Raw genomic sequence first — 106,675 nt, forward strand, 5'->3', positions numbered from 1 at the left:
CGATAATTCCCTTGTTCACCTGTAATGCCATCGTTTGAAATGCGTCAAATACATCATCGATATTCGCGAAATAATCGGGATGATCAAAATCAATATTTGTCATGATCGCATAATCAGGCTGATAGCTCAGAAAATGCCTTCTGTATTCACAGGCTTCAAGCACAAAGTACTCGCTGTTTTCGCAGCCTTTTCCAGTCCCGTCTCCAATCAGATAAGATGTCGGTTTTGCTTTCTGGATGACATGGGATAAAAGACCCGTCGTTGACGTTTTGCCATGTGCCCCTGTCACGGCAATACTCGTAAATTTCTTCAGATAGTCACCGAGGAATTTATGATACCGCACGACTTGCAGGCCTTCGGCTCGCGCTTTTTCAATTTCAGGATGGGTGTCGGGAAAAGCATTTCCGGCAATAACAATCATTCCCGGCTTGATATTTTCCGGATCAAACGGATATATCGGGATATTTCTCTCCTCTAAAGCGGTTTGTGTAAAAATGTACTTTTCGATATCCGATCCTTGGACATTATATCCATTATCATGGAGAATTTGGGCAAGCGGACTCATACCTGTCCCTTTTATTCCGACAAAATGATAAACAGTCATAATTGTACCTCCAACAAACGTCTATCTGCTTCCCAGTATATGACGCTTATTTCAATTTGCAACCTAAGCTCGGCCGCATCGTTTTCTTCAAAGTCATCATTATATTCAGTATCAGACATTTTCAAGAGTGAATAAACCTCCTGCGTAAAGGATTTTTTTGAACCCTTTCACGGAAGTGCTCTTAAAAACGGATTAAAACGCCGCTGCCGGCGCTTTAATATGCGGCGCTCTAAAAAAAACACGCCCATCTGCTATCATACCATGTTTAGCCGAAAAGTGAACTACTTTCTATTAACTGTTCCAGCTCGGCCTTTGTAATCAGGACTTCTCTCGGCTTACTTCCTTTCGCCTCAGAAATCATGCCTTCCCTTTCCATCATATCGATTAATCTGGCAGCTCTGTTATAGCCGATGCGAAAGCGCCGCTGCAGGCTTGAAGTGCTGGCGCTGTTTTGTTCCACGGCAAATTCGCACGCTTCCAGAAACAGTTCATCCTGATCAAATCCGGCCGGATTTTGTCTGACCAATTGTTCTTGTTCAAATAAATAGTTCGGCTCCTGCTGCCGTCTGACATGTGAAACGACACGGTCAATCTCCCGGTCGGAAACAAAGTTACCCTGCAGGCGGACCGGTTTGCCTGAACCGTTCTCCAGGAACAGCATATCCCCTTTTCCAAGCAGCTTTTCAGCTCCCGCCATATCGATAATCGTTCTTGAATCGACGGCGCTTGATACAGAAAATGCTATTCTTGTTGGTATATTGGCTTTAATCAAGCCGGTAATGACATCAACTGAAGGCCGCTGCGTCGCGATCAGAAGATGGATGCCGCACGCTCTTGCTTTTTGTGCGATTCGGCAGATGCTTTCTTCCACTTCATTCGGAGCGACCATCATTAAGTCGGCAAGTTCATCAATCACGACGACAAGATAAGGAAGTTTTTCACCCATGTTCTGTTCCCGGACTTTTTCATTAAATCGTTCAATTTCCCGAACACCGGAATGGGCAAATAATTCATAGCGCCGCTCCATTTCTTCGACAACCCATTTTAATGCAGCAGTTGCCGCTTTGGCATCTGTGATGACAGGACTGACGAGATGAGGAATTTTATTATACGGAGCAAGCTCCACCATCTTAGGATCGATAAGCAGAAGCTTGACATCCCTCGGCGCCGATTTGAACAGCAGACTGACTAAGATCGTGTTGATGCATACGCTTTTCCCTGATCCCGTAGCCCCGGCAATCAACCCGTGGGGCATTTTTTTCAGATCTGCCACGACGGGCTTTCCGGAAATGTCGAGTCCGAGGGCTGCGGTCAGAGGGGACAGATTCGTTCTGAATTCCGAACTTCTGATCATTTCGCGCAAATAAACCATTTTACTATGCAGATTCGGCACTTCAATTCCGATCGTATTTTTTCCCGGAATCGGCGCTTCGATCCGAATATCTTTCGCTGACAGGCTGAGTTTAATATCATCTGACAGATTTGTAATTTTGTTGACTTTCACTCCGGGTTCAGGATGCACCTCAAATCTTGTCACAGAAGGCCCCTGGGTGACATGAACGACATTTGCTTTGACATTGAAGTTCTCAAGCGTGACGTCCAACAGCTCGCGCTGCTCGTGTATCCAGGCCTGATCATCCTGCTTTTGCGCCGGAGGCACATCAAGCAAAGACATATTCGGGAACTGATATCCTTGAGGCGCTTTTTCTTTTTGTTTATCTGATGAAAGCATCATGACATTAAACGGAACAGAGCCTTTCTTCGATCCCGGAGCAGCTCCTGTTTCCCGTTTCCGCGGAGCCTCAGGCCGCCCCTCAACTGTCCCTGTACTCTCCCGGTCCTGTTCGCTGTTTTCGGGTTCACCAGCGCTTGACGCTGTCTCTTCCGGTTCCGGTGAAAATGATGCATGCTCATGTCTCCAGCCAGCCTGGCTGCTTCCGCTTGTTTCTTCACGAGCGTCAGCCGGCGTGTTGGAATCTGTCCGGTTTTTGTTATCGGAAGGACCATCGCTCTGGTCGGATACTTCAGAACTGCGGCCAGTGTACTGCTTTTCTGGAATTGAAGCTTCCGGGTCAGGCAGCATTTCGTCCGAGCCGTTAGTCTCCCCATGTTCTTCTACGATGGTTTCTGCATCCTCTGCAGTTTCCTTCTCTTCTCCGGTTTCCTCGATCTGATCCAAAAGCTTTTCGATTTGTTCCGGCGTTTGCTCGACGGGAATTGCTTCTTCTTCCGTTATGTTCCATGATGCGGTGGCTGTCTCTTCTTCAGCTTCATACCGCAGCGCTTTCTCTTCGGCAAGCCCGCCGCCTTCTGTCATTCGCTCTCGGCGGATTTCCGTTTCTTCCGGAGTATGTGTTGAGACAGGGGTTTCCGTTCGTTCGGATTCATGCCGCAGCGCTTTCTCTTCGGCGAGCCCAGAGTCTTCTGTCATTCGCTCTTGGCGGATTTCCGTTTCTTCCGGAGTACGTGTTGAGACAGGGGTTTCCGTTCGTTCGGATTCATGCCGCAGCACTTTTTCTTCAGCGGCTTCGCCACCTTCTGTGATTTGCTCTCGGCGGAAATCCGTTTCCTCCGACATATGCGGGACATCTTCAAATTCGGCTCGCCATGTCGGATTGCGACTCTCGCTTTTAGTCAGCGGACGGCCGTTCTTTTCAGTTTGCAAGGAAGGTTCTTCTCGTACCGGCTGCTTATTTCCGGCAACCTTCTGCTCTTTTTCAATTTCTTCGTTAAACAGCGTGACACGCGCTTCCATTTGTTTGTTTGCACGATATGTATAATTTTCCGGTTTGGCTCTTTTCTGTTCATGAAAGCCGTAAACCGGTGACGGGATGACGGACGGCCTAAAGGGTTTTTTCGCCGCTTTCTCTTCATGATGATAGGAATTTCCGGGTTTCGGCTGAGAAGCTGTGTGCCGGCCTGCCGGGCGGCGGGTCCTTTGTTCGCGGCTGTCATCCTTTTCCCGCGGCCGCGAGTTTTGATCAGGTATAACCGGGAAGCGGAATTTCCCTTTTGGATATTCATATACGACTTTTGCGTCGGAAATTTGCGGCATTTCTTCTTCTTTCTCTATAAATGAATCCGCCTCAAACTCTTCTATGTGCTTTTTTTGTTTTTCATTATCTTCATCATCGCCTAAAAACAGGCTGAACATTTTATTAAACCAGCTCATGAATCATCACTCTCTAACTCCCTTAAATTTTTCGGGGACGGTTTTAAGTATACCACTGCTTCCCCACCCAGAAAAGGACAAGTCCTTCTCATGTGTCCGCCCTCCGAATAAAAAAGCCGCCAAGTTTGTCTACCCAGCGGCTTCTTTTTTACATCTATTCGAAAGTTTTGTTCATTTTATGCCGTTAAAATGTAAAAGCTTCTCCTGCTTTACGGCTGTCATCAAGGACAAGAATGCCTTTTTCCTTCGGCGCGTCTGGGAGGTTCAGTTCCTTGGCAGAACAAATCATACCGCTTGACGCCACTCCGCGAAGTTCCGCATCTTTAATAATCATACCGCTCGGCATCACGGCTCCAACTTTGGCTACGACGACTTTTTGGCCGGCTTCAACATTAGGAGCTCCGCAGACGATTTGCAGCGTCTCGCTCCCTACATTCACTTTGCAGACACTCAGTTTATCGGCATTCGGATGCTTTTCTTTTTCTTCGACATATCCGACTACAAACTTCGGAGAAAGATCGACGGTCAGCTCATCTTTCAAACCGTTGCGGACCAGAATTTCATTCACATCCTGGACAAAGGATTCGGAAAGCGCAACAGCTCCGCTTTCCTCAATGCTCACATATGAGGAGACATTAAAAATGTTATAGCCAGCTGTTTCCTTTGTGTCTTTATGAAAAATTTTCACGACGTCTCCGCAGCGCTCAAAAGCGATCTCTTCGCGCGGAATATCGTTCAATGAGATGAGCAGCGTATCGCCTACGCCTTCTGGATTATAAAATGCGTTCATGAGAAAAATTCCTTTCTATCATTTCTTTTTAGGGCGGTTTTTAGCCAGAATAAAGATCGGTTCAAGCTTTCCATCCTCATAAAGGAAAGAAAGCGCAGTGATCGGCACTGTTCCGTTTGCAAAAAAGCTCATCGACATTTGCCCGAGAATATCGTATCCGGCATTGTTGCGGATGTCGGCAATAATCAGCACATCCTGGTGCGGGATTGACACCGCCAGTGTCCCTTCCGCGCTTTTCTCATACTCTGCGAGAATCGATTCGTTCAACACCCTGCTGGCGTCATAGCCGTCATTTGCTCTGAAAAAGTAGAAGTGATTGCCGGCGACTGCGTCTTCTTTGACAACGGTTTGGAGCGAGCGAAGGTTAAAGGAAGCCGTTTCCCGAATCCTTTCCTTTGTCCAGCCCTCTTTTTCCAGCATTTTTTCGTCGATCAGCCGGTATGTGTTTCCAAGGTCGAGCGCGTAGTATATTCGTGTTTCAGCCGTGTGGCCGTCAAAAATCAAGGGAACGCCTGCGCTGGATTTCTCGGGAAAGGAAGTCGAGCGGATGACGGGATAGATGAGACTTTCCCGCCCTTCCATTTCCTGCGACTGGCCTTTCATGGCATTGAGTGCTTCCTCAGTATAATAGACGACTTCGTCAATCGCATCATCTTTTTTCTGCTCCCATTTGGCGATGATCCCCGGGAGTTCGAGTGTAATGCCTTTTCCTGTATTTTTATCCTCGATTCTCAAGGTGTCTTTTTCCCTATCGAAATGAAAGGACCAGTTGTCATTTTGCAAACGTTTTTTTAATATATCGGAAAGTTTCCTTGACGTCATTTTCATAGAGGAACTCTCCTTTCGGCTACTTATTCAGGGAATCTGTCAAAAATTGCTCGATTTCCTCTTTCGTTTTTCGGTCTTTGCTGACAAAGCGGCTGATTTCGTTTCCTTCTTTAAATACGAGGAAGCTCGGGATTCCGAAAATGTCCCACTCCGCGCACGTATCAATAAATTTGTCACGGTCAACATAATAGAATGTAAATTCCGGATAGTTCGCCTCAAGCTCGGGCAAAAACGGTTCTACAAAACGGCAGTCCGGGCACCAGTCAGCCGAAAACATCAACAAGGATAAATCGTCTTTCACAACTTTTTGCAGTTCTTCATTCGTCTCGATCGTTTTCATCACTCAACGCCTCCAATATATGTTCTTATCATCCATTCGGATCATACCAGACAACCGGCTCCATATCCAGCCTTTTGCTGTCCACCTGCTTTTTTAAAAGATGGACGATTCTTTATGTATCTTACCCGTTTTAAAAAGGGAAAATCTTAACGATCCGATCCTCTTTCATATCATAAGCATAATTTTTTTGCTTTATCAAGCCATTCTCGTTTAACATGGTAAGTAATAGGGTAAAAATATCCGTTAAGGCGCCTTGCGCCGTGATCCCATGACAGTCAGGAGGAGCATGTATGGAATTTATCGTTTATCTTGCCGGAGAAATACATAGCAATTGGCGTGAAGAAGTGAAGGAAAAAGCAAAATCGCTCAAGCTGCCGATCACGTTTGTCGGACCGATGGAAAATCACGACCGCTCCGACAACATCGGTGAAGAAATTATGGGCAAGCAGGCTGATTCGATCGCGAAAGATGATGCAGCCTCGGATTTGAATAATTTTCGAACTTCCGTTTTAATGAACAAAGCGGATGTGGTCATCGCTCTTTTCGGGGAAAAATACAAGCAATGGAACACGGCGATGGATGCTTCATACGCGATTGCCAAAGGCAAGCCGCTGATCATCATCCGTCCTGAGTCACTCCATCATCCGTTAAAAGAACTGTCAAACAAAGCGAACATTACCGTAGAAACTGTCAATCAGGCGATTAAATCGTTGTCGTACGTATTTGAAAGCCGGTAGCTGTATCATCAAAAAGAGACCCTGTGCGTAAAGCGGCACAGGGTCTCTTTGTTCAATCATTTCGCAAAATCGATTGTACGGCAGAACTGTCGCAAGCTTTGACAAGCTTGAGCAGCAATTCTTTTGCAGCAAGGTAGTCATCAACGTGGATAATGGAAGCAGATGTATGGATATATCTTGAACAAATGCCGATCACGGCCGAAGGAACGCCTTCATTTGAGATGTGAACACGACCGGCATCGGTTCCTCCAGGGGAAACAAAATATTGATACGGGATGTCATGAGTCTCTGCCGTATCCAGCACAAAATTTCTCATTTCGCTGTGCGTCACCATCGTCCGGTCGAAAATCCTTAACAACACCCCTTTGCCGAGCTGGCCAAATTGATTTTTGTCGCCGCTCGCATCGTTTGCCGGACTTGCGTCAAGCGCGAAAAACAAGTCAGGCTGTATCATATTGGCCGCAGTTTGCGCACCTCTTGTGCCGAGCTCTTCCTGAACGGTCGCGCCTGAGTAAAGCGTGTTCGGAAGTTCTGCTCCTTGCAGTTCTTTCAGCAACTCAATGCTGAGTCCGCAGCCGTAGCGGTTATCCCATGCTTTCGCCATGATCTTCTTTTCATTTGCCATCGGGGTAAACGGACAGATCGGCACGATTTGCTGGCCTGGTTTGACACCGATGCGTTCGGCATCTTCCCTGTCATCCGCACCAATATCAATCATCATGTTTTTGATATCCATTGGACGTCTCCTCTGCTCATCTGTTAAAAGATGAGGAGGCGTGCTCGCGATGACGCCGGGGATCGGCCCGTTGTCCGTATGGATTTCCACCCGCTGAGCCAATAAAACCTGGCTCCACCAGCCGCCCAGTGTTTGAAACCGAAGCAGTCCGTTGTCGGTGATTGATGTCACCATAAATCCCACTTCATCCATATGGCCGGCCACCATAATTTTCGGACTGTCTTCAGGTCCATGTTTAACGCCGAACACGCTTCCCAGTCTGTCCTGGAGGATCTCATCAGCATATTTTTCAAGCTCTTTTTTCATGAAACGGCGGACTAGATGTTCATTTCCCGGGGCGCCGGGGAGCTCCGTCAACGTTTGAAAAAGCGTTCTCGTTTCCTGATTCATCTGTTTCCCTCTTTTCTTATGTATCTCTCTACATTTTACATAAGTGTGCGATGTGTTTCCAGAAGAGAGCCCATCCTTAACACGGACGGACATGTTCTGTATAATGAAAAAAACAAGCTTTGGAGGTGCTGAAAAGATGAAACTGCGCCATTTTCTTCTTGGGGCCGGCATCGGCATTGCCGCGGCCGTTGTTGTCAAACAATATGTCATGCAGCCTTACATTTCTTCTGAAAAAGCGCTGCGCATCGTCAAGTCCGCTTTTAAACAGAGAGGCCCGATCGACGGTTCATGGATATATACCGTTCCGGAAGCCTATACCGTAAACGGCGAAACCGTCATGGTGTACAAAACAGGCATTACACGTTCTGCTTTCGGAGAGCTTGAACAGTACGAAGTCATGGTTGATGCGAAGACAGGCATGATCGTAGATGTGATTGATACCGCAGCATAGCATATAAAAAATGCGGCCTGAAATGGCCGCATTTTTTATATGGCGCGAATCGGCCGGTAGACCGGATGCCACATCGCATCCTGTACAGCTTGAATCACATCGCCCGGCTCATTTTCTGCAACTCCGTCTTTTATGGCTGCTTTAATGACAGCCGTTGCCACTGTTGCGGAAACCGTGCGCAAATCCTCAACCTCCGGAAGGAGCGCTGCGCCGGGCCGTCCGATGTCAACCATACCCGCGATCGCAGCTGCGCTGGCGTAAAACATGTTGTCCGTAATCAGCCTTGCTTTTGATACGAGCGTTCCGAGACCGAGACCGGGGAATACAAAGGCATTGTTCGCCTGGCCGATCGCATAACGGGTGCCGTTGTAATCGACAGGCGCAAACGGGCTTCCTGTGGCGACGAGCGCCCGCCCTTCCGTCCATTTGATCAAATCTTCTGGTCTTGCTTCAGATAACGGCGTCGGATTGGACATCGGAAATATAGCCGGCCGTTTCACATGCTTTGCCATTTCTTTTACGATTTCTTCTGTAAATGCGCCCGATACAGTAGAGGTTCCAATCAAAATGGTAGGCTGCACTTGTTTTACCACCTCAAGCAGATCGATTGTATCCCCCGGGCCGTTCCGGCTAAAGTCTTTGACCTCGTCGGCAGGCCGTGCATACGGCTTTTGAATGTCCTGCAAGTCGTTCATATCATCTGTCAGCAAACCGTTCCGGTCAACACACCAAAAACGGCGGTATGATTCCTCTTCCGACACCCCCTCTTGAACAAGAGCGGCGCGAATTTGCTCTGCGTTGCCGATCCCGGCCGTCCCCGCTCCGAATATGACCACTTTATGATCTTTTAGGGGCATTTTCGATATTTTGACGGCCGCAAGCACCGCTGCAAGGGTGACTGCTCCTGTGCCTTGAATGTCGTCGTTAAAGGTGCAAATTTTGTCTTTGTATTTTTTTAAAATCTGACGTGCATTTTGCGTTCCGAAATCTTCCCAATGCAGCAAAACGCCCGGAAACGTCTCGGTTGCGATTTGAACGTATTGATCAATAAACGATTCATAACGCTCGCCTCTGATTCTTGAATGCTGATTCCCGACATAAAGCGGATCATTGAGAAGCCTTTCCTGGTTCGTCCCCGCATCAATGACAACGGGAAGGACCTTGTTAGGATCGATGCCCGCAGCCGCAGTATAAACGGCAAGCTTTCCGATCGAAATGGCGATGCCTCCGACTCCCCAATCCCCGATTCCGAGAATCCCTTCAGCATCAGTGGCCACAATCAAATCGATCCGGCTTTTTTTAGCGGCCAGATTTTCAAATGCCGTTTTCATGCCTTCAGGGTCATTAACCGACAAAAACAGCCCCCGCGGCTTTCTGTATTCATGGCTGTATTGCTGGATTGCCGTTCCGACAGTCGGGGTATAAACAATCGGCAGCATTTCTGTCATATGGTCGTTCAGAAGCCTGTAGAACAGCACTTCATTTCGGTCATGAAGCGCCGTTAAATAGACGTTTTTGCTCAAGTCATCAGGTTGTGATTGGAACTGTTTATACGCCCGTTTTGCCTGTTCTTCAAGCGTCAGCACCTTGGGAGGAAGCAATCCTGTCAAGCCGAGAGCTTCCCTTTCCTCCGGAGGGAAGGCAACCCCTTTGTTCAGCAGGGGCGTTGCAAGGACTTCAAATCCTCTTAATTGCGTCTCGATCACTTGTTCATTCAGATTATTGTGGCTCACCCGTCGTCTTCCTTTCAAAAGTTAGTTATCCTTAGGATGGATAACTACAAAGCAAACCATTCACCAAAATAGCTTAGCGCCTTTCTCTCTTTACTGACTCTGCAATCTCGCCGTTTTCATCCCATTTTAATGCCCTATAAATGGCGTCATGGTAAAAAATGTACCAGGCGTTTTTCTCGGCGGCTTTCGCCTGCCATGCTTGCTTCGCCGCAATCGATGTCATCGGATAATCGTCGTACGCCAGCACCCAGAGAGGATTCTGATGGGCATGCGTCGGCATAATATCAGCCATATGAAGGGCCGTTTCGCCGGCATCCTCAAGAACGATCACGGAATGACCGTCGCTGTGGCCGCCTGTATGATGCATCGTAATTCCCGGCAAAACTTCGAGCTTCTCATCGAAGGTCCTCACTTGATGCTGAACTGCTTCCCAGTTTTCTTTCCAATATGTATTTTTGGAGCGGATATTCGGATTTCTCATCTCTTCCCATTCGATCGCAGACGTGTAAATCGCTGCATTCGGAAACACGGAAACAAGGCTTTCTCCCTCATATCGCGTCAATCCGCATGCATGGTCAAAATGGAGATGTGTCATCAGAACGGCGTTGATATCTTCCGTTGAGAGCCCGAGTGCTTTTAACGAGTCAGCAATTGACGATTCTTCGGTGACCCCGTAATTTCGTTTCTGCTTATCCGTCAGTTTGCCGCGTCCGATACCGGAATCGATCAGCAAATTTGTGCCGTCTTTCTGAACAAGTATAGGGTCTGTTCTCAGTTCGATCTGATTTTTCTCATTGACGTCATACTTTTTAGACCAAAGCGGCTTGGGCACAACGCCGAACATGGCGCCTCCGTCCATGTGTGTGACGCCTCCGTTCAGCCATGTCAGCTTGATTCGTCCGATTGTTAAAGTTTCCATGATCATCCCTCCTTCTCCTATCGTAGCAAAAAACGCAACCCGAAGCTTCATTTGAAAGCAAAAAAACAGACCGCCGGAAGCAGTCTGTTTTTTTTATGTTCGCCATTCAGCTTCTACTCTGTAGATCGGCTGGCCTTTAGCGGCGAACTTTTCTTCGTATTCGGTCATCACGTTTCCTTGAAAATCGCTTTGATGCAGGTCAAGGCTGACGAACGTCAAAACGAGTCCGTATTCGGAAAAACTGGTAAGGGAGTACTCAAATAACCCGCGGTTATCGGTTTTGAAATGAATCGATCCCTTGCCTCCGAGCACCTGCTCATACTTTTTCAAGAACGCTTGATTGGTCAGACGGCGCTTTGCATGGCGTTTTTTCGGCCACGGGTCGGAAAAATTCAAATAGACCCGGTCGACCTCCCCATCTGCAAAAACGTCTGAAAGCATATTGGCATTAATGTTCAAAAGCTTTACATTCGGCGCCTCTGTCTGCTTTACTTTATCAACAGCGGTTACGATGACGCTTTTAAATAATTCGATTCCGATATAGTTTACATCCGGATTTTGCAGGGCCATTCCTGAAATAAATTGCCCTTTTCCGGTTCCTACTTCGATGTGGATCGGGTTGTCATTTCCAAAAATGGAATGCCATTTCCCTTTACATTGAGACGGCTCGCTGATCACAATATGAGAGTTTTCAGCCAGATAGTCATCCGCCCAAGGCTTGTGACGCATTCGCATGTACTACACCTCTATTTATTATATCGTCTTACAACATACCATGAAATCCCGGAATCCCGCAAGGCCTCTTCCAAAGCAAAAAAGACCGAAGATCGGCCTCCGGGTCTTTCGCGTATAAATTACAGCTTTCTGAACATTTTAATCCATATACTCCGAGAATGAAGGGAAGTGCCAATATTATGGGCTTAAATCAGCAAAATCAGATTCATCTATTAAAAGATATTCTCTCAGACCATCAGGCAGACTGCACCGGAACCGTCGCTGAGTGCGAACAGATGGAGCGGATTATCAAGTCTTTAATGGCAAATACGAATCTTGACGCCGGCCTGAAAGGCGTTCTCGAAGACATTTATTTGTACAGCCAGAGGGGAAAATCGTCCGCTTCAATCAACAGCCACATTCAGGAACACCAGGATCATCTCACACAATGGGTGGAAGATATCGGCTCATTTTCATGAAGCTCCGGCGAGACGCTTCATTAATGCGTGAAGCTGTTCCAGCCCTTGGTGAAAGCCTTCCTGATTGCCTTTCGCTTCTTGCCAGAGTGTTGTCATTGCTTTTTCCGCCAATACGTACCAGGCCATTCTCAGCCTGAGATTGTCCGTTAACGAAGAGCCGTAGCGTTCGAGCCAGCTTCCCCATTCCCGCTCTTCAACGTAATGATAAAGAAGCGGCCCCAGATCGATCGCGGGGTCTGCAATCATCGCTCCATCCCAATCGATTAAATAAAGCTGGTTCTGATCTGTAAGAAGCCAATTGTTATGATTCACATCGCAGTGACAGACGACCTTTTCTCCGGACTGTACATCATCGAGATGGTGCTCCAGATACAAAAGGGCTTGGTCAAGCTGCGGTATCGGATATTGCCGGGCCTGGATAAACTGCTTCAATTGAGTGATTACAGAGTTTGGCTGAAAAGGCTGCTTGCCGAGTCTCTTCAGCATGTCTAAAAGCTCTTTGGAGCTGTGAATTTTCCGAAGCATCTCAGCCACCGCCTGGCTGTTCATATCCTTCGGCTTCAGTTCTCTTCCCTTGAGCCAGTGCTGTGCTGTAATCACATCCCCGTTTTCCATTCGTTTTGTCCAAACGAGCTTAGGAACAATTCCTTCCGCGGACAGGACAGCCAAAAAAGGAGAGCTGTTGCGCTTTAAAAAAAGCTGCTGTCCATTATGTTCTGCATAATATGCGTCTCCTGTAGCTCCTCCTGCGGGGGAAATCTCCCATTCGCTACCTAGTAATTGTCCCAACCAGTTCATATCGATTTTCAACCCATCATTTCATTAAAAGATTTTAAAAAGCATCTGCTCCCTAGAGCGGGCAGCAAACCGCTTGTATTGTCGTCTCTTTATATTCAAATAAAAAGACGGCTATTGAGAGTCATTTGTGCTAAACAATAGCCGTCTTTTAAATTTTAGCGCTAGACGCCAAACTTCGTCAAGCAAAACTAAAAAATCCCTTTTGGTTCGTATAGAACATAGGTTCCGATGCCGTTCAGCCGAAGCCTTTTTTCCGCTTGAACCTTCCCATTGAAGAACGTAAAAGGATCGCAGTGCAGCAAGTACTGTTTCTGGGCGGGCAGCTCAAGCGTTTCCTTTTTTGCAGACGGACAATGCACCACTATGATTTCGTTCCAGGGATCAAATGCTGCAATGTTCTTCAGCTTGTAGGCCGTCACTTCTCCTGTACCGCTCATAAAAGAAAGATGTTCCTTGACTTCCTCCTCTTTTTGCAGACGAAAAGCGGGATGGCTTCTCCGCAGCCTGATCAGCTGGCGCACATATTCAACTTCCTCGCAAAGCTCCGCCCGCTTTTCCCAATCGAGCCTGTTGATGCCATCTCCCGACCTGTAGCTGTTGCTGTCCCCATTCTTTGTTCGGCAAAATTCCTGCCCGGCATGAAGAAATGGAACGCCTTGCGAAAGCAGGACGATCGACAGCGCGAGCCTTTGTCTGAGCCGTTTTGTGCAGGCATCTTCTTCCGAACAGAAGGCCATCTTATCCCAAAACGTATGATTGTCATGGCACTCCGCATAATTGATTGACTGTGGCGGCAGCAAGAATCCCGGTGAGCCGGCAATTCCATGTTGAAGCTCAGCTTTTTTTCCAGTGTCCCCTAAAGCATATCCGCGGTCACCGAGCTCAAATGTACTCCCTTTGACTGCGTTTCTGAACCGATCATTAAAAAAGCCGACCGCCGGAACTTTCCTGGCATTTTGCAATGTTGCTTTTTGCCCGCTTTCAAGCGGGGTATTTAAATCCCAGCCTTCTCCGAACAGGAGCGCGCCCGGCTTCACATTCTCGGCAAGCTTACTAATTTGGCGGACGGTTTCAATATCAAGAATGCCCATTAAATCAAAACGAATTCCGTCGACATCATATTCTTCAAGCCAATAGCGGACAGAATCGAGAATATATTTTCGCACCATCAGCCGCTCAGATGCAATGTCATTTCCGACGCCTGTTCCGTCGGCTGGAAAACCGTATTCATTATGTCTGAAAAAATACCCGGGAACCGTTTTTTCAAAAGGGGATGTTTCCCTCTTGTACACATGATTATATACGGCATCCATGATCACGGAGAAGCCGTGTTTGTGCAGCGTCTGAATCATCGTTTTCAGCTCGGTGATTCTGCTTTTGGGGTTCTGCGGATCGAGCGAATAGCTTCCTTCAGGCGCATTAAAATGAAGGGGGTTATAGCCCCAATTATAGGATTGGTCCGGAGACAGCTCGTCAACTCCGGCAAAATCGTGAAAGGGCAGAACCTCGATATGGGTGACGCCGAGCTCTTTCAAATAGGCAATTCCCGTTGAGAAGCCGCCGGACGTTTCAGTTCCGTCCTCTGTGAAAGCAAGATATTTGCCTTTATGGCGCATACCGCTGTCTTCATGAATCGAAAAATCGCGGATGTGAACCTCATATATAACCGCATCACACGGACTGTGAAGGCTTGGCGCACGGTATTTTTCCACTTTGACTTCCTCAGGATCTATTACAACGCCCTTTTCCCCGTTTACCGTAACAGCTTTCGCATAAGGATCGACTGTCAATAACGGCGTCCCGTTTACATAAAGCTTATATAAATAGGACCAGCCGTTCAGATCGCCTTCGATCGTTACCTCAAAAACACCCTTTTCTCTGCGCATCATTTGAAAAGTATTTGTTTGAAGCGAATCAGGGCTCTCCAGCTTGATCGCTGCCGTACTCGCGGTCGGCGCCCATACCTTAAATAAAGTACGCTCTTTTGAATAAAAAGCACCGAGACGGCCGTCATAAAAAAAAGCCTTGTCAAACGCCGCACTTCGCGTAACAGAACCAATTTGCAGGTCTGTCCAGACGCTTTCTTCACAGCATACTTTATGAACTCTTCCGAATGGAACGGGGCGGCTGCTTTCGAGAACATACTTGAATTTCTCCTCAAGCTCCTCCGTCGCTTTTACCGAAAGCTCTATCTTCCCTCCTTGATCATCTTCAAGCAGAAAAGGGGGGCTGCAGCTTGAGGCGCGGCTCTTCGGAACTAAAACAGTGATCGTTCTCATTTCATCGAGATAAGCTTCAAAGGGGCGGCTGATACCCGGCATCTCAGTCTCTCCTTCATTCGAAAGATTTATGCTCTTAACCGAAGAGATTCGGTCCCTGTTTTGATGAAAACGGGCGCCCAGCCGATCACCTCTCCATCCGCTTGAAAGAGCACCCGCTCATTCGTATGAAAATAAATTTCTTTCGTCTTAAACGCCGTAACACCGTTTTTACCGATGTGTTTGCCGAATATCATTGCAAACAAGAGGCCGGCTTTTTTCAATACGGAGCGGTCTTCAATAATGATCACATCTAAAAACTCATCCCGCGGATTCGCGTTCGGTGCAATCTTCATGTCTCCGCCATAGTAGGGGTGATTTGAAACCGACGCAAACCAGATTTTTTTAAACGTACGCTTGTCATCCCCATTCTCATACGAAAGAACAAACGGTTTAAACGTAAACGCCGTAACAAAGAAAATCAGTGGCTGAATCAAATGATTCAGCCTGAGAGCAGCCGTCCATTTCGGCAAAGCAGTCATCTTTTTGACGGCGCAGGCATCAAATCCTAGGCTGAGATGATTGGCAAAATAAAGTTCGTTTTCACTGTCTTTCGTATGAAAGCTTCCGAGGGCATAGGTCCGGGTCAGCGATTGCCCTTTTCGCTTCATTTCTTTAATGACATTCGATTTTTTCACGGCAAAGCCGCGTTTAAAATCATTATTTAAGCCCGACGGGATGACGCTCAGCTGAATGTCCCGCAAGCTGACTAAGCCGTTGAGCACTTCATGGACGGTTCCGTCCCCGCCGATCACCAGCAGACGCTTCAGCCTGTCATCCTGCATCGTTGATATTTGCCTTGCCAACACTTCAGCATGCCCGGGATGCTGGGTCATAAATGAGCGGTACGATATATTTGCCTTTTGAAGGTCTTTCTGCAATGATTTCCATACTCTGAAGGCCGTCGCATTTCCCGCCTTTGGATTTATGATGATATACCAATCGCTCATGATTCCATTCTCCATTTTATAGTATGAAAAAGCCGGGATAACGTTCTGGCGGTCAGCTCAGCCATTCCTGTCTCCGCATCGAGTCGGAGACGCCGTGCGACAACAGAATTTTCGCCGTTTTCAGCTGCTGGCTTTTAATCGGGGCGAAGTTCTTTTGCTGCTTCTCCAGCCACTCTTTCCAGTGTCTTTTGTCGCAAATGCTGATACCGTAAGGAGGTTCCGGATAATCGATATACGATGTCCGGCTGACAACGACTTTGCGCACAGGCAGTTCAATCCCCGATCCCTTTAACAAGCCGGAAAGAACCGTGCCTGTCCTGAGAAGCTCAACAGCCGGATTTAACAGTGACCGTTCCCTTCCCCTTACCGTTTTTTCTTTCCAAAAACGATCTTTGGAACCGATAAATGCGCTGTCCTTCTCGCCTTCGAGAAATGATATACAGTAGATCTCAAGAGGTGTGAGAATCAAGACGCTGAGCTCTACCGCAGCCTGATTCACCTGCAGCACCGGCCGATACATGATGAAATATGAATCCGGCAGCTGCTGTGCCAAAATGTGCAGGATTTTATCGCTTTTTATTTCCCGGGAAAGCCTGGATATGTCAGAGATTGTCGAGCTTGCCCATTTCAGCTGAAACTCGTACACGTATTCTTTGAAAAACGACACGAGTTCCTCCCCTGCCGCAGGAATTCTTGCAATCAAGCTTTCATCCGTTTCTCCATCCAGTCCGTTAAACCATTCATCGGCTTCTTTTCCTTTATTAATATCGGATGCTTCTTTTTTTCTCTTTAATGTAAATGTCTTCTTTCTTTTTCCGACCGTTTCATCATCGGCGGCTTCTTTATCGTAATGAAGGCTGTCTTTCTTTTTCTCAGCCATCTCTTTAATTGACTGCCAGCGCTGCTTTTTCAAGCGGATAAACTGGTTGATATAATGATAAGGATCCTGTTCATACCTTGAAATGCAGTCCTGTATTTTAATAATCTGTGCCATCTGCGTTCATCTCCGAATCCTGCTTTTCTGCAGCCGGCCGTTCACCGAAATGGAAAACGGCTTGATGCTCATATTTGGGAAGCCTGTCTAAATGAGTTTGAAAGATGGTGAAATGCCCGGCCGTAAAAGACACCGCGTCTTCAAGAGGCTCCAGGCGGCCGTTAAAAGAGGCCGATCCATTCCACTTTCTGGCGACCGTCATATGTGGATGAAAAGGCCGTTTTTCAATTTCAAATCCCGCCGCATCTGCAGCATGCTTCACCCGTTCCCTCACGTGAAAGAGAGCGTCTGAGTATTCCGGTTCCACATGAAGAATTCTCGGCTCCGACGGCTTGCCGAAGGTTCCGAAACGTTTCAAGGCAATCTGAAACGGAGCCGTCTCAGCGGAGATCAGCTTGAGGCTGTCAGCAAGCATAGCCAGCTGCTCTTCTTCAGCGGAGCCGAGGAACACGAGGGTGATGTGGTAGTCCAAAGGATGCACCCATCTATGAAAAGAAAATTCCGGACGGCTGCTGACTGTTCGATAAAGCGGCTCACTAAGCTCCGCCGGAATTGGAATTCCAATAAAGTAATGCGGTTTGACTGACATATGTATGGCTTCCTCCTCATTCGTCTTCTCTATATTTTAACAAAAAATATAAGGACTTATAACCTCTCTATTTTCCACTTTCCGAGGCCTTATGATAGGATAATGACAGAATCATGTTTTTTGGAAAGGGTGCACAGCCGTGAAAGCCGTTCACAATATTGCAGAATTAATCGGGGAAACGCCCCTTGTCAAGTTGAACCGCGTTCAGCCCGAAAACGCAGCCCAAGTTTATATCAAGCTTGAATCTTTTAATCCGAGCGGAAGCGTGAAAGACCGCGCGGCCTACCAAATGATTGTGGATGCCGAAGAAAAAGGCCTGCTGAAACCGGGTTCAACCATCATCGAACCGACGAGCGGAAACACCGGCATCGGCCTTGCGATGAACGCTGCGGCAAGAGGCTACAAAGCCATTCTTGTTATGCCTGATACGATGACAAAAGAGCGGATCAACCTTCTGAAAGCGTACGGAGCTGAGGTCGTCCTGACGCCGGGGGATGAAAGGATGCCGGGCAGCATCAAAAAAGCGCAGGAGCTTGCTCGGGAAATTCCGGGCAGCTTTATTCCGATGCAGTTTGATAATGAAGCCAATCCGGAGGCTCACCGGAGATCAACCGCTCTGGAAATTGCCCGGGCAATAGAAGAAATCGGCAAACCGCTTGCCGCATTTGTTGCAACAGCAGGAACAGGGGGAACGATTACCGGAACAGGCGAAAAGCTGAAAGCGTTATTTCCGGGGATAACCGTTCATGTGGCAGAACCTGCAGGGTCGCCTGTTTTATCCGGGGGCAAACCGGGAAAGCACAAGCTTGTCGGGACAAGTCCGGGATTTATTCCAAACATTTTAAACGAAAACGTCTATGACGAAATCTTAAAGATCAAGGACGAAGAAGCCTATGAGATGACGCGCAGATTGGCGCGGGAAGAAGGAATCCTTGTCGGCTCTTCTTCTGGGGCCGCTTGCTTCGCCGCTGTTGAAACAGCTAAGAAGCTCCCTCCCGACAAACTGGTCGTCTGTATGACAGCCGATACAGGAGAACGCTATTTATCAAGCGATTTATTTCAATTTGATTAAGAGAGAAAAGCCTGGTTTCTGTTGTGAAATCAGGCTCAGATTGTTGAAAAAATCCCAAAGCTAAGAGACGTTTTGGGATTTTTTCATCTTTTTAGCGTGAACCGCAACCCTTGCAGTCTAGGAAGGCCGAGCATTGGAGCTGGTTTTCACAGGATTGTGATGACGGCAGTGTTCAGGCAGGACGACGCCTGCTCCGTTAGCCGCCGTTTCTCTTTTGTTCGTGAGCACCGACTTAGCAGGCCTGACAACGAATGCGAGGGTCTGCCGACACGGAAAGAAGCGGATAAAACGCCCGTAACCGAAAAAGAACAAAAAATAAAATGAATAAAACCGTTTCCTCACATGCAAGCAATTCCTTTTCCTGCTTCAAAAAGCCCCTCTCCTGAAAACAGCAATGTTTAACAGCAAAAAAGCCGCTCTAGAGAGCGGCCGTCTTCGTTATGCTACACATGCATTCCTGTCCTGGCATCGTTGTGATCCGTTATATATTCAATCCGCTTGAAACCGCAGTCCTTTGCATTTTGATATAGAAGCTCCAGTTTTTTTTGATCTTTACAGTATATCGTGACAAAACTCGAATCGGCTGTAAGCACAATCAGTTCGCAGCTGCTTTTCATATATGATTCATATGTGCTGACATCTTCAGGATGGCCATCCTTCGGAAAAGCCTTCAGATCGGCGAAGATGAGATAGTACCTTGCGTCTTCCAGCCTTTTTTTAAATGCTTCTCCTGTCATCACCTGCGGATCTTGAGGAAAAAGATTTTCATCTGACAATTCACCGTTTTCCACGAGATAGCATTCGCCATCGGCAAGCAGCCAATTGAAATCGGCCGGTTCAACCGGCTTCAGCATATCGAGAAGAAAGCGCCCGTACCCGTTCGGGATTTCAAATAAAACGCCTCGCTTATGACTCATGTCATCACTCTCTTTGCTACTTCGCCAATTCATAAATGGCCTGTGCATATATCGATACAGCCTTCAGCAGATCATCAATTTCCATATACTCGTCTTTCTGATGGGCAACGTCGGGACGGCCTGGAAACAGCGGTCCAAATGCCACGCCGGCTTCCAGTGACCGTGCATATGTCGCCCCTCCGATCGAAATTAATTGTGCCGTTTCCCCTGTCTGCTCCTCATAGACCCGCTGCAGCGTTTGGATCAGCTTATGGTCTTTTGCTACATGATGGGGCTTGCTGTCTTTAAAGCTCACCAGCCGGGCGCCCTTTATTTGCGAAAGCCCGGATTTCACCCGATCGCTCTCTTCAGTCACAGGATAGCGGATGTTAATATGGGCTTCTCCGCCTTTTTCCTGTTCATACTGCAGCCGGCCGACATTCAACGTCAACTCTCCACTGATGTCATCGCGGCAGCCGATGCCGATTTTTTTCCCTCTCGTATCTCCGGCAAAAGCCCCGCTAACCGTTTGAACAAACTGGAGCCCGGCTCTGTCAAGGGATTGGGTATGTAAAAACTCGGACAAAATGAGGCCGGCATTGACACCGTTATTAGGCTCCATGGCGTGAGCTGATTTGCCGTACACGGTTAATGTCAGTCTGCCGTCTTCTTGAAAAATACGCCCTTCTGCACGCTTTTCTTTTACAAACCGGACAAATGACTCTTCAAAACCTGATGGGGCAGACCCCTCTAGGACGGCTTCGGCGTCATCAGGCACCATGTTCAGACGCCGGCCGGACCGGAAAGTCTCCAATGTTAAGTCCGCACCTGTTTCCGCTTGATCAGTTTCAATTTTTAAAGCCGCGTCAATCAGGCCTTTTTCCGCATAGATAATCGGAAAATCAGCATCAGGCGCAAAACCGGCCGAAGGCATCTCTTCGTGTTTAAAATAATGCTCCACACAGCGCCAGTCGCTTTCTTCATCAGTGCCGATAATCATTCTGATTCGCTTTGATAATGGGAGGCCGGAGTCTTTGACAATTTTTAATGCATGATACGCGGCCATTGTCGGCCCTTTATCATCAAGCGCTCCCCTTGCATAGATGCGGCCGTCTCTAATTTCTGCAGCAAACGGATCGCTCGTCCAGCCATCTCCGGGCGGAACGACATCAATATGGCAAAGCACGCCGATGATCTCCTCGCCTTTCCCCCATTCGATATGGCCTGCATACCCGTCAAGATTTTTGACCGTAAATCCGCTTTCTTCCCCTTTATTCAAAAGCGCTGTCAGGCATTCTTGAATTCCTTTTCCAAACGGCCGACCCGGACCCGCCGTCTCTTCATCAAGGACGCTGTTGATTTTTAAAAAACCTTGAATATCCTCTACGATCTCATTCCGTCTTTTTGACACTTCCTGTTCCCAGTTCATAATTTCGCCCCTTCTTTTTTTAGTTTAGCCAAAAACCCTTGCAAAAACACCCGATAACGAATAATATAGATATTGTTTTGCTATAATGTTCGTTATTGGAGGAAATGATGTTTAACATAAAAGAAAACCAAACCACAGTCAAAAAAGAAATCCTCGCCGGTATTACAACCTTCTTTACAATGGTTTATATCGTCGTGGTCAACCCTAGTATCCTATCCGGTACAGGCGTCCCGTTTGATCAAGTGTTCACTGCCACAATCATTGCTGCCGTCGTCGGAACGCTTTGGATGGCGCTTTCCGCCAACTTTCCGATCGCGATTGCACCCGGGATGGGGCTGAATGCGTATTTTGCAGTGTCAGTCGTCGGCTCGTCCAACGGCGAAATTTCTTACCAGACAGCGTTCAGCGCTGTTTTCGCGGCCGGTATCCTCTTTATTATCTTATCGCTAACACCTCTTAGAAAACAACTGATCGAAGCCATTCCGGCTAATCTAAAATACGGGATTACCGCCGGAATCGGCTTGTTTATCGCTTTTGTCGGTCTGAGAGGAGCCGGAATCATTACCGCCAATGAATCCAATTTGGTCGGACTCGGCAATCTGCACTCGCCCGGAGTGATCCTGGCACTAATCGGCTTGGCTTTCTCCGTCGTTTTGATGGTCATGAATGTGAACGGCGCTCTATTTTTCGGTATGATCTTAACCTGCCTGATCGCCTTTTTTACCGGCCAGCTTGAGTTTACCAAAGGGATTCTGTCAATGCCTCATCTGCCGGAAAAACTGATCGTCACAAACCCTTTCGCCGCTTTTGGAGATGTCGTCCACTACGGCCTTTATTCGGTTGTCTTCTCGTTCCTGCTCGTCACGATTTTTGATACGACAGGAACGATGATCGGTGTCGCCGAACAAGCCGGACTCATGAAAAACAACAAACTGCCGAATGCAAGAAAAGCCCTTCTTGCCGATTCGACAGCGACGACGATCGGCGCAATGTTCGGGACAAGCCCGACGACCGCTTATATCGAATCATCCGCAGGGGTGGCCGCAGGCGGAAGAACAGGGCTTACGTCTTTAACAGTCGCTGTGCTTTTCGGAGCGGCGCTGTTTTTCAGCCCGCTTGTGAGCGCGGTCTCCGGGATCTCGGCGATTACGTCGCCGGCATTGATCATTGTAGGAAGCATGATGATCGGCGCTGTCACCAACATTCGCTGGAAAGAGCTTGACGAAGCATTCCCGGCCTTTCTCGTCATTTTGACAATGCCGCTGACATCATCTATTGCGACAGGCATTTCCCTCGGGTTTATTTCTTATCCGATTGTCAAAGCCGCGAAAGGCAAATGGCGCGAAATTCATCCGCTTGTCTTCGTGTTTGCCGTTCTCTTTTTCATACACCTCTTCTTTTTGGAAGGGCATTAAACGACTGAACCCCGTCTTTTTTAAAAAGACGGGGTTTTCAGCATCAGGCTGAGCGCGATGACGAGGCAGCACCAGATTAACCCCGGATAGAAAAACCAGTCAATGGAATTCCGCCTGGCTTCATAAAAAGCGTCGCTTTCTTTGTCTGCCCCCAGCAAAAAAACGCGTTCCATCACCTTGTCAAAATGGACGGACAACAGACTTCGATAAGCGAAGGCAAAAACCAGGAGAGCGCCCGCTTTCATCCAGATCGGTCCAACCATGATCAGCGCCGTAAAAATGCCGATCATTTGCATAAGCTGTCTTTTATAGTCCGGATGGCGCAGCATCACTTTAAAAAAGATTTCCTTAAGGCCATTTTGCACTGTACGGGCTTTAAAGATGTTCCGAGATTTTTTAAAGAACAGCCGCGGCCTTTTTGCCCCTCGTTTCCCCTGCTTCGGCACGCTTCCATCCAGGTTCAGCGACAGGAAAAATTTTGCGAGTCTCAGCTTTCTTCTGTTATCAAATTCAACCTCTTCATAAAATAGATACATGTTGCCGAGAGTGCCGCAGGCGGTCTTCAGCGCGGCCGCAGACAGCACCATGCCGCTCAAGATTACAACCGGCCAGGAAAACAACAAAACAACTGCACAAGCCGACAGCCACACGAAAAAGATCAGTCCGGCGTTCAGCACCCGGTGTTTCAGCTTGTACTGCCATCCGATGTTCCGCCTCTTCAAGACGGTGATCAAGGAATTGAGACAGAAATAAAAAAAGAATACGGCGAGACAAGCGGGCAGTTCAATCCCAAATTGTCTGACGAACAGAGGAGTAAACACGGCCGCCGCCAACAGCCATTTGCAAAACTGGATAAACAGACAATATAAATAGCCGCACCTTTTCATGTCCAGCACGAGTGTCTTTTTTTGCAACAAATAAAGCTGATCAGCTTCCATTAAAAATGTCCTCACAGACCCAAACAGCGTAAAAACGGCCGGAGCAAGCACAATCAATCCGGCCTGCCATCCGTTATCAAACGACCCTCCATTCAGCCATTTGATATATTGATAAACGCCGATTCCAGCCGCAGGCAGTACAATATACAGCGCAACCGTCCAATCGATGACCAGTTTGATGATCCGGAGCTGATAAAGACAGTCCGCTTTCAGCCTGCTGATAAACAGAGCCCGGCCGCTCATGCGGGAGCACCTTTTACAGCAAAGTAAAAGCAGTCAAGCAGCGAGCCACCCGAAAGGCCGGTTTTCTCCTGCAGCTCTTCGAGCGTACCTTCCAGCATCAGACGGCCATTTGAAATCAGCAAAAAACGGTCACAGATCTTCTCGGCGGTATCCAGCACATGCGTACAAAGCAAAATACCCGCTCCCCGCTTCTGCTCTTCTTTCAGCATATCCAAAAAGAGGCGGCTTGCGATCGGATCGAGCCCAATAAACGGTTCATCGATAATATATAGATCAGGCTGCATGAGAAAAGCATGGATCAGCATCAGCTTTTGCTGCATCCCTTTCGAAAAGCTCCCCGGATAATCATGAAGCGCATGCTCCAGCGAGAATCGCTCGATGAGCCGATTCGCCCTCGGCAAAAACGAGGACTCGTCCTCCTGCAAAAACGTCCCTAAAGCCGTGATATGCTCCCATAAAGTCAATTCGTCGTAAAAACTGGGCTGTTCAGGTATGTATGCATAGTTTGACGTTTCAGCCCATTCAACCTGCCCGGCCATATGCCTTGTTAAACCGAGTATCGTTTTAATTGTCGTGCTTTTCCCCGCTCCATTCGGTCCGATTAATCCGACAAGCTCGCCTTCCCCCACAGTAAACGATATATTTTCGATCGCCGATTCCTTTTCTTCATAACCGGATTTTTCAATATGCACTTTTAATTTCATTATCTTTACCACCTCTCTTTTACTACGTATGAAGCTAGAAAAAGTTTAAAATTTTTTTGGCAAAAAAACGTGATCGTACTGCATGTTCTGCTCACGATTTTCATTTTTTCATTAATTTGGCTCCGGCTTTTTTCTGGATATTTGGCAAAGAGATCGTGTATAATATTTATTGATCATTTTCAAGAAATGGTCGCTAACCGTCCATGCTGCATTTTGGAGTCGTAAGTTGTGGTAGTCAAGTCCATTCGATCATACGATAGGGAGTGGTTGTTTGAAACCTTCAACAAACCGAATGCTAACCAGGATCAAATCAGTATACATGTTCATTCAAGAAAAAGGACTCGTTACAACCCAGGAACTGGTTGATGAATTTGGCACTACACCGAGAACAATCCAGCGTGATCTGAATGTGTTGGCATACAACGATCTAGTACACAGCCCCAGCAGAGGCAAATGGGAGACTACAAGAAAAAAAGTAAAAATCTCCTCATAGTAATATTCTGAAAAATTGAACTTTAGCGCTGAATATCATATAGGACAGCCATCAAACATAAAAAGCATCAAACCCGATGAAGTTTGATGCCCCATAAACCAGCTCTACAGGCACTCGACGAATCAGAGTGTCTTTTTGTTTTGCAATGCGGCAAGCTCGTGCTCAGAGAGCTCTCTGTATTCCCCCGGCAAAAGCTCTCCATCAAGATCGACATCCCCCATTTTCAGCCGCTTTAAATAGATGACGTCACGGCCGACCGCCTTCAGCATTCTTTTAACCTGATGAAATTTTCCTTCCGTTATTGTCAAAAGCAGACGTTCCACGCCGTTTTTGCTTGCCAAAAGCGACGCTTCAGCCGGTTTTGTGACAAATCCTTCACCGATATCGACCCCTTTTTCAAGCTGATCGAGAGCCGCCTGATCAATCGGCTTATCGACATGTACTTCATACGTTTTAGGCACGTGTTTTTTCGGCGATAAAAGCTGGTGTGCCAACTGGCCGTCATTCGTTAAAAGCAGCAGGCCCTCGGTATCCTTGTCAAGCCTTCCGACCGGAAACGGCTCAAACCTCAGCAGCTCCGGATCGAGCAAATCAACAACCGTTTCCTGGCGGCTGTCTTCTGTCGCTGACAGCACGCCTTGCGGCTTGTTCATCATCAAGTAAATAAATTCCTGATAAACGACGGATTCGCCGTAAACCGTGATGTCGTCTGATTCCGGGTCTACATGCTCTTTTGCGTCTTTGATCAGTTGATCATTCACGCGTACCGCCCCGTTTTTCAGCATTTTTTTGACTTCTTTTCTCGAACCGTAGCCGCTGTTTGACAACAGTTTATCCAATCTCATGAAGACACTCCCTTTTTTTACATAAAAAGAAAAGCCCTTTTTAGGAGGCCTTTCTTTTGAAAAAGCGATTCAACCGCTGACCGAACATTTTTTCGAGCAGTTTCACACGGTAAGCCAAGTACAGATAAACCGATCCGCCGACCGCGGTTGTGATGAAAATGACGACAGCAGATTTGATCTGCCCGCCTTCATATGAAATAAACAGACTGAGTAGCGCCTGAACAAGCAGCAACATGATGCCCATGACCGCCGTCAGGATCAGCATCAGCAAAAACCGTTTAAACAGTTTGCGATACGAATAGCCGGCATGACGTTTAATCATAATAAATCCGTACAGGAGTGACGCTGAATAGCCGAGCGCCGTTGCCAAAATCGATCCGCTTCCTTGAAACAGCTTGATGAGCGGAACGTTAAGCCCGATTTTGATTACAATCCCGATCATCAGGCTGACAACCGCAAATTTCTGCTTGTTCACCCCCTGCAAAATCGCAGCGTTGACGGTAAAGAGCGAGAATAACAGCGCCACGGGCGCGTACCAGAACAAAATATCTCGTCCCATTTCAGGGAGCAGACTTTCCGAGCCGTAAAAGAACGTGTAAACCGGACCCGATAAAAGAGCCATACCGACTGATGCAGGAAGAACGATAAAAAGAATGATCTGCATCGCCTGATCAATCTGTTTATTTAAAGCAGGGAAATCCTTGTTGGTAAAGTTTTCAGTCACCGCCGGGATCAATGTCAGGCCGAATGCCGTCGCGAGAGATACCGGTATCATCACAAGCTTTGGCACGTACAGCGTCACGATCGCCATCAAATCCTGGCTGATGTTTTGATAGCCGGCTGCAATCATCGCTTTATTAAACGTATTCGTATCAATGTACTGGTAAAGCGGTATCGCCAATCCGACAAAGATGTATGGGGCGGCATAGCTGAACAGCTCCTTAAACATCTGCCGGTACGTAATATTGGTGGAAGGAACCAGGTTCGGCTTCAGCGCCAAAAGCGCCCCTTTTCTTTTCTGCCAGGAAAAATAAAGCGTGAACAGCCCGGCGAATGCGCCGATCAAAGCCGCAAAAGTCGCATAGCCGACAGCTACGACAAGCCCTCCGTCTAATACTTTGATCACCAAATAAGTAGCCGTTAATAGAAAGACGATTCTGGCAATTTGTTCAACGACCTGTGAAACGGCTGTCGGCCCCATCATCTGGTGACCTTGGAAAAAGCCTCTGATCAGCGCCAGGATCGGCACAACAAGTAAAGCGAGACTGACCATGCGAATGACATACACGACATGTTCAATCGTCAGCCCGTTGTTTTCTGTTCCGCCGAGAGCCATCTCCGCAAAAAACGGGGCAGACAAATATAGAATGGAGAAAGCAATGATGCCTGTGACGAGCATCATCGACATTCCGGCGCGCAGCATCCTTCTCGTTGTTTCATAATCGCCCATCGAGTTATATTTTGAAACAAATTTGGACACGGCCGCCGGAAATCCCATGGTCGCAATGCTTAAAAAAATCGTATATTGATTATAACCGTACTGGAACAGGGCACCGCCGGTGGCACCGACCATGGCTCCGAACGGAATCAAGTAAATCATTCCGAGGATCCTTGAAATATAGGTACCAAGCGTTAATACAAAGGTGCCTCTTAACAGTTTGCTTGACATGTTCCCAATCACCATTTTTCTTCAATAGATTCAACTTTTCTATTTTAACATACAGGCGCATTACTCAGGTAATAATAACATGGCTAAATTTTAACATCCCCATGTTTTAACGTTTTTTCATCCAGCCGATCTTTCGTTATAATAAGAAGATGGAGCGCGGATATTATCTGATGAAATCCCTCCCGCCTGCACAGAATGCAGGCTCTACAAGACAGGAAAGTTGAGGATATTGGTATGAAGTATTTTGATGTCATCGTCATCGGCGGAGGCCCCTCCGGGCTGATGGCCGCCATCGCGGCCGGTGAACAGGGGGCGGACGTTCTTTTGATTGACAAAGGAAACAAACTCGGCCGCAAGCTGGCCATTTCGGGAGGCGGACGGTGCAATGTGACGAACCGCTTGCCGGTTGATGAGATCATCCGGCATATTCCCGGAAACGGACGCTTTTTGTACAGCGCTTTTTCTGAATTTAACAACGAGGACATCATCAAATTTTTTGAGCGCCTTGGCGTCAAGCTGAAAGAGGAAGATCACGGAAGAATGTTTCCTGTCTCCGACAAGGCGCAGAGCGTAGTGGATGCACTTTTAACAAGGCTTGAACAGCTTCATGTAAGCGTGCGGACAAACGAAAAAGTGAAAACAGTCCTATACAATGAAGAAAAAGCGTGCGGGATCGTGACAGGCAGCGGCGAAGAAATGGGAGCGGGCTCTGTCGTTATCGCTGTCGGCGGGAAAAGCGTCCCGCATACAGGATCGACCGGAGACGGCTATGAATGGGCGGAAAAAGCCGGCCATACGATTACGGAACTGTTCCCGACAGAAGTTCCGGTTACGTCTGACGAGCCTTTTATCAAGCAGAAAACATTGCAGGGCCTATCATTGAGAAACGTCGCTCTCAGCGTATTGAACAAAAAAGGAAAACCGGTCATCACCCACCAAATGGATATGATTTTTACCCATTTTGGACTTTCTGGGCCCGCTGTCCTCAGGTGCAGCCAATTTGTCGTTAAAGAGTTGAAAAAGCAGGAAAACGTCAGGCTGAAAATCGACTTGTTCCCTGATATTCATGAAGAACAGCTTTTTCAAAACATGCATAAAGAATTAAAGGACGCTCCGAAAAAATCACTCAAAAACATGCTGAAGCCTTGGATGCAGGAAAGGTATCTGCTGTTTCTTCTCGAGCGCAACAAGATTGATCCTTCTGAAACGTTTTCATCCCTTTCCAAAGACCGCTTCAGAGCTTTCGTCAAAGACTGTAAAGAGTTTACCGTCAACGTGAACGGCACTCTTTCGCTTGACAAAGCCTTTGTGACCGGCGGAGGGGTTTCCGTAAAAGAAATCGATCCTAAAAAAATGGCGTCCAAAAAAAAGGAGGGGCTTTATTTCTGCGGGGAAATCCTCGATATTCACGGCTATACGGGCGGGTACAATATCACATCCGCGCTTGTCACAGGCAGACTTGCAGGCATGAATGCAGGCGAATTTTCACTTTGCCGAAGAAAAAAATAAAATTGCTCCAAACCCTTGACAAATGTGGAATGGCAGAGTTTCAGCGCAGTGCTGAGACTTGTGCCTTTTTTGAAAAGTATGTTACGGTTAAAGAGTTTTGTTTCACCTGATTGTGGGGTAATAGGGGAAGCTAGGTCAAACTTCCTGAGAGAGAATGAATTTTATATGTGCAACTCATACTAAACATAATGATGGGAGTAAGGACGAAAAATGATTAGAGGGTGAGGATGATTTTGAAAAATATTTCAAGCGTTTTTTGGATTGTGATTGTTATCACAGCAGCAGCTGTATTATGGGGAATCGTTGCTCCTGATAACCTTCAGGCGTTAACGACTTCGATTCAAGGTTATGTTACGAACACACTAGGATGGTATTATTTATTGGTGGTTTCTCTGTTTGTCGCATTCAGCATCTTTTTGATCTTCAGTCCGATCGGAAAGATCAAATTAGGGAAACCTGAAGAAAAACCTGAATTCTCTCGATTATCTTGGTTTGCCATGCTTTTTAGCGCAGGTATGGGCATTGGTCTCGTATTTTATGGCGCGGCTGAACCGATCAGCCATTTTGCCATTAGCTCTCCATCAGGTGAAACAGAAACAGCCCAGGCCTTCAGAGATTCTCTGAGGTATACATTTTTCCACTGGGGATTGCATGCATGGGCGATCTATGCGATCGTTGCCCTTTGCATCGCGTACTTTCAATTCAGAAAAGACGCGCCTGGCTTGATCAGCGCGACGCTGTTTCCGGTCTTCGGCGACAAAGTCAACGGACCGCTTGGAAAAGGAATTGACTGCATCGCTGTCTTCGCAACCGTCGTCGGTGTAGCGACAAGCCTCGGAATCGGCGCCACACAGATCAACGGCGGACTCCATTATCTATTCGGAGTGCCGAACAGCTTTCAAGTGCAGCTGGCAATTATTGCAGTCGTCACTGTTCTGTTCTTAATTTCCGCATGGAGCGGAATCGGAAAAGGCATTAAGTACTTGAGCAATACGAACATGGTGCTGGCCGGCATCCTGATGATCTTTATGCTGTTCGTCGGACCGACAGTGTTGATTATGAACTCGTTTACGGACACGATCGGAACGTATATCTCCAACGTGGTGCAAATGAGCTTCCGCCTTGCGCCTAATGATCCGGACAGCCGTGAATGGATCAATTCATGGACGATTTTCTACTGGTCTTGGTGGATCTCCTGGTCGCCGTTTGTCGGTATTTTCATCGCCCGCGTATCAAGGGGGCGCACAATCAGGGAATTTTTGATTGCCGTATTGTTTGCGCCTACTGTGCTGGCGTTTCTATGGTTTTCAATTTTCGGGGTTTCAGCGATGGATCTTCAGCAAAAAGGGATTTTCAACGTTGCAAAACTGTCTACAGACACGATGCTGTTTGGCGTGTTTGACCACTATCCGCTGGCGATGATTACATCTATCGTTGCCTTGGTGCTCATTGCCGTATTCTTTATCACTTCCGCAGACTCGGCAACATTTGTTCTCGGAATGCAAACGACTTACGGTTCACTGAATCCTGCGAATTCGGTCAAGGTATCATGGGGTATCATTCAGTCAGCAATGGCTGCGGCGCTTCTGTATTCAGGCGGACTATCGGCGCTGCAAAACACCGCCATCCTGGCCGCACTGCCGTTCTCAGTCGTCGTGATTTTCATGCTTGTATCGTTGTATAAATCTCTGTCACAAGAGCGGAAAGAAATTAAACAGGCTGAGAAATTCCAGAAGCCAAGAAGCCCGAGGGTGAAAAAAGCATAAACGAAAACAGCTCTTCCTTTGAAGAGCTGTTTTTTTATGTCCTGTATAAAATTAACGCAGAAAAACAGTAAAGCTGTTCGCCTTGAGGATCGCATGCGGCTGATACGTCATATTTTATATCGACCAGCTGGTCTTCCGACAGCTTTTTTAAGAATTCATTGATCTCATGCTGCAAATCTTTTTCGTGTTCTTCATCAAATACGGCTACCTTCAGCATACGCTCTCTCCTTTCTATAATGAAAGGTATTCGCACACAGCCGAAGTTATGCTTAAAATCCTGATCGAAAGAACCTTGAAGGTCGCCGGCAGGAGGCTCCGAGCGTTTCCTGACATGTGATAAATAAAAAACTTCTTATCTGTACAGATAAGAAGCCGGACCCGCTTATTTTGTTTTCGGCTTTGTGTTTCCGGTCCATTCGAGCATGCCGCCGACCATATTGGTGACATCAAAGCCTTTATCCTGCAAATAGAGGCAGACATTTTCGCTGCGCTTGCCTGATCGGCAGACAAAAATATAAGGCTGCTCCTTTTGGAAGACATCGAGTTTTTCAGGAATATCCCCCATTTTAATGTGAACGGCTTCAGGGATCATTCCTTCAGCCACTTCTTCATCTTCTCTGACGTCAATAATGTTCAGCGTTTCTCCTTTTGCAAGCCTGTCTTTCAGCTCATCAGCCGAAATCTCTTTTATCGTCATCGTTACTGCTCCCTTCAATTGCCTTTAGGTGAGACTATTATAGCAAAAGTCGGGAGGCAATTTCTATTTCAGCAGGTTTTCTCTATCGTCCACTGTCAGGAAACACTGATTTCCCCAATGTCTGGAACGATCCGTCCTGTGCTGCAGAATCGGCTGTGAAGCTTCCCCCTATCAGACAAACAAGCATGACGGTGAAAAAACAAATGGATTTTTTCATATGAGCCCCTCCTTCATTTTATATATTTGATTCTTGGCATGCTGCGATTTTTCCAGGTAAAGCGCGCTTTTTTCATAGTCGCCGGACTTCATGTAGTAATCGGCTATATCTTTTGTCAGTTCGGCAACATGAGGCCATAGCCGTTTATCGCTCATGTATTCAAGCGAAAGTTCAATATCGAGCGGATGGCCCGCATCATACAGGGCGAAAATCAGCCTGAATTTCGCCGCGTATTCATCCTCCCCTTGTTCCGCCGCTCTGGTAAATCCCTCTTTGCAGAGACGTCTCGCTTCTTCGGGAGAACCGTTTTTGTACATGAGGTGGGACAGCTCAAAAAGGGTGTTAATGCCAAAGACCGATTGCTCATGGACACCGATTGAAAGAGCTTTTCTAAAGTGCTCCTCCGCCAAAAGCGGCATGCTGCATTTGGCGTAGTTCAGACCCATATTATGATAGATCAGCCCGATGATTCGCCGGTTTTGGAGGGAAACGGCCTGATCAAGCGCCCGGCCGTAGTGTTCCTCGGCTTGTTTGATGCGGAACAGTTCAAACTGAACCGACCCGAGAATCATTTCGCACCCGATCGTTTTGTCTATGTATTCTTTATGCTTGCTGAAAAGTGAGAGCGCTTTTTCGGAGTAGTTCAACGATCTGAAATGATCATCTATTTGGTAGTAGGCAGTCGCGAGCTTATAGTAAAATTCCGCTTTTTCAATTTCATCGGTCAGTTTATGCAGCTTCATTTCCGCTTTTTTGTAACAGCTGATCGCCTCAAGATAGTTTTTCTCATAAAACTCATACATGCCTGAAAAAAAGAAAAAATAGTACTGAATGATGTCATCCGCGTTCTTAACCGTTTCCTTCTGCCTTTTAATCTTCCGGAAGAGCTCGGCTGATTCTGCAAACTGCTCCATCATCAATTTGCAGCGGTAGTCCAAAAGCTGAAAATAGAGCTCCAAATCTCTGTTTTTCTCCATTTTAGAGAGCAGGTTTCGGATCTCGTATCTCAAAGATACAGCCTGGAGCGCTTCATGGCGCTTGATCATGGTGTACCACTGATTCAAGAGCCCGGCCGCTTTTTCGTATGCCGCTTTCGCTTCCACTTCTTCATTCATCCTTTCTTCTTTTTAAAAACACAAAAATTACATTTATTAACTTTATTTTACAGAAAATAATTGTTATTGGCAATTATTTTTATGAATAAGTGCAAGGAGTGGCATCAGCTCCAATATTTGAGCTGGCTTTCGAGGTTTTTGGCTGAAACAAGGCCTTTTTGGAATTGGTTCGGACAGGTGAGGTTGTATTTTTTAATTTTTAGGTTGATGGCATCGATCAGCGCTTCGCGCTGATTCGATTTGATCGCTTTTTCAATCTCTTGTTTAATTTCCTTTTGCAGCTTCAGCCACTCCGGCAGATAACGGGCGTTTTTAAGAGTTGACGAAAGCGCATCCCCTTCGAGCGCCTCTTTGCTGAGCGGTCTTCCAAAACCGGGGAGGGACTTGAAGTCGTCTTTCTTTTCGCTTTCCTTTACAGCTTGATCAATCCAGTGAAGATATCGTTTTTCAAATTCTTCACTCATGTGGGCCATCTCCTCTCATCACACCTGAAGCAAAGGTTCAGGTGTGTCTTGTCGTTACGACAGTTCCCCTCTGTTCTACGGCCTCCGCTTTTTTCAATACTTGATATGCCAGCCACATGACCGCATAGCTGAGCAGGCTGACGCTGAAAAAAGGAACAATTCCGGGCAGAAAGGCAAAAGCGATATAAAGCACGGCAGCAACCGCCATCATTGTTAATGTATACTGTAAATACGATATGCCCAGAATCAGCGAAAACTTAAAATACATCCGCTTCTTCCAATCGAAATGGGCGAGCAGCGGGAACATATAAAACAGCATAATTAAAAACAAAAACCCAAAAATCATAATGACGAACCGGAGAACGTGCAATAGGAAATGCTCCGGATAAATAAAAGCAAGGTCAACATAAATGATGATGCCAACTGCCGCCAGAATAAGACCGATGACGTTGGAACGAAAAAACTCGCCGCGGTACGCCTGCCAAAACGTTTTACATATCGGAATATCGGTTTTGCCCATAATCCATTTTCTCATTACGGAAAACAATGCAGTCGTCGCCGGCATAAACCCGAAGACGCCAAGGCCGAGCAGCGTAAAAACAAACCACAGCAGATTGGCGTAAAAAAACTTCAGCACCCATTCACAAAAACTCAGCACCCTTCCCATGGAGACGCTTTGTTCCACGAATTCCCCCCCTTTATGTATATTGCCGGGTATACAGAAGTTCACTGATTCCTATCGGCTTTTTTTCTTTGATGGAGCGCCATATTGCCTCGCCGGCTGCAATTGAATAGGCGCCTGCTTCGGCACCGGCCAGAATGTCGTAATTCCTCAACGGGTCTCCTCCGCCAAACAGCTCTTCCAAAAGCAGCGGATCTCCTCCGCCATGCCCGCCGGGCTGCCTGACGACGCGAATCGTTTCTTTCGATTCAAACAGCGGATAATAATCGATGGTCTGTTCGGGAACTTCAAATGGAACCCTTGCCGGTGCATGATATTCCTGCGTTTCAAGCCTTCCCTTTGTCCCGTTGATTGCAAGCCGGTAGCCTTCATACGGGGCTGAAAAATGGACGGAGTAATTCAGCAGCGCCCCTTTGTCGTATTTCAAAACGGCTGCATACGTGTCCTCGATATCGATTTCTTCATCGAAAATACACGCGTCAGGCCTGTAATCGGTATAGAGCAGCTGCTGGCTTTCGTTGGTCTTGACATGATCGTCCTGCGGGTCGCCTGCCTGCCACCTCATATAATAGCGGCAATTCTTCTTGACATGGCATGTTCCGCAATAGCGTTTTTCCCCTTTTTTAGGATTCATTTCGCCGCCGGGTCCGTAGTAGTACAGGCCTCCATAGGCAAAAACCTCGCGAGGCGTTTGAGCAAGCCACCAATTGACAAGGTCGAAATGATGGGTTGACTTATGGACGGAAAGCCCGCCGGAATATGCTCTCATCCTGTTCCAGCGTTTAAAATAGCTTGCGCCGTGATACGTATCGATGTACCAGTTCAAGTCAACCGACGTAATCGTGCCGAGCTTTCCTTCAAGTATCAGCTCTTTGATCTTGCGGTGGTACGGATTGCAGCGGTAATTAAACGTAACGGTCACTTTTCCTTTGCTCGCGGCTTCGGCTTTTAATACGGCTGCCGCATCCCGTGCCGTTGTCACCATCGGCTTTTCAGTGACCACATCGATATTCGCCTGTAAAGCGCCCAATATATAGCGGACATGCGTATCATCACGGCCTGCTACAATAATGGCGTCCGGCTTGATTTTATCAAGCATTTCGGTAAACGCTTTCTCCTTGAAAAACGGGACAGGACGAAGCGCCGGAAACCTGTCTTTGCAGACTTCTTCCCTTAGCGGATCGCTGTCCAGGAGCGCGGCGATGCGGTGTTCTTCCCCGTATTTTCCCACTAGAGGCTCGATAAACATGTTAAAAGCGCGGCCGCTCAGACCGCATATCGCATATGTTTTCATCGGTTCCTCCCCCTTTCATTTTCAGCGAAGCGCTTCGATGAGTTCCATCGCTTCAGGGGTTTTCTTCGCATAGACCGGTATGAAAGCTGCCATGTCTGTATTCAGCTGAAACGTATAGCCGTTCAAACGTTTTTCTCCTTTTTCAATGACAGCCGCATACAGCTGTACGTCCCCGTTTTTGCCCGGAGCGCTGTATGGCTCTTTTTCTTTCGAAGCAACTTTCAATGGCTGAAGTCCTTCAGGATCGTAAAAAGGTTTAAACATGTCTTCTGGAACGATAAACAGATCTCCTTCTTTCGCCGCAATTTCAACTAGAAGTTTTTCCGGTGCAGCCGGGAAAACGGTGATGTTGAGCTGTTCTTTCCCGGCTGCGCGCTGGACGTTTTCCTTTATTTCAGCCGGTGCATCCGAAAAGATCAATACGTCTGTTCCCCGGCCCCCATCCTGTCCGCATGAGGAAAAAAGAAGCACTGCTGCAAATAGAAGGACGGAGAAAGCGAAGTTCTTCACTTCGCTGCCTCGCGGGAAAAGCGGCCGGTCTTTTCAAGTTCTACAAGAGCCATGATCAATGCGCCGACACCGTGAAGATCGTTGGTGCTTTTTTCCCGCCCGACATAATAATCGTATGTCCCTGCAGAAGTTCCGACGCAAATATCTTTTAAAAGCAAGCCTTCTTTTGCGCTCAGCTCGATTTTCTCTTCGACGAGTCCTTTGAAAGCCTTTGCGGCTCTATCAATATATGATGAATCGATATAGCCCATGCGAGCTCCTTTCGTCATCGCGTACATATATAAACACGAGCAGGAGCTTTCAAGCCAATTGTCCGGAAGTCCGCCTTTATCGACAACCTGGTGCCATAACCCTGTGCGTTCATCTTGAAAATTGGCAATGCTTTTGACCATCTCTTGAAGCACCCGGGTCCACTCCTGTCTCGTGTCATGCCCCTGCGGGAGCAGTTCGATCATATCGCTCAGTGCAAGCGCGTACCAGCCGATTGACCTTCCCCAAAATTCGGGAGAACAGCCTGAAACGGGGTCGGCCCAGGGCATTTCCCTCTTTTCATCCCACGCATGATAATACAATCCCGTCCGGCAGTCTTTCGTATGTTTTCTCATCAGTTTTTCTTCGAGGATGACCATATCGTACAGTTCAGGCTCATTGAACGCTCTTGCATACTTAAGTGCGAAAGGCCCTCCCATGTACAACCCGTCAAGCCACATTTGGTAAGGATATTTATCTTTATGCCAAAACCCGCCTTCTTCTGTTTGATTCAGCGTATCAAAAAGGCCCTTCAGCTTTTTGGCGGCTTTACGGTAGCGTTCATCGCCCGTTTCATCATACAAAGGATAAAGGATAAGTCCGGCTTGTATGGCGTCCAGTTCATCCCTCCTGAAATAAAAATTCCCGCAGCCGTCAATGAGCTCATTGGCGTATTCTTTTACATAGTTGAAATATGCTTCTTTCCCCGTTTCTTCCCAGAGGCGAATCAAGCCGCACAGAAATACACCCTGATGGTAGTGCCAGCGTCCGGCCGGCGGCAGCTCCTTTGGTATATACGCTTTCATTATTGTTTTGGCCGCTTCTTCGGCAATGTAAAGAGGCGTTTTTGTGATGAGAGATTGATTCATGTCATTCAATTCCTTTCATCAAAAAATATTAATATATTCCTTCTTCTCCAAACTTCTTCGCCATCCTGTTTGCAAATATGACAAGAATGAGACCGACAGCTGCTTTAAATAAACCGACGGCTGTACTGTAGCTGAACTGCCCCTGCTTTAATCCGGCCGTGTATACATACGTATCAAAGATCTCGGCCACTTCGCGGTTCGTTGCATTTAAAAGCAGATACACATGCTCAAAGCCGAGTTCGAGCGTATCGCCGATTTTCAAAATAAGCAAAACAACGATGACGCTTCTGATCGCAGGTAGTGTGACATGCCACATCCTCCTCAGGCGATTGGCCCCGTCCATTTTCGCCGCTTCGTAAAGCTGCGGATCGACAGCGGTAATCGCCGCCAAATAAATGATCGTCGACCAGCCGGCTTCCCTCCAGATGACCTGGAGAATGTACATCGGCCTGAACCAGCTTTCATTCAGCAAAAAGTTGATCTTTTCTCCGCCGAAGTAGGCGATGATCTCATTGATCAATCCTCCGTCAACCGTCAACAGAACGAATGAAAGCGATACCACAATGACCCATGACATAAAATGCGGAATATAGATCAGCGTCTGGACAAACTTTTTGAACAATGCGACTCTGACTTCATTCAATAAAAGCGCCAAAATAATCGGTATCGGAAAGAATACAACAAGGTTGAGGAAAAACAAAATCAATGTATTCTTCAGAAGCATAAAAAACGTCGGTTCGGTGAACAGCCTTTCAAAATGCTTAAAACCCACCCATTCGCTCCCCGTTATGCCGAGAAACGGCTGGTAATCCTGAAACGCTATGACAATCCCCCACATCGGCACATACTTAAAAAGCAAAAAATAAATCAGTCCCGGCAGAATCATCAAATATAAATATTTTTGCTGGAGAAGCTTTTCCCAAAAACGCGTCTTTCGTTTTTTTTCAACAATATGGGCCGGATTTTTTCCGGTCTGGACATCGGCTGCTTTCATAAACGGCCTCCCTTCGTGATGTTTGCTTTCACTTTATCCCACCATGAAAAAATAAATCTACAATCATATCATCACATCGGCCGCACCTCGCCCGACAGCCGGCAAAACCTAATAAAATGAAACGATGGTTAGAAAATGATTATTGACAAATTCACACAAAAGTCGGATTAATTATATATGAACAACTCAAACGAAGATTTGTTGGGGGGGAATTTATGAAGAGAAAACAATATAAGTTTTACTATAAGCTGGTGACCTTCTTTCTCGTTCTGAGCACCATTCCGGTCATCATCGTCGGCTTTTTTTCCTATCAGAGATCAGCGGAAACCATTGAACAAAACGTTACAAACGAAAAGCTCCAAACCGTTGGCCAGACACAGCTAAATATCGAGCATATTTTAAAAACGGTTGACCATTCCTTCACCAATTACGTCCGTTCCTATCCTTTAATTCAGACACTCAGCCGCACCATTACACCAGAACGCTTTCAGCTGTATAACCAAATCAACAAGGAATTAAACGAACTGCAGACATTCGATACCGATCTGTCGGATATCACGCTGATCAGCCAAGAAAAAAAGTGGTATATCAACAATTCCGGTTTATATCCTTTAGATCAGGGAAAACAAGCCATCACGATCTCGCTTTACAACGCCTTAAAAAGCCGCTCCAGCTGGGTGCTTGAAAAAAACAACGACCTTGTCGCCACAAAAGAAGGGGCTTCGGGCAACTGCCTGTACAACGTCAATCTGGTCAAACAGCTTCCGCTGAACAGCATGGAAAACAGAGGCCTTGCGATCGCAAGTATTCCTTCTTGTTCGCTTGTCAAGCGCATGCCGCATCATTCAAAAACAAACAGCATGATGGTGCTTGATGACAACGGACGGATCATCCTTCACTCAGACCCGTCAATGATTGGGCAATCGATCAAACAAGACGATTATTTCAAAACGATCCGCCGGCATCAGGAAAAAAACGGCCAGTTTGATACAACAGTCAACGACACCGCCTATAACATTACATACCAGAAATCAGATTACAATAATTGGATATACATTTCGTTAACGACCATTCCGGAACTCTATCAGCAGACGGCATCAATCGGCTGGTTTACGTTTACGATCTGCGTCATTTTGTTAGCGCTTTCATACCTATTTTCCTGGTTTGGTTCTCGTCATTTTTACAGGCCAATCAAGGTTTTGTACGAATCCGTCTCAGGCTTTTCTGCGGGGGCCGCTTCCGGCCAGGAGAAACCGAAAAACGAATTTGAACTGATTGAACGGAATATTAAAGAGATGAAAAATAAAAACCATGATCTGAAGGTGCGCGTCGAACAGCAGGTCACCCAGCTGAAGCAGTATTTTTTAACAAGGCTTTTGCTCGGCAAGCTGAGCGAAGAAGAAATCAAAGACCGCTTTACAGGGCTCGGCTTCCCTGAAGATTGGAGCCACCTGTCCGTTTTTGCCTTGCAAATTGATACATTGAAAGACACATCATATGATAAAAAGGATCTTGATGTCCTGCTGTTTGCGATCAACAGCCTTGTCGAACGATCTGTGCCCAAGAATAAGCGCCTCCCGCCGGTTGTCATTGATAAAACGCAGACCATCATCATGCTGAACCGCGGACAGCCGCTGGACAGGTTTCAGGAGGACTTGGAGCATACAGCATCATCCATCAGGGATAAAATTCATGAGGAGCTTGGATTGTTCGTCAGCATCGGCATCAGCCAGCCGTTTACAAGCCTTGCAATGTCGAAGCGCGCTTATTTGGAAGGGCTTGAAGCGCTGACATACCGTCTGAAATCAGGAAAACACGCGGTGATTTTCTATGAGCATCTTGACCGTAACAAAGCGTTTTTAACCCAGTTTCCAAAGCAGATCCAAAATGAACTGTTTGAAGCTATTAAAACGTGCAACCGTAAACAAGCGGCCGAACAGCTTCACCTTCTCCTTGAATCGATTTGTTCTGAAAACATGAATCCGCATCACTGCCAGGTAGCGATTGCAAGGCTCTTGAACAACTTGATTGAATTTATGCATTTGCTTGGAATCGAAATTTTTGAACCGAACGAAAATACGATGCTGTACGACGACGTCTTTGAGCTGACGACCATCGAGGAGATCGAAAGTTGGCTGAACGCGCAGATCATCGTTAAAATGATCGATACCCTCAGCATCAGAGAAGAATCACAATACAAAAACATCTCAGAAAAAATCGTCCATATTATCCAGCAGGAATTCGACACGGACTTGACGCTCGAATCGATCGCAGGAAGGCTTCATTACAACCCCAACTATTTAAGCAGCATCTTCAGGAAAGAAATGAAAATATCGTTCAGCGAATACTTGTCATCCTACAGGCATCATGTCGCGAAAAACTGGCTGACAGAAACGACGCTGTCCGTAAAAGAAATTTCTGAAAAACTGAAATACAAAAATCCGCAGAATTTCATCCGCTCATTTAAAAAGCTGGAAGGAATCACGCCCGGCAAATACCGCGAGCTGAAAACTCATTCGGCATAAAAAGACAATCCCGGCTTCCCGGGATTGCCTTCTATTTTTCCGCTTTTTTAAATGACTCTTCATATTCTTCTATTACTTGATCTCCGCCGTTCGTCCGCCATTTTTCAACCGCTTTCTCGAACTGGCTTTCATCCGTTTTGCCGAGGATGAATTGATATGTGGCATCATCAATGATCTTTTGCAGTTCATCGCCTCTTTCAGATGCGGCCGGTGAGTACAAACTTTCGGCCGGATTTGAGACGATGATCTCATTATTGTCCTCTGTCAGCTCTTCATATTTTGTGCGGAGCGGATCTCCCGTATTTTTCAAATATTGTTTATCAATGCCGACGAGAGAGACGAGCGGCTGAATTTCCGCCTGCCAGTCTTTCAGTTTTTCATCAATTCGTTTGAATTGTTTTTCCCCTTCTTTTTTATAGTGAACCCCTTCGATCCCGTAAGTCATCAGGCTGTAAACATCCTCTTCGGCGATCCGGTCGAAAAAGGCCAGAATCCTCTTCAGCTCTTTTTCTGTTTTGACGCTTGTTTTCGGGAAGGCAAAGATTCCGTTATGCCCGCCTGATGCCCAGACGCGTTCCTTTCCGTCCGGTCCTTTGATCCGATTGATGATCTCAAGCTCCATTTTATCATCGACAGACTGGTCTCTTAAATTGACGGCATCGACCATATTTCCGACATAAATGCCGGCTTTCCCTTGTGAAAACATCTCCTGCTGCTGCGTTTTGCTCGTAACCGGGAAGTCTTTGTTGATCAGCCCTTCATCATACAGTTTTTTCATATATTTCATCGTATCCATGTACTCTTTTGTCATGAAGTCAGGCGTGAACTTGCCGTCTTTTTCCTCCCAGTCAGTCGGCATGCCCATATAGGACCCCAATGTTTTAAAGGCGCCGTAGATCAAATCGTTTCTGTCGGTAAAGCCGATCGTATCGTTCTTTCCGTTTTGGTCAGGATCTTTTTCTGTAAATGCCTTCGCTGTTTCGTAAAGTTCATCAACCGTCTTTGGTATATCGAGCCCAAGGTTGTCAAGCCAGTCTTTACGGATGACAACCCCCTGTCTTGATAACGGGCGCTCCCTGTAGATGCCGTAAAGCTTTCCGTCGATTGAAGCGTTTTTATTGATCAGCTTGTTCATCTTGCTTAAATTCGGATAATCCTTTAAATAAGGACCAACCTCCCAAAACATCCCCGATCTGAACGCATTCATGACAGATGAATTTTTAATGTCCTGAATGGTGACGACTTTCGGCAGGTTTCCGGCGGCGAGCGCTGAGTTTAAGCGGTCTTCTTTTACTGCATCAGGCACCCACATTAAATCGAGCTTTGTATTGGTGAGCTCCTCGATTTTTTTAATCGCTGTATCCTTCGGCGGCTGCTGATGATAAAGGATTACCATCCAGCTCAAGTCCAAAGGCGAGTTCAGATCGACTTTCTCATCCTTTGTAGAAGCCTGATCTGCTCCGCTTTTCGAACAGCCAAACAGTCCGCCGGCCAAAAGCGCGAACGCAAAAATCGCTATCAGCCATTTTTTCCCCATATTGTCCCCTCCGTTTTTATCCTTTAATTGACCCTAAAAGAGCGCCTTTTGCAAAGTGCTTTTGAATAAACGGATACACGAGCAGCACCGGTATGGTTGCAACGACAATGACCGCCATTTTGATCGTTTGTTCCGGCGGCGCCGCGGCTGCCCCCATCTCCGTCATATCCCCTTGCATACCGCTTGATACGATGACAATCTGGCGAAGCAAAACTTGTATCGGCCATTTTGTCGCATCGCTCAAGTACAGAATCGCTTGCATGTACGTATTCCAATAGGTGACGGCGTAAAACAGCGAAATTGTCGCAATCGCCGGCAAAGACAACGGAAGAATGATGCGGAAGAAGATTCCGATGTCATTGCAGCCGTCGATTTTGGCGGATTCCTCGAGGCTTGACGGTATATTTTGAAAAAAGTTCTTTAAAATGATCAAGTTAAACGCATTGATGGCGGTCGGAAGAATCAGAGACCAATAGGTATCGAGCAATCCGAGCGATTTTACGACGAGAAAGGTCGGGATCATCCCTCCGCTGAACAGCATCGTGAACACGACCAAGAACATGAGGACGCGCCTTCCCATCAGCTCCTTTCTCGATAACCCGTATGCCATTAAAGAGGATAGAAACATGCTGACCGCCGTCCCTGCGGCTGTGACAAGAATAGAAATGATTAAGCTTCTGTACACAATGTCAGTTGAAAAAATATACCTGTACGCATCCAGCGAAAAAGTCGTCGGTATTAAGATAAACTTTTTCGAAATGACCTCCTCAACTGTCGCAAAAGAGGCTGCAATAACGTGGATGAACGGCAGCACACAAACCAATCCGAACCCTGTTAAAAATGAATAATTCAATATGTCAAACACGCGGCTTCCAGCAGAATGCCTGATCGTCATTTCCCCCTCCTTGTAAGCGCTGTCAAAATATTACGATATCGTGTCTAAAATGTAGCAAACAGAAAGGAGAGCGTCTATAATCATTTTTTAAGCAGGATCAGAAAAGCGGAGAAAAAGATCATCACCTTAGAAGATGATACGTCAGTCTTCATCAAGGATGTCTGAGGTGCTGACTTTCGGCTTGAACCCCAGTTCCCGAATGGCGGAATCGATCGACCACGGCCGCCCCTTATTGTCGCTGACAGCATAATATGTACCGTATGTTTTGCCGGATTCGATTGCGGCTTTAAAGATTTGGACGAGGTCGGGGTGGGATAGCAGCGTTTTTTTGCTCCTCGGTTTTGCGCGCAGCGTTTCTTGCTCATTTTCAGCGGCTGTCCCGATCCGCAGATTGATCACGGAAACCTTGGCGTCTGATTGGTGCGAGAAAAGATAGCCGAGATTTTCGGACGCCAATTTTAGCAAGCCGTACAAGCTTTTGGACTGCGGGTAGTCATCCGTGTTGATCTTCCTCCCCAGCAGAGAATCGCCGTTCTTTTCATACACATCTGTCACATGGTTGCTGCTTGCAAATACCACCTTCGGCACGCCGAGCTCCGCCGCCGCCCGCAAAATCGTATATGTCGCTTTAAAAAAGATATCCGTCATTTTCTCAAACTCCCGCCGGTCAAGCAAATCGCCTGTAGGCTTGACAGCCAAAAGGTTGATCACCGCATCCGTATTCAAAGGAATGCTTTTCACGACTTCATTGTAATCTGCCGCATCCACCCGGACAAACCGGACAGCCGGCTTTTCATCCGGTTCTTTTAAATCCAGCACTGTCACCTCGTATCCTTCGCCTGCCAATCCGCCCGCTAACACGCGGCCGACCGTGCCGTTCCCTCCGATGATCGTCACCTTTTTCACAGTGATTCACCTCCTGTTTTACAGCCATGTTTTTAAGAAACCGATCGCTTTATGCCTCATTCCGGCTGTCTCGAAGTGCCCTGAATGAGAGCGAAACACTTCATAGCGTTCACCGGCGCCTTTTTCTTTATACACATCGGACAGCTTTTCTTCAATGAGGTCAATTCCTTGAACTGGCGTTAGTTTATCTGCGGTTCCGACCAGGCTTAAATGGGGCCTTGGAGCGATCAGGCTTTCGATTTGAGCGGTTGAAAAGTGCTTGACCAGCCCTGGAACATACGAATAGAGATTGTGACGGTCCAAATTCTGCGTCTTGATTAATGTTTCGCTGTCCACCTGCGCGCATATATCAACGCATACGCTGACCCGTTCATCCAATGCAGCAGTCCACCAGGCCATCAGACCACCCATCGACATGCCGAGTGAAGCGATGCGGCTTTCGTCTGTGTCCTCACGCATGCTCAGGTAATCGATGGCTCTGATGCTGTCGAAGACCATCATTCCCCACATCACCCGTCCTGTCCAAAGCATTTCTTTAAATATCTCACTCTCCGTTTTGCCCCGCCTGTCTCCGAAAGCCCAATGGTCAATCGCAAGCACGGAAAATCCCAAGGCCGTCAATTCCTCGGCGAACGGCGGCGTTTGCAAGTAATCCGCTCCTTCAATCAGCTCCTCCTTCCCCCTTTCGTAACGTCCTCCGTGTGAATGACAGTAAAGCACGGCCGGCCGCTTGCCGTTCATCTGTTTCGGTTTTGCAAAATAGGCCGGTACCGCTTCAATTCCGTTTAAATCAAGCAAAAGCGTTTCAAGAATAAAAGATGACTTTTCTTCAATTTTAAGAGTACTCACATCAATGCTTTTTTTCTTCGGCAAATCGCCGAGCAGTTTGAAAAGTTGACTGCGCATCGTGTTCCCCTTTCTTTTTTCCGTTTGATTCATTAATACGATTTGAAAGGGCGTTTTACCTTTTTCCAGATGATAAGTTGACGGAAGTTCACCACAAACAAGGCGCAGGTCAGCATGATAAACAGTAATATCCAGGGTGATGAAAACAAAAGAAGCAGCGAGAAGCACCCCATGAGAAAGAGGCAGCCTATTTTGTAAACGCGACCGGACAGCAGCTTGTAAGCAGCGGCAAGACCGCACAGCGAGTTGCAGATGAAAAAGGCGTTTGCGATCAGGACCAGTGTCTCAACATTAAGAAAGTGAAACATCAGGCAGACAAAAACGACGGTATGAATGAAAAACATAAGCCCCAGTGCTGCCATCGGCTGATTTCCCCTTGATCTGCGGGCAAACAGCCCGCCGGCCTGCGATGCCACCAGCCTGGCTGCTCCGCCTGTCACCTGAAAATAAGCGCACATGCAGAGAACAGCGGTGAGCACAGCGATCACCGGCAATGCAAAAGATCCGAACAACGGCGTCAGCATCATCGCCAGCTTCAATTGTCCGTTTGCGAAGAACCCCGGATCAATCCATTGAACAGCTGCCGCAGTCGCCACATATATGAGCGTTACCGTCAGGCTGCTGATCACGACGGCCCGGGGAATCGTTTTCCCGCGGTTTTTCACTTCCATGCTGTAGTTGCCGACGATTTCCCATCCGACTAATGCCCAGAACAGCAGCAGCAATCCGCGGCCAAAATCGGCAAACTGAAATGTTCCGTCTACGAGCGGCCCCTCACGAAAGTAAGGCACAGAAGCCGCGCTGCTTCCAAACAGAATGAGGGCCGCGGCAGTGGAAAAAATGAGTGCAACCATGCCGACAAATGAAAGATTAAAGCAAAGGACTACCATACAAAAGATAAAAAAAATGAAGCCGTACAGTTCAGCAGGAAATGCCGTGCCGGCCGCAAGAGAATGAATATATTCGCCGGCCGTCATTAATACGGCGGCGGGGCCGAAGCTCGCAGCCATGATAAAATAAAAGACTGCCAACTTTTTAACACGGGAACCGAACGCTTTTTCAGCCGCATAAGCAATCCCGGCATCATTCGGATACTCGACGCTCAATCTGGCAAAAATCCAGGCAAATAAAAAACCGATTCCCAACATCAACAGCCATGCAAAAATCGCATAGTCCCCCGCTGTCTGATGAATCATCGGCGGCAGCAGAATGATTCCCGACCCTAAAATAGGCCCCGTCATCAGCCCGCTTAATAATAAAGGGCCAAGCTTTTTTTCTCTCATACTGATACAATCCTTTCGCAAAGTCGTTTAAAATGATTGTAATCTTGTTTAATTCATCAGTAAAATAGATATTATCGATCTGCAATTTCGAATTTTTCGATATAAAATAAAAGGGAGATGGACGAGATGGAGATCCGACATTTGAAAACATTCAAAACCATCGTGGATATCGGCGGTTTTACCCGTGCTGCCGATTATTTGGGATATGCGCAGTCAACTGTGACTTCGCACGTTCAAGCAATCGAACAAGAATTAAGAAAGCCGCTGTTCTACAGGCTGGGGAAAAAAATGATGCTGACAGAAGCAGGAAAACACCTTCTCCCTTATGCCGCAGAAATGGTCGAACTGTATGAAAAAGCGAGGCACATTCCGGAAAACGACCAGGAGCCGTCGGGAAACTTGATCATCGGCGCCTCGGAATCTTTAACGGTTTACAGATTGCCTGCCATTCTTCACGAATTTACTAACAAATATCCGCAGGTCACGGTCACATTAAAGTCTTCCACGTGCTGGCAGCTGAGAGATGAATTGAAGCAGGGAAAAATCGATGTCGCTTTTCTTTTGGACAACGATCGGAAAGAAAACGACCTTCATGTTGAAAAGCTGGTCAATGAGCCGATGGTGTTCATCTTTCCAAAGGAACACCCGGCAGGACAAAAGGCCCTTGATGATTTGACTTTTACCGCAAATGAAACGTTTTTATATACGGAGCACGGCTGCAGCTACCGTGATTTTTTTGAGGAGTATTTACGTCAAAGGGGAGTCATTGCCGACCATACGATGGAATTTTGGAGTGTCGAAGCGATTAAACAGTGCGTGATGTGCGGTTTGGGCGTATCCCTTCTTCCTTTGATCACAACGCGCACTGATATCGAAGAAGGAAAGCTTCAGGGCACGCTTGTCCGCGACGCCCTGTTTTCCACTCAAATGGCTTATCATAAAAACAAATGGCTTTCTCCTGCAATGGCGGCTTTTACAGATATCGTCCGCACGAAAGCAAGAGACTGGGCACAGGCATAACGTTCCTATATCTAAATGCCTTCGGTATTCATCAGCACGATCCGCCAGCCGTCCGGATCTTCCACTGTTGCTCCTTTGTCCTTCCAATACAGATTTTCAGGCGGCACTTCGTGATGGCCCATGTCAGCGAGCCTTTTTAAAATACTCTTGATTTCCTTCTGATCAGGAATATAAAAGACGAGCAGATTGTCTTTGGTCGGTGCCGGACAAGGGCTGCCTCCGATATGGGAGGTGAATTCAAGGTGATATTGGACATTCGGCAGGCCGAACATGACGCCATGATACCCTTGATGTCCGGAAAAACCGCCAAGCTTTTTCAGGCCCAGCCCCTTTTCGTAAAACGCAACGATTTCGTCAAAACGGTCTGTAGGCCGGGCGATTCTGACCTGTGCGGCGGAAAAATCGGAAAAATGCATCATCATCATCTCCTTTTTTCCCATTTTAAGCGGTCATGGATCATTTGAAACGAAGCGAACGGCTGAAATATTTTCATCCTTTCGGCGGAATGACAGGGCTTTCAGATTATTAAAAAAAATCCCAAAACGGCTTTTAGTTTTGGGATTTTGTCATCCTTTGTCCCGCAATCCTTGCAGTCTGGGAAAGCCGAGCATCGGAGCGGTCTTCCACAGGATGTGGTGACGGCGGTGTTAGGCGGTTAGCCGCCTGATCTTTTCTCCTATCGTAAGCACCGGCTTAGCAGGCCTGCCAACGAATGCGCGGGTTTGTCGGCACGCTGAAAAGCCCCTTCGGATTGAAGGGGCTTTTCCATTAATTTGCGACAATATTTACAAGCTTTCCAGGTACAGCAATCACTTTTCTGATCGTTTTCCCTTCGAGCTGTTCTTTTACTTTTTCATTGTTTTTCGCCAGCTCTTCAAGCTGTTCTTTGTCGGCGTCGGCTGGAACGTTCAGCTTCGCTTTCACCTTTCCGTTCAGCTGAACGACGATTTCGACTTCGTCATCAACGAGCTTTGCTTCATCATAGACAGGCCATGCTTCATACGTGATCGTTTCCTCATGTCCAAGTCGGCTCCACAGCTCTTCAGCCAAGTGAGGCGCAACAGGAGACAGCAATTTCACGAAGCCTTCCATGTATTCTTTCGGAAGCTGATCAGCTTTATATGCTTCATTGATGAAGACCATCAGCTGAGAAATACCTGTATTGAAGCGCAGACCTTCGAAATGGTCTGTTACTTTCATGACCGTTTCGTGGTAGACGCGCTCAAGCGTTTCGCCGGCTCCTTCAACGATCTTCTCGTTTAACCCGCCATTGTCATCGATGAACAGACGCCATACGCGGTCAAGGAAGCGGCGGGCGCCGTCAAGTCCTGTCGTTGACCAGGCGATCGATGCATCCAAAGGCCCCATGAACATTTCGTACAGCCGGAGCGTGTCCGCACCATGAGTCTCCACTATTTCGTCCGGATTGACGACATTGCCTTTGGATTTGCTCATTTTTTCGTTGTTTTCACCAAGAATCATTCCTTGGTTATAAAGCTGTTTGAACGGCTCTTTCGTCGGAACGACCCCGATGTCATAAAGGAATTTATGCCAGAAGCGCGCATACAATAAGTGAAGAACGGCGTGTTCCGCCCCTCCGATATACATATCGACAGGAAGCCATTCCTGTAATTTTTCAGGAGAAGCCAGTTCGTTCGGGTTTTTCGGATCGATGTAGCGCAGGAAGTACCAGCAGCTTCCCGCCCATTGCGGCATCGTATTCGTTTCGCGTCTTCCCTTTTTGCCTGTTTCAGGGTCTGTCACTTCCACCCATTCTTTAATGTTCGCAAGAGGGGACTCACCCGTTCCGCTCGGTTTGATTTCCGACGTTTTCGGCAAGATCAGCGGCAGCTCTTCTTCAGGAACCGGAGTCGATGTGCCGTCTTCCCAATGGATGACCGGGATCGGCTCGCCCCAGTAGCGCTGACGGCTGAACAGCCAGTCGCGGAGGCGGTATGTTACCTTTTTCTCGCCCTTCCCGTTTTCCTCAAGCCACTGAATCATTTTTTCGATCGCAGCCGCTTTATCAAGGCCGTTCAGAAAATCTGAATGGATGTGTTCGCCGTCGCCTGTATAAGCTTCTTTCTCAACATCTCCGCCTTTGACGACTTCTTTGATCGGCAGCCCGAATGCTGATGCGAATTCGTGGTCCCGCTCATCATGGGCAGGGACGGCCATGACCGCTCCAGTTCCGTATGTAGCCAAGACATAGTCCGCGATCCATACCGGAATTTTTTCCCCGTTTGCCGGATTGACGGCATAAGCACCTGTGAAGACGCCTGTCTTTGTTTTGGCAAGGTCTGTCCGCTCCAAGTCGCTCTTTGATTGAACTTCTTCGATATAGGCGTCGACCGCGTCTTGCTGTTCAGGCGTCGTGATTTTTTGAACCAAATCGTGCTCCGGAGCCAAAACGGCATATGTGGCACCGAATAATGTATCAGGCCGCGTTGTGAAAACCGTAAACATTTCGTCTGTGCCGTCGACCGCAAAATGAACATGCGCCCCTTCGGAACGGCCGATCCAGTTGCGCTGCATCTCTTTGATGCTTTCCGGCCAGTCGAGTTCTTCCAGATCTTCAAGCAGACGGTCGGCATAAGCGGTAATCTTCAGCATCCACTGCTTCATTGGACGGCGTTCTACAGGATGGCCGCCGCGTTCGCTTTTGCCGTCGATGACTTCTTCATTGGCAAGAACGGTTCCAAGCGCAGGACACCAGTTTACAGGGACTTCATCTACATAAGCGAGACCTTTTTCGTAAAGCTTTAAGAAAATCCACTGCGTCCATTTATAGTAGTCCGGATCTGTTGTATTGACTTCTCTGTCCCAGTCATACGAAAAGCCGAGCGCTCTGATCTGGCGGCGGAAGTTGTCAATGTTCTGTTCGGTAAAGACGGCAGGATCGTTTCCCGTATCCAGCGCATATTGTTCCGCAGGAAGCCCGAATGCATCCCAGCCCATCGGATGGAGGACATTGTACCCTTGCATCCGTTTCATGCGGGACAAAATGTCAGTTGCCGTATAGCCTTCAGGGTGTCCGACGTGAAGGCCTGCGCCTGACGGATACGGAAACATGTCCAATGCATAAAATTTCGGTTTGGATTTATCTTCACGCGTGGCGAACGTTTTATTTTCAAGCCAATAGTCCTGCCACTTTTTCTCGATTGTTTGATGGTCAAAACTCAATTGTAAAAACCTCCTTTGAATATGAGTACGGCTTCTTTGTCTTCAAGTATGGACGGGACTGGCAGCGTTATATTCAGATTATTCTAAAATCAAAAAAACTCTCCCATCCCTAAGAAGGGACGAGAGATTTCCCGCGGTACCACCCTTGTTAGTGTGCATGCGGCACACTCACTTGATATCTGTAACGCAGATACGCGGCAGCAGCTCATCACTGCTGCAACTCTGAGGCGAGTTCGGAAGCTCATTTGATTGACTTTCACCAGCCGTCAACTCTCTGAAACAAAATGGGCTTCTTACTGCTCCTCTTCACTGTTCTTGCCGTAACCGTAATCTTATCTGTATTTTATAGAATTCTGTTCATAAGTGCAAGCAGGTTTGTATACAATGGGAATGTGCTGAAAAAAGGGTAAGAGTGAGGATCTTAATCGTGTGGAGATTTGTTTTGTCGTTCGGAGTTCTGTACATTTGCCTGCTGTTCTCTGACAAAGTCAAAGCTTCTCAATACAGCTTCACCGCCGTAGCCGGCAATGATCGATAACACGACAAGCTGAATTCCAGAATCAGGTTCCGCAGATAAAACAAGCAAAATAGAAGCAACCATTCCGACAAGAATATCTTCAAAAAATCCAAGGTAAATGAATCGTTTCGTTGTTCTCGGTTTCTCGAGGCGCCCTCTTTTTTTAACGTGCCCGAGAACCCCCATAATCCCTCCAATCAAACAAGCAACCAAAACTTGATGCAGCATCTTCATCACCTTCCTAAAGCCCTTAGTTTAGTCAAGCGACTTCAGGCCATCGAGCAGCCCCCCTAGACCCCTTGCGATGATATTCGATACTACCATACAGAAAATGTGTTCTGTCTGAGAAGAAAAAAAGCTTGTTTCTTCCATTATATGTGAAGATTTGGTTGATAATCTTGATTCCTTCGATTCATTTTCACATAATTACAATTACCTATTTTTTCTATACCACTTATGCATCTGATTGAGCGGAGAGCTGCTTTTCCTTCCTGTCGTATAAAAACGCCGTTCCTATTGCGAACAGCAGCAATACGAGCAGAACCGCAAGCAAAAGCTGCATATTGAAATAATCAACCAGCATTCCGCCAAAAAGCGGCCCGATCATTCTTCCGCCGGTCGCCATACTGTTGACAAACCCTTGATAAAACCCTTCTTTTCCCCTCGGAGCGAGGCGGTTGGCGATTGTCGGCACAGCCGGCCATACAAGCATTTCGCCAATGGTCAGCACAACCATCGCGGCAAGAAAAGCCGGAAACCGTTCAGCTCCAAACAAAATTCCGTATGCCATCATAAAAATGACAAATCCGATCACGATTTGGTTTTTCAGCGATTCGGCAAACCGTTTCACAAAAAAACCGATCAGCGGCTGACCGAAAACAATGAGCGCCCCGTTCACTGTCCAAAGTACGCTGTACTGCCCAAGAGATATCCCAAGCTCCTGGGTGTGTGAAGCGATGGTCGAGGACCATTGCGAATAAGCGACCCAGCCGAGCAGGTAGCCCGTACATATAACCAAAAGCGCGGAGAATCTAGATTTCCCGCTGACTGAATCGGCATGATCCAAAACAGAAGACTGCATGGCTTTTTCAGACCGGATGCGTCTAAATCCGAAAATCGCAATCATGAAAAAGACGGCATACAGCATTGCATTCGCCAGAAAAACATACGTAAATGAAAAAGACGCGACAATTCCGCCGAGCGCTGAACCAACTGCCACCCCTGCATTTTGCGCCACGTATACAGCATTGAACGGCTTTCTGCCGCCTTCCGGCCAAACCGAGCCGGCCATTGCATAGCATGCCGGAAACACGATCCCTGATCCAAAACCGGCCAATGTTAAGAAAAGAATGTATTGGAACCAATCGTGAAAAAAGACGAGGCCTGAAAGGCTCGCAAACGTGATCACAATTCCAAGTACGACCGTTTTAAATCCGCCGATTTTATCGAATAGATATCCCCCGAACAGGTTGCCCAGCACATTTGCCCCTGAGTTCAGCATCAGCACAAATCCGGCCGCTGTCAGCGACTTTCCCAAATGCTGATGGATATAGATGGTATTCAGCGGCCATAAAAAAGATGCCCCTGTGACATTGATAAACATTCCGATGACCAATAGCCATAATGTGCGCGGCATAGCGTTTCCTTCTTTCTCTTTAGCATTCCCTCTAGATTCTATTCGTTTTGCCCATTTTTTTCAATTGACACGATTTCGATTTTCAACATAAAAAACCCCCTTTTTAAAGGGGGAATTTTTTTATGATTGCGTCATCCATTTTGGCTTTCCGAAACCGGCGAATTCCCGATCGATCGCATCTTCGAAAGCTTTGGATTTTACCGCTTCTTTGAGATCTTTGGCGAATGGCTTGTCTTTGTTTTTTTCATCCACTACCACTTGATTGCGGTAGCGGTCAGGCATGTTCTCAAGCGCCAGCGCGTCCTGCAACTTCATATTAGCGGAGAGAGCGAAATTACCCGGGACAGCCGCGATATCCAGGTCATCGACCGCTCTTGGAAGATTGGCAGATTCAAGCTGTTTAAATGTCAGCTTTTTCGGATTTTCCGCAATATCCTGCACAGAGGCTTTCAATGTGTCGACATCGCTTTTCAGCCGAATCAGCCCCTGATCCTGGAGCGTTAAAAATGCCCTGGCGGCATTGGCCGGATCGTTTGGAACAGCCACTTCCGCCCCGTTTTTGACATCGTTCAAGTCGTTATATTTGGCAGAATAGAGACCCATCGGAGCGGTCGGCACAGAAATGAGTGCAGCAAGATGTTTATTGTTTTCTTGATTGTATGATTTCATAAAAACCTCATGTTGAAACAAATTGGCGTCGAGTTCGCCTTCGCTTAACGCCGTGTTCGGCTGTACATAGTCGGTGAATTCGACCACTTCAACTTTGTAGCCTTTTTTCTCAAGTTCAGGCTGAATCGCTTTTTTGACCATATCGTAATACGGTCCTGCAGTAGCGCCTATTTTGATCGTTTTACCATCGCTTTCGGCATTGTTTCCGCATGCGGCCAGAAGCGCCAGGCTCAAGGCCAGTCCCAGCACGGAAGTCCATTTTAATATCTTGTTCATGTACATCTCCTCCTCCAAAATAAAAAAAACTCTTTCGGCGCCTGAAAGAGTTGTTCAACTTATCTTTCAGAATGCGCCTGACATTCTGCTGGATTTAGCACCTTGCTCTGCTGCAGGTTGCTGAGATTTCGCCGGGCCAGTCCCTCCATCTCTCTTTATAAGCTGCATATTCGGTTTTTTAAATGATTTCTTTATTTTACGTTTGAATATTTAGATTTGCAAGAAGTTTTTTGGTATAAACATTTTTTTCTTTTTAAGCTAAAATATAGTTATCAAACACGAAAGGAGACGAATCATGGAATCTATCATGCTGATCGGGTTTTTATCCTTTATTTTTTCCATCTGCTATCTTGTATTTCATTTGATCAGAAGAATCTTTTCTCCAGGCAAAAGGTTTTCCAGAAAACTCTTTTATCCTTGTTTTGCAGGCGGACTTCTCCTCCTGATCATCTCTGCGCCTTATTACAGTGAGGAAACATATGCCATCGATGAGACAAAAACAGAGGACCTGACAACCGAGCTTCAGGAACTGAAAACTGAACACAGCGCTGTAAAAAAGGAGCAAACCGCATTAAAGCAGCAGCTCAATCAAGCAAACGAAAAACTGAAGGCAGCCAAAACGGAGAATGACACATTAAAAAAAGAAAATGAAAAACTGACAAAAGAAAAAGACTCGCTTACGAAAAAAACAAAATCACTGTCAGAAAAACTGGCTAAGGCTGAAGAAAAAAGCGGCAGTACCGAAGCCACTGTAAAAGAAAAGAACGCCACCGCTCAGGCCGAAACGTCACACAGCGCGCCCTCCCCTAAGAAAAACAGCGGTGAAAGCAAACAGGAGTGCAAAATCAAAGGAAGCGTCAACCATATTTATCATACACCGGGAAGTACATATTATGACCGCACGAAAAACGTCGCCCGCTGGTTCTGCACAGAACAGGAGGCGCGTGATGCGGGGTACAGACCTCCGAAACGTTAAAAAAGCCGGCATACCGCCGGCTTTTTTCTTAAAGCTCTCTTCTTAATGCTGTCAGCACGTTCGTTCTTGTCGCTTTAATGGCCGGGTTCAGGCCTGAAAGAATGGCGACGCCTGCACTGATCAAGGTCGCGATGAGGACAAGACTGACCGGAATGTACGAGAAGGTGATGCTGAAGTCTGCCGCACTCGCTCCTCCTTCTGAAACCGATGATAAAATAGGTGGTATAATCTTGTTCACTAAAAAGCTGACACCGTATGAAATGATAACACCTAAAACAGATCCTAAGATGCCGATATAGGCGCTTTCCAGCAGGAACATTTTCCGGATCACGTTCGGGCTGGCCCCGATCGCTTTCATAATCCCGATTTCCTGCGTCCGTTCTGTAACCGCCATTGTCATCGTGTTGAAAATCCCGATCGCTGAAATCAAAACGGCAATGACTCCGACAAAGATCAGACCGATTTTAAAAGCCATGAAAAACAGATTGATGCTTTCGAGTTTTTTCGTTATTGAATCGACGTAGTAGCCTTCATCCTCCAAATCTGTTGTCAGCTGTCCGACATGTTCAAAGTTATCCGCGTAAACCGAAAGCTTTTTTTCGATCGTGCCGTTGTCTTTGTCCGCCTTCAGAAATCCGGTGATGTCTTTTTGCATGTCGTTGCTGACATAGACTGTTGAATCGCTTGCCCATTCATAAGAAGGTTTTTTCGTCACTCCGACAACTTTCAGATCATATGTTTTCGCTTTCCCTTCTTCTCCTGTTTTTTCATCCATTTTTGAGATCTTTAATTCAATTGTTTTGCCGAGAATATCTTCTGCGTATCCTTTTGGTTCTTTTACTTCCTCAGCATTATTTTCCATCTGCTTTTCATAATCTTGGGCTTCTTTTTTCGTCCAGAGATTCTTCCCGAAATGGTAGCCGACGACGATTTCATTCGGTGTTTTCGCTACGCGGCCGCGATCGAGTTTAATATTGGCTTTTTGTTCAGCAGCCATGTCAGTAATCGTGATATTCGACATTTGATTGTTTGTCCTGTTGCCCAACTTTGCTTCAGCAGGTGCGAACACCTGCGTGCGCTCGATAATCGCGGACACATCTTTGCGATTTTCGAATTCTTTCAAGTCTTTCTTTTGAACTTTCTGATCGCTTTGCCCTTCTTTTCCGACAACATTTATCTCAGTCACGATTTGCTCTTTCATCAGCTGTTCAGTCAGCGATTTTTGCAGGCCGAACCCGACCGATGCGAGCACGATTAAGAATGCGCAGGCCACCGTTGTTGCGAGAATGGTCATGAATACACGCAGGCGGTTTTTCTTCATATTTCTTCTAATAAACTTCAACTGATCCTTAAACTTCAACAGTCTCTTCCCCTTTCTCTAACACGCCGTCAGATAACTGAAATTTCGTATTGGCGATCGATGCCACTTCGTCATCGTGCGTGATGATGACAAATGTAATCCCGCGTTCCCTGTTCAGCTGCCGAATGAATTCGAGAATTTCCTGTTCTGTTTCGGAGTCCAGGCTTCCTGTCGGTTCGTCGGCTAAAATGATTGACGGATTCAAAATCAAAGCGCGGGCGATGCTGACGCGCTGCTGCTGTCCGCCTGAAAGCTCATTCGGATAGTGTCCAGCGTGGTTTTCAAGGCCGACGCGGTGAAGCATCTCATTGACGCGCTGCTTCCGCTCAGACGGATGAACACCTTTTAAAGTCAGAGGCAGTTCGATGTTTTCGTAAGTCGTCAAGCTCGGAATCAGCTGAAAACTTTGAAAGATGAAGCCGAAATGTTCAAGCCTGAATGCCGCCCATTCTTTTTCGCTGTACTTTGTGACATCCGTACCGTCAATGACGATCTTACCTTTTGTCGGGGCGATATAGCCGGAAATCAAGTTCAACAGCGTCGATTTTCCGGAACCGCTCCGTCCGACAATGCAGGCGATTTCGCCTTTTTCAACGGTAAGCGAGACATCCTTTAACACTTTAATTTCATTTTCCCTCCCCTTTTTACCGACTTTAAATGAGTGGTGAATATGCTCTACACTGATCATTTGTAAATCTCCTCTCCATTATGGATTACAGCTGTTTTATTTTTTTGAAAATCAAGAAGTAACTGATTAAAAATCCGACTGCCGAACCGATCACCATACCGAAGATATAGCTGAACAGGTTTGAGCCAGAGGCTGTGCCGAATCCCCAGATGCCAAATAAAATCACGAGAATTTGAATCGGGCGATCCATTTTTCTCCAGAGAAAAAAATGTCCGTTCCGTTCAAGCTGCTGTTTGATAAAGCAAAAATAGCCAATGATATAAAACAAGATCCCCATGGCGAGCGGAATAAGCGTAAAGGCCAGGCTGCCGTCTTGAATGCCGAATTGGTTGAGGTACATGATCGGCGTTATATAATCCAATAGTTCTGTTTCACCATAAAAGAAAGCAGGGTGCCCTCCAAAGAAACTCCGGATGATTCGAAAGTTGGCCAACGGAAGCCCGATCAGCAAATACGGCAGAATCGACGTTGAAAATGCAACGATCAGCTGGGCCAGCGGATTGCCGGTTATCGCGCCCGCCGCCATAACAAGCGAGTAGACCATAAAGCAGAAGATGACCGACCCGATAAAATACTCATGGAAATGGACGACGTCAACCTTATATAAAACAATCAAGGCATAAGATAAAAAGTAAGATAATAGCTGGGCTGTTAAAAGAATTGAAATGCCGAAGAAATATTTCGTATTGAAAATGACGCCTCGCTTATAAGGAAGGCCGAGTGTGAATTCAAGCGTCCCTCTGCTCCTTTCAAACCCGATCTGGCTGAGCGCAAGCGCAACTCCGCCAACCCAGAACATTCTCATAGCCCCGCCTATCTCATAGTTTTTATATAAAACGCACTCCATATCGGGAAATTTTTTCAGTTCTGAAAGGCATCCTTTGTACTGGAAATAATCATTCAAAAGCGTAAGCGGTTCACTCAGCATCACCGCTGCAAATACAACTAAAAAAATCCAGAAATGCTGTTTCCACTCTTTATATAAAAGTCCGCGGTCTACCATCTTCGCTTACCTCCATACTTCGCGATGAATACTTCCTCTAGACTGACCGGAAGCTCGTTCCAAACTTTCGGAGACAAACTTTTTAGAAATTGTTTGCTCACATCGTCTGCTTTCGGAATCAACACCGTATAAAACACGCCGGTGTGATCCAAAACAGGGATTTCCCTTTCCCTGATTTTCAAATTGACATCTTCTTCAAATGCCATTTGGATTTTAATAAAATCGCCTTTCAGTTCATCAAGATCCATGATGTTCGACAATGTATTGTCTTCGAGAAAACCGATTCGGTTGCACATTCTTTCAATATCCTCAAGCCGGTGGGATGTGATGAGAATCGTCGTGTTGTTTTCAGCCACTTCATCGACCATCAGCTGGAGAACATCTTGTCTTGTGACGGCATCAATGCCGTCTGTCGGTTCATCGAGCAGGATGACCGCCGGCCGGATCGCAAATGACAAGATCAGCGACATTTGCTTTTTCAATCCTGTAGACAATTCCCTGTACTTTTTTGTTTCAGGAATATCGTAGCGGTTCATTAATTCATTAGCGTATGTAACATCAAAGTCAGGATAAATGTTTCGCAAAATATTGACGAGCTGTTTGTAATTGTATTTTTCGAAATAGGTGTTTTGAACGGGCATATAGACGATATTGCGCTTGACGAGCGGATGGTCCTTCACCTTGACGCTGCCGAAGTAGACATCTCCCTCATCAGGCAGCAGGATTTGCTGAATCAGGCGGAGAAGCGTTGTTTTCCCTGAGCCGTTTCTGCCGAGCAGTCCGAAAATCTCTCCTTCCTCAAGCTTAAAGGAGATGTTTTTGAGTATTTGTTTTCCGTCAATCGTTTTTGATACAGATTTGAGCTCAATCATTCACTTCCCCTCCTCTCACTTCTTCGTCGATTTCCGCCATCCACTCCTGCAGCTTTTTAGTGTCGATCCCAGCGTAATGCGCATCGATGATCAGCTGCTTTAACTGCTCTTTAATCATCGCAATCTTCCCTTCATCAAGCGTAACTTTCGCGTTTTCTGAAATATACGTTCCTCTCCCCCTCAACGTTTCAATTATTCCTTCCCGTTCAAGTTCTTTATAGGCTTTGCTGACAGTATTCGGGTTTGCAATGATAATGGTTGCAAGCTCTCTGACAGAAGGAAGTTTATCTCCAGGCTTGATTATCCCTTTTAAGCAAAGCTCTTTCATCTGCTGGATAATCTGCTCATAGATCGGGGTAGAGCTTCTCGGATCGATTTGAATCATCTATCTCCCTTCTTTCTCGTTCAATCTCAGGTCATTCACTTTTAAAAAAACACGTATCCCAAATTTTCTTGAATTATAAAGCCCAGCTTCGCAAGAACAAACAAGAACGAACAGGCAATGATAAACGCCACGACCACCATCGGCGTTATTTTTTTATGTTTATCACTCATGAGTATTACTCCTTTACATGTGTGTGTTAATTGTATTACTCGATATAGTACACCTAATACATTAAATACATCGTCCTTTTTTGTCAATCACTTTTTTTCAAAAAAATGAACCCTTTCAAAAAGGGTTCATCTTTCATACGATCTCTGCAGAATCATATTGTTTTGAAGGGTTTGCAGCTGAAGCCTTTTGCGGTGAATTTCCTCCCTTTGTTGCTCATTGGCAAACAGCGAAAGCTTGTTTAATTCATTGACCGCGTTTTCAAGCATCAGCTGCGCATCGCTGAACTCTGTCTCATTGTAATGTTCCTGCCTGCTTGCAGTTTCAAATTGAGATAAAGCATAATCATAAGCATCTTCGCTTCTTTGGATGTGCTCTCCGACGGATTGTCTTGTAGCCAAAGAAAACCCCTCCTTAATGGAAAAATCCATCGTGATTAGTTTGGCCATCACAGCCGTGATCATTGAAGAAAATAATTGGGAATCGGTTTGTTCTTATCGTGTTTATTTGCTACAATTTTAGGATGCGTAATACTAAAAGGAGGTCCTTTTGTTTGCATCAAAACAACCCTTTTCCATATACGAACAGTGAAAAACGATATCATACATGGAATTATCATTTACGAAATCATTTCGGTCATAAAGTGTTTAAAGTCGCCCTTGACGGAGGCTTTGACTGCCCGAATCGCGACGGCACGGTCGCACACGGCGGATGCACATTTTGCAGCGCCGCAGGGAGCGGAGACTTTGCGGGAAACCGAGCCGACGATCTGCTGACCCAATTTAATGAAGTCCGCGACAGAATGCATGAAAAATGGAAAGACGGCAAATACATGGCGTACTTTCAAGCATTTACGAATACGCACGCTCCTGTCAGCGTTCTTCGCGAAAAATACGAAACGGTCCTCGGCCTCGACGGCGTAGTCGGCCTTTCAATCGCAACCCGGCCGGACTGTCTTCCTGACGATGTTGTCGAATATCTTGCCGAGCTTAATGAACGAACATACCTCTGGGTGGAACTCGGCCTTCAAACCGTTCATGAACGGACGGCTGATTTGATCAACCGTGCCCATGATTTCGACTGCTATGTAGAAGGCGTGAACAAGCTGAGGAAACACGGTATCCGCGTCTGCTCTCACATCATTAACGGGCTGCCTCTCGAAGACCGCGGCATGATGATGGAAACCGCAAAAGCGGTCGCCGATTTGGATGTGCAGGGGATTAAAATCCATCTGCTTCACCTGTTAAAGGGAACGCCAATGGTGAAGCAGTATGAAAAAGGAAAATTAACGTTCCTTTCGCAAGAGGATTATGTCCAGCTTGTTTGTGATCAGCTTGAAATTCTTCCGCCGGAAATGATCATTCACCGGATTACGGGTGACGGACCGATCGAATTGATGGTCGGACCGATGTGGAGCGTCAATAAATGGGAAGTCTTAAATGCCATCAATGGAGAACTGGAAAGGCGCGGCAGCTATCAGGGGAAATGGTTCAACAAAGAGAAAGAAGGCATCGCCACATGAAGCTCAAGAAGATCCTCCCGTATGCGAAAGAACTGCTGAAAACAGCCGCAGGCGAAGGAGACATCGTCATTGATGCGACAATGGGAAACGGACATGATACGTATTTTTTAGCAGAACTTGTCGGTGAAAACGGACATGTCTATGCCTTTGATATTCAAGAAACAGCTCTTATGAATACTGCCGAAAGACTTGGAAACGAGTACAAAGACCGGGTGACATTGATTCAAAAAAGCCATGATGAGCTCATCACTTCGCTTCCTGACGACATCTCAGGCAAGGTGGCAGCAGCTGTGTTTAACCTCGGGTATCTTCCGGGAAGCGACAAATCGGTGACGACAAAAAGCGATTCAACCATCGCCAGCATCAAGCAGCTTCTCAAAATCCTGAAAAATGAGGGGCTGATCGTTCTGGTCGTCTACCATGGCCATCCCGAAGGAAAGCGGGAAAAGGACGCCCTGCTCGAATTTTGCACATCACTCGACCAAGATACTGCCCGCACCCTCTGTTACCAATATTTAAACCAGCGAAACGATCCGCCTTTTATCATTGCGATTGAAAAGAAAATAGCGGCTCAAAAATGATATCTTGAAAATCCTCCATTAGGAGGATTTTTTTCATCCAAACATAATGTAAGCGATATCAAAATAAAATATAAGAAATTTTTCGCAATTTTCTAAAAAGAAAAGGTGTTTCACTCTTTGTCACGAAATTATTGAAAACTCATGTAAAATACGGAGGGATTTCAATTTGAAAAAATTTATCGCTTATCAAATTTTGATCGCACTCGCCATTGGAGCAGTGATCGGACACTTTTTCCCTGATTTCGGAATGGCGCTGCGCCCCGTCGGAGACGGATTTATCCGCTTGATTAAAATGATCGTCGTTCCGATCGTTTTTTCTACAATCGTCATCGGAGCGGCCGGAAGCGGAAGCATGAAAAAAATGGGCAGTCTCGGCATCAAGACGATTATTTGGTTTGAAGTGATTACGACGTTCGTGCTCGGACTCGGGCTGCTTTTGGCTAATGTGCTAAAGCCCGGCGTCGGCCTTGACCTCTCCCATTTGGCCAAAAAAGATATCGGAGAGCTCTCAGGCTACACGGAAAAAGTGGTCGATCTTAAACAAATGATCCTCGATATTATTCCTACCAACATCGTTGACGTCATGGCCAGAAATGATTTGCTTGCCGTGATCTTCTTTGCGATATTGTTCGGCGTCGCAGCTGCCGGGATCGGCAAAGCCTCAGAGCCTGTCATGAAATTTTTTGAGTCTGTTGCCAATATCATGTTCAAACTGACGCAGATGGTTATGGTTACAGCCCCTATCGGCGTGCTTGCTCTTATGGCCGCATCCGTCGGGCAATACGGCATCGAACTCCTGCTTCCTATGTTAAAATTAGTCGGCACTGTTTTTCTCGGACTGTTTCTCGTTCTTTTTGTTTTATTTCCGATTGTCGGTCTTATTTTTAAAATTAAATACTTCGAAGTCCTGAAAATGATTTGGGATTTGTTTCTGATCGCGTTCTCCACTACGAGCACAGAAACAGTCTTGCCGCAGCTGATGGACCGCATGGAGAAATACGGCTGCCCAAAACGGGTCGTTTCCTTTGTGGTTCCTTCAGGCTTATCGCTGAATTGTGACGGCTCCAGCCTATATTTATCTGTCGCTTGTATCTTTTTGGCGCAGGCTTTCAATATAGACATGAGCATTTCACAGCAATTGCTCATGATGCTCGTGCTAGTGATGACAAGCAAAGGGATCGCCGCCGTTCCATCTGGCTCGCTCGTCGTCCTTCTGGCTACCGCCAACGCAGTCGGCCTTCCCGCTGAAGGAGTCGCGATTATCGCGGGAGTGGACCGCGTGATGGACATGGCGCGAACAGGCGTGAACGTGCCGGGTCATGCTGTCGCCTGCATCGTTGTTTCAAAATGGGAAAAAAGCTTCCGGTATAATAAGCGTTTTGTACTTGAAAAACAATACCGGATGGAAAGCTTGTAAACAGCAAAAGCTCAAGCCGATGAACGGTTTGAGCTTTTCTTTACGAGCTTTTCATCCACGGCATTTTTTGAATTTTGCGGTAGGCCCTTCCGTTGATATAGAAGAAGTAGGAAGTTTTTCCGCTCGCTTTAATAAGGCGCTTCGCCAGCCGGCCGATTTCCTTTTGACCCGCGACCTTATCGTCTGATAAATAAACACCCAGAAGACCTCTGTTGATCAAACGGTGAAAGTTTTCGTGCGGAATCCCGCGCAAATGTTCATCCGCCATTTCAATGAAATATTCGAGCCTTTCCATCATATCTGAATGTGATGGGTAATACGTGCAGAAATTCAAATCTCCGCTGATTAAGTCTTCCTCCTGGTCAATTAAATAATCGAGCAGGATGTGCAGTCCCTGTATGTACGGAAAATAGCTGTCGCGGATCTTTCCGGCCATCGATTCAGTAAAATCGGAACGGACGGAATACGATACGAGGCAGAAGATGCCGAGCGTTGAACCCGCACAGGCTGAGAACTCGTACCATTCCATTTTCGGCAAGGCCGATCTATAATTCTCAAACCACGCTTCGAGCCGGGGGACACGCTCATGCTCCACAACGTGTTTATGAACTTGCAGATCGCAGTAATAGCTGCAAAGCTCAAGCAGGTGCTGCTTGATCAAATCATAGTTCTCAATTTCCGCAAGCACGTCTTGGCACGTTTTCACTAAGTCGTGCAAATAGCCTTGATCATCCTGGTCTTCCCTGAACCGGTAATAGTTCTTCAATTCAGCCCCGACGGTCAGCGCGTCTTTCATTGACTGATGAAGCATGGAAAAATCATCCGGGTCAAGCGAGGTGCTCCGGTCGCATAGATTGTCGAGATAGTCGCTTATCGTCTGATACGCCGTAATAAACCGGATCGACTGCTCGATTTTGTCGCCTGAAAGGAGGGCCATAATGCCGCCGCCTTCACAGTGAAAGGTTTTATCCCTGATGCTGGCTTTCGCCTGCGTTTTCAGCTCGGGATTTTGAATCGTTTCAGCTTTTCGTTTCCACTTGTCCAACTCCTGATGAACAAGGGGAAAAACTTCTCTGTATACTTTAGCCATTAATCCAAAAGGATGCTCCGGTACTGCCAAAGAATGCACCTCCATTATGTCATATACTGTTCCACAAACGCTCTGGCCGCTTTAAAAACGTCTTCCCGCTCAGGCTCATTAAAAATTTCGTGGTATAAGCCCTCCCATTCCCTGTACGTCTTATTGTGAGAAGCAAGCTCGTTAAACCACTTGACGACCATTTTTTTGTCGACAAGCCAGTCTGTGCCCGCCTGCATGACAAAGAGCGGGATGTTGAGAAAGGCGTCCGTCGGCTCCATCGCGCTTTTCAACGCTTTTAACATTTCTTGATACCATCTGACAGAAACTTTTGTGATATATAATGAATCGTTGATGTCCATTTCGATGACTTCTTTGTTTCTCGTCGCTTTATCAGGCGTGATCCCGGATTCAAACCGCATGGACGGAGCCAAAACGTTGAGCCCTTTGGAAATCCAGTCCAAAAATTTGTTCGGCTTTAATTGCAGCCCGAGACAAGGGGATGATAAAATGAGACCGGCAATGCCGCTTTGCTGCTGCTTAAACCACTCGATCGCGATCAGGCCGCCCATGCTGTGCCCGAGCATAAATACAGGCAGTTCAAATGCTTTCGCCCTGGCGACCCATTTGTCCACTTCATCAATATATTCTTGAAACGAGCGTATATGTCCTCTTTCTCTTGTCGAAGTTCCCTGTCCGGGCAAATCCCCCATGACGACATTAAACCCGGATGAACGCCACATTTCGGACAGCCATTTATACCGCCCGTGATGCTCACATGCACCGTGAATGATGACGATTGAAGCAACAGGTCTTTCCGCTTCCATGCACCACATGCTGACCACCTCACACAATTTTATAAATGAAAGGATGAAACCTATGATCTACCCTTATAAAAAAACGGAACCCGTTATTCATGAAACGGCGTTTATCGCCGACAACGCGGTCATCACCGGAGATGTAACAATCGGAGAGCAATCAAGCATCTGGTTCTCTTCGGTTATCCGCGGCGATGTCGCCCCGGTCAGGATCGGAAAAGGCGTGAACATTCAAGACCTTTCCTGCCTGCACCAAAGCCCTGAGCGCCCTCTCGTGATTGAAGACGGTGTGACGGTAGGCCATCAGGTTACACTGCACAGCTCCGTGATACGAAAGCATGCCCTTATCGGAATGGGGTCGGTTATTCTTGACGAAGCGGAAGTCGGGGAAGGCGCTTTTATCGGGGCAGGCAGTCTTGTCCCGCCTGGCAAAAAGATCCCGGCCGGGCACCTCGCATTCGGCAGGCCCGCTAAAGTCATCCGCCCGTTAACTGACAAGGATAAACAGGAAATGGAAAGAATTCGCAAAGAATATATTGAAAAAGGACAATACTACAAATCCTTGCAAAAAAAAGATTAGCTTTGCTACAACTTTACCATTTTTTCACCGATAATTTAAGCAATAACCTTTTCGGCCGCACGCGTCTGCGGCTTTTTTCTTTTCCGAAATCTTTACAAATACTTATCATTTGCTAAACATTCATTTTTTACAATAAACATGAAGCAGCCATTCATGTAAAGGGGGTTATGACATTTGAATAAACTGATGGTCGGCATCTACAACTTTGAATGCCGGGTCTTCCTCGGTATGAACAGCTTATTTCACCAAAAAGCACTAAACCGTTACTTTCGTTCCTCAACACATCTGGGAGGGGCATTCTGCACGATTTCCGCTTGCCTGTCTCTCTTGCTGTTCGGATCCGGAAGTGTTCGTACAGCGGGGATCGCCAGCGCCATTGCACTTTTGGTCAGCCACCTTCAAGTCATGCTGATCAAAAAGCTGTATCCAAGAAAGCGGCCGTATTTAACGCTAAAGGAAACACAGTTTTTGCAAAATCCGCTCAAGGATCATTCTTTTCCATCCGGCCATACGACCGCGGCATTTTCCGTCATTACACCGCTAATGATATTCTTTCCGATACTCGCGCTTTTATTAATTCCGGTAGGCATCAGTGTGGGACTCTCCAGAATTTATCTCGGTCTTCATTATCCTTCGGATGTTCTGGCAGGCACGGCCCTCGGGATATCAGTCGGAACTTTGTCGGCGCTGGTCTTCTAAGCCGGCCGTTTCTTCCAAAGCGTCACTGATTTTTTACATCACAAACAGGAGGGGAAACGATGAAAATTGCGATATTTACGGACACTTTTACACCGGATGTGAACGGATGCGCCAGAACGCTGAAAAGGTATACGGATTATCTTGAAAAAAACGGGATGTCCTATAAAGTATTTGCGCCGGAAAGCACGCATGAAACACAATTTTCGAGCCGCATCCGCCGTTTTACGAGCATGCCGTTCTTCTTATACCCCGAGTGCAGAATCGCTCTTCCTAATCTCATCAAAATGAAATCAGAACTCCGCGAATTCAATCCCGATCTCATTCACATCGCGACTCCTTTTAATATCGGCCTAGCAGGGCTCAAGCTTGCGAAGAAATGGAACATCCCTGTCGTAGGCTCTTACCATACCGATTTTGACCAGTACCTTTCATATTATGATCTTCAAATGTTTTCCAAACTATTATGGAAATATATGCACTGGTTTCATAAAGATTTTCGAAAAATTTTTGTCCCTTCGCGCGAAACGTTTATGCAGCTCAAAGCCAAACAATTCAGGAACCTCTCCATCTGGAAGCGCGGCGTGGACTGCTCGCTGTTCAGTCCGGCGCATCAAACCGAACACATCCGCAAGCGATACGGCATAAAGGAAACCTATATCCTCAGCTATGTCGGAAGGCTTGCACCTGAGAAAGATTTGGAGACGCTGCTCAAGATCGCAAGTCACCCCAATTTGAAAGATGGCGTCCACTGGCTGATCGCGGGAGACGGCCCGTTAAAAAAAGAGCTTGAGAAGCGGGCTCCCCTCAATATGACTTTTGCCGGCTATGTCAAAGGAGAAGAGCTGGCAAGCATTTATGCAAGCTCAGATTTGTTCGTCTTTCCTTCTCCGACGGAAACCTTCGGAAATTCCGCGCTTGAAGCGCTCGCCTGCGGGACGCCTGTTATCGGGGCAGATTCCGGCGGCCTGAAAGACTTTATACAAAACGGAAGAAACGGTTTTCTTTCCGAACCTGGAAATCCGGATGCATTCACCGAAAATATATTGCGCGTCCTCTCCAATGTGCCGTTAAAAAAACGGATGTCATACGATGCGAGAAGCTATGCCCTTACCCAGTCGTGGGAAGTGATTTTTGACAATCTCTTCTCCGAATGTGAACGTGTGCTAGCAGATTTATCAACTGAAAAACCGGCATAAAAAAAGAAGGTTTTCGATTAACGAAAACCTTCTTTTTTCACTTAAACGATAATGACTTCTTTTGGCTGATGGTTCAGTTCTTCCGGTACAAAGCGCTTTTCAACGAAAATGCTGTGCCAGATCATAAAGATGAGAACCGTCCAGATTTTGCGGCTGTTATCCGCTTTGTTGGCGCAGTGGTCTTCAAGAAGCTGAAGCACGTAATCTTTATGGATATATGCGTCTGTCTCGCTCTCTTTAATGATGTTCACGGCCCAGTCATGCATTTCGTTTTTCAGCCAGTGGCGGATCGGCACAGGGAACCCTAGCTTTTTGCGGTTTAAGACATGATCTGGAACGATGCCTTCCGCCGCTTTTCTAAGCAGATATTTTGTCGTGCCGTTTTTCGTTTTCAGCTCTTCCGGAATTTTGGAAGCCGCTTCAAATACGACTTTGTCCAAAAACGGAACGCGGAGTTCCAGTGAATTGGCCATCGTCATTTTGTCGGCTTTCAGCAAAATGTCACCGCGCATCCATGTGTGGATATCGACATACTGCATTTTGTTAATTTCGCTGTAGGACTTGCTTTCTTCAAAATATGGCTTTGTCACGTCACAGTAAGAGAGGTTGCTGTCATACTGGCGAAGAAGTTTTGATTTCATGCCTTCTTCAAAAATCTTTGCGTTGCCGATATATCTCTCTTCAAGAGGTGTACAGCCCCTCATTAAAAAGCTTTTCCCTTTCATTCCTTCCGGCATCGCTGAAGCTACGTGCAGAAGCATCTTTTTCAGCGGGGACGGAATTCGTTCAAACGGCTTTAATGAAAGCGGCTCCCGGTAAATATTGTAACCGCCGAACAACTCATCTGCTCCTTCTCCGGACAAAACAACCGTAACTTGCTTCTTCGCTTCCTTCGCGACAAAATACAAAGGAATTGCAGCAGGGTCTGCCAACGGATCATCTAGATGCCAGACGATCTTTGGAAGCTCGTTCATATATTCTTCAGGGGAAATGATCGCGCTGAAGTTCTCCACGCCGACCCTATCAGCGGTTTCTTTCGCAACGTCAACTTCGCTGAAGCCTTCATGTTCAAAGCCGACAGAGAACGTTTTTAAGTTGGGATGAAATTGCTTTGCCACCGACACGATAAAAGAAGAGTCGATGCCTCCGGAAAGGAAGGAACCTACAGGTACATCGCTTCGCATATGGACTTTTACGGAATCAAAGATCGCGTCTCTTACTTCCTGAACAAGCTTGTCTTCTTCGGTCTGAACAGGCTTGAATTGAACTTTCCAGTATGTTTTAAATTGAATATCCTCGCCCGGGCGGACAGTAAACTGATGGCCCGGTTCTACTTTTTGCACCTTTTTGTCAAGCGTCTCAGGCTCTGGTACAAATTGGAATGACGTATACTGCTGAAGCGCTTTTTCATTCAATTCCAAATCGGCATCAACAGCCATCAGGCTCTTTCTTTCTGACGCAAAATAAACATGGCCGTCCGTTTTCGTAAAATAGAGCGGCTTAATGCCGAACGGATCGCGCGCTCCGTATAGGAGCTGTTCTTTTTTATCCCAGATTAAAAAAGCAAACATTCCGCGCAGCTTGGAAGCAGCTTCCTGTTTGTAGTGGCGGTAAGTCGCAAGCAAAACTTCCGTATCTGAATCGGTTTTGAACTCGTATCCTTTTGAAATAAGTTCGTCTTTCAGTTCTATATAGTTATAGATTTCTCCATTAAAAATAATCCAATAGGAATCATCTTCATAAGACAGAGGCTGTCCTCCGTTTTCCACATCGATGATGCTGAGCCTTCTAAATCCGAAGCCTACATGCTCATCATGATAGTACCCATCATCGTCCGGACCGCGGTGTACAATCATTTCATTCATTTGTTTAATCAGTTCTTCCTGGGCTGCTGTCTCGGATGATGGGCGATGATTGAATACCCCTACAAATCCACACATAGTATTGCCTCCGATTTTTTAAATTTCGTGCAGAAATCAAAGTCTGCTTCTTGATTAGACAAGTGTTTAAAGAAAAACGTTTCACATCCGCCCGCTTTTTGCCATCGAAAAACAAAGCCGCTTATGAAAGCGGCTATGCGGTTGTTATTCTCCTAATGCATCTTTCTTCAGCTGATCTGCTTTGTCTGTGCGCTCCCAAGGCAGATCGAGGTCGAGGCGGCCGAAATGTCCGTAAGCTGCCGTTTGTTTGTAAATCGGACGGCGAAGATCGAGCATTTTAATAATGCCGGCAGGTCTTAGATCAAAGTTTTTGCGAACCTCTTCGATCAATGTTTCTTCACTGGCTTTGCCTGTACCGAATGTATCGATTGAAATGGATACCGGCTGTGCGACACCGATCGCGTAGGCAAGCTGCACTTCACAGGAATCAGCAAGGCCTGCGGCGACGATATTTTTCGCTACATATCTCGCAGCATAAGCTGCAGATCTATCAACCTTTGTCGCATCCTTACCGGAAAACGCTCCGCCGCCGTGACGGGCATATCCGCCATAGGTGTCAACGATGATTTTGCGTCCTGTTAAACCGGCATCCCCCTGCGGTCCTCCGATAACAAAACGGCCCGTAGGATTAATGAAGTACTTCGTGTTTTCATCGATCAGCTCTTTTGGCACTACCGGGTTGATGACGTGCTCTTTCAGATTGCGCTGAATTTGTTCAAGCGAAATCTCAGGGTGATGCTGAGTCGAAATGACAATTGTATCGATGCGAATCGGCTTGTTGTTCTCATCATACTCAACAGTTACCTGTGTCTTTCCGTCCGGACGAAGATACGGCAGAATTTCCTCTTTGCGGACTTCTGTCAAACGGCGAGACAATTTATGAGCAAGCGAAATCGGCAGAGGCATAAGTTCCTTTGTTTCGTTGCAGGCAAAACCGAACATTAAACCTTGGTCTCCGGCTCCGATCGCTTCAATTTCAGCGTCGCTCATTGCTCCTTCACGCGCTTCAAGCGCCTGGTCGACTCCCATTGCAATATCTGGCGACTGTTCATCTATAGACGTTAAGACCGCGCAAGTTTCGGCATCAAAACCGTATTTTGCACGTGTGTAGCCAATTTCTTTAATCGTTTCGCGGACTGTTTTCGGAATATCGACGTAAGTGGACGTCGTGATTTCACCGCTTACCAGCACCAATCCGGTTGTCACAGATGTTTCACAGGCAACGCGGGCATTCGGATCTTTCTTTAAAATTTCGTCTAATATACTATCCGAAATCTGGTCGCAAATTTTGTCCGGATGTCCCTCCGTAACTGACTCTGATGTAAATAACCGACGGTTTTTGCTCATTTATGTTTCCTCCTGTATATGAAGATCAGCCGTGATCTTAAGTATGATACGGATCTCGTCCCTCTTGATTATATGACGATACTCGGGCTTCATACGCTCTCGTTTTGAAACAATTTCCATATGCTATTCTTGACGAGATTCTAAGTCAAAATTCCTCTTAATAGAATTTTTCCTGACTGGCTGCCCGGCTAGACCTTTCACGTCCTGTGAAAAACGCCCAGTACCTTCCTCCTGCTTGATACTCGGCTAAAACCTTTCACGTCCTGTGAAAAACGCCGAGTACCTTCCTCCTGAAGGCAGTTTTTTTAGCAATTTTTGGATCTCGATTTATGCAATAAAAAAACCTTTTCCTATTCGCTGAGGAAAGGGTCTGGTATTGCGTGCCTTTCACTCTTATCGCTCAAGGTATTGAACACCTTGCATCAGGTTAGCACCGTAGTTGTCTCAGAAACTGTTTTTTTCCATTAATAAGAGAAACCGGTTGCTGGGTTTCATTGGGCCTGTCCCTCCACCAGCTCGGGATAAGAGTATCCGCTCAATGAAATATCTTATCTTAAAATGGCTTGTTATGTCAATATCGGCCGCAATAAATTTAAACTTGTCTTTCGAGAAAAAACCCGAACGAAAAATGAAGAAACGGTATAGACTATAAGAGTAAATGTGTTATACTAATTCTACATTAATGTTATACACATTAAAAAACACGCAAAGGAAGGTTTTTTATGAATTCTGTAGATTTAACAACTGACTTACAAACGTTATTAATGGGCGAAAACGTTCAGCTGAACTTATCCGTTCCCCTTTTGGTTGAAAAAGTCCTTGAACGCAAAGAAGGAGTCTTAACATCTTCCGGAGCCGTGCGGGCTACAACCGGTACATACACCGGCCGCTCGCCAAAAGACAAATTCATTGTGGAAGAAGCGAGCACAAAGGACAAAATCGATTGGGGCGCAGTAAACCAGCCGATTTCAGAAGCCGCCTTTGACCGGCTGTACACAAAAGTGCTCAGCTATTTAAAGGAACGCGATGAATTGTATGTATTTGAAGGGTTTGCAGGAGCAGACGAAAAATACCGGCTTCCGATTACAGTTGTCAACGAGTTCGCCTGGCACAACCTGTTTGCAAGACAGTTGTTCATCAGACCTGAAGAACATGATAAAAAACCTGAAGAACAGCCGTTTACGATTCTTTCCGCTCCGCATTTCAAAGCCGATCCGCTCATTGACGGGACCAGATCTGAAACATTTATCATCGTGTCGTTTGAAAAGCGTACGATTTTAATCGGAGGCACCGAATATGCCGGAGAGATGAAAAAATCGATTTTTTCTATTATGAATTATCTTCTTCCTGAACAAAACATTTTACCGATGCACTGTTCGGCAAACATTGGCGAGGAAGGCGGAACAGCTCTCTTCTTCGGATTGTCAGGCACAGGCAAAACGACGCTTTCCGCCGATCCGAAACGGAAGCTGATCGGTGACGACGAACACGGCTGGTCCAGCACAGGCGTTTTCAACATTGAAGGAGGCTGCTACGCCAAGTGCATTAACTTAAGCAAAGAAAAAGAACCGCAGATTTACAATGCGATCCGCTTCGGTTCCGTTCTTGAAAATGTCGTGGTTGAAGGCAAAACCGGGGAGCCGGACTATTCCGACGCATTCTATACGGAAAACACGAGAGCGGCTTACCCGATTGATGCGATTGACAACATCGTCAAGCCGAGCATCGCAGCACACCCGCAGACCATTGTATTTCTGACGGCAGATGCTTTCGGCGTGCTTCCTCCGATCAGCAAGTTAACGAAAGAACAAGCCATGTATCATTTCCTGAGCGGATATACAAGCAAGCTCGCCGGCACCGAACGCGGGATCACCGCTCCTGAAGCCACATTCTCGACCTGCTTCGGTTCCCCGTTCCTTCCGCTCCCTGCACATGTGTACGCTGAAATGCTCGGAAGAAAAATCGATGAACACGGCGTCAGCGTCTTTCTCGTCAATACAGGCTGGACCGGCGGCGGATACGGAACAGGGGAAAGAATGAGCCTCGCTTATACGAGAGCGATGGTTCAGGCTGCGATAGAAGGAGAACTGGATAACGCCGAAATGAAGACTGACCGCATTTTCGGACTTCATTCACCGGTCCATGTTCCGGGTGTGCCTGATCAAGTGCTTGACCCGGCTAAAACTTGGACAGATGAAAACGAATACGAGGAAAAAGCGATCCACTTGGCGAATGCATTCAAAAAGAATTTCAAAAAATTCTCTAATACCGAAAACATTGAAAAAGCCGGAGGACCGCTCGTATAACTCAACCCGCTTGCAGCAGCGCAGGTATTCTGCGCTGCTGCAGTTTATTAAAAATCCGCTTCGCCTGTCAGCGGCCGATGCCATTTTCTGGACAATGATTAAAACGACAATCAAGCACGGCCTGTGATAAAACGCTTCCAATTCGCGGCTGTTATTATTTGAAAATACAGACTTTTTTATTTTAACAAAAGAAATCTTTCATATGATAATATGATAAAAACATTTGTATATATCAGGAGGACACATCTATGAAATTTGGATTACTGCCGAGAATTATGACGGCAATTGTTCTTGGTGTTATCGTCGGAAGCTTTGCTCCGCTTTGGTTTGTCAAAACAGCCGCTACTTTCAATGATATTTTTGGAAACTTCATTAAATTCGTCATTCCTTTTATTATTATCGCTTTTATTATTCCCGGCATCGGACAAATCGGCCGCGGCGCCGGAAAAATCCTTGGCATTACAGCAGGTATCGCCTACACGTCAACCATTTTTGCCGGCCTCCTGGCGTACCTTGTCGGATCAAATCTTCTCCCCGCGATCATTTCCGGCCATCAGCTGCAGGAATTTAAAAATCCGGAAGAAGTTTTGCAAGCAGGATTTTTCACCATTGAAATGACGCCGTTTATGAGCGTGATGAGCGCACTGATTTTTGCTTTCATCATGGGAATCGGAATCGCTTATCTGCCCGGAAAAACATTAAAAAACGCTTTCGATGAATTTCAAACGATCGTTGAAAAGCTGATATCATATATTATTATTCCGTTACTGCCTGTTCATATTTTCGGTATTTTCACCAATATGACGTTCGGCGGTCAGGTGCAGACAATCTTATCCGTATTTGCTAAAGTTTTCGTGATGATTATCGTGCTTCACCTCGTCATACTTTTGATTCAGTACTCCGTTGCGGGCGCTGCAAACGGCAGAAATCCGCTGTCGCTGTTGAAAATCGTGGCGCCGGCATACTTCACTGCGCTCGGCACACAATCGTCAGCGGCAACGATTCCCGTCACGTTGAGACAAGTCAGAAAAACGGGAGCAAGCCAAAAAGTGGCTGACTTCGCCGTTCCGCTCCTGGCCAATATTCATTTGTCAGGTAGCACGATTACACTGACGAGCTGTGCAATGGGCGTAATGATTCTAAACGGTCAAACACCGACTTTTTCGATCATGATGCCGTTCATTTTAATGCTTGGCGTCACAATGGTCGCAGCGCCCGGTGCCCCGGGGGGTGCCGTTATGGCCGCGGCCGGACTGCTGCAGTCGATGCTCGGCTTTAATGAAACCAGCGTATCATTGATGATCGCACTTTACCTTGCTCAGGACAGCTTGGGTACAGCAACGAACGTGACAGGAGACGGCGCTCTCACCATGCTGATTCACAGGCTGACTTCCAAAAAAGGAATCGGAAAAGAGGAAGATGTGCCTGCATAATACAGAAAAGCCAAGGACGCTACCCGCGCCTTGGCTTTTTTTAATTCGTCGAATTTAATGATACGAGCCTGTATGTTAAATGAGTCCGTCCGTCTGACCATTCAAGGCGCTCCGCCTGCGCGGTGCCGGTAATGTCGCCCCGCTTAGTCTTTCTGACTTCAAGCGGCACATGAAGAGGGTAAACCCGATAACCTTCTTTTTCAAGTGTAAACACATTTTCCTCAACCCGTGTTTCTTTTCCTTTTGTCACAATCATTGTATTAAATTCAACTGGCATTCCCACCTAAAGTCCCCCTCCTTTTCTCTTTTCTTTTAGTTTACCATAACTTGTCCAAGGCCGGCTTTTCATCCATTGAGACAATTCTCTTACAATCCGCCTATTTTCCCGCGGAGGAAAATAGTGGGTATATCGACTGAAATACCACGTATCCACAGACTTGTTTCTTTGCAGAAGTTCGCGTTCTAGACGCCGCGCATGCTCGATGGAGACATTTTCATCGTTTGCTCCGTGGATCAAAAGCACGGGCGCTTCGATCTTCTCCAGCTCGTCAAAAGGCGTCCTCCATTCGTACGCTTCAGGAACCTTTTCAGGCGTCCCGCCGATGACCCGCTTCATCATCCGCCGCAAATCTTTGCGTTCGCGATAGGTCATAACCATATCGCTGACACCGCCCCAAGACACAAACGAAGCTGCAGCTTCTTTCATTTCGATTGCCGTTAAGATACCCATGATCCCGCCGCGGGAAAAGCCAAAAATGTGTACGCGTCCGTCTTTTACCAGGTCATGCTTCTGCAGAAGACGAAAAGCGGCAAAAGCATCTTCCCGGTCATCACCCGCAAAGTCTTCATCGCCTTCTCCTCCTTGATTGCCTCTGTAAAACGGAGCAAGAACGACAAAGCCCTGTGAAGCGAACTGGACGATTCGGCCCGGTCTGACCATCCCGACGTTTTTAATTCCGCCGCGCAAATACAAAAATCCGTCATAATGTCCGGGAGCGGCCGGTTCCGCCAAGAGCCCCTTAACCTTGAGTCCTTGTGAAAGGTATGTGACGGAAAACAGACGCACCTTTTTGTTCGGCGATGGAAACCTTCTTTTTTCTAACCACATTCGTCACGTCACCTCTTTTTTAATCCGCAGCTGCCCCTCACACCTGTTTAGTATATAACATAAACTATTTTATGCTGAAAATAACCGAAATCAAAGGAGGGAAATCGGTTTGAAGCGTTTCTTTTTTACCATATTATCCTTCATTATGATGCTGTTTATCCTCGCGTCATGCGGCGGTCAAAAGCCCGAAAAGATCCGTCTCGCGGAAGTGACCCGTTCCGTTTTCTATACGCCTTTATATATCGCCTTGTCTGAAGGTTTGTTTAAAGAAGAAGGCCTTGATGTTGAACTGAAAACGACATGGGGTGGAGATAAAACGATGACTGCCCTTCTGTCAAACGGTGCCGATATTGCGCTTGTCGGCTCGGAAACGTCAATATACGTGAATGCCCAGGGCGCAAGCGATCCGGTGATTAATTTTGCACAGCTTACCCAGACGGACGGAACATTCCTCGTCGCCAGGAACGATGCGGGGCATTTCAGCTGGGATGATTTGAAAAACAAAACGTTCCTTGGCCAGCGCAAAGGCGGAATGCCGCAGATGGCGGGCGAATTTGTCCTGAAACAGAAAGGCATTGATCCCAAAAAGGATGTGGACCTGATCCAAACGATTGATTTCGCGAATATCGCAAACAGCTTTGCATCTGGTACAGGCGATTATGTTCAATTATTTGAACCCCAGGCCTCCATTTTTGAAAGAGAAGGCATCGGCCGCATTGTCGCCTCCTTCGGAAAAGAATCGGGCCGAATTCCATATACGACATTCATGGCTAAACAAAGCTACTTAACAAAAAACGAAGAAGCGGTCGAAAAGTTCACCCGCGCGGTTTACAAAGCGCAGCAGTGGGTAGAGACGCACTCTGCAAAAGAAGCTGCCGAAAGCATTCAAGATTATTTTAAAGATACCGAGCTTTCAATCATTGAATCTTCAATCGAACGGTATAAACAACAACGGTCTTTTGCCCTTGAGCCTGTTTTGGCTGAAAAAGAATGGAACCAGCTTCAAACCATCATGGATGAAGCCGGCGAGCTGCCGAAGCGCACCCCTCATCAAGAGCTGGTCAATACAAGGATCGCCGAAAAGGTCACAAAAAATCACTAGGAGGTGGCCGCAGTGTCTTTTTTGCAAGTTCAGGATGTCACACATACTTACTTTTCATTAAAGGAAAAAACAGCAGCGCTGGAAAACGTCAGCATTGAAGTCGAAAAGGGCGAATTTGTTTCGTTTCTCGGCCCAAGCGGATGCGGCAAAACAACACTTTTATCGATCATCGCCGGCATCGTTTCCCCCACGGAAGGACGCATCTTGGTTGAAGGGCGCACGCCTGACGAAGAGGATCGGCACATCGGTTATATGCTCCAGCAGGATTATTTATTTCCCTGGAAAACCATTGAGGAAAACGTCTTAATCGGTTTGCATATTTCCAAAAAATTCGGACCGGAAACAAAGGAGACCGCTCTCGGCCTGCTGAAAAAATTCGGGCTTTACGAGGTTGAAAAAAAGTATCCAAAAGAGCTCTCAGGCGGTATGAGACAAAGGGCGGCGCTTGCCCGCACACTCGCTGTCGACCCCGATATCCTCCTGCTTGATGAACCTTTTTCAGCCCTTGACTATCAGACAAAACTAAACCTCGAAGATTTGGTGTTCAACACGTTAAAGACGTATCAAAAAACAGCGGTGCTCGTGACTCATGATATCGGTGAAGCGATCGCGATGAGCGATCGGATATTGCTATTTTCAAAGCAGCCGGGCACCATCCATAAAACATTTGCCGTTCCTGAAGCGATCAGGAAGCTGACACCGTTTGAAGCGAGACAGGAACCGGAATTTCAGCCCCTCTTTCAGAACATATGGAAGGAGCTCAATGACCTTGAATAACAAACATCTGAAATCAAAAATTGACTTCCTTCATGAGGATTTTTTAAAGGAGCAGCAAGCCGAAAAAAGGCGGGTCCGCTTTTATCAAATCGTGATTTTCATCGTTTTCTTTTCACTGTGGGAAACCGCAAGCCGTCTGGCGTGGATCGATCCGCTGATCTTCAGCTCTCCTTCAGCCGTCTGGGCGCTTTTCCTCGAAAAGATGGGAGACGGATCATTGCCGGGGCATATCGGTGTCACCGTATTTGAAACCATCCTCGGCTTTCTGGCCGGAACATTGCTTGGAACTTTTCTGGCCGCCCTCCTATGGTGGTTCCCGAGGCTCTCCAAAATATTGGATCCGTATCTTGTCGTCTTAAATGCGATGCCGAAAGTGGCGCTAGGCCCCATTCTCATCGTGGCGATCGGCCCCAGCTTGACGAGTATTATTGCAATGGGCGCCATCATCAGCGTTATCATTACGACAATCGTCGTCTACACGTCCTTTCAAGAAATCGATGAAAATTATTTAAAAGTCATGAAAACATTCGGTGCAACGAAACGCGAGATTTTCAAAGAAGTCATTCTGCCCGCTTCCATTCCGACAATCATATCTACACTGAAGGTCAATGTCGGCTTAAGCTGGGTCGGCGTCATCGTAGGAGAATTTTTAGTGTCGGCTCAAGGCCTCGGCTATATGATCATCTACGGCTTTCAAGTCTTTAATTTCAACCTCGTCATGCTGAGCCTCCTGATCATCGCCGTCTTTGCAACATTGATGTATCAGGGTGTCGAGCTGTTGGAAAGAAAGTGGATGAAAGGCAGAGTATAACATGAAAAAACCCTGCAAATGCAGGGCTTTTTATTTGATGATGCCGGCCTTTTTCAGCTTTTCAAGACTGATCGTCAGGACGGAATCTTTCATTATAAAACTGTAATTTCTGTTTTTAGCGATATCTTTCGGGAGGCTCTTCAGCAAAACAGGGCCATTTGTCTCATAGTATGTCTGCTGTTTTTCGATCTTTTCGATATCGGCAAAATAAATATTTTTGACGATCACTTTCTCTCTGCCAAGAACTTTATATTGTCCGAGATAGGTCAGCTTTCTTACGACAGCGCCTGTTTCTTCCTTTACTTCCCGCAAAGCCGCTTCCTCAGCATTTTCGCTTGGTTCGACTTTGCCGCCTGGGAATTCACGGCCCCTGTCTTTATGATTTGTCAACAGCCATTGATCTTCGTAACGGCAGATCACCCATACATGCTTTGGTTCTTTTGAAAAAGGTTCCTTTTCAAAAGAAAGCTGAACCGTATTACGGTAAAAATCTTTAAATTCGTACATCCTAATCCCTCTTATCCGTTTCCTTGCTTCTTCCACTCATCATATCATATATTGGTTCTTTCGGTAGAGTTTTTGTCCAGTTCAGCTCAGTAATTTTATCGTTCCCTCGGGAACTTCAGTGTCCATTTCTGAGTGAGAAGGCAGCAAGGCTGGGTAACTCCGTGCTTGATGGTGCTTCGTTTAATCTGCTGAATTGAGTTCAGCAAGGCCGTTTTCACTGATAAACGACTTGGTTTCTTCATTGCCCAGACGGTAAAGCATCGAGTAAATGTCTTTGCGCAGTTCGTCCATTTTGTCATTTGCACTGTCATAATGGTATTCGACTGCCGGCACGTGAGCTCTGAAAAAGTTTATCCAGTCTTCTGAATACAGCTGATCAAAATATTCCCTTAATATAATGATGTCATCATCTGTCGCTGAAATTTGAAATTCCCACGGGGAAGCGTCTGAGCTCTGTGAAATCATTCCATCTTGCACCGAAACATAGTATGTCCTTTTTTCCAAAGTCAATCATCCTTTTTCGTGTTAGTATGACCAGTTGTGTTAAAATGTTACGGCTTTCCCCGGAGTTTTTCCTTTATGGTATTTAAAATATCCAATAACATCTGCGGCACGGGGATTCCTAACGAATGAGCCGTGCTTATGATTTGAAACGCTTCATATAAAATATAAAACATAATAGAAAAATCGCGGATCGAACTGCCTGTTTGCAGCATCTGATCAAAAAGGTGGGCAACGGATATAAGAAAGAGCGTCACCAATTTTTTCGCCAGCCTTGTAAACAGCCTCTTCATTGTAAAGCGATCTTCCACACATTCGTTCAAGCTTTTGCTGACAAATTCAATTCCCATGAGCGTTATTAAGATCATAAATAAATATTCGATTCGGCCAAACAAAAATCCGATGGCTGATAAACCGATTGTAAAGAGCGAAAAGATGCTTAAGTCCTTAAACATATGCTTCAACATCCTTTCAAAAAAGACTTTTCATAGCTTATCCTATGAAAAAAGACTTTGAAAGGCTTGGATGAATTGTTTGACAATTTCTAAAAAAGGCTTTAAAAAGAACGAAAATAAAAAAAGCTCAGGCATTGCCCGAGCTATTCTTACCCTAAGTAGGCTTTCAGCATCCAGTTGTGTTTTTCGATCGATTGATGAATCGCGAGCAGCATGTCTCCCGTCGTTTCATCATTGACTTCATCGGCAAGCTCCATTCCGCTTTTCAGCTCCTCAGCCACCGTTAAAAAGTCATTATAAATATTTTGCACCATTTGTTCAGCAGACTCGCTTCCGTCCGCTTCTTTAATCGCGGACATTTCCAGGCATTCCTTCATCGTTCCGACCGGGGAGCCCTGTATAGCCAAAAGGCGTTCAGCCAAATCATCGATATGCTCTGCAGCTTCTGTGTAAAGTTCCTCAAATTTTTCATGCAGCGTAAAGAAATCTTTCCCTTTCACATACCAATGATAATTATGTAGCTTTACATATAGAACGGTCCAGTTTGCGACTTGTTTGTTGACGGTTGTTTTCAATTTTTCAGACATAAGGTCGTCCTCCTTTTCGTTTACTTTTGATTTACCCGTTTAGCTTGTGCAGGAAACATTTCTTTTACTCTTTATCATGATTTTCTTTGCCTGATATGGTAAACTGTTGGAAAAAGCTATTCGGAGGTAAGTGATGATCCTCTTTTGGATTATTGTAGGAATTCTGATTACAGGCGCCGTTCTGGCCGTATCGCTTGTCACAACATCAAAAGCTTATGACTACAAGCATGAAGTCGATCCCCTTCCGTCGCGGGAAGAAGAACAGCCTCATCAGTGATGGTGGGCTTCTTCTTTTTCATCTTCTTCAGTCACATCCGTTGCTTTCCCTACCTTAATGTCTGCAACCGGCATTGTATGCTGTTTTTTCGCCGTGACATGGACTTGAACTTTGTAATGGCCATCTTCAGGAAACGCTTTTTCAATGCTGTATACGCCTTTTCCTTCATTCTTCGCTTTGATTAGCTCGCTATCTTCCTTGCTCCCGGCCTTCCAGCATTCAAACTCCAAATCATCGGCATCTGCAACAGGCTCGTCCCCATAGCGCACGGTCGCTTTTATGACAGCCTTTTCATTTTTGGCCGCCGCTTCTGGAGCCGCCAGTTTTGCCGTCAGCACTTTGGGCTCCTCATCCGATGCCGCCTGCTTGTCCCCCTGGCTGCAGGCTGAAAGACCGACTGCTAAACATAAGAGAATAAACCATTTTCCCAAACGCATCCTATCACCCTTTTTCTATGATATGTATTACAATATAAAGTGTAGCAAAGTTCAGGGATATATGGCATTATTTTCTTTGTGAACAAAAAATGAAAACCGGCTCTTTTCTGAGCCGGTTTTTTTCAAACGTTTTATCCAAACACTTTGAGCAGATCTTCTTTATTTTGCGAAAGCCAAAAACGCATCATGCGCTTTGCGCCCTCTAGATCGTGAAGCTTTGCCTGGCCGCACTGTTTTTCGTTAGCCGCCGGAATTTCAGTCACTTCAACGGCTTCTTTGAACGTATCCTCAAGCAAATCAACGATTTCTTCCACTTTCGGTTCACCGCTCACCACCAGGTAATAGCCTGTTTGGCAGCCCATCGGCGAAATGTCGATAATATCAAAGTGGTCATATTTTTCCGCATACGTGCGGATCGTAAATGCAAGAAGATGCTCCAAAGTATGAATTGTATCAGGTTTCATCGCCTGCTTATTCGGCTGGCAAAAACGGATGTCAAACTTGTTGACGACGCCGTCCGATCCCACTTTATGGACGCCGCAGTGTCTGACGTAAGGCGCTTTTACTGCATTATGGTCAAGTTCAAAACTTTCAACTGAAGGCATAGTTCCTCTCTCCCCTCTAATCGGTCTTTTTGTATTATATCATACTTTACCGATAAGTTTTCAGGTCAATGCTTTTCCTTTTTATGAGTTTTTTGCTTATATTATAATAAGGTCAAAACAAAAAAGGTGCGAAAAACATGAAAACCTTATTCCTGCTGCTCATCCGCTTTTATCAAAAATGGATATCACCGGCTCTTCCGCCGACATGCCGTTTTTATCCGACATGCTCCAATTACGGCCGTGAAGCGATCGAAAAGCACGGCGCATGTAAAGGCGGATGGCTCACCATTAAGCGGATTCTGAAATGCCATCCGTTCCATCCCGGCGGGATAGATCCCGTTCCGGAAAAAAAGCAAAAGGATTAACGTTCTTCCGGATATCCGTTGACAATAAGATCCAGTCTGCCTGTTTCCGGATTGATGACAAGTCCGTGAACAGGTACTTCCTCCGGCATCAGCGGATGGTTTCGAATCACGCTTACACTATCCCTGACGCTGTCCTCTACAGAATCAAAGCTTTTCAGCCATTGTTCAAAATCGACGCCGGAGTACTCAAGCGTCTCAATCCGTTCTTTTGGAATGCCTCGCTTAACGACTTTATCCAAAAAGCTGTCGCAGCTCAGCTTGCTCATTCCGCAGTCATGGTGGCCGATCACGCATACTTCATCAGCGTTCAGTTCGTATACCGCAACGAGAATGCTCCGCATAATACTCCCGAAAGGATGAGCCACGAGTGCACCCGCGCTCTTAACGATCTTCACGTCCCCGTTCCGCATATTCATGGCATGAGGAAGCAGCTCGACAAGCCTTGTGTCCATGCAAGACAGAATCACCATTCTCTTATCGGGAAACTTGCTTGTTTGGTATTTTTGATAGTCCTGCCGCTCAACAAACTGTTGATTGAACTGTAGAATGTTCTCCAAAAGTTTCATGGCTCATTTCCTTTCTAAACGCTTTTTATATCTAAATATAACATATTTCTTGTATTTTTTTCATAAGTCAAGTAAGATTTCCATTGTGCAAATCGAAATAATTACGTTTTAAAGGAAGTGAAAACATGACGCAAAACCTGATTCCTGTCACTGTTTTAAGCGGCTATCTCGGGTCCGGGAAAACGACGCTGCTGCAGCATGTCCTGCATGAAGCGCACGGCATGAAAATCGCCGTGATCGTCAATGACATGAGTGAAATTAATATCGACGGCTCCCTCGTGAAAAAAGGGGATCTTATCCGCACGGATGAAAAGCTTGTCGAAATGCAGAACGGCTGCATTTGCTGTACGCTGAGAGACGATCTGCTCATCGAAGTCCAAAAGCTGGCGGAGAACGGCGGAATCGATTATATTCTCATCGAATCTTCCGGTATCAGCGAGCCGATTCCCGTTGCCCAAACCTTTACTTACAAAGATGAGGAGCTGGATATTGATTTAAGCAAATATTGCAGGCTTGATACAATGGTCACCGTCGTCGACGGCAGCCGTTTTTTTGAGGACTTCGCTTCGGGGGAAAGCCTTTTGGAACGGAAACAGGCGGCAGATGAAACAGACAGCCGTGAAGTGGCCGATCTTTTAATTGAGCAAATCGAATTTGCCGATGTCCTCATTTTGAATAAAACTGATTTACTCAATAAAGAAGAGCAAGAAAAGCTTTTCTGGTCTCTGACAAAACTGAATCCGGACTGCAGAATCATTTCCTCGACATTCGCAAAAGTGCCGCTTTCGGCCATCATGAATACGAAATCGTTCGATTTTGAAAAATCGAGTCAATCAGCGGGGTGGATCAAAGAACTGAATGAAGAGCACACACCTGAAACAGAGGAATTCGGAATTTCTTCCTTCGTCTATCAAAAACAAAGGCCTTTCCATCCTGAAAGACTGAAGCGCTGGCTTGAAAACTGGCCGCCTCATATTATCAGAGCAAAAGGCTTCTTCTGGCTTGCTTCTCGAAATGACACAGCAGGCCTTCTGTCCCAGGCAGGCTCTTCTCTGATGATCCAAAGCGCAGGCCCCTGGATTGCAGCGTCTCCCGAGGAAGAACAAAAGCTCGCGTTTGAAGAGGATCCCCATTTAAAAACGGACTGGGATGAAACATACGGAGACCGGAAAACGGAAATCGTTTTTATCGGCATTGACATGAATCAGGAAGACGTGATCCGCTCCCTGGATCAGACCCTTCTTACAGATAAAGAAATGAATTCAGACTGGTCGGCCTTCCATGATTCACTGCCTGAGTATATTTAACTATCATTTCCTCTTTTCAAATCGTAATTATTACGATACAATGATACAGGACCATTAAATCGGAACCATTACAGTTTTACATTGAGAGGAGAAATACCATGAAAAAAACATTCGGATTAGCATCTGCATTCATTCTTGCTGCCGGATTAGCAGCCGGTTGTTCAAGCAACGGCACTTCCAGTGAACAAAAAGAAAACAAAGACACGCTGGATATCTATACAACCATTTATCCGCTTGAAGACTTCGCCAAAAAGGTCGGCGGAGAATATGTGAACGTCAAAAGTGTTTACCCGCCAAACGTTGAAGCGCACACTTACGAGCCAAGCTCAAAAACGATGGCGGAAATTTCCGACTCGGATGCCTTTATATACTCTGGAGTCGGTGTAGAAGGATTCGCAGACAAAGCTGTAAACACATTAAAAAACAGCAACGTCAAAATCGTCAAAGCCGGAGAGGGCATTGACCTTCTGTCACGTGAAGAAGAAGGCGAACACGATGACCATGCACATGAAGAAGAACATGGTGACCACGATGAGCATGCTCACGAAGAAGAACATGAACACGGAGAAGCCGAAGGCCATGATCATCATCACGACCATGGAGATCATGACCCGCACGTATGGCTTGATCCTGTCCTTGCTGAAAAAATGGCCGAAAACATTAAAGACCAACTCGTAAAATTAGATCCGGAACACGAAAAAACGTTTACGAAAAACTATGAGTCTCTAAAAAAAGATTTGGAGCAGCTTGACAAAGACTTTAAACAAACCGTTGACAAAGCTGATAAAAAAGAAATTCTCGTCTCACATGCCGCCTACGGCTACTGGGAAAAACGCTACGGCATTAAACAAATAAGCGTTCTCGGCCTTTCGCCTACTGAGGAACCTTCACAAAAGCAGCTTGAAAACATTGTTAAAACAGCGAAAGAACATAATATTAAATACGTCATTTTTGAAAGCAATGTCAGCAGCAAAATCTCCGAGATCATCAAAAAAGAAATCGGAGCCGAAAGTCTGACGATGAAAAACCTTGAATCTGTAACAAAAGAAGACCTTGAAAGCGGCAAAGATTATACTACCATCATGAAAGAAAACCTGACCGTCTTGAAAAAAGCTTTATCAAACAAATAACAAAGATCAAGCGCATGAGACCTCATGCGCTTGTTTTTTTTATATGGACGAAAAAAGACCGGAAACATCCGGTCTTTTTCATTTAATCCATATTAAATCTTTTCTTGAACTGTTCGACCCTTCCGCCTCTTTCGTTGAATTTCTGTCTTCCGGTATAAAACGGATGGGTGTCTGAGCTTACTTCAACTTTTATAACAGGATACGTCTTGCCGTCTTCCCACTCGGCCGTCTCATCGGAAGTTTTAGTTGAGCGGCTTAAAAAACGGTACCCGCTGTTTACATCCTGAAAGATCACTTGATAAGTTTTCGGATGAATATTTGGTTTCATATGCCATTCCTCCTAACAAAACGTAATAATTACGTTTTATTATATACCTTTCATATGTTTGTGTCAAAAATGAATGTTCATTTGCCATGTTTTGATCACCTTATCCATTTTAACCGCTCACAGGAAGAATAATCTAAAAAAGGCGGTAAACAATAAAAAGCAAAATGGTGTAAATGAAAGGTGGTTTTCCGGATGAATGACTTGATTTTTGCAAGAAGCCTTTTCGGAACAACGATGGGGTTCCATATTATTTTCGCCTCGCTCGGTGTCGGAATTCCTTTAATGATTTTGCTGGCCGAGCTGATCTATCAAAGAACGAAAGATCCCCACTACGCCATTATGGCAAAAAGATGGACGAAGGCACAGGCCGTGTTGCTCGGGGTCGCCATACCGACCGGAACCATTGCCGGAACGCAGCTCGCCTTGCTTTGGCCGGGATTCATGGAAGTGATCGGGAAAGTCATGTCCCTCCCATTTCAAATTGAAATCTACGCTTTTTTTATTGAGGCTTTATTTATGTCCATTTATGTTTACGCAGCCGATCGGCTGACTCCTCTTATGAGAATTACAGCTGTCATTTTTATCGTTATCGGAGCAGCCGCATCAGCCATCTTAATTACAAATGTGCACGCTTTCCAGGGAACGCCTGAAGGCTTCAAAATCGTGAACGGCGAAATTACAGATGTTCAGCCGTGGACGGCGTTCTTCAACAAAAGCTTTGTGGCTACAGCAGGACACGTTGTCGTCTCCGCTTTTATGACGGGCGCGTTTATTATTGCGACGATAGCCGCTTACAAAATGCTCCGAAACCGCGGTGATGAAAAAGTCTACGCCCTTCATAGAAAAGCGCTGCTGCTCGGGCTGATTGTCGGAGGAGCGTTTTCTCTGGTCACGGCTCTGAGCGGTCACGAATCCGCACAGCTTCTTCACCGCTACCAGCCTGAAAAACTGGCGGGCGCAGAAGGGCTTTTTGAAACTCAGTCCCACGCTCCACTTGCGATCGGCGGATTTACTGATGAAAAGACGCAATCGGTCAAATGGGCGATTGAGATTCCTTGGGCTTTAAGCTTTTTGGCCGACAACCGCTTTGACACCGTTGTAAAAGGACTGAATGACTTTCCAAGGGATGAGTGGCCTCCTCTGTTCATTCATACTTTGTTCAACGGCATGGTTTTTATCGGCAGCCTTTTAATTGTTTATGCCGCTGTCGGTTTTATTTGGAGAAAAGTCATGAAAAAAGACCGCTTTCCCCGCTGGATGCTGGCCGTGTTTATAACCGGCGGCCCGCTCGCTTTGCTTGCAATCGAATTGGGCTGGGTTTTCGCTTGCACCGGAAGGCAGCCTTGGGTTATTTACCATATGCAGAAAACGTCCGAAGTAGTGACATCCTCCGGCTCGATCGGCATATTGTTTCTTTTGTTCTTTATCGTCTACATCATTTTAGGAGCAGCGGTGGTGTTCGTATTGCAATATTACTTTAAACGCCACCCTGTCGAAGAAGATTTAAAAAGCAGCTGAATGCACAAAAAAACAGAAGGGAAGTCATATGATGCAACTGGATGGAACAACAGATGCCCTGCTGGCTATTTCGATCGTCTGGGGATTTATATTTATCTACGCTGTGATGGCGTCAATGGATTTTGGAGCGGGATTTTGGTCGATGATCTATATGAACAAAAAACAGCTGAAAGCAACCAATATTGCAAACCGCTACCTTTCCCCGACCTGGGAAGTGACCAATGTTTTCATCGTCGGAATCGTCGTGGCCCTTTTCAGCTTTTTCCCGGGCGGCACTTTTGTGCTGGGAACGGTGCTTTTGCTTCCCGGCAGCATTATTTTATTGCTTTTGGCGATTCGAAGCGGATTTTTGGTCTTTTCGCACGCTGCAAAAGATTATGAAAGGGCGTTGACTTACGTTTCAGGGATCAGCGGCTTTATCATTCCGGCTGTTTTAATCCTTGTCTTGCCCGTGACACACGGCAACTTCGTATATCAGGTAGACGGAAACCACCAATTGGATTTTATTAATTTGTTTTTAAGCCCTCATGCCTATTCTTTTATGGGCTTTGCCATTTTCAGCACGCTGTTTCTGTCTTCATTGCTGCTGGCTGATTTTTCAAATGTAGCCGGAGAAAAAGACGCGTATCAGGTCTACCGCCGAAACGCTTTAATCACCGGCCCGCTCGCTTTGCTTATGTCATTCAGCATCATGATGACCATGAGGACGGAAGCCCGCTGGCTTTATACAAAAATGATGGACGGGCTTCCGTGGCTGATTTTATCGTTTTTGCTGTTTCTCGTCGCATTTGCGGCTTTGTTTCTGCCAAACAGACATAACAGCGACCGGCAGGGAAAGCCTCGCCTCGCCGTCATCGCCATTACACTGCAGTATTTTACGGCGAGCTATGTGTACGGGAGAGCGCACCTTCCTTACATGGTCTATCCTGATGTCACGATTCAATCAGGCTTCACCGCGCCGGAGACATTCAGGGCGCTGTTCATCTCCTATATCGTCGGTTTTATTATTTTATTCCCCGGCTTTTATTATTTCTGGAAATTGTTCATGAAGGACAAGAGGTACATCAAACAGCATGAATAAGGTTAAGCTAAATGTGTACAACTTTTAAAGGGGGCCAATATGATATGGAACAAAAAATACTGTGTGAAGTCAGCAACTGCACCTATTGGGGCCAGGGAAACAAGTGTACAGCCGACGCCATTTATGTCGTCAGCCATGCTGAAGGTGAAAAAGCTTCTAATAGCAAAGAAACGGATTGTAAAACATTTAAACCTGAACATCATTAAAGCGGATGAATGAAGGAGGGACAGTCATGAATAAAGAGTCGCTGCTACAGGCTTTTTATCAGGAAATCCACGGGGCGGACGAAACCGCATTTCAAAAAGCCGCCTGCTCCTTCATGAACTTATGGGATTATGAATACGGATGTCTGGACGGGCTGCCGGATCAAGCGGACCGGCTGATCGGACAGATCGTACACGAAGATTTGCTTTTGGGCGATTAAAGGAAAGGGCTGTCATAAAGGCAGCTCTTTTCATATTTTTAAAAAAACCGGCTTGAAAGCCGGTCCAAACGAGAAGGGAATAATGTACAGCTTTACTATACATGAGAGGCCGTCCATTTAACAAAGCTTGAAAATCTGGAAATCAGCGTTTAAAACAGCCTTTACTGTTTGAAAACATCTATTTTAGATGAATTCTTTCTTAAAACATGAGTATCCACTTCAAAGCCCATTCCCGGTCGGCTTGGAACCTGAATATAGCCGCCTTCGATGCGGATTTCCGGTTTTACGATATCCTCTTCCCAATACCTTGAGGATGAAGAAAGATCCCCGGGAATCAAAAACTGCGGAAGAGAACTCAGCGCAAGATTGTGTGCTCTTGAAATACCGGTTTCAAACATGCCGCCGCACCAGACAGGCATTTGATGTTCTTTGCAGATGTCATGGATTTTCAGAGCTTCTGTCAAACCGCCGACTCGGGACGGCTTAATATTGATAATTTTGCAGCTGCCGAGCTCGATTGCCTTTCGCGCATCATCAGCAGAACGGATGCTTTCGTCAAGACAAATTGATGTTTTGATATGTTTTTGCAGATGGCGGTGGTCTACGATATCATCATCCGCCAAAGGCTGTTCGATCATCATTAATTTAAATGCGTCAAGCTCTTTAATCCGGCTGATGTCTTTTAATTCATAAGAAGAGTTGGCATCCGCCATCAGCGGCACCTTCGGAAAATGCCGGCGTATTTCCTTTAAAAGCTCTATATCCTGCCCCGGCTGAATTTTGATTTTTATTCTTTGATAACCTTCTTTTACATATTGTTCAATTTCCTCAAGCATATCATCCAATGGAGCAAGACCGACGACGACCCCGGCAGGAACTTCTGTTTTTACTCCGCCCAGCGCCTCTCTTAAAGAGATCCCTTTTTTCCTGGCGTAAATGTCCCAAAAGGCGGCTTCAAGGCCGGCCTTTGCCATTCTGTTGCCTTTGAATCCGCGAAGCGTCTCGGGCACTTCTGAAGGGTGTGTGAATGATTCGCGCAGCACAGCCGGAATCAAAAAATCTTTTAGCATGTGGTAACATGTCTCCGTTGTTTCTTCTGTGTACCACGGAGATGAAAAAGCGGATACTTCCCCCCAGCCTGTCACCCCTTCCCGGTCAGCAGCTTCTATGATGATAAACTTGCGATCCTGAAAGGTTTCCAAGCTTGATTTAAAAGGCTTTTTCAGCCGCATGCTGAGATGGTACAATGTCAGCTGTTTGATTTGAATCATGGCGCTCTCCTTCTACAATTGATGTCTCATCAGTTTATTCGAAGCATTTCTCGGCAGCTTGCCGACAAAATGAAAGGCTTTAGGCACTTTATAGGAAGCAAGCCGTTCTTTGCAAAAGTCGCTCAGCTCCTCTTCATCAACAGGGCTGGCGGCGACAAGATAGGCGTGGGGAACCTTTCCCCAAGTTTTGTCATCGACCCCTTTTACCCCCGCTTCCGCAACTTTGGGGTGTGACAGAAGAACGGCCTCGACTTCAGCCGGATAGATGTTTTCTCCCCCTGATATGATTAAGTCTGAACGCCTGTCCAGCACGTATAAAAATCCGTCAACGTCAAGATACCCGATATCACCGGTTTTAAACCAGCCATCATTGAATGAGGCTTTGTCTGCCGCCTCATTTTTTAAGTAGCCCTTCATAACGGTCGGCCCTTTTACGGTTATTTCTCCATGTTCTCCGGGTTGGCATTCCGTGCCGTTCTTTTCGATTTTAATGCTTGATGCAAACAGCGGCTTGCCGGCTGAACCGAGCTTTTCAATCGAGTATTCTGGGGCGAGGGTGGCAATCTGTGAGCACGTTTCAGTCATTCCGTATGACTGTACGACAGGCAGCCTCTTTCTTTTGCATTCCTCAAGGAGAGAAAGCGGAGCAGGCCCTCCGCCCAGTAACAGGCACCTTAATGATTCGGGGCAGCTGTCGACTTTTGCCGCAAGCCTTGACAGCATCGTCTGAACGACCGATGCAATCGTTACTTGATTGTCTTTGATCGAACGGAGAACTTCTTCCGCGTCAAACCTTTGATGTAAAACAACTGTCATTCCGTAAATGACCGATTTAAAAAGAGCCGATAAGCCGCTGATGTGGAAAAGCGGCAAGGCGATCAGCCAGCGATCGTGTTCTTGGAGCCCCAAATTCAAAGCGGATGAAACCGCGCTGAAATAATGGTTGGCAAATGTCTGCATAACCCCTTTCGGCCGTCCTGTCGTTCCGGACGTATACATAATTGTGGCTGCATCGTCCAAATGAATGCTCTCGATTTCCGTAACCGGAGGGCCGGCGGCGTTTTGAACGTCTTCAATGTCAACAGCGCGGGCCGGCTTGCCCTCTCTATGCTCTTCCAGGAAAGGCTGTTCTGTAAGCAATAGCTTTGCTTCCGAGTGTTCAATTTGATATGTTCGTTCGGCCATTGACAGCTTCGTATTCAGCAAAACGATGCGAACTCCGAGAATAAAACAGGCATGGACGGCGATAACCATCTCCAGCCGGTTGGTGAGAAGTACAGCCGCTGTATCCCCTTTCCTCAGACCAAAGCTCTTCAGCTGCCCGGCCGTTTTTTTTGCTTCATGAAACAATTGATTAAAAGTCAGCTTGTGATCCCCCTGAATCACAGCCATCCTGTCAGGAGTCAGCTCTGCTCGCTGTTTAAGCCAATTCGGATGGTCCATCAGCATATCATCATCTCCAAAAAATATCTTGAATGATAAAAGAAACAGCTCAGTCGCACTAAGCTGTTTCTCTCTTCCGTCTTTTAAGGAAAACGCGGGAACTGTCCGAAATCTGGACGGCGTTTTTCTTTAAACGCATCGCGGCCTTCTTTCGCTTCATCTGTTGTGTAATAAAGCAGTGTCGCATCTCCGGCAAACTGCTGGATGCCTGCAAGCCCGTCCGTGTCGGCATTAAAGGCCGCTTTAAGAAATCTGAGTGCTGTCGGGCTTTTCTCAAGCATTTCTTCACACCATTGAATCGTTTCTTCTTCAAGCTTTTCAAGCGGTACAACCGTATTGACAAGGCCCATTTCCTTAGCTTCCTGAGCGTTGTATTGACGGCACAGATACCAGATTTCACGCGCTTTTTTATGACCGACGATACGCGCCAGATAGCCTGATCCGTAGCCTGCATCAAAGCTGCCGACTTTCGGCCCTGTTTGTCCGAAAATTGCGTTGTCTGCAGCAATCGTCAAATCGCATACGATGTGGAGCACATGGCCGCCGCCGATCGCATAGCCTGACACCATCGCAACAACAGGCTTCGGAATGACGCGGATCAGCCGCTGAAGATCAAGAACGTTCAGACGTGGAATCTCGTCTTCGCCAACATAGCCGCCGTGTCCTCTTACCTTCTGGTCTCCTCCTGAACAAAACGCTTTATCGCCGGCCCCTGCAAGGATAATGACACCGATATTGGCGTCATCCCGCGCATATGCAAACGCATCGATCAGTTCCGAAACCGTTTTTGGACGAAATGCGTTATGTACCTCAGGGCGATTGATCGTGATTTTGGCGATGCCGTTATATGTTTCATATAATACATCTTCGTATTGACGTTCGCTTTTCCATTCTACAGTCATAGATGTGTACCTCCTATTTTAAAATAAATTCACTTACTATTTTACCAAAAAAATCGGGCTCTTCCACATGAACCGCATGACCGGTATGTTCAACAATCTCGAGACGGGCGGTTGGAATTCGCTTTGCCATGCTTTCATTGATCGCGATAAATTTCCGATCCAGGCTCCCCGCAATGAGAAGCACCGGATCATCGATTCCGCTCAATCTGTTCCACCAGGACGGCTGTGATCCGGTTCCCATTCCGATTAAGCTGCCTCGAAGCCCGACCGGATTGTTGTTCAGACGTTCTTCACGCACTTTTTTTCTTTTCGAAGGGTCCATTGACAGCTGGGATGCAAACAGCGGAATGCCTTCCCAATAATCTACGAAAGACTCGATTCCTTCTTCAAGTATCCGTCTGCTGAGCCGGCTGTCCTGCTCCCTGCGCATTTTTCTTTCTTCCGGCGAATCAAGCCCCGGAGAACTGCTTTCCAGCACAAGACCGGACACACGCTCCGGATGAATCATCGCCACTGATAAGGCAAGCCGGCCGCCCATTGAATAACCGATGAGGTAAGCCTGTTTCACATTTAACTGATCAAAAATCTCGATCAGATCGGCTGCCTGCTTCTCTGTTGTGTAGCGGCTGCTGTCTGCCGGCGAGTCTGTTCCGCCGTGTCCGAGCAGGTTCAGCTTGATCAGACGCAGCCCCTGAAAATAGCCGTCTATCCCGTCCCATGTTGCCGCACTTCCTGTAAAGCCATGCAAAAACACCGCCGTTTTTTCCGCAGACAGGCCATTGTCTTCTATTTTATAGGAAACGCCGTCTTTCAGTGTTAATTTCAAAACGGCCACTCTTTTCTTATTTCATACATTGCGGAATCAAGCATTCGGCGATGCTGCTCTACACGATCATCGCGCTTCGTTTTCACCTCAATGATATCCAAGCCGCGGCGGTTGACGGAGGACAAATACGCATCGGCAAAATGAGCGGATGACTCAGGGCATACATAGCGTCCCCCATACAGCTTGGCGGCATGCTCGAATTCGAGCCCCGTCGGCGTTCCGAACAAGAGCTCGAAGTACCTTTCTTCAGCAGATTGGGGAAGAAATGAGAAAATGCCGCCGCCGTCATTGTTGACGAGAACGACAGTCAGCGGAATGTCGAGCGTTTTGCTGACAAGAAGGCCGTTTAAATCGTGATAAAAAGACAGATCGCCGATGACAAGAGTTACCGGTTCTTTCGTTGCGGCATATATGCCCAGCGCAGTCGAGACAACGCCGTCAATCCCGTTTGCCCCTCTATTGGCGAAAATCCGAAATGATCGCTCCTGATTTTCAAAAAATGTATCCGCATCGCGGATCGGCATGCTGTTACCGACAAACAGGGAACTGTTTTCCGGAATCAAATGCTGCAGGTTCCGGTAGATATTTCCTTCAAAGGTAAGATCCTCAGCTTCAAGATTTCTTAAAAGAGCTCGGAAGCGGCTGTTGGCAAACCGCCATTTCTCCAGCCAGCTGTCTGATCTTTTTTCTGAATGGACAGCGGAAGCCACAGCAGCCGCAATCTCTTCTTCCGCGCAATGCAGCATATGTGCACTGAGCTGAGTCGGATCGCGCCACCCTCCATCTGGGTCAACAACGATTTGCCTGATGCTCGGATTTTGCTTTAGCAGCTGAAAAAGCGGCTTTGAAACCGGCATCGCGCCGAAGCGGATGACTAGCTCAGGCATGAGCTCCCGTTTCAGCTGTTCTTCTTTCAATAATGAATCGTATCCATCGATGATGGTTTCTTTTGAATGGCTGCCGTTTCTCAAGTTTGAAAGCGGGTCAGCCAAAATCGGATATCCCGCTGCCTGAGAGAGAGATACAATATGTGCTTTGGCGTTATCATCTTGCAGCTCTCCGCAGACGATCATGCCTTTTTCCGTCTCTTTGATCAGAGCGCTCAGCGCTTCAAGCTGATGCCGGTCAGCGCGAAAGCGGCCGCTTTCAACCGCCACATGACTGCCGTTTCTCAACCTTTGAAACGGTTCATCCTCAAGGTTCGGCATGAGCGGCTCTCTCAGCGGAAAGTTGATATGCACGGGGCCGCGCGGCGCTTTTTTGGCTTCTCCGGCTGCGCGTGCTGCCAAAGAACGGATGTACGCCAGCATTTCGGGATGACTGTCAGGCAAAGCCGAGTCTGTGAAAAACTTAACAAAGTTTCCGAATAAGAATTGCTGATCAATCGCCTGAGGTGCTCCTACTTCTCTCAGTTCATGCGGCCGATCAGCCGTTAAGATGATAAGCGGTATTCTTGAATAATGAGCTTCGATCACAGCCGGGTAGAAATTCGCCGCAGCTGTTCCGGATGTACAGATCAATGCGACAGGCTTCCGCATAGCTTTTGCCATGCCCATTGCAAAAAACGCAGCGGATCTTTCATCCACATGAATATGAACATTGATGTCCGGATGACTCGCGGCCAAAATCGCAAGGGGCGTCGATCTTGATCCCGGGCAGATGACCGCTTCTGTCACGCCTGCAAGAGAAAGCTCATCAATAAAATTCCCTATATATTTTGTAATTGGATTTTCAGTCAACGGATATCGCCTCCAAGTGCAGACAGCATCGGCTTCATCTTAATTTGCGTTTCTTCGTATTCCATATGAGGATCGGAATCAGCCACAACCCCGCAGCCGGCAAAAATTCTGGCCTCTTTTGAATCGATAAGTCCTGACCTGATCGCCACCGCAAATTCCCCATTGCCGGACATGTCGATCCAGCCCGCCGGTGCCGCATACCAGCCCCTTGACATCGGCTCCAACACTCTGATGACCTCAATCGCTTTTTGCTGAGGCGCTCCTCCAAGTGCAGGAGTTGGATGAAGCTTCTCGATTAAATCAAAAAGCGAGGACTCCGCATTCATTTTGCCGACAATCGGCGTATACAAATGCTGCACATTTTTTGTTTTGTACAGTCCCGGCTTGGCCGGCTTTTTGATATTGCTGCAATTTGACAATAGCGCCTGATGAATCATATTGACGACAATGTCGTGTTCGATAAGGTTTTTTTCATCGTTTAACAGCTCAAGACCGAGCATCCGGTCCTCCTGCTCACTTTCGCCTCTCTTGATTGAACCGGCAAGGCAGGTCGACAGCACGTTGTCTCCGTCTTTTTTGACCAGTCGTTCAGGTGACGCGCCGACAAAACTTTTGCCGTTTTCTTCAATAGCGAATATATAGCTCGTTTTTTGTTCAGACATCAGATTGAATAATACTCTGTGAAGTTCGACTGGCTGGTCGAACGTTAAAAGGATCTCTCTGGCGAGCACAACTTTATCGTACTTCCCGTTTTTAATGTCGTCAGTCGCCCGCCGGACCGCTTCAAGCCATTCAGGAACATCAAGCTCCTCCTTGGCGGTAAATCGCGCATGACCGTTTTCGGGATAACGGGAAGCGTCCGCCTTGATCAGCTGTGAAGCAGCGCCCTTTATTTCTTCAAGTACTTTGCGCACATTCTCTTCAGGAGCCTTCCATCTATTGACCGTAATGAACGTTTCCTCTCCGTCCTGTGTCAGCATAGCGGTAGGAATAAAAAAAGCGCCTTCCTGGTAGCCGTTCCAATGCTGCTTGCGATCTTCCAGCGGATCAAATGAAAAACCGCCAAACAGCAATGGCCCCACCGCTGCCTGACTCGTGCATTGATCTTCGTGGAAGTGAAAGGTTTTCTCTTTTAAGCGCTCCCATTTTTCATGTACAGCCTGATAACGTCCGGCATCCTTCAGGTCTGTGGAAACCGAAATTTCCTTTCCCAATCCGACAAGCGTCAGTCCGCCGTCAGGATCAGACCAGAAGAACCGTTTCCCGGCAAATTGTTCTTCCCCATTTATGAAAAAGGAAAGAGCATCTATGCTCTCAATTTTTCTGGAATAACTTATTAAAACAGCATGGTTGACTTTTTTGACGATGTTTAATGCTTCAGGCGCTTCCCTTAGGAAAGTGCGCTGCACTGTTGTCACCATGATACATTCCTCCAAAATCCGTAAAATGCTTTTATAACCATACACCTGTGAACGGTATGTGTCAACAAAACGACACTTTATTAACAACTGCCCTTACCTATTATAAACGTAATCGGCCGATTGAAAAAGACAAGGTCATTTAATATTTTTGAATTGCTGGACGGCCGCTTTTTTTCTAACAATATCACCCATTATATTGACACCTTTTTTAACTTTTTCTAAACTTAGTATGGACGTGTACGTATTAAAACTAAAGGAGTCATACTATATGCAGCATCAATCACTTTCAGGGAGTGTTTCTGAAATAAAGCCGGAAAAATGGCGCGTATGGTGGATGTTAACAAGACCCCATACACTGACAGCAGCCTTTGTCCCTGTAACGCTCGGGACCGTAATGTCCCTTGAATCGGGAAAAATTGATATCTGGCTGTTTTTAGCTATGCTGGCCGCATCAATATTAATTCAAATCGGAACGAACTTATTCAATGAGTATTTTGATTTTGTACGAGGACTTGATAATGAAAACTCGGTCGGCATCGGCGGTGCTATCGTCCGCTATGGAATGAAGCCAAAGACGGTATTATACCTGGCATACGGACTGTTTGGAGCAGCCGTTTTACTCGGCCTGTACATCTGCGCTTCTTCAAGCTGGTGGCTTGCGTTGATCGGATTGATATGCATGGCCGTCGGCTATCTTTATACGGGCGGACCGTTTCCAATCTCCTATACGCCGTTCGGTGAAATTATGTCGGGCGTTTTTATGGGAATGGTCATCATTCTGATTTCATATTATATTCAGACTGGCGGGTTGACTTGGAACGTCTTTCTGATCTCCCTTCCGATTACGATTTTAGTCGGAGGCATCAATCTTTCCAATAATATCCGCGATATGGTCGGAGATAAAGAAAACGGAAGGAAGACGCTGCCGATTTTGGCTGGAAGAAAAAATGCCGTGCAGATTTTGAGCTGGGTTTTTGCTGTTTCCTATATATTGATCGGTATATACATCGGCTTTGAGATCGTTTCTCTGTGGAGCTGCATTGTTCTATTAAGCCTGCCGAAGCCGATTAAAGCCATCCAGGAGTTCAAGGAAAAAGAAAAACCGGCGGATCTGATGGTCGCCATGAAATCAACGGCGCAGACGAACACCTTTTTCGGCCTTTTGCTCGCCATTGCCCTGCTCATTCAGTATATTTTTTAAAAAAGGAGCCTTTATGGCTCTTTTTTTTGCTTTTATTTACAAGAAAGTTCTGTTTGAATTCGTTCATACTAAAAACGCGAGCACTTTAAAGAAACGAGGCGATGCATGTGCTAACAAAAGAACAGTTGACAAAACTCGAAAATGAACTGAAAGCCGGGAAAGAACAGATCGTCAGCCGCTTTAAAGAAAACGGACATTTTGGCATCGATGTGACGCATCCGTTCAACTCGACGGGCGATCTTTCGGCTTATGACAACCATCCAGGAGATGAAGGTACAGAACTGTACGAACGCGAAAAAGATCTTGCTCTTTTTGAACATGAAAGAGAGCATTTGCACGATATCGAACATGCTCTGGCTTTGATCGAAAAAGGAACATACGGCCGCTGTGAGGTATGCGGAAAGGATATCCCGTATGAAAGGCTGTCCGTACTGCCAACCGCAACGACATGCAGCGAACATTCGTCAACCGTCTCCGTTTCAAAAGACCGTCCGATTGAAGAAGAAGTGCTGAACCCCCCGTTCGGACATTTTGAAAAAGACGAAGACGACGAAAACGTCGCATACGATTCAGAAGACGCTTACCAGGACGTCGAACGCTACGGCAATTCTGAAACACCTCAGGATCTGGCCGTTCCGCCGCTTTCATACAGCCAGATGTACATGGAATATGAAGAGCCGCTCGGATATGTCGAAGATTACGAAAACTATGCCGCAACAGACATTACCGGAAAAGAAGTAACCGTCTACCCGACGAAAGAACACGAAAAATATGAAGACCTTCTTGATGAAGAAGGCATCATGACCTCTTTCGGTGATCTCCCGGCTTATGAAAAGGATCCTTATACTGAAGAAGACTAAGCCCCGCGGGTCAGGGGCTTAGCGTTTTTAAATTCAGCGGTGATACGGCTCAATTTCCCAAATGTCTTCCGCATACTCCCTGATCGTGCGGTCACTTGAAAAATATCCGGCATGCGCGATGTTTGTGACGGCTTTTTCGGCCCAAAGACGCTTATTCAAGTAGTCTTTTTGAATCCGTTCCTGTGCTTCAATATAAGAAGCAAAATCTTTTAAAACAAAGTATTCATCATTATAAGCGATCAGCGAGTCATAAATCGGCTCAAATTCGCCGGCTTCCCCTTCGAAAAAACCATTGATCAGCTGATCGGCCGTCTGTCTGATCCTTGCATCATGCTGATAGTATTCCCTTGACAGATAGCCGCCTTTTTCAGTGTAGTTCAGCACTTCATCCGCCTTTAAACCGAACGTGTAAATACACTCGGGCCCCACCCTCTCAAGCATTTCAATATTGGCGCCGTCATGCGTGCCGATCGTCAAAGCCCCATTGATCATGAACTTCATGTTTCCTGTACCGGAGGCTTCTTTGCTTGCCGCAGATATTTGCTCGCTGACATCTGACGCCGGAAAGATACGCTCGGCGGTTGATACCCGGTAATTTTCCAGAAAGATGACATTGATCGATTGTCTGACATCCGGATCATGATTGATTTTATCTGCGACTGAATGGATCAGTTTAATGACCTTTTTGGCATAATGATAAGTCGGCGATGCTTTTGCCCCGAAAATAAATGTTTGCGGATAAATGGCAAAGCCTTTGTCTTCCTTCAGCCTGTTGTACAAATACATGATATGGAGCACATTTAAAAGCTGGCGCTTATAAGCGTGGAGACGCTTGACTTGAACATCGAAGATGCTGTCAGGATTAATGGCGAATCCGATGCTGCCTTTCATCATGTCTGCCAAAAGCTGCTTTCGTTCCCTTTTGATGCGCTGAAATGCTTCAAGAAACGCGGAATCGTGCACAAACGGACGAAGATCCAAGAGGCTTTCCGGTTCTTTCAGCCACCTGTCTCCTATCGCTTCAGTTATCAGGTTCGCCAGCGGCGGATTTGCCTTTAACAGCCACCTTCTATGTGAGATGCCATTCGTTTTATTATTGAATTTAAAAGGGAATACAGAATAAAAGTCGTTCATTTCCCGCTCTTTTAATATGGTTGAATGAATGTTGGCTACGCCGTTAACACTGTAGCTTCCGACGATCGCCAGATGGGCCATTTTCACTTCGCCGTGGGCGATGACGGCTAGCTTTTCGATCCTTCCCCATTCACCCGGGTATTTTTCCCACAGCCAGCCGCAAAACCGCTCATTGATCTCCTCAATGATCATAAAAATTCTCGGCAGAAGCGGTTGAATTAAATCGATCCTCCATTTTTCCAGCGCTTCGGCAAGCGTCGTATGATTCGTATATGAAATCGTATGTACGGTAACATGCCACGCTTCATCCCACGTCATTTTTTCTTCATCAAGCAAAATTCTCATCAATTCCGGCACAGCCAGAGCGGGGTGGGTGTCATTGATATGGATCGCAACTTTTTGATGAAAATCATGGAGTGACGGGTGATTTTTCTTATAGCATTTCACAATGCTTTGCAGGCTTGCCGATACTAAAAAATATTGCTGTTTCAAACGGAGAATCTTGCCTTCGTCATGCGTGTCATCCGGATACAGGCATTCAGATACAGCTTCTGTCTCGCGCTTATACTTCAAAATATTCGGTTCATGATGGAGCGAGCAAGGCTCCGCATTCCACAGCCGGAGGGTATTGACCGTCTCGGTCTCATAGCCGATGATCGGAATCTCGTAAGGCACGGCTGTCATCACTTCCGCTTCTTCCTGCCAAAAGCGGAGGCGCCCTCCTTCCTGCGCCATCTTGACCCGCCCGCCGAAACGAACACAAACAGCCTGATCGGCGTTGCGGATTTCCCAGACGTACCCATGTTTGAGCCATTGTTCAGGCAGTTCGACTTGATGACCGTCAACGATTTTTTGTTCGAAAAAGCCATGCTTGTAGCGAATCCCCATCCCATGCCCGGGAAGGTCGAGCGAAGCCAGTGAATCCAAAAAGCACGCCGCGAGCCTGCCCAATCCGCCATTGCCAAGGCCTGCATCCATTTCGGCCTCTTCGATGTCTTCAAGACAAATGCCAAGCTCGGAAAGACCTTCTTGGACAACTTCACGGACGTCGAGGTTGAGCAGGTTTTGGCCGAGCAGTCTGCCCAGAAGAAATTCAATCGATAAATAATAGGTCTGTTTATTTTGGTTGGAGCGGCTCCTTTCATTGGTCCTGATCCAGTTTGCGCTGATATGTTCCCTGACCATGATGCCGAGCGTCTGATACTGGTCAAGCGTAGAAGAGTCCCGAAAGCTTTTTCCGCACAACCGTTCAAGACGCTTCAAAAAGCATTGTTTAAAGCTTTCTTTACACGAGAACATGGCGCTTCCCCCTTTATCTCCCGGCTGTATAACTGCTGATACTGACGGGCTGACAAAGCCCAGCTGACATCATGTGTCATGGCTTTTTGAACGATGCTGCCCCATTCTTCTTTCCGGTGATATATAGACAGTGCTCTTTTAATCGTATACTTCATATCATGGGCGTTAAAATGGGCGAACGTAAAACCGTTGCCTTCACCGTTTGTTTCCTGGTAAGCGGTCACTGTATCGTGAAGCCCGCCTGTTTCCCTGACAACCGGAACCGCTCCGTATCTAAGGGCAATCAGCTGCCCAAGACCGCACGGCTCGAATTTTGAAGGCATCAGGAAAAGATCGCTGCCGGCATAAATCTTGCGGCTGAGCGGTTCATGAAAACCGATATACGCCTTGCACCGCTCCGGAAAAGCCTGCTCCATATAGCGAAAATAATTTTCATATTCCGTTTCTCCGGTTCCTAAAACGAGCAGCTGCATGTCTTCTTCTTGAAACAGTTCGTGCAATACCCGCTTGATCAAATCGATGCCTTTTTGCTTCGTCAGCCTTGTCACCATGCTGATGAGCGGAATGTCTTCATTCACCGGCAGACCGAATGTCTTCTGGATCACAGCTTTATTTTTCCGTTTTCCGTCACGGTTGACGGCATCGTAATGATAATCGATGTGAGGATCATTTAAAGGGTCGTACAGCTCATCATCAATCCCGTTTAAAATGCCGGTCAGCACATCCTTCTTGTCTGCCAGCACCCCTTCAAGCCGCTCGCCGTAGTATGGAGTCAAAATTTCATTGCTGTACGTCGGACTGACCGTTGTCACCTGATCAGCGGCAATAATGCCGCCTTTCATATAATTGATGTGTCCATAAAACTCGAGCTTTTCCGTTGTGAAGTGGGAAATGTCAAGGCCGAGCAAGTCATGGACCGCTTCCTTCGGAAAAATTCCCTGAAATTGAAGGTTATGAATGGTGAATACGCTTTTCATGCGCTGATAGAACGGTTTTTTTTGATATTCCTCTTTTAATAAATAATTGATCATCCCTGCGTGCCAATCATGGGTATGGATGACATCAGCATCAAAATTCAGCGCGTATAATGCTTCCAAAACGGCCCGCGAGAAAAAAGCAAACCGTTCTCCATCATCATAATGGCCGTAGAGGGAATCCCGGTTAAAATAATACTCATGATCTAGAAAATAATAAGAAATTCCGTCATGTTCAAGGTGTTCAATGCCGCAAAACTGCCTGCGCCACCCGACGCGAACTTCGCATTCAGCCGTTTTAACCATCCTTCTTCTGAAATCTTCCGCAATCAAGCTGTATTTCGGCATCATGACAGCCGTTTCTATTCCTAAAAGGGCGAGTTCTTTCGGGAGCGCACCGGCGACATCGGCGAGCCCGCCTGATTTAACAAACGGCACACATTCAGAGACAGCGAATAAGACTTTCAAGAGTTCATCAGCGCTCCTTGTACGGCTCCTTTTTTTATGATGAAAGGGAGGCTCATAGTGCCGGACATTTCGATATGATGGCCGACTTTGACATCCTTGTCGCAGATGACGTGCTCCAGCCGGCAGTTTTCTCCAATCCTTGTTTTTTGCATAATCACGCTGTTTTTAATGGTCGTTCCTTTTCCTACGTGAACTCCTCTGAACAAGACCGAATTTTCAACCTCGCCTTCGATGACGCAGCCGTTAGCGATAATCGATTGCTTTACCCTGCTGTTTTTAGCGTATTTTACTGGAGGATCGTTTTTTATTTTTGTGTAGACAGGCTGGCTCATATGAAAGACTTGCTCCCGAAACACAGGCTGGATGAGGTTCAAACTATGAAAAAGGTAGCTTTCAGGAGAGTCGATCACGGCGGTATACCCCGAATGCTCATAGCTGTTGACGGATAGCGAACCACGCTCTTTCCGGCAGACTTCCTCAAAAGATTGCGCTCCTCCGGCGCAATGCCCTTCAACCATCTCTCTCAACAGACTTTTTTTCGTGACATACAAACCTAAAGGTTTTCCTTCTTGACAAACTTCAGTCAGATCACACCCGGATTCAAGGTGCTGTTTGAGCACTTCTTGAAAAGGAATGTGGCAGACCGTATAGCTGTTTGCCACAGCAGCATATGGCTGAGTACTTCTTTGAAAATAATCGAGATGCTCGGCAAATTGCCGAAACGAACCAAGCCCGACATGCTCGTCATGGGGAATCGAAGACGGAAGAAAGAAAAGACCGTCCCTTTTCCTGTTTAAATCCCACTCTTTTCCCGATCCTAAATGATCCATCAAGGAACGGTACGGAGACTTGGAAAATACAGCGACACTCCGAATGCCTGCATGAACCATTCCTGACAATGCAAAATCGATCAGCCGGTACCTTCCTGCAAATGGAACGGCTCCGATCGAACGTCCGGCCGTTAAATCCTGAAGAGAGTGCTGGTTGACAGCTGCATCAATAATTCCCAGCATTTGTTTATTCATTGGCACCATCCGCCTCTCCGTGTTGTTTAAACAACCTTATGTTTTTTGACATATTCCTCTGTGATCAGCAGGACTTCGCCATCTTCCGCCTTCGCGTGAAAACCGTCCGGAATTCGAATTCCTGCCGATACAATAGCATTTTCGATCTCAACATGCTCTCCAATAGAAACGTCATGCATCACGACTGAACGTTTGATTGCGGAATGTCTGCCGATTGCAACGCGCTGAAAGATAACCGAACGGGTGACAGCCCCATATACGGCGCACCCTTCGCTGATGAGCGATTCTTTGATGTCCGCCTGCTCGGCAACAAACTGCGGCGGTAGGTTCGGGGCGACGGAATAAATCCGCCAGTTCCGTTCGAACAGGTCAAGTGGAGGATGATCTCCAAGCAGATCCATATTAGCTTCCCATAAACTTCTGACCGTACCGACATCCTTCCAGTACCCTTTAAACGGATAAGCGTTCAGCTGCTTCTTTTCCTCGAGAAGAGCCGGTATGATATCTTTACCGAAATCGTGGCTTGAGCCGGATTTTTTTTCATCGCGTTCAAGCGCCTCTTCAAGCACGCTCCATTTGAAAACGTAGACACCCATCGATGCCAAGTTGCTCTTCGGGTATTTCGGCTTTTCCTCAAAGCTTGTAATCTCCATCTTGTCATTCGTATGAAGGATACCGAAACGGCCGGCTTCTGCCCAGCTCACTTCGATGACGGCAATGGTGGCGTCAGCCTGTTTCTCCACGTGGTATTCGAGCATTTTTCCGTAATCCATTTTGTAGATATGATCTCCTGATAGGATGAGTACATGTTCAGGCTGAAGCTCTTTTAAAAAATGGCGGTTTTCATAAATCGCGCTTGCCGTTCCTTTGTACCACTTCACTTCTGACGCTTCTGCATAAGGGGACAAAATGGAGACCCCGCCGTCATTGCGGTCAAGATCCCATGGCTCGCCGATGCCGATATATGAGTTTAATAAAAGCGGTTGGTATTGAGTCAGCACACCGACATGATGAATTCCCGAGTTGGCGCAGTTGCTGAGGGCAAAATCGATGATTCTGTACTTGCCGCCAAATGGAACGGCCGGTTTTGCGAGGTTTTTCGTTAAGGCATTCAGCCTGCTTCCCTTGCCGCCAGCCAAAAGCATAGCCACACATTGTTCTTTCATCCCTTTTTCGCTCCTCTCTTTTTGACTGCTCTGAAAACCGCAGCTCCCAGCGGAGGGACTGTCATGCTGATGCTGTATGGTTTGCCATGCAGAACGCCTGCTTTTGCTTGAAGGCGTTTCGGGTTGATTTGGTGTGAACCTCCGTATTTTGCATCATCGCTGTTAAGCACTTCGATATATCCGGTTTGAAAAGGGACGCCGACCTGATATTCGTGATAAACGGAAGGCGTAAAATTGCAGACGATAATCAACGCTTCACCGGGCTGTTTTCCATAGCGGATAAACGATACAATCGACTGTTCCGCATTGTTGACGTCAATCCACTCGAATCCTTGCTGCCGATGATCATTTTCATACAGAATACGGCTTTTTTTGTAGAGGTGAAGAGCCTCCTTTGTAAACATCCGGGCCTTGCGGTGCATGTCAAAATCGTCCAAGAACCAATCGAGCTCTTCTTCGTCTTTCCATTCATCAAATTGAGCAAACTCACCGCCCATAAAGAGAAGTTTTTTTCCCGGGTGCAGCGTAAAATAACTGATCAGCAGGCGGTACTGGGCGAATTTCTGCCAGTAATCGCCGGGCATCTTATGAAGCAGAGACTTTTTGCCGTATACCACTTCATCATGGGAGAACGGCAGGATGTAATTTTCTGAGTAGGCATACATTAAGGAGAATGAAACAAGATGATGCAGGTGTTTTCTTTGTTCTGGGGAAGCTTCCATATAGGTTAATACATCGTTCATCCAACCCATATTCCACTTATAATTAAACCCGAGACCGCCTGCATAGGTCGGATGCGTCACAAGCGGCCAGTCTGTGGAGTCCTCAGCAATCATTAAAAAGTGGGGATCTTTTGCAAAAACCTGTTCATTTAAAGTTTGAATAAATTCGACGGCAAAGCCGTTCGCTTCAGCCTGAGGACGGTTTGGCCAATACAGGAGGTTTGCAACTGCATCGACTCGAAATCCATCTATGTGATACATCTCGATCCAATACAACGCATTCGAGATTAAAAAACTGCGAACTTCTCGTTTTCCGAGGTCAAAATTGGCGGTCCCCCATTCCCAATTTTCCCTGTCATGCTCATGTGAATATTCATACAGCGGCATACCGTCAAACAAATACAAGCCGTGGTCATCTTTGCAGAAATGGCCGGGAACCCAATCCATAATGACGCCGATTTCATGCTGATGGCACTGGTCGATAAAATACATCAAGTCATGCGGTTCGCCATATCTGCTCGTCGGACTGTAGTACCCCGTTGTCTGATAGCCCCATGAACGGTCAAACGGGTGCTCTGTCAACGGCATCAGCTCGATATGTGTGAATCCGTGTTCTTTAACGTAAGGAATGACTGTTTCGCTCAGTTCCCGGTATGTGAAAAAACGCCCATCCGCTTTCTTTTTCCACGAACCGACATGAAGCTCGTAGATGGAAATCGGTTTTTCATATACGTTTTTTTGTTTCTTTTTCTTTTGCCACTTTCGGTCGCCCCATGGGTATCCGGCCAATTGATAAGTGATCGATGCCGTTTTCGGCCTGACTTCAGAAAAAAAAGCATAGGGATCGGCCTTCAATTTTGTTTCATTTGCGGCTGTGATCATTTCATATTTATACAGCTCCCCTTCTCCGATGCCGGGGATAAACAGTTCCCATATGCCTTCCTGATGACGCTTCTCCATTTGATGCCGGGCACCGGACCAGCCGTTAAACGTTCCGGCGATTCGAACTTCCTTCGCATGAGGGGCCCAAACACAGAAGCGAAAACCTTGGCGACCGTCCTGTTCCATTTGATGAGCGCCGAAAAATCTGTAGCATTCATAAAGCCGACCGTCATGAAAGAGATGCGCTTTAATATCCGAGGCACTCACACCAGCCATTGATTTCATCCTTTCTGCCACTATATTTAAAGATTACTCTTTTATTCGCATAATATGGCTTGATCCCTTTCATGAAAGCGCTTCTTTTTATTGACAAAGTTCAACAATATCCTTTTTGAACATTGACTGAAGTCATACAGGCATAAAAAAACTCCGCATCATAATGATGCAGAGTTTAACATGATGACCCGTACGGGATTCGAACCCGTGTTACCGCCGTGAAAGGGCGGTGTCTTAACCACTTGACCAACGGGCCTTATTAAAAAAATGGCGGAGAAGGAGGGATTTGAACCCTCGCGCCGCTTACGCGACCTACACCCTTAGCAGGGGCGCCTCTTCAGCCACTTGAGTACTTCTCCATGGCTCCGCAGGCAGGATTCGAACCTGCGACCGATCGGTTAACAGCCGATAGCTCTACCACTGAGCTACTGCGGAATATCATGGTGGGCCTGAATGGACTCGAACCATCGACCTCACGCTTATCAGGCGTGCGCTCTAACCAGCTGAGCTACAGGCCCATGATATGCAAATGGAGCGGGTGATGGGAATCGAACCCACGACATCAGCTTGGAAGGCTGAGGTTTTACCACTAAACTACACCCGCATTTCGCATGGGGCGGTTGATGGGAATCGAACCCACGAATGCCAGAGCCACAATCTGGTGCGTTAACCACTTCGCCACAACCGCCGCAATATATAAAATTGTAAAATGGTGGCTCGGGACGGAATCGAACCGCCGACACACGGATTTTCAGTCCGTTGCTCTACCAACTGAGCTACCGAGCCTTTATTTAAATGGCGGTCCGGACGGGACTCGAACCCGCGACCTCCTGCGTGACAGGCAGGCATTCTAACCAACTGAACTACCGGACCATTTTGGCAATGAATTTAATTTGGTTGCGGGGGCAGGATTTGAACCTGCGACCTTCGGGTTATGAGCCCGACGAGCTACCGAACTGCTCCACCCCGCGATGATCAAAACAATAATAGATATATGGCGGAGGAAGAGGGATTCGAACCCCCGCGGGCTTTGACACCCCTGTCGGTTTTCAAGACCGATCCCTTCAGCCAGACTTGGGTATTCCTCCGTAACAATGGTGGACCTTGTAGGACTCGAACCTACGACCGGACGGTTATGAGCCGTCTGCTCTAACCAACTGAGCTAAAGGTCCTTTAATAGCGGCGGAGGGAATCGAACCCCCGACCTCACGGGTATGAACCGTACGCTCTAGCCAGCTGAGCTACACCGCCATGGTGAATATTAAAGATAACAAAGTGGAGCCTAGCGGGATCGAACCGCTGACCTCCTGCGTGCAAAGCAGGCGCTCTCCCAGCTGAGCTAAGGCCCCAAATAATGGTCGGGAAGACAGGATTCGAACCTGCGACCCCATGGTCCCAAACCATGTGCTCTACCAAGCTGAGCTACTTCCCGTTATATAATGGCGCGCCCGAGAGGAGTCGAACCCCTAACCTTTTGATCCGTAGTCAAACGCTCTATCCAATTGAGCTACGGGCGCATAGATGATCAAGCGGAAGACGGGATTCGAACCCGCGACCCCCACCTTGGCAAGGTGGTGTTCTACCACTGAACTACTTCCGCAAAATAGATTGGCAATGCGGATGAAGGGACTTGAACCCCCACGTCTTTAAAAGACACTAGAGCCTGATTCTAGCGCGTCTGCCAATTCCGCCACATCCGCATGAAAATGGTGAGCCATGAAGGACTCGAACCTTCGACCCTCTGATTAAAAGTCAGATGCTCTACCAACTGAGCTAATGGCTCCAATACTGCAATGAAAGCTGAAGACTTTTTCGAAAGCTATCTGTCTTTTTTCAGCAACTTTTA

General features: G+C 46.6%; 104 protein-coding genes, 18 tRNA genes, 2 riboswitches and 1 other annotated feature (1 of these 125 running past the window's edge). Of the genes, 32 read left to right on the plus strand and 90 right to left on the minus strand.

All coding sequences use genetic code 11. The features are described from left to right. From murC to MKZ04_RS11045, 5 genes are all read right to left on the minus strand, one after another. Nucleotides 1-604, minus strand: the start of a protein-coding gene (gene murC / locus MKZ04_RS11025; protein ID WP_023855512.1) for a UDP-N-acetylmuramate--L-alanine ligase. 695 nt of this gene lie to the left of the window's left edge; 604 of the gene's 1,299 nt are visible here — the first part of the coding sequence; it begins with the start codon at nt 602-604; its stop codon lies beyond the left edge, outside the window. A 265-nt stretch (nt 605-869) separates the two neighbouring features. Further along, nucleotides 870-3,776, minus strand: a complete 2,907-nt coding sequence (locus MKZ04_RS11030) for a DNA translocase FtsK (protein ID WP_341045894.1) — start codon at nt 3,774-3,776, stop codon at nt 870-872. 184 nt (nt 3,777-3,960) lie between these two features. Next, entirely contained in the window at nt 3,961-4,566 is a 606-nt protein-coding gene (gene ytpR / locus MKZ04_RS11035) for a YtpR family tRNA-binding protein (protein ID WP_026579063.1), read from the minus strand. 18 nt (nt 4,567-4,584) lie between these two features. Next, complete coding sequence (locus tag MKZ04_RS11040) at nt 4,585-5,394, minus strand: DUF1444 domain-containing protein (RefSeq protein ID WP_020452613.1); 810 nt, start codon at nt 5,392-5,394, stop codon at nt 4,585-4,587. A gap of 19 nt (nt 5,395-5,413) precedes the next feature. Next, on the minus strand, nt 5,414-5,734 hold the full coding sequence (locus tag MKZ04_RS11045) for a thioredoxin family protein (protein ID WP_003184462.1): 321 nt from the start codon (nt 5,732-5,734) through the stop codon (nt 5,414-5,416). 290 nt (nt 5,735-6,024) lie between these two features. Here MKZ04_RS11045 and MKZ04_RS11050 point away from each other — a divergent pair, with 290 nt between their 5' ends. Then, nucleotides 6,025-6,471 (plus strand): YtoQ family protein, encoded by a 447-nt coding sequence (locus tag MKZ04_RS11050; protein ID WP_020452614.1) that lies wholly within the window; start codon nt 6,025-6,027, stop codon nt 6,469-6,471. Between the two features lie 52 nt (nt 6,472-6,523). On the opposite strand, the gene MKZ04_RS11055 is transcribed toward MKZ04_RS11050, so the two are convergent. After that, complete coding sequence (locus MKZ04_RS11055; RefSeq protein WP_020452615.1) at nt 6,524-7,597, minus strand: M42 family metallopeptidase; 1,074 nt, start codon at nt 7,595-7,597, stop codon at nt 6,524-6,526. 136 nt (nt 7,598-7,733) lie between these two features. Here MKZ04_RS11055 and MKZ04_RS11060 point away from each other — a divergent pair, with 136 nt between their 5' ends. Beyond that, complete coding sequence (locus tag MKZ04_RS11060) at nt 7,734-8,048, plus strand: PepSY domain-containing protein (protein ID WP_020452616.1); 315 nt, start codon at nt 7,734-7,736, stop codon at nt 8,046-8,048. Nucleotides 8,049-8,083: 35 nt separating this feature from the next. Here the strand turns inward: MKZ04_RS11060 and MKZ04_RS11065 are convergent, their stop codons facing one another. The 3 genes from MKZ04_RS11065 to trmB all read right to left on the minus strand — a co-directional run bounded on the left by MKZ04_RS11065 (nt 8,084) and on the right by trmB (nt 11,435). After that, entirely contained in the window at nt 8,084-9,781 is a 1,698-nt protein-coding gene (locus MKZ04_RS11065) for an NAD-dependent malic enzyme (RefSeq protein ID WP_020452617.1), read from the minus strand. Between the two features lie 73 nt (nt 9,782-9,854). Beyond that, nucleotides 9,855-10,700: a YtnP family quorum-quenching lactonase gene (locus MKZ04_RS11070; protein WP_023855520.1), complete on the minus strand. Its 846-nt coding sequence runs from the start codon at nt 10,698-10,700 to the stop codon at nt 9,855-9,857. 93 nt (nt 10,701-10,793) lie between these two features. Continuing rightward, nucleotides 10,794-11,435 carry a tRNA (guanosine(46)-N7)-methyltransferase TrmB gene (gene trmB, locus MKZ04_RS11075; protein ID WP_341045900.1) on the minus strand — a complete coding sequence of 214 codons (642 nt, stop codon included), beginning with the start codon at nt 11,433-11,435 and terminating at the stop codon, nt 10,794-10,796. A gap of 179 nt (nt 11,436-11,614) precedes the next feature. On the opposite strand from trmB, the gene MKZ04_RS11080 reads away from it, so the two are divergent. Continuing rightward, a complete protein-coding gene (locus tag MKZ04_RS11080; protein WP_020452620.1) occupies nt 11,615-11,893 on the plus strand; it encodes a YtzH-like family protein in 279 nt (92 codons plus the stop codon). On the opposite strand, the gene MKZ04_RS11085 is transcribed toward MKZ04_RS11080, so the two are convergent. The 5 genes from MKZ04_RS11085 to thpR all read right to left on the minus strand — a co-directional run bounded on the left by MKZ04_RS11085 (nt 11,888) and on the right by thpR (nt 17,542). Further along, nucleotides 11,888-12,691: a phosphotransferase family protein gene (locus MKZ04_RS11085; RefSeq protein ID WP_025810990.1), complete on the minus strand. Its 804-nt coding sequence runs from the start codon at nt 12,689-12,691 to the stop codon at nt 11,888-11,890. The genes MKZ04_RS11080 and MKZ04_RS11085 overlap by 6 nt on opposite strands. 188 nt (nt 12,692-12,879) lie before the next feature. After that, complete coding sequence (gene pulA / locus MKZ04_RS11090; protein WP_341045903.1) at nt 12,880-15,012, minus strand: type I pullulanase; 2,133 nt, start codon at nt 15,010-15,012, stop codon at nt 12,880-12,882. Between the two features lie 26 nt (nt 15,013-15,038). Then, complete coding sequence (locus MKZ04_RS11095) at nt 15,039-15,959, minus strand: YegS/Rv2252/BmrU family lipid kinase (protein WP_025810988.1); 921 nt, start codon at nt 15,957-15,959, stop codon at nt 15,039-15,041. Between the two features lie 52 nt (nt 15,960-16,011). Continuing rightward, nucleotides 16,012-16,953, minus strand: a complete 942-nt coding sequence (locus MKZ04_RS11100) for a hypothetical protein (protein WP_095290801.1) — start codon at nt 16,951-16,953, stop codon at nt 16,012-16,014. Continuing rightward, nucleotides 16,937-17,542, minus strand: coding sequence for an RNA 2',3'-cyclic phosphodiesterase (thpR, locus tag MKZ04_RS11105; protein WP_075212772.1), 606 nt, complete (start codon nt 17,540-17,542; stop codon nt 16,937-16,939). Before thpR ends, MKZ04_RS11100 begins: the two co-directional genes overlap by 17 nt. Before the next feature lie 139 nt (nt 17,543-17,681). Here thpR and cysK point away from each other — a divergent pair, with 139 nt between their 5' ends. Beyond that, a complete protein-coding gene (gene cysK / locus MKZ04_RS11110; RefSeq protein WP_075212773.1) occupies nt 17,682-18,614 on the plus strand; it encodes a cysteine synthase A in 933 nt (310 codons plus the stop codon). Between the two features lie 443 nt (nt 18,615-19,057). On the opposite strand, the gene MKZ04_RS11115 is transcribed toward cysK, so the two are convergent. Together MKZ04_RS11115 and pepV are read right to left on the minus strand one after the other, a co-directional pair. Continuing rightward, nucleotides 19,058-19,531 carry a DUF2691 family protein gene (locus MKZ04_RS11115; RefSeq protein WP_020452628.1) on the minus strand — a complete coding sequence of 158 codons (474 nt, stop codon included), beginning with the start codon at nt 19,529-19,531 and terminating at the stop codon, nt 19,058-19,060. 16 nt (nt 19,532-19,547) lie between these two features. Further along, a complete protein-coding gene (gene pepV / locus MKZ04_RS11120; RefSeq protein ID WP_020452629.1) occupies nt 19,548-20,939 on the minus strand; it encodes a dipeptidase PepV in 1,392 nt (463 codons plus the stop codon). 107 nt (nt 20,940-21,046) lie between these two features. Between pepV and MKZ04_RS11125 the strand changes: the two genes are divergently transcribed. Beyond that, complete coding sequence (locus tag MKZ04_RS11125; RefSeq protein WP_065643622.1) at nt 21,047-22,354, plus strand: NCS2 family permease; 1,308 nt, start codon at nt 21,047-21,049, stop codon at nt 22,352-22,354. Between the two features lie 20 nt (nt 22,355-22,374). Here the strand turns inward: MKZ04_RS11125 and MKZ04_RS11130 are convergent, their stop codons facing one another. Then, nucleotides 22,375-23,535 (minus strand): ABC transporter permease, encoded by a 1,161-nt coding sequence (locus tag MKZ04_RS11130; protein ID WP_075212775.1) that lies wholly within the window; start codon nt 23,533-23,535, stop codon nt 22,375-22,377. Beyond that, nucleotides 23,532-24,239: an ABC transporter ATP-binding protein gene (locus tag MKZ04_RS11135; protein WP_020452632.1), complete on the minus strand. Its 708-nt coding sequence runs from the start codon at nt 24,237-24,239 to the stop codon at nt 23,532-23,534. The genes MKZ04_RS11130 and MKZ04_RS11135 overlap by 4 nt, the downstream gene beginning before the upstream one ends. Before the next feature lie 271 nt (nt 24,240-24,510). On the opposite strand from MKZ04_RS11135, the gene MKZ04_RS11140 reads away from it, so the two are divergent. Further along, the gene (locus MKZ04_RS11140) at nt 24,511-24,732 is read left to right on the plus strand and encodes a DeoR family transcriptional regulator (protein WP_003184500.1); all 222 of its coding nucleotides are present in this window, start codon (nt 24,511-24,513) and stop codon (nt 24,730-24,732) included. A 122-nt stretch (nt 24,733-24,854) separates the two neighbouring features. Here the strand turns inward: MKZ04_RS11140 and MKZ04_RS11145 are convergent, their stop codons facing one another. Together MKZ04_RS11145 and MKZ04_RS11150 are read right to left on the minus strand one after the other, a co-directional pair. Continuing rightward, entirely contained in the window at nt 24,855-25,577 is a 723-nt protein-coding gene (locus MKZ04_RS11145) for a pseudouridine synthase (RefSeq protein ID WP_341045911.1), read from the minus strand. Between the two features lie 40 nt (nt 25,578-25,617). Beyond that, nucleotides 25,618-27,246: a putative polysaccharide biosynthesis protein gene (locus MKZ04_RS11150; protein ID WP_128823566.1), complete on the minus strand. Its 1,629-nt coding sequence runs from the start codon at nt 27,244-27,246 to the stop codon at nt 25,618-25,620. A 234-nt stretch (nt 27,247-27,480) separates the two neighbouring features. On the opposite strand from MKZ04_RS11150, the gene MKZ04_RS11155 reads away from it, so the two are divergent. Together MKZ04_RS11155 and opuD are read left to right on the plus strand one after the other, a co-directional pair. Continuing rightward, the gene (locus MKZ04_RS11155; protein WP_105980032.1) at nt 27,481-28,755 is read left to right on the plus strand and encodes a BaiN/RdsA family NAD(P)/FAD-dependent oxidoreductase; all 1,275 of its coding nucleotides are present in this window, start codon (nt 27,481-27,483) and stop codon (nt 28,753-28,755) included. 230 nt (nt 28,756-28,985) lie between these two features. Next, on the plus strand, nt 28,986-30,521 hold the full coding sequence (opuD, locus tag MKZ04_RS11160) for a glycine betaine transporter OpuD (RefSeq protein WP_341047130.1): 1,536 nt from the start codon (nt 28,986-28,988) through the stop codon (nt 30,519-30,521). Nucleotides 30,522-30,555: 34 nt separating this feature from the next. Here the strand turns inward: opuD and MKZ04_RS11165 are convergent, their stop codons facing one another. From MKZ04_RS11165 to MKZ04_RS11210, 10 genes are all read right to left on the minus strand, one after another. Next, on the minus strand, nt 30,556-30,738 hold the full coding sequence (locus MKZ04_RS11165; RefSeq protein WP_003184510.1) for a sporulation protein Cse60: 183 nt from the start codon (nt 30,736-30,738) through the stop codon (nt 30,556-30,558). Between the two features lie 165 nt (nt 30,739-30,903). Next, nucleotides 30,904-31,218, minus strand: coding sequence for a rhodanese-like domain-containing protein (locus MKZ04_RS11170; protein ID WP_020452637.1), 315 nt, complete (start codon nt 31,216-31,218; stop codon nt 30,904-30,906). Nucleotides 31,219-31,300: 82 nt separating this feature from the next. After that, on the minus strand, nt 31,301-31,435 hold the full coding sequence (locus MKZ04_RS11175) for a hypothetical protein (protein WP_023855526.1): 135 nt from the start codon (nt 31,433-31,435) through the stop codon (nt 31,301-31,303). Continuing rightward, nucleotides 31,432-32,550, minus strand: a complete 1,119-nt coding sequence (locus MKZ04_RS11180; protein ID WP_023855527.1) for a response regulator aspartate phosphatase — start codon at nt 32,548-32,550, stop codon at nt 31,432-31,434. The genes MKZ04_RS11175 and MKZ04_RS11180 overlap by 4 nt, the downstream gene beginning before the upstream one ends. A 104-nt stretch (nt 32,551-32,654) precedes the next feature. Next, nucleotides 32,655-33,014 (minus strand): DnaJ family domain-containing protein, encoded by a 360-nt coding sequence (locus tag MKZ04_RS11185; protein ID WP_023855528.1) that lies wholly within the window; start codon nt 33,012-33,014, stop codon nt 32,655-32,657. 37 nt (nt 33,015-33,051) lie between these two features. Further along, a complete protein-coding gene (locus tag MKZ04_RS11190; protein WP_023855529.1) occupies nt 33,052-33,699 on the minus strand; it encodes a YesL family protein in 648 nt (215 codons plus the stop codon). Nucleotides 33,700-33,712: 13 nt separating this feature from the next. Next, on the minus strand, nt 33,713-34,990 hold the full coding sequence (locus tag MKZ04_RS11195; RefSeq protein WP_341045913.1) for a Gfo/Idh/MocA family oxidoreductase: 1,278 nt from the start codon (nt 34,988-34,990) through the stop codon (nt 33,713-33,715). A 21-nt stretch (nt 34,991-35,011) separates the two neighbouring features. Next, nucleotides 35,012-35,500: a hypothetical protein gene (locus MKZ04_RS11200; RefSeq protein WP_039072929.1), complete on the minus strand. Its 489-nt coding sequence runs from the start codon at nt 35,498-35,500 to the stop codon at nt 35,012-35,014. Further along, nucleotides 35,497-36,618: a glycoside hydrolase family 88/105 protein gene (locus MKZ04_RS11205; RefSeq protein WP_341045916.1), complete on the minus strand. Its 1,122-nt coding sequence runs from the start codon at nt 36,616-36,618 to the stop codon at nt 35,497-35,499. The genes MKZ04_RS11200 and MKZ04_RS11205 overlap by 4 nt, the downstream gene beginning before the upstream one ends. Before the next feature lie 28 nt (nt 36,619-36,646). Next, nucleotides 36,647-37,612 (minus strand): ABC transporter permease, encoded by a 966-nt coding sequence (locus MKZ04_RS11210; protein ID WP_020452644.1) that lies wholly within the window; start codon nt 37,610-37,612, stop codon nt 36,647-36,649. 215 nt (nt 37,613-37,827) lie between these two features. On the opposite strand from MKZ04_RS11210, the gene MKZ04_RS11215 reads away from it, so the two are divergent. Continuing rightward, nucleotides 37,828-40,137 carry a helix-turn-helix domain-containing protein gene (locus tag MKZ04_RS11215; protein ID WP_026579047.1) on the plus strand — a complete coding sequence of 770 codons (2,310 nt, stop codon included), beginning with the start codon at nt 37,828-37,830 and terminating at the stop codon, nt 40,135-40,137. Between the two features lie 31 nt (nt 40,138-40,168). On the opposite strand, the gene MKZ04_RS11220 is transcribed toward MKZ04_RS11215, so the two are convergent. The 5 genes from MKZ04_RS11220 to MKZ04_RS11240 all read right to left on the minus strand — a co-directional run bounded on the left by MKZ04_RS11220 (nt 40,169) and on the right by MKZ04_RS11240 (nt 45,664). After that, nucleotides 40,169-41,674, minus strand: a complete 1,506-nt coding sequence (locus tag MKZ04_RS11220; protein WP_023855847.1) for an extracellular solute-binding protein — start codon at nt 41,672-41,674, stop codon at nt 40,169-40,171. A 16-nt stretch (nt 41,675-41,690) separates the two neighbouring features. Next, on the minus strand, nt 41,691-42,569 hold the full coding sequence (locus MKZ04_RS11225; protein WP_020452647.1) for a carbohydrate ABC transporter permease: 879 nt from the start codon (nt 42,567-42,569) through the stop codon (nt 41,691-41,693). Nucleotides 42,570-42,710: 141 nt separating this feature from the next. Beyond that, complete coding sequence (locus MKZ04_RS11230; protein ID WP_025810974.1) at nt 42,711-43,475, minus strand: NAD-dependent epimerase/dehydratase family protein; 765 nt, start codon at nt 43,473-43,475, stop codon at nt 42,711-42,713. 18 nt (nt 43,476-43,493) lie between these two features. Next, a complete protein-coding gene (locus MKZ04_RS11235; protein ID WP_145625136.1) occupies nt 43,494-44,381 on the minus strand; it encodes a dienelactone hydrolase family protein in 888 nt (295 codons plus the stop codon). Nucleotides 44,382-44,413: 32 nt separating this feature from the next. Then, a complete protein-coding gene (locus MKZ04_RS11240; protein ID WP_341045921.1) occupies nt 44,414-45,664 on the minus strand; it encodes an APC family permease in 1,251 nt (416 codons plus the stop codon). 126 nt (nt 45,665-45,790) lie between these two features. Between MKZ04_RS11240 and MKZ04_RS11245 the strand changes: the two genes are divergently transcribed. After that, nucleotides 45,791-46,684, plus strand: coding sequence for a LysR family transcriptional regulator (locus tag MKZ04_RS11245; protein WP_020452651.1), 894 nt, complete (start codon nt 45,791-45,793; stop codon nt 46,682-46,684). Between the two features lie 11 nt (nt 46,685-46,695). On the opposite strand, the gene MKZ04_RS11250 is transcribed toward MKZ04_RS11245, so the two are convergent. The 5 genes from MKZ04_RS11250 to MKZ04_RS11270 all read right to left on the minus strand — a co-directional run bounded on the left by MKZ04_RS11250 (nt 46,696) and on the right by MKZ04_RS11270 (nt 52,965). Further along, nucleotides 46,696-47,103 carry a VOC family protein gene (locus tag MKZ04_RS11250; protein ID WP_341045923.1) on the minus strand — a complete coding sequence of 136 codons (408 nt, stop codon included), beginning with the start codon at nt 47,101-47,103 and terminating at the stop codon, nt 46,696-46,698. A gap of 349 nt (nt 47,104-47,452) precedes the next feature. Beyond that, nucleotides 47,453-49,867 (minus strand): leucine--tRNA ligase, encoded by a 2,415-nt coding sequence (gene leuS / locus MKZ04_RS11255; RefSeq protein WP_341045925.1) that lies wholly within the window; start codon nt 49,865-49,867, stop codon nt 47,453-47,455. Between the two features lie 112 nt (nt 49,868-49,979). Then, nucleotides 49,980-50,186, minus strand: a binding site (T-box leader). A gap of 102 nt (nt 50,187-50,288) precedes the next feature. After that, nucleotides 50,289-50,618 (minus strand): DUF4257 domain-containing protein, encoded by a 330-nt coding sequence (locus MKZ04_RS11260; RefSeq protein WP_016885609.1) that lies wholly within the window; start codon nt 50,616-50,618, stop codon nt 50,289-50,291. A 220-nt stretch (nt 50,619-50,838) separates the two neighbouring features. Continuing rightward, nucleotides 50,839-52,020 (minus strand): MDR family MFS transporter, encoded by a 1,182-nt coding sequence (locus MKZ04_RS11265; protein ID WP_026579040.1) that lies wholly within the window; start codon nt 52,018-52,020, stop codon nt 50,839-50,841. Nucleotides 52,021-52,140: 120 nt separating this feature from the next. After that, complete coding sequence (locus MKZ04_RS11270; RefSeq protein ID WP_103750250.1) at nt 52,141-52,965, minus strand: MetQ/NlpA family ABC transporter substrate-binding protein; 825 nt, start codon at nt 52,963-52,965, stop codon at nt 52,141-52,143. Between the two features lie 56 nt (nt 52,966-53,021). Beyond that, nucleotides 53,022-53,129: riboswitch (SAM riboswitch) on the minus strand. Between the two features lie 131 nt (nt 53,130-53,260). On the opposite strand from MKZ04_RS11270, the gene MKZ04_RS11275 reads away from it, so the two are divergent. After that, a complete protein-coding gene (locus MKZ04_RS11275; protein ID WP_026579038.1) occupies nt 53,261-53,941 on the plus strand; it encodes a coiled-coil domain-containing protein in 681 nt (226 codons plus the stop codon). A gap of 28 nt (nt 53,942-53,969) precedes the next feature. Here MKZ04_RS11275 and MKZ04_RS11280 read toward each other — a convergent pair whose 3' ends face one another. The 7 genes from MKZ04_RS11280 to MKZ04_RS11310 all read right to left on the minus strand — a co-directional run bounded on the left by MKZ04_RS11280 (nt 53,970) and on the right by MKZ04_RS11310 (nt 58,818). Further along, the gene (locus MKZ04_RS11280; RefSeq protein WP_026579037.1) at nt 53,970-55,301 is read right to left on the minus strand and encodes an ABC transporter permease; all 1,332 of its coding nucleotides are present in this window, start codon (nt 55,299-55,301) and stop codon (nt 53,970-53,972) included. Continuing rightward, nucleotides 55,291-55,989 carry an ABC transporter ATP-binding protein gene (locus MKZ04_RS11285; RefSeq protein ID WP_026579036.1) on the minus strand — a complete coding sequence of 233 codons (699 nt, stop codon included), beginning with the start codon at nt 55,987-55,989 and terminating at the stop codon, nt 55,291-55,293. The genes MKZ04_RS11280 and MKZ04_RS11285 overlap by 11 nt, the downstream gene beginning before the upstream one ends. A 25-nt stretch (nt 55,990-56,014) precedes the next feature. Then, the gene (locus tag MKZ04_RS11290) at nt 56,015-56,992 is read right to left on the minus strand and encodes an ABC transporter permease subunit (protein WP_025810969.1); all 978 of its coding nucleotides are present in this window, start codon (nt 56,990-56,992) and stop codon (nt 56,015-56,017) included. After that, the gene (locus MKZ04_RS11295) at nt 56,986-57,864 is read right to left on the minus strand and encodes an ABC transporter ATP-binding protein (protein WP_341045929.1); all 879 of its coding nucleotides are present in this window, start codon (nt 57,862-57,864) and stop codon (nt 56,986-56,988) included. Before MKZ04_RS11295 ends, MKZ04_RS11290 begins: the two co-directional genes overlap by 7 nt. Further along, the gene (locus tag MKZ04_RS11300) at nt 57,857-58,249 is read right to left on the minus strand and encodes a GntR family transcriptional regulator (RefSeq protein ID WP_003184565.1); all 393 of its coding nucleotides are present in this window, start codon (nt 58,247-58,249) and stop codon (nt 57,857-57,859) included. Before MKZ04_RS11300 ends, MKZ04_RS11295 begins: the two co-directional genes overlap by 8 nt. A gap of 41 nt (nt 58,250-58,290) precedes the next feature. Next, complete coding sequence (locus tag MKZ04_RS11305) at nt 58,291-58,419, minus strand: hypothetical protein (protein WP_020452661.1); 129 nt, start codon at nt 58,417-58,419, stop codon at nt 58,291-58,293. A gap of 126 nt (nt 58,420-58,545) precedes the next feature. After that, nucleotides 58,546-58,818, minus strand: a complete 273-nt coding sequence (locus tag MKZ04_RS11310; protein ID WP_065643617.1) for a YtzC family protein — start codon at nt 58,816-58,818, stop codon at nt 58,546-58,548. A 152-nt stretch (nt 58,819-58,970) separates the two neighbouring features. Between MKZ04_RS11310 and MKZ04_RS11315 the strand changes: the two genes are divergently transcribed. From MKZ04_RS11315 to gltP, 3 genes are all read left to right on the plus strand, one after another. Continuing rightward, nucleotides 58,971-59,939, plus strand: coding sequence for a TIGR01212 family radical SAM protein (locus MKZ04_RS11315; protein ID WP_105981157.1), 969 nt, complete (start codon nt 58,971-58,973; stop codon nt 59,937-59,939). Next, the gene (locus tag MKZ04_RS11320; protein WP_095290789.1) at nt 59,936-60,520 is read left to right on the plus strand and encodes a class I SAM-dependent methyltransferase; all 585 of its coding nucleotides are present in this window, start codon (nt 59,936-59,938) and stop codon (nt 60,518-60,520) included. The genes MKZ04_RS11315 and MKZ04_RS11320 overlap by 4 nt, the downstream gene beginning before the upstream one ends. 166 nt (nt 60,521-60,686) lie before the next feature. Next, nucleotides 60,687-61,937 (plus strand): glutamate-aspartate/proton symporter GltP, encoded by a 1,251-nt coding sequence (gene gltP / locus MKZ04_RS11325; protein ID WP_023855832.1) that lies wholly within the window; start codon nt 60,687-60,689, stop codon nt 61,935-61,937. Between the two features lie 40 nt (nt 61,938-61,977). Here gltP and MKZ04_RS11330 read toward each other — a convergent pair whose 3' ends face one another. Next, a complete protein-coding gene (locus MKZ04_RS11330) occupies nt 61,978-63,057 on the minus strand; it encodes a tetraprenyl-beta-curcumene synthase family protein (protein ID WP_341045931.1) in 1,080 nt (359 codons plus the stop codon). Between the two features lie 14 nt (nt 63,058-63,071). Further along, complete coding sequence (locus tag MKZ04_RS11335; RefSeq protein ID WP_023855831.1) at nt 63,072-63,851, minus strand: alpha/beta hydrolase; 780 nt, start codon at nt 63,849-63,851, stop codon at nt 63,072-63,074. 43 nt (nt 63,852-63,894) lie between these two features. Between MKZ04_RS11335 and MKZ04_RS11340 the strand changes: the two genes are divergently transcribed. The 3 genes from MKZ04_RS11340 to MKZ04_RS11350 all read left to right on the plus strand — a co-directional run bounded on the left by MKZ04_RS11340 (nt 63,895) and on the right by MKZ04_RS11350 (nt 66,308). Next, nucleotides 63,895-64,413 (plus strand): gamma carbonic anhydrase, encoded by a 519-nt coding sequence (locus MKZ04_RS11340; protein ID WP_020452666.1) that lies wholly within the window; start codon nt 63,895-63,897, stop codon nt 64,411-64,413. Nucleotides 64,414-64,587: 174 nt separating this feature from the next. After that, the gene (locus tag MKZ04_RS11345; RefSeq protein WP_341045933.1) at nt 64,588-65,112 is read left to right on the plus strand and encodes a phosphatase PAP2 family protein; all 525 of its coding nucleotides are present in this window, start codon (nt 64,588-64,590) and stop codon (nt 65,110-65,112) included. Between the two features lie 59 nt (nt 65,113-65,171). Continuing rightward, complete coding sequence (locus MKZ04_RS11350; protein ID WP_341045935.1) at nt 65,172-66,308, plus strand: glycosyltransferase family 4 protein; 1,137 nt, start codon at nt 65,172-65,174, stop codon at nt 66,306-66,308. Between the two features lie 41 nt (nt 66,309-66,349). Here the strand turns inward: MKZ04_RS11350 and asnB are convergent, their stop codons facing one another. Both asnB and metK read right to left on the minus strand, forming a co-directional pair. Next, entirely contained in the window at nt 66,350-68,248 is a 1,899-nt protein-coding gene (gene asnB / locus MKZ04_RS11355) for an asparagine synthase (glutamine-hydrolyzing) (protein WP_023855828.1), read from the minus strand. A 144-nt stretch (nt 68,249-68,392) separates the two neighbouring features. Next, a complete protein-coding gene (gene metK, locus MKZ04_RS11360; RefSeq protein ID WP_328037511.1) occupies nt 68,393-69,595 on the minus strand; it encodes a methionine adenosyltransferase in 1,203 nt (400 codons plus the stop codon). Nucleotides 69,596-69,985: 390 nt separating this feature from the next. Next, nucleotides 69,986-70,123, minus strand: a riboswitch (SAM riboswitch). 194 nt (nt 70,124-70,317) lie between these two features. Here metK and pckA point away from each other — a divergent pair. After that, nucleotides 70,318-71,901 carry a phosphoenolpyruvate carboxykinase (ATP) gene (gene pckA, locus MKZ04_RS11365; protein WP_020452670.1) on the plus strand — a complete coding sequence of 528 codons (1,584 nt, stop codon included), beginning with the start codon at nt 70,318-70,320 and terminating at the stop codon, nt 71,899-71,901. A 248-nt stretch (nt 71,902-72,149) separates the two neighbouring features. Next, nucleotides 72,150-73,334, plus strand: coding sequence for a dicarboxylate/amino acid:cation symporter (locus MKZ04_RS11370; RefSeq protein WP_020452671.1), 1,185 nt, complete (start codon nt 72,150-72,152; stop codon nt 73,332-73,334). A 40-nt stretch (nt 73,335-73,374) separates the two neighbouring features. Here the strand turns inward: MKZ04_RS11370 and MKZ04_RS11375 are convergent, their stop codons facing one another. Together MKZ04_RS11375 and MKZ04_RS11380 are read right to left on the minus strand one after the other, a co-directional pair. Beyond that, nucleotides 73,375-73,617 (minus strand): DUF2584 domain-containing protein, encoded by a 243-nt coding sequence (locus tag MKZ04_RS11375; protein ID WP_009329422.1) that lies wholly within the window; start codon nt 73,615-73,617, stop codon nt 73,375-73,377. Next, nucleotides 73,618-74,442 carry an alpha/beta hydrolase family protein gene (locus MKZ04_RS11380; protein WP_020452673.1) on the minus strand — a complete coding sequence of 275 codons (825 nt, stop codon included), beginning with the start codon at nt 74,440-74,442 and terminating at the stop codon, nt 73,618-73,620. Between the two features lie 145 nt (nt 74,443-74,587). Here MKZ04_RS11380 and MKZ04_RS11385 point away from each other — a divergent pair, with 145 nt between their 5' ends. The 3 genes from MKZ04_RS11385 to MKZ04_RS11395 are packed head-to-tail and all read left to right on the plus strand — an operon-like array spanning nt 74,588 to nt 77,132. Beyond that, nucleotides 74,588-75,544, plus strand: a complete 957-nt coding sequence (locus tag MKZ04_RS11385) for an ABC transporter substrate-binding protein (protein WP_043054601.1) — start codon at nt 74,588-74,590, stop codon at nt 75,542-75,544. A 12-nt stretch (nt 75,545-75,556) separates the two neighbouring features. Further along, on the plus strand, nt 75,557-76,321 hold the full coding sequence (locus MKZ04_RS11390) for an ABC transporter ATP-binding protein (RefSeq protein WP_020452675.1): 765 nt from the start codon (nt 75,557-75,559) through the stop codon (nt 76,319-76,321). Beyond that, the gene (locus MKZ04_RS11395; protein WP_031304951.1) at nt 76,308-77,132 is read left to right on the plus strand and encodes an ABC transporter permease; all 825 of its coding nucleotides are present in this window, start codon (nt 76,308-76,310) and stop codon (nt 77,130-77,132) included. The genes MKZ04_RS11390 and MKZ04_RS11395 overlap by 14 nt, the downstream gene beginning before the upstream one ends. Nucleotides 77,133-77,162: 30 nt before the next feature. Here MKZ04_RS11395 and ytkD read toward each other — a convergent pair whose 3' ends face one another. The 4 genes from ytkD to MKZ04_RS11415 form a co-directional block, all read right to left on the minus strand. Then, on the minus strand, nt 77,163-77,639 hold the full coding sequence (ytkD, locus tag MKZ04_RS11400) for an RNA deprotection pyrophosphohydrolase (protein ID WP_020452677.1): 477 nt from the start codon (nt 77,637-77,639) through the stop codon (nt 77,163-77,165). 180 nt (nt 77,640-77,819) lie between these two features. After that, nucleotides 77,820-78,143: a hypothetical protein gene (locus MKZ04_RS11405; RefSeq protein ID WP_020452678.1), complete on the minus strand. Its 324-nt coding sequence runs from the start codon at nt 78,141-78,143 to the stop codon at nt 77,820-77,822. 47 nt (nt 78,144-78,190) lie between these two features. After that, nucleotides 78,191-78,595: a phage holin family protein gene (locus MKZ04_RS11410; protein ID WP_020452679.1), complete on the minus strand. Its 405-nt coding sequence runs from the start codon at nt 78,593-78,595 to the stop codon at nt 78,191-78,193. A 149-nt stretch (nt 78,596-78,744) separates the two neighbouring features. Beyond that, nucleotides 78,745-79,182 (minus strand): Dps family protein, encoded by a 438-nt coding sequence (locus tag MKZ04_RS11415; RefSeq protein WP_023855822.1) that lies wholly within the window; start codon nt 79,180-79,182, stop codon nt 78,745-78,747. A 133-nt stretch (nt 79,183-79,315) separates the two neighbouring features. Between MKZ04_RS11415 and ytzI the strand changes: the two genes are divergently transcribed. Continuing rightward, a complete protein-coding gene (ytzI, locus tag MKZ04_RS11420; protein ID WP_020452680.1) occupies nt 79,316-79,459 on the plus strand; it encodes a YtzI protein in 144 nt (47 codons plus the stop codon). Here ytzI and MKZ04_RS11425 read toward each other — a convergent pair. Next, entirely contained in the window at nt 79,453-79,896 is a 444-nt protein-coding gene (locus MKZ04_RS11425) for a FixH family protein (RefSeq protein WP_341045937.1), read from the minus strand. The genes ytzI and MKZ04_RS11425 overlap by 7 nt on opposite strands. A gap of 131 nt (nt 79,897-80,027) precedes the next feature. Next, nucleotides 80,028-80,501 (minus strand): S-ribosylhomocysteine lyase, encoded by a 474-nt coding sequence (locus MKZ04_RS11430; RefSeq protein ID WP_020452682.1) that lies wholly within the window; start codon nt 80,499-80,501, stop codon nt 80,028-80,030. A 137-nt stretch (nt 80,502-80,638) separates the two neighbouring features. Here MKZ04_RS11430 and yidD point away from each other — a divergent pair, with 137 nt between their 5' ends. Then, nucleotides 80,639-80,866, plus strand: a complete 228-nt coding sequence (gene yidD, locus MKZ04_RS11435) for a membrane protein insertion efficiency factor YidD (RefSeq protein ID WP_020452683.1) — start codon at nt 80,639-80,641, stop codon at nt 80,864-80,866. Here the strand turns inward: yidD and MKZ04_RS11440 are convergent. Continuing rightward, nucleotides 80,863-81,432 (minus strand): beta-class carbonic anhydrase, encoded by a 570-nt coding sequence (locus tag MKZ04_RS11440; protein ID WP_020452684.1) that lies wholly within the window; start codon nt 81,430-81,432, stop codon nt 80,863-80,865. The two genes, yidD and MKZ04_RS11440, sit on opposite strands and share 4 nt — an antisense overlap. A 125-nt stretch (nt 81,433-81,557) precedes the next feature. Here MKZ04_RS11440 and MKZ04_RS11445 point away from each other — a divergent pair, with 125 nt between their 5' ends. Both MKZ04_RS11445 and MKZ04_RS11450 read left to right on the plus strand, forming a co-directional pair. Continuing rightward, nucleotides 81,558-82,739, plus strand: coding sequence for a GTP-binding protein (locus MKZ04_RS11445; RefSeq protein ID WP_145625144.1), 1,182 nt, complete (start codon nt 81,558-81,560; stop codon nt 82,737-82,739). A gap of 98 nt (nt 82,740-82,837) precedes the next feature. After that, a complete protein-coding gene (locus tag MKZ04_RS11450) occupies nt 82,838-83,869 on the plus strand; it encodes a metal ABC transporter substrate-binding protein (RefSeq protein WP_023855819.1) in 1,032 nt (343 codons plus the stop codon). Nucleotides 83,870-83,951: 82 nt separating this feature from the next. Here the strand turns inward: MKZ04_RS11450 and MKZ04_RS11455 are convergent, their stop codons facing one another. Beyond that, on the minus strand, nt 83,952-84,197 hold the full coding sequence (locus MKZ04_RS11455) for a type B 50S ribosomal protein L31 (RefSeq protein WP_003184624.1): 246 nt from the start codon (nt 84,195-84,197) through the stop codon (nt 83,952-83,954). 192 nt (nt 84,198-84,389) lie between these two features. Here MKZ04_RS11455 and MKZ04_RS11460 point away from each other — a divergent pair, with 192 nt between their 5' ends. Genes MKZ04_RS11460 through MKZ04_RS11475 form a run of 4 tightly spaced genes read left to right on the plus strand, consistent with a single transcriptional unit; the run spans nt 84,390 to nt 87,220 of the window. Then, the gene (locus MKZ04_RS11460; RefSeq protein ID WP_023855818.1) at nt 84,390-85,715 is read left to right on the plus strand and encodes a cytochrome ubiquinol oxidase subunit I; all 1,326 of its coding nucleotides are present in this window, start codon (nt 84,390-84,392) and stop codon (nt 85,713-85,715) included. 37 nt (nt 85,716-85,752) lie between these two features. Continuing rightward, nucleotides 85,753-86,796 (plus strand): cytochrome d ubiquinol oxidase subunit II, encoded by a 1,044-nt coding sequence (locus tag MKZ04_RS11465; RefSeq protein ID WP_025810962.1) that lies wholly within the window; start codon nt 85,753-85,755, stop codon nt 86,794-86,796. Between the two features lie 44 nt (nt 86,797-86,840). Next, on the plus strand, nt 86,841-87,002 hold the full coding sequence (locus MKZ04_RS11470) for a DUF1540 domain-containing protein (protein WP_075212789.1): 162 nt from the start codon (nt 86,841-86,843) through the stop codon (nt 87,000-87,002). A 26-nt stretch (nt 87,003-87,028) separates the two neighbouring features. Continuing rightward, nucleotides 87,029-87,220, plus strand: coding sequence for a hypothetical protein (locus tag MKZ04_RS11475; protein WP_020452690.1), 192 nt, complete (start codon nt 87,029-87,031; stop codon nt 87,218-87,220). 161 nt (nt 87,221-87,381) lie between these two features. Here MKZ04_RS11475 and menC read toward each other — a convergent pair whose 3' ends face one another. From menC to MKZ04_RS11505, 6 genes are all read right to left on the minus strand, one after another. After that, the gene (gene menC / locus MKZ04_RS11480; protein WP_020452691.1) at nt 87,382-88,491 is read right to left on the minus strand and encodes an o-succinylbenzoate synthase; all 1,110 of its coding nucleotides are present in this window, start codon (nt 88,489-88,491) and stop codon (nt 87,382-87,384) included. A gap of 12 nt (nt 88,492-88,503) precedes the next feature. Then, complete coding sequence (locus MKZ04_RS11485; RefSeq protein WP_025810961.1) at nt 88,504-89,940, minus strand: o-succinylbenzoate--CoA ligase; 1,437 nt, start codon at nt 89,938-89,940, stop codon at nt 88,504-88,506. 77 nt (nt 89,941-90,017) lie between these two features. Then, the gene (gene menB / locus MKZ04_RS11490) at nt 90,018-90,836 is read right to left on the minus strand and encodes a 1,4-dihydroxy-2-naphthoyl-CoA synthase (RefSeq protein WP_020452693.1); all 819 of its coding nucleotides are present in this window, start codon (nt 90,834-90,836) and stop codon (nt 90,018-90,020) included. A gap of 13 nt (nt 90,837-90,849) precedes the next feature. Further along, on the minus strand, nt 90,850-91,671 hold the full coding sequence (gene menH / locus MKZ04_RS11495) for a 2-succinyl-6-hydroxy-2,4-cyclohexadiene-1-carboxylate synthase (protein ID WP_025810960.1): 822 nt from the start codon (nt 91,669-91,671) through the stop codon (nt 90,850-90,852). Next, entirely contained in the window at nt 91,659-93,401 is a 1,743-nt protein-coding gene (gene menD / locus MKZ04_RS11500) for a 2-succinyl-5-enolpyruvyl-6-hydroxy-3-cyclohexene-1-carboxylic-acid synthase (RefSeq protein WP_020452695.1), read from the minus strand. Before menD ends, menH begins: the two co-directional genes overlap by 13 nt. Then, on the minus strand, nt 93,398-94,822 hold the full coding sequence (locus tag MKZ04_RS11505; protein ID WP_020452696.1) for an isochorismate synthase: 1,425 nt from the start codon (nt 94,820-94,822) through the stop codon (nt 93,398-93,400). Before MKZ04_RS11505 ends, menD begins: the two co-directional genes overlap by 4 nt. Before the next feature lie 268 nt (nt 94,823-95,090). Between MKZ04_RS11505 and MKZ04_RS11510 the strand changes: the two genes are divergently transcribed. Both MKZ04_RS11510 and MKZ04_RS11515 read left to right on the plus strand, forming a co-directional pair. Continuing rightward, entirely contained in the window at nt 95,091-96,023 is a 933-nt protein-coding gene (locus MKZ04_RS11510) for a 1,4-dihydroxy-2-naphthoate polyprenyltransferase (protein ID WP_128823580.1), read from the plus strand. Nucleotides 96,024-96,130: 107 nt separating this feature from the next. Then, entirely contained in the window at nt 96,131-96,883 is a 753-nt protein-coding gene (locus MKZ04_RS11515; protein ID WP_023855810.1) for a TraR/DksA C4-type zinc finger protein, read from the plus strand. A gap of 33 nt (nt 96,884-96,916) precedes the next feature. Here the strand turns inward: MKZ04_RS11515 and MKZ04_RS11520 are convergent, their stop codons facing one another. From MKZ04_RS11520 to MKZ04_RS11630, 23 genes are all read right to left on the minus strand, one after another. After that, nucleotides 96,917-99,316: a glycogen/starch/alpha-glucan phosphorylase gene (locus MKZ04_RS11520; protein WP_341045941.1), complete on the minus strand. Its 2,400-nt coding sequence runs from the start codon at nt 99,314-99,316 to the stop codon at nt 96,917-96,919. Beyond that, nucleotides 99,277-100,758: a glycogen synthase GlgA gene (gene glgA, locus MKZ04_RS11525; protein WP_341045943.1), complete on the minus strand. Its 1,482-nt coding sequence runs from the start codon at nt 100,756-100,758 to the stop codon at nt 99,277-99,279. The genes MKZ04_RS11520 and glgA overlap by 40 nt, the downstream gene beginning before the upstream one ends. After that, nucleotides 100,755-101,783, minus strand: a complete 1,029-nt coding sequence (locus tag MKZ04_RS11530; protein ID WP_341045945.1) for a sugar phosphate nucleotidyltransferase — start codon at nt 101,781-101,783, stop codon at nt 100,755-100,757. Before MKZ04_RS11530 ends, glgA begins: the two co-directional genes overlap by 4 nt. Before the next feature lie 26 nt (nt 101,784-101,809). Beyond that, nucleotides 101,810-102,949: a glucose-1-phosphate adenylyltransferase gene (locus MKZ04_RS11535; protein WP_020452702.1), complete on the minus strand. Its 1,140-nt coding sequence runs from the start codon at nt 102,947-102,949 to the stop codon at nt 101,810-101,812. After that, nucleotides 102,946-104,829 (minus strand): 1,4-alpha-glucan branching enzyme, encoded by a 1,884-nt coding sequence (gene glgB, locus MKZ04_RS11540; protein ID WP_020452703.1) that lies wholly within the window; start codon nt 104,827-104,829, stop codon nt 102,946-102,948. Before glgB ends, MKZ04_RS11535 begins: the two co-directional genes overlap by 4 nt. A gap of 184 nt (nt 104,830-105,013) precedes the next feature. After that, nucleotides 105,014-105,085, minus strand: a tRNA-Glu gene (locus tag MKZ04_RS11545). A 12-nt stretch (nt 105,086-105,097) separates the two neighbouring features. Next, nucleotides 105,098-105,188: transfer RNA gene (locus MKZ04_RS11550), tRNA-Ser, on the minus strand. Between the two features lies 1 nt (nt 105,189). Continuing rightward, nucleotides 105,190-105,264: transfer RNA gene (locus tag MKZ04_RS11555), tRNA-Asn, on the minus strand. A gap of 6 nt (nt 105,265-105,270) precedes the next feature. After that, nucleotides 105,271-105,347, minus strand: a tRNA-Ile gene (locus MKZ04_RS11560). A gap of 12 nt (nt 105,348-105,359) precedes the next feature. Then, nucleotides 105,360-105,433, minus strand: a tRNA-Gly gene (locus MKZ04_RS11565). A gap of 8 nt (nt 105,434-105,441) precedes the next feature. Then, nucleotides 105,442-105,517: transfer RNA gene (locus MKZ04_RS11570), tRNA-His, on the minus strand. Between the two features lie 22 nt (nt 105,518-105,539). Next, a tRNA-Phe gene (locus tag MKZ04_RS11575) sits at nt 105,540-105,615 on the minus strand. A 10-nt stretch (nt 105,616-105,625) separates the two neighbouring features. After that, nucleotides 105,626-105,702 (minus strand) — tRNA-Asp (locus MKZ04_RS11580). Nucleotides 105,703-105,723: 21 nt separating this feature from the next. Next, nucleotides 105,724-105,800 (minus strand) — tRNA-Met (locus tag MKZ04_RS11585). A gap of 24 nt (nt 105,801-105,824) precedes the next feature. Continuing rightward, a tRNA-Ser gene (locus MKZ04_RS11590) sits at nt 105,825-105,917 on the minus strand. A gap of 7 nt (nt 105,918-105,924) precedes the next feature. After that, nucleotides 105,925-106,001, minus strand: a tRNA-Ile gene (locus MKZ04_RS11595). Between the two features lie 5 nt (nt 106,002-106,006). After that, nucleotides 106,007-106,080 (minus strand) — tRNA-Met (locus MKZ04_RS11600). Nucleotides 106,081-106,105: 25 nt separating this feature from the next. After that, a tRNA-Ala gene (locus MKZ04_RS11605) sits at nt 106,106-106,178 on the minus strand. 6 nt (nt 106,179-106,184) lie between these two features. Further along, a tRNA-Pro gene (locus MKZ04_RS11610) sits at nt 106,185-106,261 on the minus strand. Between the two features lie 8 nt (nt 106,262-106,269). Next, nucleotides 106,270-106,346 (minus strand) — tRNA-Arg (locus MKZ04_RS11615). Between the two features lie 11 nt (nt 106,347-106,357). Continuing rightward, nucleotides 106,358-106,429, minus strand: a tRNA-Gly gene (locus MKZ04_RS11620). A 15-nt stretch (nt 106,430-106,444) separates the two neighbouring features. Then, nucleotides 106,445-106,529 (minus strand) — tRNA-Leu (locus MKZ04_RS11625). 7 nt (nt 106,530-106,536) lie between these two features. Then, a tRNA-Lys gene (locus tag MKZ04_RS11630) sits at nt 106,537-106,612 on the minus strand. Between the last annotated feature and the right edge of the window lie 63 nt (nt 106,613-106,675).

The organism is Bacillus sp. FSL W7-1354, assembly GCF_038002405.1.
Lineage (GTDB): Bacteria > Bacillota > Bacilli > Bacillales > Bacillaceae > Bacillus > Bacillus paralicheniformis.

What these genes read in the sequence shown, in the direction of transcription:
- MKZ04_RS11030 (WP_341045894.1), bottom strand. Translation starts at nt 3,776, where the DNA reads ATGAGCTGGTTTAATAAAATGTTCAGCCTGTTTTTAGGCGATGATGAA.
- ytpR (WP_026579063.1), bottom strand. Translation starts at nt 4,566, where the DNA reads ATGAACGCATTTTATAATCCAGAAGGCGTAGGCGATACGCTGCTCATC.
- MKZ04_RS11040 (WP_020452613.1), bottom strand. Translation starts at nt 5,394, where the DNA reads ATGAAAATGACGTCAAGGAAACTTTCCGATATATTAAAAAAACGTTTG.
- MKZ04_RS11045 (WP_003184462.1), bottom strand. Translation starts at nt 5,734, where the DNA reads ATGAAAACGATCGAGACGAATGAAGAACTGCAAAAAGTTGTGAAAGAC.
- MKZ04_RS11050 (WP_020452614.1), top strand. Translation starts at nt 6,025, where the DNA reads ATGGAATTTATCGTTTATCTTGCCGGAGAAATACATAGCAATTGGCGT.
- MKZ04_RS11055 (WP_020452615.1), bottom strand. Translation starts at nt 7,597, where the DNA reads ATGAATCAGGAAACGAGAACGCTTTTTCAAACGTTGACGGAGCTCCCC.
- MKZ04_RS11060 (WP_020452616.1), top strand. Translation starts at nt 7,734, where the DNA reads ATGAAACTGCGCCATTTTCTTCTTGGGGCCGGCATCGGCATTGCCGCG.
- MKZ04_RS11070 (WP_023855520.1), bottom strand. Translation starts at nt 10,700, where the DNA reads ATGGAAACTTTAACAATCGGACGAATCAAGCTGACATGGCTGAACGGA.
- trmB (WP_341045900.1), bottom strand. Translation starts at nt 11,435, where the DNA reads ATGCGAATGCGTCACAAGCCTTGGGCGGATGACTATCTGGCTGAAAAC.
- MKZ04_RS11080 (WP_020452620.1), top strand. Translation starts at nt 11,615, where the DNA reads ATGGGCTTAAATCAGCAAAATCAGATTCATCTATTAAAAGATATTCTC.
- MKZ04_RS11085 (WP_025810990.1), bottom strand. Translation starts at nt 12,691, where the DNA reads ATGAACTGGTTGGGACAATTACTAGGTAGCGAATGGGAGATTTCCCCC.
- pulA (WP_341045903.1), bottom strand. Translation starts at nt 15,012, where the DNA reads ATGCCGGGTATCAGCCGCCCCTTTGAAGCTTATCTCGATGAAATGAGA.
- MKZ04_RS11095 (WP_025810988.1), bottom strand. Translation starts at nt 15,959, where the DNA reads ATGAGCGATTGGTATATCATCATAAATCCAAAGGCGGGAAATGCGACG.
- MKZ04_RS11100 (WP_095290801.1), bottom strand. Translation starts at nt 16,953, where the DNA reads ATGGCACAGATTATTAAAATACAGGACTGCATTTCAAGGTATGAACAG.
- thpR (WP_075212772.1), bottom strand. Translation starts at nt 17,542, where the DNA reads ATGTCAGTCAAACCGCATTACTTTATTGGAATTCCAATTCCGGCGGAG.
- MKZ04_RS11115 (WP_020452628.1), bottom strand. Translation starts at nt 19,531, where the DNA reads ATGAGTCATAAGCGAGGCGTTTTATTTGAAATCCCGAACGGGTACGGG.
- pepV (WP_020452629.1), bottom strand. Translation starts at nt 20,939, where the DNA reads ATGAACTGGGAACAGGAAGTGTCAAAAAGACGGAATGAGATCGTAGAG.
- MKZ04_RS11125 (WP_065643622.1), top strand. Translation starts at nt 21,047, where the DNA reads ATGTTTAACATAAAAGAAAACCAAACCACAGTCAAAAAAGAAATCCTC.
- MKZ04_RS11130 (WP_075212775.1), bottom strand. Translation starts at nt 23,535, where the DNA reads ATGAGCGGCCGGGCTCTGTTTATCAGCAGGCTGAAAGCGGACTGTCTT.
- MKZ04_RS11135 (WP_020452632.1), bottom strand. Translation starts at nt 24,239, where the DNA reads ATGAAATTAAAAGTGCATATTGAAAAATCCGGTTATGAAGAAAAGGAA.
- MKZ04_RS11145 (WP_341045911.1), bottom strand. Translation starts at nt 25,577, where the DNA reads ATGAGATTGGATAAACTGTTGTCAAACAGCGGCTACGGTTCGAGAAAA.
- MKZ04_RS11150 (WP_128823566.1), bottom strand. Translation starts at nt 27,246, where the DNA reads ATGTCAAGCAAACTGTTAAGAGGCACCTTTGTATTAACGCTTGGTACC.
- MKZ04_RS11155 (WP_105980032.1), top strand. Translation starts at nt 27,481, where the DNA reads ATGAAGTATTTTGATGTCATCGTCATCGGCGGAGGCCCCTCCGGGCTG.
- MKZ04_RS11165 (WP_003184510.1), bottom strand. Translation starts at nt 30,738, where the DNA reads ATGCTGAAGGTAGCCGTATTTGATGAAGAACACGAAAAAGATTTGCAG.
- MKZ04_RS11170 (WP_020452637.1), bottom strand. Translation starts at nt 31,218, where the DNA reads ATGACGATAAAAGAGATTTCGGCTGATGAGCTGAAAGACAGGCTTGCA.
- MKZ04_RS11175 (WP_023855526.1), bottom strand. Translation starts at nt 31,435, where the DNA reads ATGAAAAAATCCATTTGTTTTTTCACCGTCATGCTTGTTTGTCTGATA.
- MKZ04_RS11180 (WP_023855527.1), bottom strand. Translation starts at nt 32,550, where the DNA reads ATGAATGAAGAAGTGGAAGCGAAAGCGGCATACGAAAAAGCGGCCGGG.
- MKZ04_RS11185 (WP_023855528.1), bottom strand. Translation starts at nt 33,014, where the DNA reads ATGAGTGAAGAATTTGAAAAACGATATCTTCACTGGATTGATCAAGCT.
- MKZ04_RS11195 (WP_341045913.1), bottom strand. Translation starts at nt 34,990, where the DNA reads ATGAAAACATATGCGATATGCGGTCTGAGCGGCCGCGCTTTTAACATG.
- MKZ04_RS11205 (WP_341045916.1), bottom strand. Translation starts at nt 36,618, where the DNA reads ATGAATCAATCTCTCATCACAAAAACGCCTCTTTACATTGCCGAAGAA.
- MKZ04_RS11210 (WP_020452644.1), bottom strand. Translation starts at nt 37,612, where the DNA reads ATGAAAGCAGCCGATGTCCAGACCGGAAAAAATCCGGCCCATATTGTT.
- MKZ04_RS11215 (WP_026579047.1), top strand. Translation starts at nt 37,828, where the DNA reads ATGAAGAGAAAACAATATAAGTTTTACTATAAGCTGGTGACCTTCTTT.
- MKZ04_RS11220 (WP_023855847.1), bottom strand. Translation starts at nt 41,674, where the DNA reads ATGGGGAAAAAATGGCTGATAGCGATTTTTGCGTTCGCGCTTTTGGCC.
- MKZ04_RS11225 (WP_020452647.1), bottom strand. Translation starts at nt 42,569, where the DNA reads ATGACGATCAGGCATTCTGCTGGAAGCCGCGTGTTTGACATATTGAAT.
- MKZ04_RS11235 (WP_145625136.1), bottom strand. Translation starts at nt 44,381, where the DNA reads ATGCGCAGTCAACTTTTCAAACTGCTCGGCGATTTGCCGAAGAAAAAA.
- MKZ04_RS11240 (WP_341045921.1), bottom strand. Translation starts at nt 45,664, where the DNA reads ATGAGAGAAAAAAAGCTTGGCCCTTTATTATTAAGCGGGCTGATGACG.
- MKZ04_RS11245 (WP_020452651.1), top strand. Translation starts at nt 45,791, where the DNA reads ATGGAGATCCGACATTTGAAAACATTCAAAACCATCGTGGATATCGGC.
- MKZ04_RS11250 (WP_341045923.1), bottom strand. Translation starts at nt 47,103, where the DNA reads ATGATGCATTTTTCCGATTTTTCCGCCGCACAGGTCAGAATCGCCCGG.
- MKZ04_RS11260 (WP_016885609.1), bottom strand. Translation starts at nt 50,618, where the DNA reads ATGAAGATGCTGCATCAAGTTTTGGTTGCTTGTTTGATTGGAGGGATT.
- MKZ04_RS11265 (WP_026579040.1), bottom strand. Translation starts at nt 52,020, where the DNA reads ATGCCGCGCACATTATGGCTATTGGTCATCGGAATGTTTATCAATGTC.
- MKZ04_RS11270 (WP_103750250.1), bottom strand. Translation starts at nt 52,965, where the DNA reads ATGAACAAGATATTAAAATGGACTTCCGTGCTGGGACTGGCCTTGAGC.
- MKZ04_RS11275 (WP_026579038.1), top strand. Translation starts at nt 53,261, where the DNA reads ATGGAATCTATCATGCTGATCGGGTTTTTATCCTTTATTTTTTCCATC.
- MKZ04_RS11285 (WP_026579036.1), bottom strand. Translation starts at nt 55,989, where the DNA reads ATGATCAGTGTAGAGCATATTCACCACTCATTTAAAGTCGGTAAAAAG.
- MKZ04_RS11290 (WP_025810969.1), bottom strand. Translation starts at nt 56,992, where the DNA reads ATGGTAGACCGCGGACTTTTATATAAAGAGTGGAAACAGCATTTCTGG.
- MKZ04_RS11295 (WP_341045929.1), bottom strand. Translation starts at nt 57,864, where the DNA reads ATGATTGAGCTCAAATCTGTATCAAAAACGATTGACGGAAAACAAATA.
- MKZ04_RS11300 (WP_003184565.1), bottom strand. Translation starts at nt 58,249, where the DNA reads ATGATTCAAATCGATCCGAGAAGCTCTACCCCGATCTATGAGCAGATT.
- MKZ04_RS11305 (WP_020452661.1), bottom strand. Translation starts at nt 58,419, where the DNA reads ATGAGTGATAAACATAAAAAAATAACGCCGATGGTGGTCGTGGCGTTT.
- MKZ04_RS11320 (WP_095290789.1), top strand. Translation starts at nt 59,936, where the DNA reads ATGAAGCTCAAGAAGATCCTCCCGTATGCGAAAGAACTGCTGAAAACA.
- MKZ04_RS11335 (WP_023855831.1), bottom strand. Translation starts at nt 63,851, where the DNA reads ATGTGGTGCATGGAAGCGGAAAGACCTGTTGCTTCAATCGTCATCATT.
- MKZ04_RS11340 (WP_020452666.1), top strand. Translation starts at nt 63,895, where the DNA reads ATGATCTACCCTTATAAAAAAACGGAACCCGTTATTCATGAAACGGCG.
- MKZ04_RS11350 (WP_341045935.1), top strand. Translation starts at nt 65,172, where the DNA reads ATGAAAATTGCGATATTTACGGACACTTTTACACCGGATGTGAACGGA.
- asnB (WP_023855828.1), bottom strand. Translation starts at nt 68,248, where the DNA reads ATGTGTGGATTTGTAGGGGTATTCAATCATCGCCCATCATCCGAGACA.
- metK (WP_328037511.1), bottom strand. Translation starts at nt 69,595, where the DNA reads ATGAGCAAAAACCGTCGGTTATTTACATCAGAGTCAGTTACGGAGGGA.
- pckA (WP_020452670.1), top strand. Translation starts at nt 70,318, where the DNA reads ATGAATTCTGTAGATTTAACAACTGACTTACAAACGTTATTAATGGGC.
- MKZ04_RS11370 (WP_020452671.1), top strand. Translation starts at nt 72,150, where the DNA reads ATGAAATTTGGATTACTGCCGAGAATTATGACGGCAATTGTTCTTGGT.
- MKZ04_RS11380 (WP_020452673.1), bottom strand. Translation starts at nt 74,442, where the DNA reads ATGTGGTTAGAAAAAAGAAGGTTTCCATCGCCGAACAAAAAGGTGCGT.
- MKZ04_RS11385 (WP_043054601.1), top strand. Translation starts at nt 74,588, where the DNA reads ATGATGCTGTTTATCCTCGCGTCATGCGGCGGTCAAAAGCCCGAAAAG.
- MKZ04_RS11395 (WP_031304951.1), top strand. Translation starts at nt 76,308, where the DNA reads ATGACCTTGAATAACAAACATCTGAAATCAAAAATTGACTTCCTTCAT.
- ytkD (WP_020452677.1), bottom strand. Translation starts at nt 77,639, where the DNA reads ATGTACGAATTTAAAGATTTTTACCGTAATACGGTTCAGCTTTCTTTT.
- MKZ04_RS11410 (WP_020452679.1), bottom strand. Translation starts at nt 78,595, where the DNA reads ATGTTTAAGGACTTAAGCATCTTTTCGCTCTTTACAATCGGTTTATCA.
- MKZ04_RS11415 (WP_023855822.1), bottom strand. Translation starts at nt 79,182, where the DNA reads ATGTCTGAAAAATTGAAAACAACCGTCAACAAACAAGTCGCAAACTGG.
- ytzI (WP_020452680.1), top strand. Translation starts at nt 79,316, where the DNA reads ATGATCCTCTTTTGGATTATTGTAGGAATTCTGATTACAGGCGCCGTT.
- MKZ04_RS11425 (WP_341045937.1), bottom strand. Translation starts at nt 79,896, where the DNA reads ATGCGTTTGGGAAAATGGTTTATTCTCTTATGTTTAGCAGTCGGTCTT.
- MKZ04_RS11430 (WP_020452682.1), bottom strand. Translation starts at nt 80,501, where the DNA reads ATGCCTTCAGTTGAAAGTTTTGAACTTGACCATAATGCAGTAAAAGCG.
- yidD (WP_020452683.1), top strand. Translation starts at nt 80,639, where the DNA reads ATGAAAACCTTATTCCTGCTGCTCATCCGCTTTTATCAAAAATGGATA.
- MKZ04_RS11440 (WP_020452684.1), bottom strand. Translation starts at nt 81,432, where the DNA reads ATGAAACTTTTGGAGAACATTCTACAGTTCAATCAACAGTTTGTTGAG.
- MKZ04_RS11445 (WP_145625144.1), top strand. Translation starts at nt 81,558, where the DNA reads ATGACGCAAAACCTGATTCCTGTCACTGTTTTAAGCGGCTATCTCGGG.
- MKZ04_RS11450 (WP_023855819.1), top strand. Translation starts at nt 82,838, where the DNA reads ATGAAAAAAACATTCGGATTAGCATCTGCATTCATTCTTGCTGCCGGA.
- MKZ04_RS11455 (WP_003184624.1), bottom strand. Translation starts at nt 84,197, where the DNA reads ATGAAACCAAATATTCATCCGAAAACTTATCAAGTGATCTTTCAGGAT.
- MKZ04_RS11460 (WP_023855818.1), top strand. Translation starts at nt 84,390, where the DNA reads ATGAATGACTTGATTTTTGCAAGAAGCCTTTTCGGAACAACGATGGGG.
- MKZ04_RS11470 (WP_075212789.1), top strand. Translation starts at nt 86,841, where the DNA reads ATGGAACAAAAAATACTGTGTGAAGTCAGCAACTGCACCTATTGGGGC.
- MKZ04_RS11475 (WP_020452690.1), top strand. Translation starts at nt 87,029, where the DNA reads ATGAATAAAGAGTCGCTGCTACAGGCTTTTTATCAGGAAATCCACGGG.
- menC (WP_020452691.1), bottom strand. Translation starts at nt 88,491, where the DNA reads ATGATTCAAATCAAACAGCTGACATTGTACCATCTCAGCATGCGGCTG.
- MKZ04_RS11485 (WP_025810961.1), bottom strand. Translation starts at nt 89,940, where the DNA reads ATGCTGATGGACCATCCGAATTGGCTTAAACAGCGAGCAGAGCTGACT.
- menB (WP_020452693.1), bottom strand. Translation starts at nt 90,836, where the DNA reads ATGACTGTAGAATGGAAAAGCGAACGTCAATACGAAGATGTATTATAT.
- MKZ04_RS11505 (WP_020452696.1), bottom strand. Translation starts at nt 94,822, where the DNA reads ATGGTGACAACAGTGCAGCGCACTTTCCTAAGGGAAGCGCCTGAAGCA.
- MKZ04_RS11510 (WP_128823580.1), top strand. Translation starts at nt 95,091, where the DNA reads ATGCAGCATCAATCACTTTCAGGGAGTGTTTCTGAAATAAAGCCGGAA.
- MKZ04_RS11520 (WP_341045941.1), bottom strand. Translation starts at nt 99,316, where the DNA reads ATGTTCTCGTGTAAAGAAAGCTTTAAACAATGCTTTTTGAAGCGTCTT.
- MKZ04_RS11530 (WP_341045945.1), bottom strand. Translation starts at nt 101,783, where the DNA reads ATGAATAAACAAATGCTGGGAATTATTGATGCAGCTGTCAACCAGCAC.
- MKZ04_RS11535 (WP_020452702.1), bottom strand. Translation starts at nt 102,949, where the DNA reads ATGAAAGAACAATGTGTGGCTATGCTTTTGGCTGGCGGCAAGGGAAGC.
- glgB (WP_020452703.1), bottom strand. Translation starts at nt 104,829, where the DNA reads ATGGCTGGTGTGAGTGCCTCGGATATTAAAGCGCATCTCTTTCATGAC.